Below are 95,892 nucleotides of genomic sequence, written 5' to 3' on the forward strand. Positions count from 1 at the left end.
AGGTTGACCGTGGACAGCTCCGCCAATGGCGTCTGGCTCGGGCACAAGGTGATCAGTGAGGCGCCGCTTTCACGCACCAGGTTGGCGGTGATCAGCAAGTCCTTGGAACGGCCCGACTGGGAAATACAGATCGCCACATCGGTGGGTTTCAACGTCACCGCCGACATCGCCTGCATATGCGGGTCACTGTAGGCCGCCGCCGTCAGCAGCAGACGGAAGAACTTGTGCTGGGCATCCGCCGCCACCGCACCCGACGCGCCAAAGCCATAGAACTCCACGCGCTGGGCCTGGGACATGGCAGTCACGGCTTTTTGCAGCTCGATCGGGTCGAGCTTCTCCCGCACTTCCATCAGGGTGTGCAGGGTGGTGTCGAAAATTTTCAGGCTGTAGTCGGCGACGGAGTCGTCTTCATGAATCGCGAACTGCCCGAAGCTGGCACCGGCCGCCAGGCTCTGGGCCAGTTTCAGCTTCAAGTCCTGGAACCCCGAGCAACCGATGGCGCGGCAGAAGCGCACGATGGTCGGCTCGCTGATCCCCACACTGTGGGCAAGGTCAGCCATGGAACTGTGCATCACGGCCGCAGGGTCAAGCAGCACGTGATCGGCAACCTTGAGTTCCGATTTGCGTAACAGGTGGCGCGACTGGGCGATATGTTGCAACAGGTTCAAAGGGCAGGACTCTTGTTATTGGCAGACGCCAGGGATGTAGCAAGCTTGTAGTTATACTACAAGAATTGCTGATTTGCCCGCTCGATGCATCACTAAATCGCCCTACTGCCCCCTGAATCAGCGGGCAAGTGCGATGTAGCACCCGATGGCGCCTGGCTAGCCGTCAGGAAAATCTGCATTTTTCCGTAACAAATCCGCCAGTCCTTCGGCCTCGATCGGCCGGCTGATCAAATAGCCCTGCACCTCATCGCAGTTTTCAGCGCGCAGGAAATCCAGCTGCTGCTGATCTTCCACACCTTCGGCCACCACCTTGAGCGACAACCCATGGGCCATGGCAATGATGGCCCGGGTAATCGCCAAGTCTTCACGCCCCTGGCCCAGGCCGCGGATAAAGGTCTGGTCGATCTTCACGTAATCCACCGGGATGCGCTTGAGATAACTGAGGGACGAATAGCCGGTGCCAAAGTCGTCGATGGCCAGCTTCACCCCCAGATCGCGCAGTTGCTGGAAGGTGGCGATGATGTGCTCGACACTGTCGAGCAACTGACTTTCAGTCAGCTCCAACTCCAGGTACTGCGGGGCCAACCCGGTTTCGTCCAGCACCTGGCGTACCAGGCTGACCAACTTGCCCTGGCGCAACTGGTGCACCGACAGGTTGACCGACACGCGGATCGGCGCCAGGCCCTGACGCTGCCATTCACAGGCCTGCCAGCAGGCCTGGCGCAATACAAACTCGCCCAATGGCACGATCAACCCGGTCTCTTCCGCCAGCCCGATAAAATCACCCGGCGGCACGCTGCCCCACTGCGGATGGTCCCAGCGCACCAGCGCCTCGGCGGCGTTCATCTTGCCGGTGGCCAGGCACAGCTTGGGTTGGTAGAACACCTTCAACTGGCGCTCATCAATGGCTTTGCGCAACTGGTTTTCCAGCTGCAAACGCTCAAGGGTGCTGGCCTGCAAGCTGTCGGTGTAGAACTGGAAGTTATTGCCGCCCAGGTGCTTGGCGTGTTGCATGGCCATGTTTGACTGGCTGACCAATGCGGAAATTTCCCGCGCGTTATCCGGTAACAGGCTGACACCGATTGAAGCGCTGACCACCAACTCATGCCCCTCCACCGCCACCGGCACCCGCAGTTTGGCCAAGAGTCGGGTGGCCACCCGCGCCAGGCTCGACAGGCTGCCATAGGCGTCGAACAACACCGCGAATTCGTCGCCAGACAGTCGCGCAATGGTGTCGGCTTCCGGCAAGGCATTGATCAGGCGCCGGGCCATTTTTTGCAGCAATTGGTCGGCAATTTCGTGGCCCAGGCTGTCATTGAGCAGCTTGAAGCGGTCCAGGTTGATATGCAGCAACGCCAGGCTGCGGCCGCCTTGACGCACCCGTTGATGGGCCTCACGAAGGCGCTCGCGGAACAGCGAACGGTTGGCCAGACCCGTCAGTTCGTCGTAATGGGTGAGGTAGCGCATGCGCTCCTCGGACTCGCGACGGGCGGACAAATCGGCGAAGAAGCCCACGATATGACTGACATTTCCCCGAACATCGCGCACCACGCTCAATTGCAGCCATTGCGGGTACAGCTCGCCGTTCTTGCGCGCTTCTACCAGTTCACCCTGCCAACTGCCATGGTTCAACAAGGCCTGGCGAATCACCGGGAAGTGCCGGCGAGCGTCGCGGCTGCACGGCAACTCCACGACATTGCGCCCCAGCATGTCGTCGATATCAAAGCCGGTGACACGGCTGAAGGCTTGGTTGATCGCAATCAACACGTACTCCGGGTCCAGGATCACGATGCCTTCGCTGGCCGCCTCGAACACCGTGGACGCCAGCCGTAACTGCTCTTCCACCGCCTTGCCGGCGCTGATATCGCGCCGGGTACCGAGCATGCGCGTCACGCGCCCGCTGGCCGTGCGCTCTACGGCGCGCCCACGGTCCTCGATCCACACCCAGCGCCCGTCGCCATGGCGTACGCGGTACTCCACCTGATAGTCCTCGCTGCGCCCTTTCAAGTGCTCCACCAGCGCGTACTTGAGCAGCGGCAAGTCGTCCGGGTGCAGGCGTGGCTTGAGGTCGCGCAGCATCGCCGTGACGTATTCCGGCTCCAGGCCGAACAACTCCTTGAGTTGGGTGTGGTGGACTTCATCGGTTTGCAGGTTCCAGTCCCACAAGCCCAGCTCACTGGCCTGCAACGCCATGGCCAGGCGCGCCTCGCTTTTGCTCAGGGCCAGGCTGGCGGCGTCCAATTGCTGGCTGCGCTGTTCGACGCGCTGTTGCAGGCCGACCTGGGCCTCGCGCAGTTCCTGCTCGATCTGGCGGCGCTGCTCGACCTCGCGCACCAGGTCCTGATTCAACTGCTCGCTACGCTGACGCGCCTGTTGCAAGTGCTCGATCAGGGCCTGGTTCTGGAAGCGCCTAAGCAAACCGCGCTGGATCAGGCGGTTGACCTGCCATGCCACCAGGCTCAGGGATGCCAGCAGGATCAGGCCCAGGTAACTCCAACCCTGCAGTTGCGGTTCGCCGCTGCAGAATAGATAGAGGATGGTGGGCACCAGGCAGGGCAAGGCAAACGACAAAAACGCCGGCAAACTCACGGCGTAGGCCACGCTGGCCGATAAAGTGGCCGCGCCAATCAGGCCAAAGACCCAGGCCTGCTGCACGAAGCTATCCAACGGCACCAGGGCAATGGCCGCACTCGCCAGGGTCAGGCCACTGGCCGCCGAACCGAGCATGAACATCCGCCGCCAGACCGGCTGAGCCTGTCGGCTGGGCAAGGCGCTGTCGAAGGCCGCCACCTGGATCACGCGCATCGCCACCAGGGCCAGCAACCACACCAGCCAACTGCCGACCAGCACATAACGCTGCGGGCTCCAGAGCAACCAGGCGCAGACCAGACCGTTAATCAGCATCAATAACGTGGGCAGCAACGACCCCTGGTACAACAGACGCGTGCGCTCGACCGCCATCTCCATGGCGTAGTGCTTGCGGATAACCTGCTCCGGCGCGACAGAAGGGCCGGGCAAGTCAGTGCTGAGGGTCATAGGCAGTGTTCTTATAATGGTGAGCCCGAAACGTCGACGGAGCATACACAAGCAGACGGGCAGACCAAACTGCTCTGGATCATAAAAATCCGCGAATAAACCCCCGCAAACCATGGACCCAGAGGGGCTGAACAAGACAGGGCGCGGGCTACAGACGATGACTTACCAGTCATCACCGTGGCTGGAATATTTACCGATTGAACAGCGCCGGCGGTTTTTTTGTAGCGACCACCCGGCAATGGGATTTGCCCCCCTTCCCCCGGCACCCTAGAATGCGCCGATGCGCGATGATCTCTCCCTTTTGCTGAACTCCCTCAACGATGCCCAACGCCAGGCCGTAGCAGCCCCCGTTGGCCGTCAGTTGGTCCTGGCCGGTGCTGGCTCCGGTAAAACCCGCGTGCTGGTGCACCGTATCGCCTGGTTGATCCAGGTCGAGAACGCGTCCCCGCATTCGATCCTGTCGGTGACCTTCACCAACAAGGCCGCTGCCGAGATGCGCCACCGCATCGAGCAGTTGATGGGCATTAGCCCGGCCGGGATGTGGGTCGGCACCTTCCACGGCCTGGCGCACCGCCTGTTGCGGGCCCACTGGCAGGAGGCGGGCCTGGCCCAGACCTTCCAGATTCTCGACAGCGATGACCAGCAACGCCTGGTCAAGCGGGTAATCCGCGAGTTGGGCCTGGATGAACAACGCTGGCCGGTCCGCCAGGCCCAGTGGTTTATCAACGGCCAGAAAGACGAAGGCCTGCGCCCGCAACATATCCAGGCCAGTGGCGACCTGTTCCTGGCCACCATGCGCAGCATTTATGAAGCCTATGAAGTGGCCTGCCAGCGAGCCGGCGTCATCGACTTCTCCGAACTGCTGCTGCGCGCCCTCGACCTGTGGCGTGACAACCCCGGTTTGCTCGCGCACTACCAGAAGCGCTTCCGGCACATCCTGGTGGACGAGTTCCAGGACACCAACGCCGTGCAGTACGCCTGGTTGCGCCTGCTGGCCAAGGGCGGCGACAGCCTGATGGTGGTGGGCGACGACGACCAGTCGATCTACGGCTGGCGCGGCGCGAAAATCGAGAACATCTACCAGTACTCCGACGACTTCCCCGACGCCGAGACTATTCGCCTGGAGCAGAACTATCGCTCCACCGCCGGGATCCTCAAGGCCGCCAACGCCTTGATCGCCAATAACACCGGGCGCCTGGGCAAGGAGTTGTGGACCGATGGCGGCGAAGGCGAGGCGATCAACCTCTACGCCGCCTTCAACGAGCACGACGAAGCGCGCTATGTGGTCGAAACCATTGAAAGCGCCCTGAAAACCGGGCTGGCCCGCAGCGATATCGCTATTTTGTACCGTTCCAACGCCCAATCGCGGGTGTTGGAAGAAGCCTTGCTGCGCGAGCGCATCCCGTATCGCATCTATGGCGGCCAACGCTTCTTCGAGCGTGCGGAAATCAAGAACGCCATGGCCTACCTGCGTTTGCTGGAAGGCCGCGGCAACGATGCAGCGCTAGAGCGGGTGATCAACGTACCGGCACGGGGCATCGGCGAGAAAACCGTCGAGGCGATCCGCGAGCATGCGCGTCACAGCGATGTGTCGATGTGGGAGGCCATGCGCCTGCTGATCGCCAATAAAGGCCTGACCGGCCGCGCTGCCGGGGCTTTGGGTGGGTTTGTCGAGTTGATCGACAGCCTCGCCGCCAAGTGCCTGGAAATGCCGCTGCACCTGATGACCCAGACCGTGATCGAACAGTCCGGCCTGATCGCTTATCACGAAGCGGAAAAAGGCGAGAAAGGCCAGGCCCGGGTAGAAAACCTTGAGGAACTGGTCAGCGCCGCCCGCGCGTTCGAGAACAGTGAGGAAGATGCCGACCTGTCGCCATTGGCGGCGTTCCTCGGCCATGCCTCCCTGGAAGCGGGCGATACCCAGGCCGACGAGCACGAAGACAGCGTGCAGTTGATGACCCTGCACAGTGCCAAGGGCCTGGAATTCCCCTACGTGTTCCTGGTGGGCATGGAAGAAGGCCTGTTCCCGCACAAGATGAGCCTGGAAGAGCCCGGCCGCCTTGAGGAAGAACGCCGCCTGGCCTACGTGGGTATTACCCGGGCGATGCAGAACCTGGTGATGACCTACGCCGAGACACGGCGCCTGTATGGCAGCGAAACCTACAACAAGGTCTCGCGTTTCGTACGGGAAGTGCCGAAAGGGCTGATTCAGGAAGTGCGCTTGTCCAATAGCGTCAGCCGGCCGTTTGGCGGCGGCCAGCAGCAGAACTCCAGCAGCATGTTTGCCGGTTCGGAAATTCCCGAGACCCCGTTCAGCCTTGGCCAGCAGGTCAGGCATGCGATCTTTGGCGAAGGGGTGATCCTCAACTTCGAAGGCGCCGGGGCCCAGGCCCGAGTGCAGGTGAACTTCGCCGAAGGCAGCAAGTGGTTGATGATGGGTTACGCCAAGCTCGAAGCGGTCTGACTGAGCGTTCCCACGCTCTGCGTGGGAACGACCGGACGCTCTGCCTCGGTGTAATGGGTCGCCTTGCCCTTGTTTTTCACACGTACGGGCCAATATCTGTAATTAGTCCTACAGACCATTCCGAATAGGTCTTACGCAAAAGCCCGAAACATTATGCCGCTAGCCACTGCCTCTACACCTGTGCAACATGGCGCGCGTGCAATCCACAAATGGGAATTCCCTTTATGAAACGTTTTCTTAGCATCGCCATGGCGTTGTGCATCGGCCTGACGATGAGCCTCGACGCCAACGCCAAACGCTTCGGTGGCGGTAAAAGCTCCGGCGCAGCGCCGAGCCACCAGACCAGCCAAATGGCCCCAGCCGCTGGCGGCATGGGCGGAGCGGCTGCCACCGCAGGTGCAGCCGGTGCCGCAGGCGCTGCTGCCAAGGCCGGCGGTGCTTCGCGCTGGTTGGGCCCTCTGGCCGGTATCGCTGCCGGTGGCCTGCTCGCTTCCATGTTCATGGGCGGCGGCTTCCAGGGCATGCAGATCTTCGACATCCTGATCATGGCCGTCATCGCCTTTGTGATCTTCCGCTTTATCGCCGCCCGTCGCCGCAAGCAGCAGGAGCACCTGGCTCCAGCCGGCGCGCCGATGCAGCGTGAAGTGTTCGAGCAAAAGCCTGCCATGGGTTCGATCTTCGGCGGCTCGGCGGCACCGGCTGCTGCCGCCCGTCCGGTGATCAATGCGCCAGCCTGGTTCAACGAAGAGCGTTTCGTCGAAGCGGCCCGCAACCACTTCCAGTCCCTGCAGCAACACTGGGACGCCAACGAAATGGACAAGATCGCCGAGTTCGTGACCCCGCAACTGCTGGAGTTCCTCAAGCGCGAACGTGCCGAGTTGGGCGACGCTTTCCAGTCGACCTATATCGACGACCTGCGCGTACAACTGGAAGGTGTGGATGACCGCGCCGACAAGACCATCGCCACCCTGACCTTCAGCGGTGTGTCGAAGACCTCGCGCTTCGACCAGGGCGAAGTGTTCAGCGAAAGCTGGAACATGGAACGTCCACAGGGCGAAAACCAGCCATGGCTGGTAGCCGGTATCCGCCAGAACGGCTGATCCGCAAAGGCCTACAGCCTGCTGTAACGAACACCCCGGTCTTGTGCAGTGCTTTAAGAAGCCTGCACAGCCGGGGTGTTTTTTTGCCTGTGGAAAAGTCGGCATGGGGTTTTGCTGGATTAATGAGAAAGACTCTCATTATACTCGCCCTCCCCGGTTCTGCCCGAGCATAGGAAAGTGCCGCCGTGCTGGAAAAACTGTTCACTCAACATGCACCCGCGTTGCATCGTTATCTGTTGCGCAAAAAGTGCTCCCCAAGCCTGGCCTCGGACCTGGTGCAGGACACTTTCCTGCGCATCGCCCAGTTGGAGAGCCTGGAGCGCGTGCTGTGCGCGCCCTCCTATCTGTTTCGGGTAGCGCACAACCTGATGATCGACCATCACCGCCGCTATGGTGAAAAGCGTTACGACAACGACCCCAGCGCCTTCTTCGCCACCCTGGTCGACGAAACCAGTTGCCCTGAAGAACAGGCCCTCGGCGCGTTGGAACTGGAGCACCTGGAAAGCCTGCTGGAGCGCATGCCACCGCGTACCCGCGATGTGTTCATGCTGTGCCGGGTGGAGGGCATGACGCACAAAGAGACCGCGCGCTATTTACGGATATCCACAAGCTCTGTACAAAAACACATGGCCATGGCCCTGGCCAGGATTGGCCGGGCGCTTGAGCCGGGCCAAGAGGGCTGAGCCTTGTGTACGACAAAGAGCCAAAAGGTAAATAGACCGAACCGTGAACGCCTCCCCACAGACTATCGACCCGGTAGAGCGCAAAGCTGCCGACTGGGTGATGCGCCATCGCCAAGGACAGCTTTCGGCACGTGAACTCGAGGCTTTTCAGCGCTGGCTGGCCGCCGACCCGTTGCACGCCGCCGCCGCCGAGCGCGCCAATCGTGCATGGCAGGCTACCGCCCAGCTCAAGCAACGCCCCGGTTATGTAAAACCCCAGCGCCCGCCGCGGTCTGCCTGGTTGCGCATGCCGGTGGTCGGCGGCAGCGCCGTGGCTGCACTGGTGTTGGGCTGCTGGATGCTGCTGGCCCCACCCTTCTGGCTACAAGCCCTGAACAGCGACTATCACACCGGTTTTGGCGAAGTGCGCCAGATCACCCTGGCCGATGGCAGCCAGGTGGAATTGGGTAGCCACAGTATCCTGAGCCTGGTCTACGACGATCAGACCCGGCGGGTGCGCCTGAGCCAGGGCGAGGCGGTCTTCACCCCTGCGCCAATGAATGAACAGGAGCGGCGGCCCTTCACCGTACAAGCGCCCGGGGCCGATATCACCGCGCGAGGCACGCGTTATCTGGTCGGTGTGGGCAAGGATCGCGAAGGCTGGGTGGGTGTGCTGCAACACCGGGTCGAGGTCAACCTGACCCCGCACGGGCGCGATGAGGCCACCGGCTCCGCGCTGCTGGAGCAGGGTAACAGCCTGCGCTTCAGCCCCAAAACGGGCCTGGTGCCGCTGAACACCAACCCCGAGGAACTGGCCAGTTGGCAGGAAGGCCGGCTGGTATTCCAGCGCGAGTCCCTTGCCGATGTCGCCGCCCGCATCAACCGTTACCGACCCGGGCTGGTGCTGGTCAAGGGCGAGGCGCTGCGCAACGCCCGGGTCAGCGCGGTGATGCGCCTGGATAACCTGGACGACGCGCTTGAACACCTGGTGGCGCAAGTCCACGGGCGCATGGTCGACCTGCCAGGGCTGACGCTGATCTACTGAGTAACCTCAGGCAGCGTAAGTTTCTAAATCGGATAAAAAACTACATACATAGATCATAACGATCTATCGCGTTTTTGCAGCTGGGCCGTTTCTACTACATGTGAATAAATCTTATTTACTTTAGTGAGGCCGGTTTTGCAGACGCAAGAGAACAACAAAAAACGCCAGGGAACAAAACGTACCCGGCTGAGCCTGGGGATCCAGTTGGCCGTCATTGCGCTGGTCGCCGATGCCGCGACCATCAGCGCGGTGCTGGCGGCACCAGCCGCCAGTGCAAACCACGCCCCGGCCACTGACCTATACACGTTCAACGTACCCACCCTGGCGCTGGACGAAGCCTTGGTGCTGTTGGCGCGTCAAGCCGGTGTCGAGCTCTACCTGGGCAGTAACGACCTCACCAAAAGCTACGGTAACCCAGTCAAGGGTCGCCTCTCCCTGGATGCCGCACTGCAAACGCTGCTGGCCAACCAAGGGGTCAGCTACAGCCTCACCGGCTCTGCCGAACGCCCGATCATCCAAGTGCAATCGATGCCGAACTCGGCGGGCATCCAGGCCGGCGACCTGCATCCGACGTACATCATGGGCATGGAAGGCAAGCAGTCCCGGGACGAGAAGGGCTACAACGATATCTACGACCAGGACATCTCCTCGGTGTATGCCGGCAAGGAGCAGATCGAACGCTACAAAGGCGCGGCCCCCGCCGATATGTTCAAGGGCATGCTCAACGTGTACAGCGGCGACTCGCGCAACAGCGGCGCACTGGACCCAAACATCCGCGGCATCCAGGGCCCCGGCCGCGTGCCGGTGACCATCGACGGCACCGAGCAGGCAATCACCGCTTATCGCGGCTACATGGGCGCCAACAACCGTAATTACATCGACCCCAACTTGATCGGCAGCATCAAGGTGCTCAAGGGCCCGAACCTGGAGCGTAACGTCTACAGCGGCGTCGGGGGGGCAGTGGTAGCCAGCACCCTGAACGTCGACGACATACTCAAGGAAGACCAGGCGTTCGGTGGCGAACTCAAGATCGAAGGCAGCAACAATTCGGTGTCGCCCAAGCTGCCGACGCTGCTGACCGGGCAGACGCGCAGTCCCGACTATCAGCACATTCCCCTCCACTCTTACTACGATCCTTCGCTGTACAAACATCCGCGCACGAGCAGTAACAACAAACTCCTGTCCAGCGATGATTCTGCCTATCGTTTAGCCTTGGGCACACGTCAGGAGAAATTCGAACTGTTGGCGGCCTACGCCTTCCGGGAAAAGGGCAACCACTACGCAGGCAAGAACAAGACCGACTTTTACTCCACCGGTAAACAGATCAACGGCCAATTTGACTACATCCCCAACCTGGCAAATATCTACAAGCCGGGCGATGAGGTACCCAACACTTCCAGCAAGATGGAGTCCTGGCTGGGCAAGGCCAAACTCAAGATCGATGAAGGCCAATCCCTGGAGTTCGGCTACCGCGATACGGATGCGCTATATGGCGAAATCATGCCATCGCGCATCTCGTTCTTCAGGCCCCAGGACCTCTATGACGCAGCCACTTACGGCGTACCGCAGTGGCCCTTGAGTCATGTACAAAGCAAAGCCTACAACCTGGAATACAATCTCAAGCCTGAGGGCAACCCATGGGTGGACTTCTATTCCAACCTCTGGGCAACCAATACCCGCAGCGATACTTACAGCAGCGGCGGTGTACCCAATCAGACCACCGAAGATGATCGAGTGTACCGGAACACGGCCGTAGCCAATGCCCAGCATGACCGCGTCGGTTTGACTGCAAGCAACAAACTCAAGCTGCTCGACAGCCTCGACCTGACCCTCGGCGGCAGCTACCAACATGAAAAGCTGGGCTCGAACGATAACTATCAAGACCCCATCATCGGCGACACATTGCGCATGTATCCCCGCGCCGGACGCCGGGTGGAAAAAGAGTACAACTTCAACTTCGATTGGAGACCCGTCACATTTGCCCGATTCAACGCCGGGATGCGTTATTCATCGTATTGGGCATTTGATGACTATCTCAAAGGCGACCAAGACAAGACAGGGACAATAACGCAAGACGTACCAACCGGTCGGCGAGTGTCTTACGTCACTCAAAAAACGCTGACAGACCACGAATTGAAAGTATTGATTGATGAAAAAATAGCGTACGAGAGCCAGTTTTGGGATGGCTTCGGTATGACGGATGAAGAGCGTTTAGAGGATGTAGAACGGATCAAACGAGATACGAAGCGTATTCAAGATACCAAACACCTTGTTAACTGGGCACATGATGGAAAAGGTCGTTATTCACGCGATAACAATCCGTGTATTAATGGTGTGAACGCTGGGGAAAATATTATTCAGTGCACGGCAGACGACAATTATATTACCGAGCAAAAAGATATCAGTGCCAAACATCAGAAAGACAGCGGCTGGGTGCCAAATTTATCAGTGACCTTTTACACCTCGGAAAATGGTCGAGTTTATCTTCGCTACAGTGAAGCCATCCGCTACCCAAGCATGTTTGAAAGCACCATAGGATTCTCGTCGTCTACAAACCCTTGGGGACTTGAGCCGGAGCACGCCTATAACTACGAAGTCGCTTACATTCATAACCTTGCCGGGTGGGGTGGTAGTGAGAGCGCCGACGTCAAATTGACCTATTACAACAACACCACGAAGAACGTGATTGAACGCAGCCCCCAACTGCGCTTCAGTAACCTGGAAAAACAGATGACCTCCGGCGTGGAGTTTCAAGGTCGCTACGATAGCGGGCGCTTTTTCACCGATTTCAGCCTCGCCCATGTCCTGAAAAATAAAGTCTGTGATGAAGATTCAGCCCTATCCATCAGCACCGATGGCAGTACCCCTGACTGCGTGGATGATGGCTTTGTGGGCGGTTACTTGGTGAGCATGTCTCAGCCCGAGTGGTCAGCCAACCTTGGATTGGGTGCACGTTTCCTCGACCGTAAACTAGAGATCGGTGGCCGCGCGATTTATTACCGTCAGCACGAGAGCAAGTTCAACAGCAATTACCCAAACAGCGCCATGGTCAGTTACTACATCAACACGCCCATGTCATGGGACAAAATCGTCACTTATGATGCTTATGTAAACTACAAGTTGACCGATGATGCCTCCATCGAGCTGACGGGCACTAACTTGAGCAACCTCTACTATATCGACCCGATGACGCGTTCGGCCATGCCCGCACCCGGCCGCACATTAAAACTTGCATTTACTACCACTTTTTAAATTTCAAGGCTCAGCAAACCAGAGACAGTAACGCCTGAATTAAATGTCCAACGTATACATCACCAAGGGGAGCTTCTTCGGTGCCGGCACCAATGCATCGCTGGCCGGTATCGCCAAATTTACGAATCGTGATTACGACACCGCTTTCGGCGGGGTTGTTAAATGAACATAAGTTTCTATTGAAATCATTTTATCACTACGTTCCAACTTGCGAGGTGTGACATGGGAGGCTAAAGAAGCAATCGGCAAATGCTTGACGTGTTGACTTAATTTAAATCACTCAATGGATGATGAAATGAAATCTTTCAAACACACAGTATTGGCAGTGGCACTTCTGGGTCTGGCTGGCGTTGCTCAAGCAGCCACTTCTTCTGGTCAAAGTTACGATGGCACCATCGTTGTTGACGGTTCCAGTGGCACCGGCTCTACGAACCACCCTGGCTCGGCGGGTCAGCCTGCCATTGGCGTAAAAGCGTTTTACAACGGTACAAAAGTTGCCTTCAGCGGCTTGAAAGGCATGGCTGCCAACGACGCAAATGGTGTATCCACCATTACTACCGCGATGATGCCGGCTTCCCACTCCACACTGGGCAACTTTGACTTCAAACAAGTCGCCAACCAACAGGTGTACTACGGCGAGTGGTCGCAAACCGGCGCCAACAATGACCCAACCCGTGTTGTGTACTACTCCGGCGACACCACTGGCCGCGTACTGCCAACTGCCAACGTGACCTATGCGGTACAGGGCATTAACAATTACTCCGGCGCTAACGTACTGTCCGGCGACCTGACCGCTTCCTTCGGTACAGCGGCACCAACCCTGACCGGCTCGTTGAGCAACAGCGCCCTGAAAGTCCAGTTGTCGGCCAACATCAACACTGCCGATGCCAGCTTCGCCGGTACTGCACGAGCGCGTGACGCCGTGAGTAACGCAAGCCTGTCAACCGGCACCACCCAAGGCAGCTTCTTCGGCGCAGGCTCCACCGCGTCGCTGGCCGGTATCGCCAAGTTCTCCGATCGCAACTACGACACCGCCTTCGGTGGTGTCGCCAAGTAATCGCCGGTTGAACCTGTTGTAGCACCACCTAAGCAAGTGCCTGCCCCCAGGCACTTGCTTTGGGCGTTTTGAAGCGATCCCGAGAGCCCGGTAATGCCCCAGCCCTACTGCAAGCGATCCCTCACGCTCCACGTTTTGCCCTTTTTCCTACTGCTGTCCATAACCCCTACGGTATTTGCTGCCGACCAGGACACCAGCCTGCGCCTAAACCAGACCATCGAGTACCGCGCCAATGAGCAAGAGCGCGAGTTGCTCAAGGATGAAATGCCCAGCGACGTCGCCGCGCCACTCTTGAACATCGACGGTCAGGACTACACCGTGGGCAACACCCTGGATGAGTTGGGCCGTGCAGTGTATGTGTCGATCTCGCGCCATAACTGGTCCCAAGCCAGGGACTACCTCAAGCGCTACACCGCCCTGCCCGGCCACGACCCGATGCTCACCGCCTATGCCAAGGGTGGCCTGGCCCGCGCCGATGGCGACCTGGAGCAAGCCGAAGATTATTACCACGAATTGCTGGCGATACAGTCCGACTTCCTGCCGGGCCGCCTGGAGCTGGCGCGGGTGCTGTTCGAAAACCGCAAGGATGGCGAGTCCAACGCCGTATTCCAGCAGATCAGTAGTGGCCTCAGCCCCTCCGACGCGCAGGCCATGGGCCTGGGCAAGACCGTCGACAGTTTCAAGCAGGCCCTGGATCACCGTGAAGACTGGCAAGGCTCCTTCGCCATCGGCCCGACCTGGGGCAAAAATCTCAACCAGTCCCCCGAAAGCACAGTGACGTATCGCTATGTCACTGCCGAAGAAACCATTCTGGTCCAACGCTCGCTGCCCAAGGCTGTGTCTGCCCACGGCACCGATTACGAGGCAACGCTCAACAAGCGCATCGCCCTTAGCGGCCATCACGGGGTGTTCATGCGCTCGCTGTTGTACGGCCAGGCGTATGAAAAGGAGAGCAAGTACAACGAAAGCACAATTATCAACAACGCCGGCTACAGCTATCACGATGCGAAAAACCAGTACGCCCTCGGGCCATCCTATGAATTCAACACCATCGCCGACAACGCCATGTACAGCGCCTGGGGGCTGCGCGGCGAATGGATTCACACGCTGTCAGCCACGCGGATGTTCAAGCTGGAAGGCGAATACAAGGACATGGCCTACAAACACGAAATCAATAGCAACCTCGACGGCGGCATCAGTTCTTTCTACGCCACTCTGTGGCAGGCCCTGCCCCAGCGCTGGACGTTGTTCGGCGGCGTGGACCTGAGCCAGCGCAACGCCCGGGACAGCACCCAGGCTTACCTGCAAAAAGGTGTGCGACTGGGCGTCGCCAAGGATTTCGAGGTGGGCGTCAGCGCTGTGCTGTTCGCCTCATACCGCCAGCGCCAATACGATGCCTACAGCGCCATTGTCGATGAGCGACGCAACGACGATGAACAGGGCTACACCTTTATCCTGCGCGCCCCACGCCTGGCGGTGATGGATGTGGTGCCCAGTCTGACGGTCAAGTACAACAAGGTCGTCAGCAATGTCGACTGGCTTTATTCCTACGATAAAAACAGCATCAGCCTAAAGCTGGAAAAGCAGTTTTAACCAATAACCCCGGGTTTTCTATTTCGCGGTTGCACTTATAGCGAGCTACTGTATAAAACGCCCCTATAAACCGCGCCATTTAGCATGAGGATCCCGGCCGTGGAAGAAGTTATCGAACAATTGCGTGAAGCCAACGAACCGGTACCGGTTCCTCTGGAACTGCCCGACGAAGACCAGTTGGTGGAAGTCGAAGAACAGCTGTTTATCAACATCCCGTTTGTGTTCAAGGAATTCCTACTGACCGTCAGCGATGTGGTGTATGGCAGCCTGGAACCGGTGACCATCACCGACCCCCAGTCCCACACTTACCTGCCGGAAGTCGCCGCCAATGCCTGGGATATCGGCGTGCCTCGCGAACTGATCCCGATTTGCCAGGATGGCGACGACTACTACTGCGTCGAAGAAGACGGCACGGTGGTCTTGTGGTCCGGCGAAGAAGAACTGGTAACCGAAGAGTCATGGGAATCGGTGTGGCACTGGGCGCGGGACGTGTGGCTGGAAAGCTGAGCCAAAACCAGTGACAAGGGGGCGGTGTGCAAAGCCCCCTCGCCACATACGCTCAATGCTCCGGCGTGTCCTTGTGATTATCCAGGGTTTCCAGCAAGGCCACTTGCATGCGCGTATGGATGCGGATGAACCAGCGCCAGAGCACGGCAGCCACTGCGGCCGTCACCACCGCAATCAATACCAGCAACTTGTTGGTCGGCAAAATACTGGCCGACAAGGCCGCCAATAGCAGGAAGATCACCAGCAGCGAGAGAATCGGGATCAGTTCGGCAATCACCCGCCGTACACGTTGGGTATGGCGCCCAGCCATTTCCGGCTTCACGCTCATTTCCGCCAGCAGCATCGACAGCGCCTTGAGCTTGCGATACGCGGCAATCAGAAACGGCAGCGACAGTAGCAACGCACCACCCCAGATCAATGCCTTCTGCCAGCTCGGATCACTGATCCAGCCTTCCAGATACCCTCCAATGCGCGCGGCGAAAAAGCTGCCGGTAAAGAAGATCGCCACCACCAGCGCCAGGTTTACCCCTACCTGCAAGATGATCTTGCGGATCATCGACGCCAGCATCGCGCCTTCGCCCTGGGGCGAAATGCTGCGCAGCCATTCGCCATACATGCCAAACACCCGGCTCAGACGCTGTGGCATCACAGCCGCGATCTTCAAGGACAATGGGTCGGCGCCACGAATAAGGTATGGCGTGAGCAACGTAGTGATGGCGGAAACGGCCACCGCCACCGGGTAGAGAAAGTCGCTGGTGACCTGCAAGGTCATCCCCAGCGCCGCAATAATGAAAGAAAATTCGCCGATCTGTGACAGGCCCATGCCCACCCGCAACGAGGTGCGGCCGTCATTACCGGCGATAAACGCGCCAAGGCCACAGGACAGCATCTTGCCCAGCACCACGGCCACAGTAATCACCGCAATTGGCCACGCGTATTGCAGCAGGATCTGCGGGTCGATCATCAAGCCTATGGCAACGAAGAAGATGGCACTGAACATGTCGCGAACCGGTTCGATCAGGCGTTCTATTTTCAGCAACTGCCGGGACTCGGCCATGATCGCACCGATCAGGAAGGCGCCCAGCACCATGCTGTACTCCAGCTTGACCACCAGCAGGCAGAAGCCAAAACACAGGCCCAGGACGGTGATCAGCAGCATCTCGTTGCTTTCAAACTTGGCCACGTAGGCCAGCAGGCGTGGCACCAGCAAAATGCCAATCACCAGGGCCACGATCATGAACAGTGAGAGCTTGCCGACCGTGGAAAATACCTCGCCGGAGCTGACCGTGCCGCTGACGGCGATGCTTGATAACAAGGCGATGATGCCGATGCCCAGGATGTCCTCGACGATCAGCACGCCAAAGATCAGTTGGGCAAAGCGCTGGTTTTTCATCTTCAGGTCGTTGAGCGCCTTGACGATGATGGTGGTCGAGGAAATCGCCAGGATCGCACCGAGGAACAGTGAATCCATGGTGTTCCAGTCGAACCATTGGCCAATTTCATAGCCAATCCAGATCATCAGGATGATTTCCAGGAAGGCCGCGATAAACGCCGTGGCGCCGACCTTGAACAGCTTGCGTAGGCTGAACTCCAGGCCCAGGCAGAACATCAGGAAAATCACCCCCAGCTCGGCCAGGGTCTTGATGGTGTCTTCGTCGTGGATCAGGCCGAAAGGCGGGGTGTGCGGGCCGATGATAAAGCCGGCGACGATGTACCCCAGGACGACCGGCTGCTTGAAGCGATGGAACAGGATGGTCACCACCCCTGCCACGAGCATGATCACGGCCAAGTCCTGGATAAAACTGATGGCGTGCATGGCGAGGGGCTCCTTGAGGGTACTGGCACTGTCCCGAATTCCAGGCAGCCGCCACAACGGCGCGCAATATGCGGAAGGAAAAGTCTGCCTTATTCGTAAGAAATGCCCTTGAAATGGGCTTTTCAAGGGTAACACCGCGACTTGCGGCAGAAAGCCGGTGCAATATATGGAAACAGATCGCCCTGGGCGTGACGGCAAGCCCCGTCCCGGCGTCCCGTTAGGGATGGCGCTGTAATGATTCGAGCATCCGCAGAGGTGCCCCCCCCCCAACCAATGCCTACAACCGTGAGTGTGCTATGGAACCCGGAAACGCCCAGCTGTCGATGACGGTATTGATGACCCCTGACATGGCCAATTTCTCAGGCAATGTCCACGGCGGTACCCTGCTCAAGTACCTCGACGAAGTGGCCTACGCCTGCGCCAGCCGTTATGCCGGCCGCTATGTCGTCACACTGTCGGTGGACCAGGTGATTTTTCGTGAGCCGATTCATGTGGGCGAACTGGTGACATTTTTGGCTTCGGTCAACTACACCGGCAACACGTCGATGGAAGTGGGGATCAAGGTGGTCACCGAGAACATCCGCGAGCGCTCGGTGCGCCATACCAACAGTTGCTTCTTCACCATGGTTGCCGTCGACGACGCCCGCAAACCGGCCGCCGTGCCAGCGTTGCAGCCACAGAACAGTGAAGACAAGCGCCGGTTTATCCAGGGCAAACAGCGCCGGCAGATTCGCCAGGAGCTGGAGAAGCGCTACCAGGAAATCAAAGCCGACGCGCTGTAAAACACAATCCCCCTGTAGGGGCTGGCTTGCCAGTTCCTACAGGGGGATTTTGGGTGTTACAGACTGATCGGCGTGGCTTCAAAGCGCACGCGCGGATGGGCGATGCGGTCCTGGGCCCGTACCAATTCCAACTCGTAACTGGCGCATGCCTGGGTTTCCAGCAGCACTTCATGCACAGCCGACGCCGTGAACTCGAACGCGGCCAGCAGGCTGTCGCCCAGCAGCACCCGCGCCAGGAACAGGCCCGATGTCAGGTCGCCCACCCCCACCGGCTGGCGCGCAAATGCCAGCAGCGGCCGGCGCAGGTGCCAGCTGCCTTCGGCCGTCACCAGCAGCATTTCGAAACCATCCGCCAGCTTGCCCGGGTAGTCCAGGTGCTTGACCAGCACCGCTTTGGGCCCACGCGCCAGCAGGGCGCGCGCCATGCCCAGGCAATCGAACAGCGACTGCGGTTTACGCCCGCAAAAGCTATCCAGCTCCAGTTGGTTGGGGCACAGGAAGTCGGCCATGGCCACCGCTTCGTCCAGCAAAAAATCACTGACTTCCTGGGGTACGATGCAGCCTTTTTCCGGATGGCCCATCACTGGGTCGCACAGGTACAGGGCCCTGGGGTTGATCGCCTTGATCCGCGCCACACCGCTCAGGATCGCCCGCCCCTGGGCGGCGCTGCCCAGGTAGCCGGACAGCACCGCATCGCAGTTGCCCAGTTCGCCAATCGCCGCAATCCCCTCCACCAGCGCCGGAATTTGCTGCGGCGCCAACACTTCTCCCGCCCAGTGGCCATACTGGGTATGGTTGGAGAACTGCACGGTGTTGAGCGGCCAGACATTCACCCCCACTCGCTGCATGGGAAATACGGCGGCGCTGTTGCCGGCATGGCCGAAGACCACATGGGACTGGATCGCAAGCAGATGAGGTGTGCGTTTCATGCAGGAAACTTCCGTAAAACCGTTGAATTCTGGCCGCGCAGTATGCGACTAAAAGCATCCTGTACGACAGACCGGAGACACAGTTAAGCTGGCCTTACTTTGTTGGAGCAAATCGCATGCTGACCCTGGGAAATATCTTTGTGCTGATGCTAGTGGCGGCGGCTGCCGCCTGGGTGTGGCACAACCACGGCTTGCGCGAGCGTGCGCTGGAGAGGGTCAAACAGCATTGCGCCAAGCTCGACATCGAATTGCTCGACGGCGCCGTGGCCTTGAAACGCATCGGCTTCGTCAAGGACGCCAGCGGCCGCCGGCGTTTGGCGCGGGTCTACAACTTTGAGTTCACCGTGACCGGTGAGGCCCGCCACCCTGGCACCATCACCCAGTTTGGGGCCCACAGTGCGCAGATCGAACTGGCGCCCTACCCGTTTGAAATAAAGACCCCGCCGCCCAGCGCCGAAGTGATTGAACTGAGCCAGTGGCGTCAGGAGCACGGCAAGAGCCGTCACTGACGGCAAGCGGCCAGGGCCTTTTGCAGTTCTGCCACGTCCTGCTTTTCGCTGAAGATCAGCTCGATGCGTGAGTCCCGGCGCCATTCGCTGGGCTGCCAAGTGAGCATGGTGTTATCCACAGCGTTGGCCGAAACCCAACCATCGGCGCTGTGGATAACCAATTTGGCACGGCGCCAGTCCAGGCCCTGCAACCATTGCCGCAGCAACGCGGGATCGAACTGCTGGCTCGGGTGCCAGCGCCAACCGATGCTCCAGCCGCCTGCCTGCGCCTGGTGCAGGCAAATCGGCACGCACGGATCGCTCCAGATTGCCGGGATTTGCGTCAACCCCTTGGGCATTTCAAAGTTATCCACAGGCGCTCCAGCCTGTGCGCCGAACCCTGGCAGGCGGACCAATGGCAGTTGCGCCTGTCGAGTCCAGTAAACCTCGCAGGCTGGTAATGTGTTTTCGATAACGCTGCGTTGCGCGGCATCCAGCCCTTCTTCCTTGTTCAGCACCAGCAACCCGGCACTGGCCAATGCCTCGCGTTGCGCGTCGGGCAACGGTCTGCCTGCCGCCAGTGCCTGGGCATCCAGGACCAGCACACAAGGCTGGACGGCCAGCACGGTTTGCCAGGGCGCCTGGCGCAACTGCGCCAGCAATTGCGCCGGGTGCCCCAACCCTGAGGGTTCGATAAACAGGCGGTCCGGCTTGGCCTTACGCAGCAGGCGACCTAGCCCTATCTGGAATGGCGCACCATTCACACAGCACAAACAGCCACCGGCCACTTCGCCGATGGCAATACCGTCGTCATCCAGGGTCAGCAGCGCAGCATCCAGGCCAATCTGCCCGAACTCATTGATCAACACCGCCCAACGCTCATTGGCCGGGCGCTGGGTGAACAGGTGCTTGATCAAGCTGGTCTTGCCAGCCCCCAAGGGGCCGGCAATCACATGCGTGGGAATATTCTGCAGCATCGTGGACATTATTCAGGCCGTGTAGAGACGATTGATCCTACCCGGTTATGCCAGCCAATCCAGCGTCAGAATCAGCCGTCGTTCATTGGCGGCCAGCGCCGGCGAACGATGAATCAAGCCGTAGCCTTCATTGCCACGCCACTTTTCGCCTTTGAGCAGGGCGACTTCACCGCAGTGGATCTGTTCGATGCGCTCGGTGGGCTCCGCGTCCGCCTGACTCAACTGACGTCGGTCCATCACCCCTTCGCGCAACCATTGGCTGCCGATACCGGCATAGGTGGTGATCAAGCGCACGGGCACATGATCGACGTGAAAACGCGGGCACATGGCCTTGTCCAACAGCCTTAACCGCACGCCAATACGCTTGGCGCCCAGCAGGCAGGCAAAGGCGCTGACCAGCCATGCCACATCGGCGATAAACCCGTCGTAGCCTTCAAGGTCACGACAACCTGCGGCCAAGCCCTGCAAGTTGGGCTCAGCATCTTCACTGTCCAACTCAACCACCAGCGATTCTGCCAGCGGCTCGTTCAGCGAGACCAGCAACGCACCAAACTCGGCGATATGCAGCGGCAACTGGCGCTGCCACAGCGCCAGGTTCACCCCGTTATCGAGGATATCGGCGAGCGCCAACGGGGTTTCACCACGGGTCTGGCGAATCACCGGGCGCAGTTGAATCACAGGGGCCAACATCAGGCGGCTGCCTCCTCATACCAAGGGCCAAAAGGATCGACCAGCAGGCGCCAACCTTCGACGCCCTGGGCCATTTCATCGTCGGTCAGCAGGCACGCATCCAACTCCGCGCGCAGGCGCACGAAGTCGATGTTCTGCCCGATAAACACCAGTTCCTGGCGGCAATCGCCGGTGCTCGGTTGCCAGTTCTCCATGATCGCCGCGACGCTTTGCTGGTCCTCGGGCCATTGGCTCTTGGGCACAAAGCGCCACCAGCGACCGGCAAAACCATGGCGCATCAAGCCACCGGCCTGGGACCAACTGCCGGCGTCGCGATGTTTGCTGGCCAGCCAGAAAAATCCCTTGGAGCGCAGCAGCCTGCCGTTGACCCACGGGCGGTCGATAAAGTCGAAAAAACGCTGAGGATGGAATGGCCGGCGCGCCCGATAGGCCGTGGAGGCGATGCCATATTCTTCAGTCTCCGGCACATGTTCGCCGCGCAGTTCCTGCAGCCAGCCCGGCGCCTGGGCCGCGCGCTCGAAGTCAAAACGCCCGGTATTGAGGATCTCGGCCAGCGGCACTTCGCCCATGACCATGGGAATGATGCGCGCCTGGGCATTCAGGCGTTCAAGGATGGCCACCAGTTCTTCACGTTCGTGGCTGCTGATCAGGTCGATCTTGCTGATAAGGATGACGTCGGCAAACTCGATCTGCTCGATCAACAGGTCGGTGATGGAACGTTCATCATCTTCACCCAGGGTTTCGCCCCGTGACGCCAGGCTTTCGGCGGCTTGGTAGTCGAGCAGGAAGTTCATGCCGTCGACCACGGTGACCATGGTGTCCAGACGCGCAATGTCGGCCAGGCTCTGACCGTTTTCATCGCGAAAGGTGAAGGTTTCTGCCACGGGCAGCGGTTCGGAAATGCCAGTGGATTCGATCAGCAGGTAGTCGAACCGACCCTCCCTGGCGAGCTTTCCGACCTCAACGAGCAAGTCTTCGCGCAAAGTGCAGCAGATGCAGCCGTTGCTCATTTCCACCAGTTTTTCTTCGGCGCGATTGAGGCTGACGTCGCGCTGTACCGCAGCGCCATCAATGTTGATTTCGCTCATATCGTTGACGATCACCGCCACTCGCAGGTTTTCGCGGTTGCGCAGGACGTAATTGAGCAGCGTGCTTTTACCGGCGCCGAGAAAGCCGGACAGCACGGTTACGGGTAGACGGTCGGTCATCGGGTGTTCCTCATCAGGTTGGCCGGTCAAATCGCCCGTTGATGGCGTTCGCGCAGCTCTTCACGTTCTTTGGCTTCAATACACAGGGTGGCCGTGGGCCGCAGCAACAGGCGCTTGAGGCCAATCGGCTCGCCTGTCTCACGGCACCAGCCGTACTCACCACGGGCGAGGTGCTCAAGGGCCTCGTCGATCTTGTCCAGCAGCTTCTTTTCCCGCTCCAGCAGACGCAGTTGCCATTGGCGCTGTTCTTCGGCGCTGCCGACATCGGCGGGATCGCTATGGGGCTCCTGCTCGCGCAGCACGATGAACTCGGCTTCGATGCGCGCTTGCAGGTCATAGCGCTGAGCCAACAACAGCTCGCGGAAAAAGGCCTGCTGGGCCTCGTTCATATAATCAGCAGGTGGTTGAGCGAGCAGGTCTTGTTCAGTCATCAGGTCGGTTCACGGGTCAGGCTGTATTTTGATGTTATAGTATAACAATGCAAATAAGCTAATCCCCTCTTGCCCGTCACGACGAAGGGCGCAATCCTTGAACGCCTCCAGGCCCCGAGAAACGCGATGAAATCCCTGTTATGCGGTGTGTTGCTGCTGGTAGCGACCCAGGCCGGCGCCCAAGTAGCCAGCCCCCTGGCCACGTGCACCCGCAGCGCCACCCTGCTGGCCTGTGTCGATGCCCAGGGCAATGCCTACAGTGTCACAACCGCGGGCAACACCACGTATTTGCGCGGATTCGAGGTGATCGGCAAGCGTTACTGGGCGCAGACCAATAGCCGCTACGGCCAATTGACGTTCTTTACCGGTCTGGCCTCAGACGGTGAGGCGTGGGTCGGCTACACACGGCGTGTGGGCTGGACCACGATCAACCGGTTCTCCAGTTCCGGAGGCTCCAGCGCCAAGTTCACCTGCAGCCGTATCAGCGGGTGCTAGAGCGGTCGTAGAAAAATCATCGTCGATCTAATTGTTATACTATAACATGTTGGATTATCTTCAACGATGGACCTTCTCATGAATGCGCTGACTCTGCCCGATATCGCCGCGCAGGCTTCTCGCCAAGCCTTGCCCCTCGACTGGGTGGGTATGTGCGGCATTGCTCTTCCCATCCTGATCGACGGCCAACGTTTGAGTGCCAAGGCCGATGCCGGCGTGAGCCTGGATGACGGCGAGGCGCGGGGCATTCATATGTCGCGCCTGTACCTGGCGTTGGAAATGCTCGAGCAACAAGACTTGCAACCGGCGCTGCTGCGTCAGGTGTTGCAGCGATTTCTCGATAGCCATGAAGGGTTATCGAGCAGCGCCTACCTGCGGATTCACACCGATTTGCTGCTCAAACGCCCGGCGTTGGTCAGCCCGCTATCGGGCTGGAAGACTTACCCGGTGACCATCGAAGCGCGTCTGGAAAAACAGATGTTCCACGTGGAACTAAAAATTGACGTGACCTACTCTTCCACCTGCCCATGCTCTGCGGCCCTCGCCAGGCAGTTGATTCAACAGCAATTTGTTGATCACTTCGGCAACAAGTCGTTGCAACACGAAGATGTACTGGCCTGGCTTGGCAGTGCCAATGGCATCGTCGCCACGCCCCATAGCCAACGCAGCAGTGCGCTGTTGCAGGTCCATCTGCAGCCCGACGTCCAAGCCTTGCCCCTGACGGCCTTGATCGACCAGGCCGAAGCAGCCCTCGGCACCGCCGTACAAACCGCTGTAAAGCGCGCTGATGAACAGGCGTTCGCCCTCGCCAACGGCCAGAACCTGATGTTTTGCGAAGACGCCGCGCGCCGCCTGAACCTGGCACTGAAACGCTCGGATGCGGTGCAAGCCATTCAACTCAAAGTCATCCACGCCGAAAGCCTGCACGCCCATGACGCCGTGGCCGAAAGCCATTGGACGAGAGGCGCCTCGGGCACCCCATGAAACTGACGATGCTCGACCTGGAAGCGGCAGCCGTGGGTAGCCGTTTTCCCCTGGCCCCCGTATTGGATGCCCTGCCGTGGAACAGTGACGGCCTGATCGCCGCCATCGCCCAGCAACACGGCAGCGGCGCAGTGTTGATGCTGGCCTGGATGAACCGCCAGGCCCTCGACGAGACCCTCGCCAGCGGCCAGGTCTGCTACTGGTCACGCTCGCGCCAGCAGTTGTGGCGCAAAGGCGAAAGCTCTGGCCACCAGCAGCAGTTGATCGAAGCACGCCTGGATTGCGACGGCGATGCCGTGTTGCTGATCGTCGACCAACAAGGTCCTGCCTGTCACACCGGCCGACCCACCTGTTTTTACAACGCTATCGAAAACGATCAAGTGCACATCATCACCGCGCCTCTCAAGGAACCTACAGCATGATCCGCAAGAACCCTTCCGGCGATCTGCCGGTCATTGCCGAGTCGGCCTACGTCGATAAAACCGCGATCATCTGCGGCAAGGTGATCATCGGCGAGAATGTATTTGTCGGCCCCTATGCGGTGATCCGCGCCGACGAAGTCGATGCCACCGGCGACATGGACCCGATCACCATCGGCGCCAATTCCAATATCCAGGACGGCGTGGTGATCCACTCCAAATCCGGTGCGGCGGTGACTATCGGCGAGTTCAGCTCGATCGCCCATCGCTCGATTGTCCACGGCCCCTGCACTGTCGGCGACCGGGTGTTTATCGGCTTCAACAGTGTGCTGTTCAACTGTGTGGTCGGTGATGGCTGCGTGGTGCGGCATAACTCGGTGGTCGATGGCCGCGACTTGCCCGCCGCGTTCTATGTGCCGTCCACCACGCGCATCGGCCCCAACACCGATCTGTCGCAGTTCCCGCCCGTGAGCATCAGCGCATCGGAGTTTTCCGAAGACGTGGCGCGTACCAATGTCGACCTGGTGCGCGGCTACAAAGCCCTGCAAAACGAGTTCTAAACATGAGCCGCTTGCTGATCCGCAACGCCCGCCTGGTGAATGAAGGCCAGGAATTCGATGCCGACGTGCTGGTCGCCAATGGCCGTATCGAAAAAATCGCCAGCAGCATCCAGGGGCAAACGGCCGAGATTGAGATTGATGCCCAAGGCCAATGGCTGCTGCCGGGCATGATCGACGACCAGGTGCATTTCCGCGAACCTGGCGCGCCGGACAAAGGCAGTTTTTACAGCGAGTCCCGCGCCGCAGTGGCCGGGGGCATTACCAGTTTCATGGATATGCCCAACACCCAGCCCGCGACCTTGACCCTGGAAGCTCTGGCCGACAAAAAACGCCGCGCCGCACTGCACTCGGTAGCCAATTACGGGTTTCACTTTGGTGTCAGCAACGACAACCTCGACACCGTGGCTGCCCTTGATCCGCGGCAGGTCGCCGGGATCAAAGTGTTTATGGGCGCCTCCACCGGCAATATGCTGGTGGATGATCCACGCGTCCTGGAGCGTTTATTTGCTGAGGTGCCGACCATTCTCCTCGCCCATTGCGAGCACACGCCGAGCATCCAGGCCAATGAACAACGCTTGCGAAACCGGTTTGGCGAGGCGATCCCCGCCGTCGCCCACCCGCTGATCCGCGATGCCGAAGCCTGCTATCGCTCCTCGTCCCTGGCCGTGGAGCTGGCGCGCCGCCACGGCACGCGCTTGCATGTGCTGCACCTGACCAGCGCCCGGGAACTGTCGTTATTTGAAGATAAACCGCTGGCAGAAAAACGCATCACGGCAGAAGTGTGCGTGCACCACTTACTGTTCGACGACCGCGACTACGCCCGCCTCGGCCACCAGATCAAATGCAACCCGGCGATCAAAACCCGGGCCGACCGCAATGCCCTGCGCCTGGCACTGCTGAGCAATCGCCTGGATGTGATCGGCACCGACCACGCGCCTCATACATGGGAGCAAAAACAGCGGCCGTACCGCGAGGCACCAGCGGGGTTACCCCTGGTGCAACATGCGCTACCGGCATTGATGGAGTTGGTGGCGGACGGCCTGTTGCCCCTGACCACATTGGTGGCGAAAACCAGTCATCGCGTTGCCGACCTGTTCGCCATTCCCGACCGGGGGTACCTGCGCGAGGGCTACTGGGCCGACCTGGTGCTGATCAAACCCGAGCCCGAAGGCAAACCGGTGAGCAGCCAACCGATCCTCGCCCGCTGCGGCTGGACACCCTTTGCCGAGCGCAGCTTTCGCCATAGCGTCAGCACTACTCTGGTGTCAGGCCATGTGGCCTGGCACCAGGGGCAGGTGATCGACAGTTGCCAGGGGCTGCCCCTGCATTTTCTGCGCTAAAACCCAGGAGCCGTTCAGGCCCGGGGTTTGACCGTGCCACAGTCGTTGCCCAGCCACTGCGCATGGGTGTCGAGGCTGCCGTTCTGCTGCACGCCGGTGGCATTGAAAGTACCGTTGACCGTGGTGGTGAACGCCTTCTGGCTCTGGAACGTGGCCACGCCAGTGCCCTGGGCTTTCGGGCAACTGAAGCGGAATTTCCACTGGTTGCCGGTCTTGTCTGTGACCTCTTGCTTGCAACCCGATTGCGGGTCGGTCAGCGGGATGGAATCAGAGGCCACCTGGGCCGGGGTCAGGCAGACCTGCACGCCCTTGCCAGCCATGGTGATGCCTTGTTTTTCCAGCATTGCGCGTTGTTCCGGGGTCATCTGTTGCTTCAGTTGACCGAGGATCAACGACAAGTCCGGCAGATTCTGGTTATCGACTTTCATATTGCTGGTGGTCAATTCCCACAAGCCCGGCGCCAACATCTGCGCCTGCGCTGCCACCGGCAGCGTCAAACCAACAACCATGGCCAAACCAAGCAGACGAGCATTCATCGGGTAACTCCTGGGTAATTGTCGGCGTTAGACGTCGTAAAGTGGTCGGCGTTGCATGCTCAATAAAATAGCGACAATCGCCGCCGAACATGGTCTGTTACGCATTGGATTGTCAGGAGTACCGTTGCCCATGGATTTCTTCGGCCCGCACTTGCTTGGCTACTTCATCGCAACCCTGCATTTTCTCGGCTCGCTGGCTGCCCTGCACGCGGTGCTCACCGTGCGTACCGCCCAAGGCTCAATCGCCTGGGCACTGTCGCTGATGTTCATGCCGTACCTGACGCTGATCCCCTACCTGATCTTTGGCCGCAGCAGCTTCGACGCCTATATCCAGGCGCGGCGCCAGGCCAACCAGGAAATGCACAAGGCAATCACTGAGTTGAACTGGCGCCCTTGGGTCGAAGAAGCCCTGGCTGCGCGTAACTCCCTGGCCTACGCCTCCCTGCGCGCCATGCCCAAGCTGGGACGCATGCCGTGTCTGGCGAACAACCAGGTGCGTTTGCTGGTCAATGGCGACGCCACCTTCAGCGCCATCTTCGACGCCATCCGCGCCGCCAAGACTGCCGTGTTGGTGCAGTTCTTCATCATTCATGACGATGAACTGGGGCGCCAACTGCATGCACTGCTCAGGGCCAAGGCCGCCGAAGGTGTGGCCATCTACGTGCTGTATGACCGCATCGGCAGCCACTCCCTGCCCCACCGCTATGTGCAATCGCTGCGCGATGCCGGGGTGCAGATCAAGGCGTTTGCCACCCGCAGCGGCTGGCTCAATCGCTTTCAGGTGAATTTCCGTAACCACCGCAAGATTGTCGTGGTCGATGGCCTGACCGGTTTTGTCGGCGGGCATAACGTCGGCGACGAATACATGGGCAAGAAGCCGCCGCTCGCCCCCTGGCGCGACACCCATGTGCAAGTCAGCGGCCCCGTGGTGGCGTGCCTGCAAGAATCGTTTGCCGAAGACTGGTTCTGGGCCGCGCGCGAACTGCCGCCGCTGATCCTGCCCGATACCTATGCCGATGACGGCGTGCTCTGCCAATTGCTGGCCAGCGGTCCGGCGGACCCGTATGAAACCTGTTCGCTGTTTTTCGTCGAAGCCATTCATGCGGCGACTGAGCGGGTGTGGATCACCAGCCCGTATTTCATCCCCGATGAAGCGGTATTCGCCGCGCTGCGCCTGGCGGTGTTGCGTGGCGTGGACGTGCGGTTGCTGCTGCCGTCACGCCCCGACCATCGCATTGTGTACGCCGCCTCCAGCCTGTACGCGATTGAAGCGGTGCGCGCCGGGGTCCGGGTGTTCCGCTACAAACCGGGGTTTTTGCATCAGAAAGTGGTGCTGGTAGATCGGGAAATCAGCGCCATCGGCAGTGCGAACCTGGACAACCGTTCGTTCCGCCTCAACTTCGAAGTGATGTTGCTGACAGTCGACGAAGCCTTCGCCAGCGAGGTGGAACACATGCTGCTGGATGACTTCGCCCAGGCCCACGAAACCAGCCAGGAAGAAAGCCAGCAGACCCGCCGCCTGCAGCAACTGGGCATGCGCGTGGCGCGGCTGATTTCCCCTATCTTATAAATTGCGCCGGACAGAAGGTGGGAGCTGGCTTGCCAGCTCCCACACTCAGCCATCGGTTGGCTCAGCGGTAGAGATCTTCCCGCGTCCACGGCAACTCATGGCTGCCATCGGCATGGGGCTTGACCGCCAGGATCTGGTGCAGGTTGATCCACCCACGCGCAAACGCATAGGCGCAACCCGCCAGGTACAGGCGCCAGATACGCAGTGCCTGGGCCGGGACCATTTTTGCCGCCGCCTCCAAGTTGTCTTCCAGGCGTTCGCTCCAGTGGTCGAGGGTTCGTGCGTAATGCAGGCGCAGGCTTTCCACGTCGACCACTTCCAGGCCGACTTCGCTGATTTCGGCGCTGATCATCACCAGGTGCGGCAGCTCACCATTGGGGAACACGTAACGCTCGATAAACTCGCCGGCACCGCGCCCCACCGGGCGGCCATCGGTATGTTTGGCGGTGATGCCATGGTTGAGCACCAGCCCCCCTTCACGTACGGCGCCGAACAGGGTCTGGCAGTACTGCGCCAGGTTGGCGTGGCCGACGTGCTCGAACATGCCGACGCTGACGACTTTGTCGAACCGCCCGTCCTGGGGCAGGTCGCGGTAGTCGAGCAATTTCAACTCAACCAGGTCTTCCAGGCCCTCAGCGATTACCCGCTCCTTGGCCAGTGCCAATTGTTCCTTGCTCAGGGTGATGCCGAACACCTTGACCCCGAACTCGCGGGCCGCATAACGCGCCAACCCGCCCCAGCCACAACCGACATCCAGCAGGTACTCCCCAGGCTGCAGGCGTAGCTTGCGGCACAGGTGGCGGAATTTGTCTTGCTGGGCTTGGTCGAGGGATTCGCTGCCGGTCTCGAAGTAACCGCAGGAATAGGCCATGTCGCGGTCCAGCCAGAGCTGGTAGAACTCATTCGACAGGTCATAGTGGTAGGAAATCGCGGCCGCATCCGTAGCCTTGTCGTGAATCGAACGCACCGGGCCGGCGTGCTCGTCCTCCTCGAGCAGGGCGTGGCTCAATTCGTCACACACCCGGATCACATCGCTGATCGAGCCTTCCAGCTCCAGTTTGCCTTCAACGAAAGCAGCGCCCAGAGAATCGAGCGTGGGGTGGGTCAGTTGCGTCACCATCACCGGATCCTTGACCACGATGGTAACGCTGGGCTCCGGGCCCAGGTTGAATTCATGGCCATCCCAGAGTCGCAGACGCAGCGGTAGCTGAAGATTCTGTAAGGCCGGTGGAAGTTGCGCGAGCATGAGTAGTCCCCCCTTGTTTCAGACGTCCGAAATGAGGGTAGACCATCCACAAAAAGTAGCAGGCTATCGGTTCGATAACGCCCTTTTATGGTGCCCGACGTTGCAGCAAACCGTCCTCAACCCACTGTTTCAACCACGTGACAGCTTGCAGCGGCGCGCCCTCTTGATAAGTGACTGCCAATTCCGCGCACAGTTCTGAAAAACTCCACCCGCTGTCGGCCATCCCGGCCAGGGCGTACGCCTCTGCAGGCTCCAGGCTCCGGTAACGGCACACCTGTTGGTTACGCCAGATCAGGCACACCTCGGCCAGCGGCAACGCCTGGCTACCGGGAAACCCAGCCTGCGCCTTGACCGCACGCCAGATCTGCAGGCTGTTGAAGCGACACAGCACTTGCTGCACCGCCGGCGCCCACTCAACCTGCAATAACGGCCAGGCCTCGGGCGCCAGCAGGGCCATGTCTTCAAGAGTCAGGGGTTGGCCCGCAGGCGCATCAAACGCCAGGGTAAAGGCCCATTCCAGGCGCGCCAGCTCCACCAGGGGGGCGGCTTGTTCGGCGACCAGATGCTCGTCGATAAAGTCTGCAAACCGTTGCCCCAGCCAGCGCAGGCTGAAATGCGTGGATGGATAGCACTGCACATAGGCCGCCACCAGCCCGGCAAACTCGTCGTCCCCCAGCCAATGCCACACCGCCGGGAAATCCCCCTGCATCACTTCCAGCAAACGGGCCCGATAGGCGTTGTGGTAGATCGCCAGGCCGGTGTCGACATCCAGTGTCGGGCCACCGATCAAGGTGCCGGCAAAGCCAGTGTCGTCGGCGTCTGCCAATAAATGCCGTTCAAACGCCAGTTGCCAGTCGGTCAGGCGCATAGCGACCTCCGGGCCAAGGCATCCGCCCCCAACTCACGGGCCTTGCCCAACTCGTCGAGCAGCTCGGCAAACGGCGGGAAATGGTCATCGCGCTCCAGCAACGTCGCCACTGGCCCCAGGTGTTCCAGTGTCTGTTGAAACAGCTGCCACACCGGATCACACACCGGATGGTCATGGGTATCGACCACGTAGTCGCCGTAGTCCATATGCCCGGCCAAATGCAGTTGGCGGATGCTCTGCGGCGGCAGGTTGCGGATAAAGGTCCAGGCGTCGAAGCCATGGTTGCGCGAGCTGACATACACGTTGTTGACGTCCAACAGCAGCTCGCAACCGCTGAGGTGGCTCAAGGCGCTGAGAAATTCCCACTCGGTGAATTCATCGGCCTTGGATCGCACATAGCTGGAGACATTTTCCAATACCAGCGGCCGCTCCAGCACCGCCTGTACCTGCCGCACACGGGTGGCGACGTGGTAGAGACTTTCTTCGGTGTAGGGCAGCGGCAACAAGTCATGCAGCTGATGGGCGTTGCCCCGGCTCCAGCACAGGTGATCGGAGACCCATGCCGGCTTGACTCGGTCGGCCAATTGCTTGAGTTGCTTGAGGTAGTCCCTATCGAGGGGATGGGGGCCGCCAATGGACAGGGACACCCCATGCATCACCAGCGGATAACGCTCGGCGATGGCGTCCAGGTAGTACAGGGCCTTGCCGCCCTGGACCAGATAATTCTCGGAGACGATTTCGAACCAGTCCACCTCCGGCGACTGCTCGATGATGTGTTGATAGTAATGACTACGTAGCCCCAGGCCGTAGCCCAGGCAAGGAACCGATACCGACATGACGAACTCCTGGAAAGTGTCCGCAGCGACGTGCACACCGCTGCGGGATCACGTATTCGCGGTTACTCGCCGACTTTGCCGCCAGCCGCATCGCAAGCGGCCTTGGTCATTGCCTTGAAGCCATGGCCCTTGCAGACAGCCTGGCCTTTGCAGGCGTTTTCAGCGGTCTTGCAGTCGTTCATGCCTTTGCAGGAGGTCACGCCGTAGCAATGCACGTTTGCCTCATCGGCGGCCTGCGCCTGGGTCGCGACACCGGCAAACATCGTGGCGGCAGCAATGGCCAGGGCAGCACCGGAAACAGCGTTCTTGAAGTTCATTGTGGTATTCCTCATGGGTCTGTAGGGGGTCGGCTGAACGGTTTGTCCAGTCCCGACACAGCACTAGAGTGAGGTGCCACAGGGGCGTTACAGCGCCGTGAAAATTTTCCTGGTTTCCTGAATCCTTGTAGGAGCCATCACTAGTGCGCACCGCGATTTATCGTCACACTCACAGCAGATTTTTCGTGGGATCACGGACAAGGAAGCGTCACCCTCATGATTTCGATCTATCAGCTTAAACCGCGTTTTCAAAACCTGCTGCGGCCCCTGGTACAGCGCCTGTATGACAACGGCACCACCGCCAACCAGATCACCGTGCTGGCCGGGATCGTGTCGTTGCTCGTCGGCCTGCTGATCGCGGGGTTCGCCCAGCACGCCTGGGTGTTCGTACTGATCCCGCTGTGGATGATCCTGCGCATGGCCCTCAATGCCATCGACGGCATGCTCGCCCGGGAATTCGGCCAGCAATCACGCCTGGGCGCCTACCTCAATGAACTGTGCGACGTGATCGCCGACAGCGCGCTGATCCTGCCATTTGCCCTGCTCCCCGGGGTCAGCCTGGCGCCGGTGTTGCTGGTGACGCTGCTGGCGGTGTTCAGCGAATACGCCGGCGTACTCGGGCCGATGGTCGGTGCCTCGCGCCGCTACGACGGGCCCATGGGCAAGAGTGATCGGGCGTTTGTCCTTGGCGTACTCGCCACCGGCGTGGCCCTGGGCTGGCTCGGCGCCGGCTGGGTCGACGGGGTGATGTGGCTGGTGGCGGCATTGCTCGCCTACACCCTGGTCAACCGTGTGCGCCAGGGCCTCAAAGAACAATCCGACATCTCTCCGACGGCATAAGGATCTTGCGATGCGCGAACAGCAACAGCACACCTTCAGTACCCATGACGGCGTAGAGCTTTTCTATCGGCATTGGCCCGCGACCAGTGCCACCGGGCCTGAGCCACGCCAGGCGATCCTGCTGTTCCATCGTGGCCACGAGCATTCCGGGCGCATTGCGCACCTGGTGGACGAGTTGGACCTGCCACAGTTCGATTTCTTCGCCTGGGACGCCCGTGGCCATGGCCAGTCCCCCGGCGAGCGTGGCGACAGCCCGAGCTTCGCCACCAGCGCGCGGGACGTGCAGACCTTCTGCGACCATATCGGCGCCACCTATGGCATCGCGCCAGAAAACCTCGCAGTGATCGCCCAGAGCGTAGGCGCAGTGATTGCCGCCACCTGGGTCCACGACTACGCCCCGAATATCAGGGCCCTGGTGCTCGCCTCCCCGGCGTTCAAGGTCAAGCTCTACGTGCCCTTCGCTCGCCCGGGCCTGGCGCTGATGCGGCGCTTTCGCGGCAATTTTTTCGTCAACAGCTACGTCAAGGCCAAGTTCCTCAGCCATGACCCCGAGCGCGTCGCGTCCTATGACACTGACCCACTGATCACCAAGGCGATCTCGGTAAATGTGCTGTTGGGCCTGTACGAAGCGGCCGACCGCGTGGTCGCCGATGCCCAGGCGATCCAGGTGCCGACCCAACTGCTGATCTCCGGCTCGGACTTTGTGGTGCACCGCAAACCCCAGCAACAGTTCTTCGAGCGCCTTGGCAGCCTGAAAAAGGAACTGCACATCCTGCCCGGCTTTTTCCACGACACCCTCGGCGAACGTGACCGCGCCGTGGCACTGGCCAGCGCCAGGCGTTTTATCCTGCAAAACTTCGCGCACCCGCTGGACCGTGCCAGCCTGCTGGACGCCGACAAGATCGGCGCGACCTGCGCCGAATCCGAATCCCTCGCCGCGCCGCTGCCGCACAACTCCCTGCGCGACCTGTACTGGCGCATGACCCGCGCCAGCATGGGCCTGGGCCGCAAGCTGTCCGAGGGCGTGAAGCTGGGCTTCGACACCGGCTTCGACTCGGGCAGTACCCTGGACTACGTGTACCGCAATACCCCCACCGGCAAGGGCGCGCTGGGGCGGATGATTGATACCAACTACCTGAACTCCATCGGCTGGCGCGGGATTCGCCAGCGCAAACTGCATGTTGAAGAGTTGTTGCGCCTGGCCATGGCCAAGCTGCGCGACGACGGGCGCGAAGTGCGCATCGTCGACATTGCCGCAGGGCATGGTCGGTACATTCTGGAAGCCTTGCAGGGCGTTTCGCCGCTGCCTGAATCAATCCTGTTGCGCGACTACAGCGATATCAACGTGCGCGACGGTGGCGCGCTGATCCGCGAGAAAGGCCTGGGGGAGATTGCGCAGTTCGTCAAAGGCGATGCCTTTGACCGGGCCGACCTCGCCGCACTGGCGCCCACGCCGACACTGGCAGTGGTGTCCGGGCTGTACGAACTGTTTGCCGATAACGCCATGGTCGGTGGTTCCCTGGCAGGGCTGGCCGAAGCCGTGGAGCCCGGCGGATACCTGGTGTACACCGGCCAACCGTGGCACCCACAACTGGAACTGATCGCCCGCGCCCTGACCAGCCATCGCCAGGGCCAGGCCTGGGTGATGCGCCGTCGCAGCCAGGCGGAAATGGATCAACTGGTGGAAGCAGCGGGCTTTCGCAAGATCACCCAGCGTGTGGATGAGTGGGGCATCTTCAGCGTGTCGCTGGCGCAGAAGATCTGACCATGCGCGAACCAGGTCTCTTCAAACCAGCCCTGCTCTGGCTGCTGCTGTTGGCGCCGCTGTTTTTCAGCACCTACGGCTTTGCCACCTGGGTCACCAGCCAGCGCAGCGACGTGGGCACCCTGGTATTCGGCTGGGAAACCCATATGCCGTTCTGGGCCTGGACCATCGTGCCCTACTGGTCGATCGACCTGCTCTACGGCTTCTCCCTGCTGCTGCCTAACAGCCGCCATGAGCTCAAACAGCATGCCCTGCGTCTGCTCAGTGCGCAGGTGATTGCCGTGAGCTGCTTCCTGCTATGGCCGCTGCGCTTCACCTTTGAGCGCCCGGAAATGGACGGCGTGTTCGGCTGGCTGTTTGCGGTACTGGCCGGGTTCGACAAACCGTTCAACCAGGCACCCTCGCTGCATATCGCTTTGCTGGTGATCCTGTGGGTGATGTACCAGCGGCATAGCCAAGGCCTGTGGCGCTGGCTGGTGCATGGCTGGTTCGCGCTGATTGGCATTTCGGTGCTGACCACTTACCAACACCACTTTATAGACTTACCCACAGGCGCCCTGGCCGGCTGGCTGTGTGTGTGGCTATGGCCGGTGGATCAACCCAGCCCGCTGTTGCATGCGCGGCCGGCCAAAGACCCGAAACGTTGGCGCCTGGGGTTGCGCTACGCCATGGGCGCCCTGGTGCTGACGATAGTGGCCTTTACCGGGGGCGGTGCCTGGCTATGGCTGCTGTGGCCTGCCGTCGCGGTGTTGCTGGTGGCGCTCAACTACTGGCTGCTGGGCGCCGCAGGCTTTCAGAAACGCGCAGATGGCCGCCTCAGCCCGGCAGCACGCTGGCTGTATGCGCCTTATCTCGCGGCGGCGTGGCTCAATTCGCGGCTGTGGACGCGCAAGCATCCGCAGCCTGACCGGGTTGTGGATAACGTATGGTTGGGGCGAATTCCGACGCCAGCGCAGCTGAGTTCTTTCAATGCGGTGGTCGATCTGTGTGCCGAACTGCCTGTTTATCCACAGGGCCGCGCTTACCATGCCCTGCCCGTCCTCGACCTGACCGCACCCACACCGGCACAGTGCCTGGAGGCGGCCCAAGCCATCGAGCGCTTGCGCGAGCACGGCCCGTTGCTGGTGTGCTGTGCCCTCGGTTATTCCCGCAGCGCCAGCGCCGTGGCGGCCTGGCTGTTGCACAGCGGACGGGCGGCCACGGTGGACGAGGCACTGGCTATTATTCGTACAGCACGATCGGATGTGGTCCTGCATGCCGATCACCGCCAAGCCTTGGGAGCACTGCCCTATGCCCGCTGATATGCAACTCCAGGTAGTCGCCAGCCTGCTGCGCCGCGGCCGTTCGCTGGATCAGTTATCCACAGGCCTGACCCTGCTCGGGGTACTGTTTGGCCTGGCGCAATTGTTGATGGTCAGTATCACGCCGATCTGCCTGTTGCTCAGCCTGTGGATGATTGTCCTCGGGCTGCTGCAAAAGTACTGGGCGCTACGGGTGGCCTTCGACGCCGACCTGTTTGCGCTGATGGCCAAGGACATAGAACGCACCAGCGAACTGGACCAGACTCTGCAAACCCTGGGCCTGCAACCCGCCAACCGCGCAAGCCGGCCCTGGACCGAACGCCGGCGTGGCGCCCTCAAATTGCTGCGCAAACAGGCCTACCTGCTGGGTGCGCAAGTGTTACTGACATTGGCCGTCATCCTGGCCAGCCCGTGGCTGCCCTTCGCCGGATAAGGAATCCTTATGTTCGAACCCCTGGTCGCGACCCTGATTACCTCCATGGCCCGCACAGTGACCGGCGCCCGCAGCCTGTGGCTGGGCTGCGCCCCAGAACCCGTGCAGCGCATCTACTTTGCCAACCACAGCAGCCACGGCGACTTCGTGCTGCTGTGGGCGTCGTTGCCGCAGAACCTGCGCAAGGCCACGCGCCCGGTGGCCGGCACCGACTACTGGAACAAGAGCGCACTGCGCCGCTACATCATCAACCGGGTATTCAACGGCGTGCTGATCGACCGCGAACGCAAAGACCCTGTGGATAACCCGTTGCAACCGATGCTCGAAGCCCTTGAACACGGCGATTCGCTGATCATTTTCCCCGAAGGCACGCGCAACCTGGAGGATGGCCTGCTGCCCTTCAAGAGCGGCCTGTATCACCTGGCAAAAAGTTACCCACAGGCGCAACTGATCCCCGTGTGGATCGCCAACCTCAACCGCGTGATGCCCAAGGGCCGTGTGCTGCCACTGCCGCTGTTGTGCACCACCAGCTTTGGCGCACCGCTGCAGCTTGCAGACGGTGAAGACAAGGCCCTGTTTCTTGCCCGCAGCCGCGACGCCCTGCTCGCCCTCGCCCCGGAGCATTCCTGACATGGATAGCCAAACCCTGATGTTGTTCGGCGGCATCGGCATGATCCTGGTGCTCGCCTCGCTGATCGGCCTGATCCTCAAGCTGCGCACCCGTGGCACACCCAATGCGGTGATCGACAACCTCAACGCCCGCATCAATGCCTGGTGGGTGATGGTGGTGGTGATCGGCGTCGCCTTCTGGCTCGGCACCGGCGCGGTAATCCTGCTGTTCTACGCCGTGTCGTTCTACGCCCTGCGCGAATTCCTCACCCTCACGCCCACCCGCCGCAGCGACTACCCCGCACTGGTCGCCGCGTTCTACCTGGCGCTGCCCCTGCAATACCTGCTGATCTACTTTGACTGGTACGGCCTGTTCTCGATCTTTATTCCGGTCTACGTGTTCCTCCTGCTGCCCATCCTTGCCTCGCTGGGCGGCGACAGCACGCACTTCCTGGAGCGCGCATCGAAAGTACAGTGGGGGCTGATGATCGCGGTGTTCTGCGTCTCCTTCGTACCCGCCCTGCTGACCCTCGACATCGTCGGCTACGAGGGCCGCAACCTGCTGCTGATCGCCTACCTGGTGATCGTGGTGCAGCTCTCGGACGTGTTGCAGTACGTGTGCGGCAAACTGTTCGGCAAACACAAAATCGCGCCCAACCTGTCACCGTCGAAGACCGTGGAAGGCTTTGTCGGCGGGATCCTGCTGTCCTCCCTGATCGGCGCAGCACTGTGGTGGACCACACCGTTCAACCCTTGGCAGTCATTCCTGATTGCCCTGCTGATCAACCTGCTGGGCTTTGCCGGCGGGATTGTGATGTCGGCGATCAAGCGCGACCGAGGGGTGAAGGACTGGGGGCATATGATCGAAGGACACGGCGGGATGCTGGATCGGTTGGATTCGGTGTGTTTTGCGGCGCCGATTTTCTTTCATTTGGTGCGGTATTGGTGGACCTGAGCAGTACCCCACAGTACTGAAACGACAAGACCCGATGTCCGCCACGGACATCGGGTCTTGTGGATTTAGCGCAACTTACATCAGTGCTGTCGCTGATACAGCCCCAGGTTATCGACCTTGAAACTGCTGCAGGCGCCAGCATTGTCCAGATCAATCCGGATGCCCTTCACGTGCTGCAACGTCAACCAGCGCGGTGACGCATCCAATGGCACGATCAACGTCCCGTCCTCTGCATTGAAACGAACACTGGAGGCTTCGAGCGGCCCCTGCTGCCCATCACCCCACCAGAACACCTGCATACGCGGCTCGGCGGCGCGGCCTGAGCAGCGGAACTCGAACTTGAGCAGGCCAGCGTCGTGGCCAGACAGATTCAACGCAGACAAATCGAAACTCATCGACGGATCACCGCCATCCACTCGGTAGCTGTTTTCTTGTGCCACCAACTGATTGAGGCTTGGCTTTACGTTATCCAGATTGTTGATCAGGACCATCTTGTTGCTCAGGGAGACTTGGGAACGGCCCCAGGCAACCGGAATTTTCTTCAGGTCCGGTGATGCAAAAGCGCGCTGCAGCAAGGCTGCCTGGTATTCGGCGATCGCTTCGGGGCGAGGCTCGATCAGGCGTGGGTGGCTTATCGGGTCGGCATCCGAAACCTGCAACGCCGAGCCCTCCAGCCATACGCTTTGACCCGCGACACGTATCTCGCGAATCCGGCGAATTTCGCTCTGGTTGACCTGAATATGATCACCCACCTTCAACGCCGCCAACATACCCGGATCGGACACATAGAGCGCTGCGACAGCGCGATTGATGCCGTGGCTCCAGTTCGCATCGGTGAAGTCCATCAAAGGGATCTCGATGCTGGTGACTGGCGCTGAGGCGCTGCCCTTTTTGCGCCCGAGAATGAAGCCATCCACATAGAACGGCTCGTAATGATCGACAATGAACCGGTACAGGTACGGGTTACGCAACGCCAGCCCGCCGCCGTCGTGGATGATGTTCATTCCTTCCAGCAAGGCGATGGTCGGCAGGTCTTGTTTGAGGGTCTCGATAGCACGCAATTGCTGGGCTGGCGACACCATGTTGTACGCCGCCGTGACCGGCAGCAGTGGTCGATAGCCCAGGTAGAAGTACTGGGCGTTGCGGGAGGTCAGGTCCAGATAGGTTTCGCCGGCCGGAACATTGTCTGCCAATACTCGCGACAGTCGGGTCAGCCTGTCCCAGTGAGGAGGCTGTACAAAGGACCGGCCGATATTCGGCAGGCCTGCCGCCACGCCATCACTGATTCCCAACCCTTGCGTGCTGATAACGGCCATGGTGGATTTGACCAGGTTATTGATCGACACCTGCGTGAACCCCAAGGATGCGCTCATGCTCGCGGCCAGAACAACCATCACCACTTTATTGCGCGCACTGAGCATGCCCCAACACGCGATAGGCAGCAGGATCGCCCAGCCAAAGCTTGCCGCCAGCCCCGGACGAGACATACCGCCTGGATCGACGCGCCCCATCGAGTAAGGGATCAGCAACAACGCAAACAGGAACACGACCAACAGCGGCAGCAAGGCGTCGAGACGACGCTCGGGCGTTTGGAACCAGCGATGGACCAACAGCAGGCACGCCAGCGGAATAGCAATCCAGGACATACGCAACGCTTCAAACACAAAGCCTTTGCGCGCGCCCTCCCAGCTCAACGCCCATGGCACGCCGTAAGCCACCTGATTGATAGGCCCATTTTCCAAGACATAACGGATGGCCCCCAACAGCATGATCCCCGCTGGCGTAACCACCGCCAACACCAGAAGCACCACGCTTGCGATCAAAATGCCCTTCAGTTTCCGAGGGCGTGGCGCTTTCCAGAGGTGCCAGGCGTAATAAGCAGCCATCACCCCAGATGCCGCCGCAAGCAGCAGCCCTTGTGGCGGAATTCCGAGGACTACCAGCGGTGCCGTGACCATCCAGACCAACAGCCAGCGCTCGGGACGCTGGCGCAACGACGGGCTCAGCCACAGGCAGAGAAACGGGATCAGAAACAGCCAGATAATGTTGGCCGTCAGGAAGAAGATGGCGGCGAACGCCAGCCCAATACTTCGCGAAAAATAATAGAGCGACAGGAATGCAGCAAACGATAACAGCGCGATGCTGAGGTTACCGACATGAATAATGCTGCCGGCAGAACCGTCATAAAACACAAATGACAAGAACTGGGTCAGGTCATCACCGATGACGCCGTGGGCAGGAATATAGTCAATGTAGGGAATGGCACCTTGCAGGTAGGACCACCAGCCCAACAGGCTTTCACCGAAGTGATAGTCGTCAGCGCTGATGTTGGGGAAAATGGTCGTGCCCATTTTCAAGCCCACCAACAAGCCGAAGAATGCGATAGGCGACAGCAACGTGGCAATGTCGCTAGTTGATGTATACCGACGGAAACGCCGCAGTACATCCACCACGCCCCAGACCAGCATTGCGATAACCAGTACCTTCAACCAGACCGTGGTCTCGTACTTGGAAATACTGCCATCTGGCTCCTGTATTCGAGCGGGGTACAGCGCCAGGTAAAAGGTCGACAATCCCAATTGACCGGCCATCACCAGCCACGAGGCAATTCGTGCAAAACCCTTGGGGCTCCACACGATGTACGCCATACCCAGGATCCATCCGACGATGGCTATCCCATAGGTAGGCTTGGCGTATCTGGACAGCTCAACCCCATTGGTCCAGGCAGCTGGCGCACGGCCCAGAGCCAACACTACCTCCAGCTGTACCAGCGCCAGCAACAGGATGCCGAGTGCCCCCAGGCCGAATACCCGAGGGTCGACATTAACTTTTTTGACCGCGCCAACTGTAACCGCCAAAGCAATAAACGAGACGCCAAACACCGAGCAGTAGAGGACTTTCGGCTCGAAGTCCGTCCCAAGCACCATGCATGCTATAGCGGTAATCGCCGGAAGCGACCACCACAACAGCTGGTTGGAAAAAACCAGCGCGCTGTCGCTACCGAATTGTTTCTTCTGACGCCCCATCAAGGACGTAAAAAACAGCAACGCGCAGAAAAGAACAGCGATGAATACCGGAGCAACCACCTGGTCCTGAAACTTGGTATCTGCGGTCCAACTGATGTAGCCCACGATGAAGTCGGCATACTTGGGTGCGGTCGAGATACCCAGACATAGCAACAGTGCAAACGCCGTAATAACCACGGTCGCCAGTACTGAAGAAACCCTTTCATTCATTTCCAGATGCTTGAACATTTAACTACCAGATCTTTAGTTGTACTTGCCAAAACAGGCTCGAAACAATACAGCCAGCACCGAAAGGTTGCCTTTCACGCTGCTGATCTTGGTAGGTACTTCGCCTTGGGGGTAGCGGCGCACCGTCGCCAGTTCTACGCAGCGATAGCCCAGTTTCGGCGCGCGGTACGACAGGTAGGCAAGCAGCTCATAGGTATTGAACACATCACGGAAGATTGCCATCTTCGGATCAATCAGCATCTTGCGGCTATAGGCACGAAAGCCCTGGGTGGTATCTGTCCACTTGAAGCCGGAAAACAGGCTCAGCATCGGCGCATGGATAAAACGGATCGCAAAATCGCGGGACTTGGGGGTGTTCTCCGCGACACCGCCCTCGACAAAACGCGAAGCCTGAACAAAATCCACACCCTGCTGCAGCGCTTCGATAAAGCGCGGGATGGCCTCTGGATCATCCTTGTCATTGCCATCAATGGTCACGATACCTTCGTAACCCTGGTCCAGGGCAAAAGCATAGGCGCAACGTAACTGCGCGCTCAACTTGCCAGGGGCAGTCTTGACCAGCAGGCCGCGCACACCCACCTGTTGCAGTGATTGCAACTCAAGCGAGCCATCAGAACTGCCACCATCGACGATGATGATGTCGGCCATGTCCGCAATGTTGAATGCCGCCATACGGGCGAGCAGGTTCTTGATCCGCTCGCCTTCGTTGATGACCGGAATGACCACGCACCAGGGGTGCTGGCGGCCCAACCAGAGTGGTGTGTCAAAGGACGGTACCTGCCAACCGGCACGTACATCGGGAGTAATATCAGAAGAATTCATTTTAATTTCCATCAAACGACGCGAGCTGTGATCAGCCCTACGCCAGCAATAACCAGGGCGATGCCGACTCCCGTGGTCCAGTGGAAGGACTCACGGAAAAACAGCAGGGAAAACAGGGCGACCGTCGCAATAGCCCCAGCCGTCAGGACCGGGTGTGCCACGTTCAGCGGCAAACGGGCCAATGCTGCGGCATAGAGCAGGAACGCAGCACCATACAGGACCAGCCCGACCCAGAACGGCCAGTTGCTGAGTGCCGCCATCGGGTCGCTCAAGGAAGGGAATTTGCGCGGGGGCATCATCGCCATCTTCACCAGGACGCTGGCGGAGGCGTTCGACAGGATACCCAGGATCAAGATGATCCATTTGATGCTCATGCCGTCACCTCGTCGCAGGTGCGGTAATGCTGGCGAGCAACCTGCAGCGCACGCTCGATCGATTGCGCATGGGGTTCGGTCTTGGTCGCCACCATCTCAATGGTGACCACATGCTCGGGCAAGTAGTGGGCCACGGCACGTGCCATTTTTTCATGGTCAGTACCGCCGTCACCCAGCGGGAGCAGGTCCGGTTCACTGGCGTGGATATGCCCGATCAACTCGGCACAGTCCTCAAGCACAGTAAATGGGTCTTCACCGTTGATCGCCAACGCGCCGGTATCCAGTTGCATGCGGATAGCCGGGTGATCAATGGCCCGTACCACCACTGCGGTTTCAGCACTGGTGGTCATGAAGTTCGCCCCGTAACAGGTGGGGTTGGGCTCCAGGCAGATCGTGACACCACACGCCTGGGCGATATCGCCCAGTTTCCGGAAGAACAATACAGCAGCGTCCAGCGCCTGTTGATCAGTCAAACCACTGCGATCACGGTTCTTTGGCGAGCCAAACACAATCCGTGCTGCACCCAGGCCTGCGCCAATGCGGCACACGCCCGCCAGGTGTTGCAGCAAGGCCGCCTGACTTTGCTCGGAGCCGAATACATTCAGGCCCGTGGTGCCGAACAGCAGTGCCTGCATGCCGGTCAACGCAATCCCACGCTGCGCCCACCAATCCTTGACCTGCGCAATCTCTGCGTCCGTGGCCTTGGCAGGCTCCGGGAAGTATTTGCCCGGTGCAATATCAATCGCATCCACGGCAAAACGCGCAAGCAGTTCAGCGATGACTTCGTCCTCGGTGGTCTCCCACGCGATATTGGAAATCGCCAGCCTCATGCCTGTGCTCCCGATGCGGCCTTAAGCGGCTCCGATTGCGCATAGGCCCGTACGGCCTGCACGGTTTCACGAGCACTGTACTGATAGCGCCCAGTGCCACCAAATAGCTGCGCATGCTTGGTCTGCATGTCATAGGTAGCAGCAGCATTGGCCAGGGTATTGGTGAAAGGCTTGCCAAAGCCCTTCTGCGAAATGTCGGCGACACTCACTGCCTGAGCAGTCAGGTGGACCAGCTTGAGCCCCGCATCGAGTGCGGTCTGAATGTCATACCACAGGTTGATCATCGGGTAGAACTGGAACACGCCCCGGCTATCGATCGCCTGCAGGTTGTTGTCATTGAGGAAGTCAAAAATCACGTTCTTACGCAATCCAGGCCCGACGAGCCCCGGCAGGCGAACGATCAAGTGATTCGGAAAATGACTTTCAACGAAGGTTTCCAGCAGCCGACGGTGCAGGCCGTAAGCATGTAGGCCGGACTCATCGACGGGAGTGTCTTCATCGACGCCGATGGGGCTCTTGAACACGTCCACCGTACTGATCAGCACGAAGGTCTTGCATTGGATGGTTTTCAGGTGGGCGATCAGTGCTTCGATCTTCTCGCGGTCGGCCTCAGGCTCGCGGTTGGCAATCCATTTTTGCGCCGGGGCGCCGGCGCAGACCACAAGCTCAAAGGATTTTCCTTCTATCTCACCGATGTTGGTGGACCGGTACAAGTCCTCGAATGAAGCCTGTTTAAGAAGCGTGCCCCCGACAAACCCGGAGAAACCAATAAGCGAATTCATCTTTTTCCGCTCCAAACCTGAAGTTTTATTAACCTTGATGGGAAAAACTCTCGGTATCGAGTTTTTCAAGCACATCGTAAATGTTGTCTATCTTGCCACCCAGCACGGAGAAGCAACCTGGCAACTCGGCATGCTTCTCGAAAAGAATCGGGCGTCCATCATCCCCTTCGTTCTTCACCAGGATGGTCTTGACCTCGAACAGCGAATCCTTGTGTTGGGCCTTGAGCACTTCAGGGATATACCGGCCGACGTCCCTGACCATCCGATCGACCCGTGTATCGCGCTCATATAGCCGCAGCTTCTCATAGGGATCGAGGCCTTTTTCATCGTTCCAGTGCAAATGCGGCGTATAGCGTACATGGGACAAGGTATGCAGCCCACGGGCCGGGAACGGCATCAGTGAAAAGAACGGCCCATCCATCACCGTGACCCCCAACCCTTCGAGGGATTCGGGCATCTGCATCAAGGCCATTTCCGTGATCTCTTGCTTGAGGCCGGTACTGACCCCCGCGAAATCACCTGCAAACTGATTGAGGCCACTGTACGTACAGTTGAAGACGTACCGACAAGTCGTCAGCGCTTCCTCGCCCAGGGAGGTTTGGGTGACCACTTGCAAAGGCGCCTCGGTGCCCCTGGAAATCGAAGTGACTCGTGTCCGGTAGCGGATCTGCACACCGCTTTCTGCCAGCTCGCGAGCTGCCCAGGCTGCCAGGCGAGTAGTGTCGAACGCATATTCTTCGACCAGGAATACTTCTTCGATCAAGCGTGGTTCGAACAAGTCGCGCAGCGCTGGATCGGCAGGTTTCAGGTCCGCACCGATGTCCCGGCAAAAACGCTCGAACTGCTTGGCCGTGACCTTGGAGTTGCGCCGGGCAATGGCATACAGCTTGGTAAAGTCCTGCTTGACCACCTGTGGCCAGTCCTGGACAAACTTGGGCAAGTTGACCCGGCTGCGATAGGCCGTGGTGAAGCTGCGCGGGTAGTGGTAGCCGTTATGCACACGCGCCTGGTTGTTGTAACTGGCGCGCATCATCAGTGCCGGCTCGCGCTCTATCAACAGGATCCGTTTGAAGCCCCGTTGCTTGGCCAGGTAAACCGCAATGGCTGCACCGTAAAACCCCCCACCGATGATGACGGCATCCTGCTCAGGCTGGCTGGCTTGGGCGCTCGACATCAGGAAACTCGTTCGGAGGGCTGAGCCTTGGGCACGACCGAACCCGACGCTACCTCTTCAATGTTCAGCTTCTCGCGCCGGGTCATGCGTGCACTGGTGAACTCCTGGCCTACATGGTAGAGCGGCCCTTCATTCGACAGGCTGGCCATATTGAGGATGTACTCACCCAGTACCAGCAACACCAGTGAGATCAGGAAAAACATGCCCGACTGTTGCAACGAGAAACTGATCCAGCCAGGTGCTACATCAGCCTTGAAGATACCCACCGAGATCACATAGACGCAGTACACCAGGTTGGCAACCGCACCAAACAGCGAAAGGTAGGTCACCAGACGCATGGGCGCTCGCGTGGTGGAAACCAGCAAACGCACGCCGCGATCAATACTGTCGCCCAGGCGCTTGGGGCTGGAAGCCTGGGGCACGGCGCTGTACTTGAGATAGGCCCGGGCAAAACCACCGGTGGCCGGCAGGTGGCGGTACGTCATCGAAGGCTGGGGGTGTTGCAGGATGAAGTTGATTACGCGCTTGCTCAGGATGCGGTACTGAGGTGCTTCCTTGGCGAGATGGACCCCGTTGAAGCGGTTGTACATGCTGTGGAACACCGCATTCGCCCAACGATAAGCCAGGCTCTGGGTGCTCTTTTGTTCGTTGTGGGCAAAGACGACATCGGCGCCGCTCACCGCTTGATCAAGCATCTGTGGAACGAAGTTGATGTCGTCCACCAGCGGGTCGATGACCGCAACATAGTCACCCAAGGCATTTTCCAGACCGACCCAGGATGCGGTGTCGGTGTCCACTTCCTTGGTCAATGCATAGACCTGCAAGTTGGCTAGGCCTTTCTCGCTCGTCAGGCCCTTCAAGACCATGACACTGTCATCATCGGACGCGTTATCAACAACGATCAGCTCATAGTCACTGACTGTTTTCGCAATGACTTCGGCAGCTTCGGACAGTATTTTTTCTATTTTATCGCCCTGATTACGAACGACAAAAACGACAGATAAAAAACAGGGAAAATAAGCCATCACCAACTCTCGCAAAAATTAATTAAAAGACTGGATGAGTCGTTTATCCGAGATCGCCATAGATAGCCGGAATGCCTCACACCACTGACCGAGAGTTTCAGAACCGCAGGGTCATCACTGCCGAGAAGGGGTAGCCATTGCCAAACGTTCAAATCGCTCTTCCTTGAAGCAGTTGGCTCAAAGCACGCCCGAAACAGCGGCCAAGCCAGAAAAACCGGGGGCGCGGCAAAATAGACAAACGCTATCGAACCTGGTGCCAGCCCAAAGTTGCGCAGGATCATAACACAAAAAAAGGCGCCCCAACGACGCCGAAATGGCGTTATGCCAGCCTTGAGACCGGGATAACAAACACCTTGATCCGTCTAATAAATCATCGTTTCAAAAGAGTTAATTAATTAAAAATCTTATTCATTTCTATTGTTCAAGTCGGTCAATAGTATTCTGTCAGGCTAGGCTGCAAGTAGTTAATCTCAGATCAAGTACTAGGACTTATCGGGATGACCAGCGCAAATAAAATATCCGGCTAAGGCATAGATCAATTCATCGAGACTTTTGGAGGACTTGAAGTTTATCCTATGAATTTAGAGAGTTAAAACTGTTGCACCCAGTAATGATACGACATCCACGTACATTTCCTCTGGGTCGGACCCAGGGCCAGAAGGAGCAGCGCTGTCGGCTTCATAGAGTGCTTGGCTGGGGCAGGGTTCGGCATTACCCGCGTTATGCCTTAACATGGTCGGTTGCCCAAAGAGCCGTCATGGCCAAAGCCATGACGGGCTTCCATCCTTTACAAGTAAGTGTGATGAAGATGAACAAGCCTTTCATTTCGCTGTGCCCTGAAATTACTCGGGCGCACGCGCTGACGCTGATGGATTGGTTGGAGGATGAACGCGTCACCTGCTATCTGAGCGATTCGCGTCATGTCGCCCGCTCCATCGAGCAAGCCATCGATCGGACTCAATCGCCGATCCTGACCCATCTATTCAACCAGGGCGGCCGATTCTTCATGGCCTATGACCGGCATGACGCCCCGGTGGGCTTTGTCCGTCTGATCAAGACCGGCTCAGATTGCGAGATAGTCCTGGTCATCGGAGACAGCGATAAATGGGGCCAGAACCTTGGCGCCCGCACGATCCGCGAAGGCATGAAACTGGCCTTCCTCGACATGCGGGCCAAGAAGCTCATCGCCAAGGTCCACCCGGACAACGCGCGCTCGCTGAACGCCTTTCTGCGCAGCGGCTTTCTGCTTGAAGGCGAAACGCCGACATTGAAGTCATTTTCCATGACGGCGGGGCGCTATCTCCAGTTCTTGCGCGAAGGTGCCGCTGGCGACGCCACCAGGATCTACATTACTGAAATCGACAAGGCCAGGCTCGAAAGCCTAATCGCGCTCGAGCAAGGCCCGGCCGTTGTTGAACTTGAACATGAGCTTGAACGAGCCATTGTCGTCAAGCCGCAGCAGGTGGCGTGCAATGTCGTCACGATGAACTCTAGGGCCTTGCTGCAACTGGACGAAGAAGAGATCGAAGTGGCCTTGGTCTACCCTGAAGACGCGGACAGCACCGCAGGGAAGCATTCCGTGTATTCCGACATCGGCGCCGCCATCCTGGGCTATCAGGAGGGGGACGCCATCGACTGGCGAATTTCTGATCGGACCCGCCGGATTGAAATCAGGAAAGTGCTTTACCAGCCGGAGGCGGCGGGCCACTTCCACCTGTAATTGCGCCTTTTGCTAGAGAGGGACGTCGTTTGGAGCCCCGAGGGGCCCCAAACGGGACCGTTTTTAATCCTGAAGACCGTACCCTCGGTCTGGACGTCGATCAACGACGATGGTTGGAAGCAAGCCTTCAGCCGGGCGCTCCAGGCTGCTGGATACGAAATTGATTGGAATAAGGTAATGCGCAGCTAGGCAGGCTGGGCTACAGCACGGCATCGCGCAGCAGACAGCATTGAAATGACCGGAGGGGCTCCCTCTTTATAAGCCATTTCCCTTCAAATCACTCTTACGACTCCGGTAAATCTTCTCTGCCAACTCAATGAATGCTTGAGCTGCAGCAGTAGTCTCGCTGCAATCCAGCACCGCGATTCCGACTTGGCGCCTGACTGCCGGATCGAGTGTCCTAACCACATAAAGCTTCTCGCTATCGTCGGGCAACGAAGACTCAGCCACAATCGTTACCCCATCTCCGCGAGCCACCGCGGCCAAGGTACTCATTAACTGAGAGGTCTTGTAGCGAATACGCGGCTTCAATTTGACAGCAGCAAAGAGCTGCGAGACCAGTTCGGATGAGCCAGCCTCGGTTAGTACAAACGGATCAGAACACAAGTCCCCCAATGTCACTCTTTCGTTTGAAGCGAGAGGGTGCGCAATCGGTAGCACGGCAACCATTTGGTCCTCGAGTAAAGGCCAGGTGTCAAACTGGGCTTCAGGTAAGGTGACAAACCCTACGTCCACCTCCCTGTCTAACAACCATTCCATCACTTGGCGATCAGGCCCCTCGCTCACATGAACTTCAATATTGGGGTAAAGGCGGCGGTAGTCTGTAAGAATCCGCGGCAACAAAAGCTGGGATGAGGTTGGGCCAAATGAACCAATTCGCAGGGTGCCAAGTTTCATGCTGCGGGCATCGCTGGCATCCTGTCTAATTGCATCCGCCAGACCAAGCATAGGTTGCACACGCAGAAGGATTCGCGCCCCTATGTCTGTCAGTTCAATCTGGCCTTGATGCCGAAGTAGCAGTTCGACACCCAACTCTTGCTCCAGAGCCCTTATTGCATGAGAAACCGCAGATTGGGATATTTTCAGTTGAGCGGCTGCGAGGGTGAAGCCACGCCGCTCTGCGACAGCGACAAAAATTTCCAATTGGGTCAGCGTCATTTTTCATCCATGAGTAATCGCTCATTTTCATATGACCATGATTTTGCGTAAGCATAGATGAAACAGGCATAACGAGATAGGCCAGCCCTTTTCGCCAACTTATATCCAAGGATTGTTTTATGGTCGCCCAATGGAAGACTGATGGGATTTCGGCACTGTGGCCTGAAATCAACGGCCCATTCCTGTCCCTGCGAGGTATACCCGAGCATCTGATGCCAGTCACCGAGACTCAGGAACTGTACAAAGACCTTCTATTAGGATTCGATGCAATCACGAGTTGCGAGATGAAAGAACTTTACAAGTTCAAACTGTTTCTCAATCGGATGCATCAACGATCGAACTTACCCCCGGAGTTGTTACTGATCCATAAGGCATTTATAGCTTGGGTAAACTTTGAATATGAGCGAGCACGTACACTCTTTACGCAACACCTGAAAGCGTACCCCTCCGACATCATCACAATTTTTTTTGTGCACATGCTCGACTTCTGTACTGGTAAGACGCCTAGATTAACGGCAGAATTTTCGTTTTGCGAACCACACATACCGCACACTCATGCCTTGTACTCCTACTACCTGGCAATAAAATCTTTTGTTTTGTGTGAAGACCAGTGCTTCCAAGAAGCCCTTGAACTGGGCCTTGAGGCGGTTAGGCTGATTCCCCATAACATCTACGGCATCCATGCTACTGCGCACGCATTGCATGAGATGGGCCGCTGGCAGGAACTTTCGAGTTTCCTGATCGACTGCAAGCCTGACTGGATCGAAAATAGCGGCATGCGCATGCACGTCTATTGGCACATGGCTATAGCCCACGAGCGATGCAACGAGGTCGAGCAGGCGCTCCAAGCGTTCGAGGAACTGTATGAATTAAAGGACAGCCCCTTCGCGAAGCAGGATCTGGATGCGGTGGGTTTTCTCTGGCGCCTGCGTTTGAAAGCCACAGACAGCAAGTTCAACGCAATCTGGGAACGTCTCGCTCTTTTGTGGACCGGCAGCGTCTCTGGATCAACCTCTTACTTTCACAAAATCCATGCTGCGCTTGCCTTTTCTGCGACCAGTCAGACTCTCCTCATCGAGAAGCAAATCGCCGAAAGCGACGGCTTCGGCATCGAGCCCGAAGCGCACCGAGCAGGCTTAGACGTGCTCAAAGGCATTCTACTGTTCACCTTGAAGCGTTATCACGAAAGCCTGGCGCTCTTGCGTACCAGCCGAGACCAGTGGCCGTTGTTAGGAGGGAGCCGTGCCCAACGCGAAGTCCTTGATCTGACTCTCGAATACATAGAGCTCAAGACCCGACCGATCGTTGAAGAGAGGGCACCTGCATGACCAGCCATTCTCATCCACTGGTCCTTACTCCAGACAGCCTTACCTATCTTAAGCTTTCTCTGGTAGCAATGATCTGGGGAGGTACCTTTGTCGCTGGTCGGTATCTATCCGCAGACACACCCGCGCTATTAGCCGCCAGTGTCAGGTTTATATTCGCCGGAATCACACTTGGACTGTTCCTAGGTTTCTTTTTAAAAAAGAGCTTTGTCCGGCTTGATCGGTCGCAACTAGTCAAGATCGTAGGATTGGGATTTTGCGGAATTTATACTTATAACCTCTGTTTTTTTTATGGTCTACATTACACAGCCGCCTCCCGCGCGTCATTGATCGTAGCCCTGAATCCCGCCGTTATGGCTCTTTTCTCTTATGTGTTTTTCCGAGAAAAAATGTCTGCAATGAAAACCGCAGGCATTTTTCTTTGCCTGATAGGGGCGGCTGTCGTGATTCTCAATAAGTCGTCAGGCACATTAATCGTGGATAAAAACGACTGGCGCGGAGACCTTTTGATCTTTGGTTGCGTACTCAGTTGGGTCGCCTTCAGCGTGTTCGGTAAGTCGGTAGTCAAAGAAATCGGCGCCCTACATACGGTGACCTACTCCATCTTCGCGGGGGCCGCGATGCTGACGGCGACCGCTATCGTCACGGGTCAGTTCAATCAGGAATCACTGCGAGCTCTAACGCTTGCCGACTTTTCCAGCTTGCTGTATCTGGGTGCCATAGGCTCGGCGCTGGCATACATCTGGTATTACAAGGGTATCGAGCAGATCGGCGCAACACGTGCCGGAGTGTTCATCGCGCTCAATCCGCTGACGGCGGTGTTACTGGGTGCTCTTTTGTTGGATGAGCAGCTCAGCGCTCCCACATTTATGGGGGGCGCACTGATTATAGTGGGCATCATGATCTGCAATAGGCCAGCCCGCCCTCAATATAACTGCGAGATGAAGAACGTACGTACGCCATAACAACCTGAGTAAGTTATTTACCGTTTTAATTATCGAAACAGCCAGAGGCTCATCAACTAAACGACATTTAGATCATCTACTTTTCGGACCGATCTACCTTTTCTACGCAGACTATCCAGCAAACCTGCGAAGCTCCCATGCACAGTAGCTATGACGCCTATAATATCTAGGCTGTACATAACGAAATGACGATAATCCGTGTTTGTATCTGAAATTTTCTAGACTAATCAAGTACTCAATAGATCGCGTTTAGTTTTTCTTCAGAAATCTGCTTACGACTTGCCAATCTCCGCGATTTTTTTTGTAAATCTGAATCTGGAAGGTGAGCCGCAAAGTGCAGCACTCGGCACAAAAGGAGCGGGAGAGAAGATCGTCGCTTGGAGCCCACGGAGGCTCCAAGCGAAACAGACTTTAATGTTTACGATCACCCTGGTTGCCAACAACATAGTTTGACACAGCCCTTCTCGTAAATCGGGGCCTGTAGGATGACCCGGGATCCACACAACAGCAACATAGACTGACACAGACGGGTCGCACTTCAAATACGGGGCCCGATTGGTAACAACATAGATTGACACAACAGCGAGCGTTCATTCAGGCACGAAATATTATGTGAGCGCGACCGGTCACTCACCTGTGCGGAAATAGTCTTTTTTCAACACAGGCTCAGTGCGATGTCTAAATCCGTGCGCAACCTTCGACCGGTCCCCATCAGCACATAAACTGTGTTTTTTGTTCGAAATAAGCAGCCATGGGTGAAGGAAACACCCAGCGTTGTTCGGACCCAACCACCAGGCGGGAAGCGGCCTTTACTGTCTTGGATAACGGTCAAAGCGTAAACGAGAGCAGGTATTAGCTGTCTATCCGTAATGGCTTTTCGCTGACGTGTTGTAATGTCGAGATCCAATATTGCCCAATCAGCAACAAGACAATAGGCACGGGAAGGAAAATGCAGACTGGCGAGGGCCACAGCATCTGAGGTGGTAAGTTGGCACCCGTCTATTTTCTCACCCGCAGAAAGCACTGAGACAAAATCTGCCAGGTTCATTTGTACCTCCGGCCGATCAAAAAAAACTGATTCGAACGAGAAGCATCATTCAGCTTAGCTCCCAGCGACACACGAGGTTCCTATGCCGACCACTGGGCCATTTTACAGCTGGTCCGCCTTCTCCCCTCATCCCACTGAACGGGATGATTTCTATCTAGCTGTCACCAGATAAAGTGGTTTACGCCAGTACCCGGCTATGCCATTGCCGTGCTTGAACCTTACCTCGCGGTAGGTTCCGATGTGGGTGAAACCTAGTGCTTCATGGATGCCCGTGCATGCCGTATTCGGCAAGGCGACGCGGGCATAGGCGCATGAAATCCATGTTACTCAAGGAGCGGTAGAAGCCGTTTGGCTGCGACTGAATCAAAATGACATGCCCTCAGACACTTGAATCAGCATTTCTTCGACTAGATGTGTGCCAAAGGTTGTAGTGGCCACCGCCGATGGGCTTTCTCCTAAAAAACGGGCTTTGGGTTTGGAAAGCCATTGTTTGGCCTTCCCTTTGTCACCGAAGATCACCTCGGCCATGGCGCTAATATGTGCAAACCGGAACAGGCGATCGCTCTCATGCAACGTTAAAAGCTGATTGGCTGACAGTTTTGTTTTAAGCGTTTTGGGTTGAATGATTCTGTCGCGTTCTTCGTCGCTGAGGGTTCCATCATCACAAAGCATTTTTATCAGGCTGACCGAGAAGCCAGCTACTATCATGTCGTGAATGTCCAGATCCGAAGCATTGACAGAGATATGAAGAAGCGTCTCCAGACGCATGCGGTAAGCATGATAGACATCCTGACTCAGGACGCCAGCAAACATGGGCCGCACTGATATTGTGTTGTGCACGGGCGTCAGCACTAATGTGCCATTCGCTACCGTTAGCTCCAGGTCGTCCCCAACACCTAACCCCATTTGGTCAAGCAACTCTTGAGGCAGATCAATGATGATGTCGCCAGTTCCGTCCTCAGTTTTCTGGGATTTTACTATCCAACGCTCAGTTTCATTCATGATCGTCCGGCCCTCATCCGCCATCAGAGAATGACACACATCATTATGGTTGGGCCCAAAGCTGACCAAAGGAACGCGCAATCCGCTGGTAGACAGGCACTGCCGCTGCTCGAACGCCGGGTAGCGAGTGAAACAGCAAAAATGGGGCAATGGCTATACCTGCCTTTCCACCTTCACATGGCTAAGAGCCTGAGCGTGATCAGTTAACTACACGAAAGGATATGACATGCACCCTGATGAGCTTTATGTTTCCGTCGACGTCGAGACTTCTGGGCCTATACCAGGCGAATACAGTCTGCTTTCCATTGGAGCTTGTCTTGTAGCCCAACCTGAAACGTCCATCTATCTTGAACTACAGCCTGACAGTCCGAAACACGACCCCGAAGCGCTGGCAGTATCGGGGCTGAGTCTGGAGAAGCTGGAGCGCGAGAGTCTCACTCCGCAACAGGCGATGCTGACATTTGATCAGTGGCTGAGATCGTCCTGCCAAACGGGGCAAAAGGTCATTTTCGTAGGACTCAATGCACCGTTTGACTGGTCATTCGTCAATTATTACTTCCACAAATACCTGGAAACCAACCCCTTTGGTTTTACCGCTATCGACATGAAGGCCTACTTTATGGGCGCTGTAGGTTGCAGCTGGAAGGAAACAAAATCATCCAAAATGACCGCTGCGCTGAAGCCACTCAGCGAACCGAACCATAACGCATTGGATGATGCCCGCTTTCAGGCAGAGCTCTTCGCCCTAATGCTAGCGGGTAACTATAAACGCTGACCTGCCTTCCACCGCACTGACTTGAAGTTCATCTGACCCAGGTTGCCTCAACATATCTGCCGTCCCTGAACGACCACGCCTTGATACCTTCTGGTTTTTCGGACTTGCCTACAATAATGGCTATTGGGTGCGGCAGATCCTGCGTGTAACGTGCAGCAAATTTGGAGAAACTACCGATGTCTGCCGGAGAGATCACCGGAACGGATTGGGGATGCGTATGCCAATAGCCCACCAGACGTAACCCTTGTTCGTTGGCAGCCTGGATCTCCTGACGGCACCGCGCCGCATCCAACTCTAGCCAAGACCAGCCTGACCGATCCGCGCGATGAGGCAACGTGGCCAAGGCCAGCAGCAAACCTTTCGGATCAACAGGGTTGACGAATAACTGTCCACCTCGCTCCACGCCAAAAAGGCCCTGCCGATGACTATCCAAGATGTCCGCGACAGCCTGGGACACCAATAGCTCGGAGTCCACCTCCGGCCATCGCCAGCGCCATGCGATATCCGTCATACCATTTCGTCCTTATCTTCCGGCCATCCGCGTTCGAGTAAGATTTGCTGCGTCCCCTCTGGCAGTTTGGGCCCATGGTATTGGCCTCCTAGGCTCAGCACATCTTCAGGCCTGTAAATGCTGCTGACCCAAGATGCAGTGGCGATCTTGCCGGTCAATGCGCGTAAGGCCGTGTGCGACACCATAGAGGCGATATTGGTCATTCCCAGCGAGCCGCCTGGGATAAAGCTCTCGCCACACGCGGGCAGTGGAACAACACCGCCTCCCGGCCACTCTGTAAATCTATGCAAAAAATCGCCGACGTCCGTGAACAACTGACGGCCATCAAAGGTGCCGGCTGGTGCGAATAGAGCATGGCCTACCTGGGTATACGGTTCGCTCCAGGCTTGTAAAAGCCCCCAAGGAGCGCCGCTGGATTTGGCTCGCCATACAGTGACCTCCGACTGCCAGTCTGCTGTCGTGATCACCACCAGATCTGCGTTATCGAACACTTCTGGTTTGCTACTCATCACTACTTCGGCAAAAGTCGAATAAGCGGTGCATTCTGTCGTCGGAAGATCTAACAGAATCTTGTCCCTCAACGCTGAGGCTTTCAGCCTCCCTAGGCTATCCGCTCCCAGAACGTGCCTCCCCAGATTGGCTGACACCAAAGTGTCAGGATCGATGAGGGTAAGGTGGCCGACACCGGATCGTGCCAATTGTATTGCCACCGTACTGCCTAATGAGCCAACGCCAACACAAACGACTCGAGCATTTTCAAGGTGCTGTGCAGTGCCGCTTATATCGCGGGACAGGATGGACGCTCGATCAAGCACATCCAGGGCAGTTGCTCGGACGAGCGCCGGAGGATGAGCATTTGCGATAGCTGGCCGCCGGCGAGCTGTACGCAAGCCAAACTTTGCCCCCCGCTCCTGCTGTACACCGAGCGAACGCACATTGAGACAATATGTTGGAGCATCTGCGCCTCCTGGAAGCTCCAGAACAATCCATCGACTCGCCAACGTTCCATGCAGCTCAAACCATGCCAGCAATTGCTCGGCATCGTCTGGTTGAAGGTGTGGCTTTAGCCACAGCAATAAATCTTCTGGATCCGGGGTGCGGATATCCGGATAAGTCTGAAGCTTGACGTAAAAACCGGGAGTTTCGGCCGCACGAATGACAGCAGAGCGCCCGACGACCCGTCGGTAATGCCCTTTGAGTGCAGCTACATTCGATGCTAACCAAACCGTTTCCTGACCGGATGGCACAGCTCGGCGCGGATCGCTGAGCGCAAACAACTGCGAGGCAGCCTGAGGTCGATCCAACAGTAAGAGGTTCTGGAATGACTGCCCGTGCTGAAACGACCAGTAGGTAGTGATCTCATTCTGAAATTCGATATCGCGTGTTGCCTGGTTTGATCCCATCTTGGACAACGAAACGATCTGGGCCAAGCGAGCAAGGCTGTCCTCTACCACGACCTCCGGGGAGCCCATGATGGGGCGTTCCTGAAAGCCATGAAGGCAAAGCCCCGACTTAGTGGCATGCGGCCAAACCAGCCATGGAGAGGGTTCGACGTTCAGCCGCAAGAGCCCGCGGGGAAAGTTGGAGGGGAAACCTATACGCAGTCGCCGCTCCTGCCCCGTGTAATCGATGGGCAAGGGGAAGTGAAAGCACGCCGCTTCGTCAGCCCGCATGGGTGCGGGCTGGAGCAATGCATCGGCAGCATCCTGACCTAGGGTGTTACGCAGTGCGGCGATTCCGCGCTGCAATGGTGTCTTAATAGGATCAGCCAAGGCGTCCAACTGGCTTTACGCTCGACTGAGAGGTTCCGCCACCGCTGGCCCCTCCGAAGAGCGAACCCATCGAAGCAGAGTTTCGAGTAGTGCCATCCGGTCGACCGGGCATCGTCCAATTCGCAGGGATTTCATTGTTCACTGCCGTGATGAACGCCGGCGCAATACCGAAGTTCTTTTTCACTGCCTCGGCAAAGGAGTCATTGGATTCAAAACTTTCCAAACCTAATGACACAGATGCACTGGCGTCCGCATGCCACTTGGCGAATGCCTGACGGTAGCCTTGCCCCTCGCCCGGTCGATTCCACTTCTCTGCAAAGTTTTCGCCGTTATCGGCAGGGTTGCAGACATAGCAGTCGCTACCTCTATGCGCGATGTGCTGCGGCATTCTGCGAACGATTTCCAAAATTGCATCGAGCGGTGCCAGAGGCTTCGACTGCGACTCCTTTACGACATCCAGGTATGCGTGCGTGGCTAGAGTGGTGATGACCGCAGATATTGGGCGAGTATCAGCGCTCCTTGTCTTGATGGCCCATTCATCGCGATGCCGCTTGAGCAGCTTAATGGTCGCACGCAGGGGATCTTGATCGATGTAATCCTGATAATGCGGCAAAGGATCTTGGGTCGCGGCATCAAGCATCCGCTGGCTTTTGGCAACCACTAAGCTTTCCAGAGAGATTTCCTGGGCGGAAGCGACCTGCAACCAATTCGAGTAAGGAATAGGGCTGCTCGCTTTCCATCCTGTGACTCGATCCGGAACCTCAAGCTTACCCTCGCCGTTTGCTTCGCCATTTCCGTTGATCGCCCGGGCAGGTGTGACATCGATGTGGAAACCTGGATTTTCGTCTGCATAAACGATTCGAATACCACGACGTAGTTGCTTAACTTCTTCCTGAACGCGGGAGCCTTCCCTAAAACGCTGCTCAATCGCCTCTAGAACTTCCTTCGCACCAGCGCCTTGAGCGTGAGGGAGCCAGATAATCGCGTCCGCATCAATGGTGTCCAGATCCGCAGGCGCGCCGGGAATTGGCTTAATGGTCGTTTTCAGCCGCATTGAGCCCTGAACGAAAATATGAGCCTCAGCGAGCAACGGATTGTCGGAAGCCGAGAGGATTTTTTCCAGTTGGGAGTAGCGGTCATTGATTTTTTCGTACTGCGCTTCCGACAGCGAGATCTCCCGCGCGGCGCGAAGCAGAAAATATTCCCAACTGCTGCGCTTGGTCTGTTCGTTGCTCAAAAGCATTACATAGCCTCCTGGGCCACGGGACCCAATTGCAGTGTTTGCGTAAACCGATCTTGGTTTTCTTTGTCCCGATCGAAGATCAGGTATGTATGTTGATGCTGTGTTGTGAGCAACGCGCCAAACTCGATGGCCAATGCCGCAGGAATGGCGGCGAAGACGTGGATGGGGTCAGGAGTCAGAGCCTCAAGCTGACTCAGTCGTATTTGAAGTGCGTCGCGAAAAGCATGAATCACCCGACGGTTCTGTACCATCGCGTAGCTTGGTTCTGGGATCGACAGCTCTGCAATACGTGCACCGGGTAGAGCGTCGGTCACGTCGCGTACTGGAACTTGCGCAGAAATGGAGAGCACCAACGCCAGTGGGCCATCGCCGTTGGGTGGAGGCGTAAACAGAAAACTAGGCGGCTCAGCAGACTGATCGGGCCAGCGCAAAAGATGCTCGCGATGAAAAGAGAAGATCAAGCGTTTGGAACGGTCGCCGATACTCTGGCCCAACATCATCAAGGCCGGAATGTCGGCCAAGCCGACTACTGCTAGCGCGGGCGAATCGCCATAAGTGCCGCCGCGACGCTTGAGTTGCTGCTCCAGCTCATACTGGACGCTGTCTTTGACGTTCTGCCAATAGGTAGTGTCCCTGCCACGTGGTCCGGGCGCAGCGAAGGCGATTTTGATGCCTTGATCGAAGGCGGTTAATCCCTCGGCGGACATCGCAGTCAACAGATCGCGAACGGGGATATCGTTGATCGTCTGAAAGTGCTGACTCTGGACGATGAGAGGAATGGCTCTGCCACCATCGGGGGTCGTTGCGGCGAGTCGGATGCGTTCAAGGTACGCTTGGTGCAAACCGCTCAAATCATTTTCAGGGTAGCCATCTGCGTCACGATCAATTTTGTCATGACAGCCTGGGCACAGGAGCATCAGGTTAGCAGTATCGTTAGTGTGCGCCTCAGCATCATGATCCGCGCGTCCCCGAGGCCCCTTGGGACTGGCGGGTAAGATATGCGCCACTTCGCCCCATTTCATTGGCTTGCCGGCACGATAGTCGAACGTTAGATCCGTACCGCACAGTTCACAATGACCAGCGGTCTGTGTCCATACGATCCGCTTCGTCTCATCATTCGTGTTAAAGCGCCCGCTCGCGGGCTTAGCGTCTTCTTTTTCTGCCATTTCGACCGACCCCCGAAAAACATCCATGATTGAAAACGATGATGGCAAGATAAGATCATATTAGGGTCATTCGTCCCGATTTCAAGAGAGATCTGAGGGTGACGAATGCTGAGTCGCCTTTTAGCAGGATGCTTTTTTGGCTCATCGAAAGGCGGTGGTGGCGGCGTTCGTTTTCTGGCAAGTGCTGGTGGGTAATGGCACTGACCACAGCGTATGTAGGACTGATGAAAACGAGCTGCGCAGCTCAAACGAGGCTGCAAGCGCAGCCCCTTTCGTATGCGTTTTTACGCGTCAGTGCTTGCCAGGCTCAACGGACAAGTGTCGACGACGCATGAGGTGATAGGCCGCCGGGATCACAAACAGCGATAGCAAGGGTGCCGTAACCATACCGCCAATCATCGGGGCGGCAATGCGGCTCATAACCTCGCTACCGGAACCGCCTCCCAAAAGTATAGGTAACAAACCAGCGATAACCACTGCCACGGTCATAGCCTTAGGTCGAACGCGCTGGACAGCGCCTTCACAAATCGCGGCCATCAACCCGCGTTCTGTGTTGTCACCGAGGTCTTGACGCTCGGTCCATGCATTTTTCAGGTAGAGCAGCATGATCACGCCAAATTCGGCAGAAACACCGGCCAAGGCGATAAAGCCGACCCCGGTGGCAACCGACAGGTTGAATCCCAACAGATAGAGAAACCATGCCCCGCCCGTGAGAGCGAATGGCAGCGTGGCCATAATCAGCAAAGCCTCATCAAGGCGTGCAAATGTCAGGTAGAGCAACACGAAGATGATCAACAGCGTGGCAGGCACCACCAGTTTGAGTCGTGCGTTGGCCCTTTCGAGAAACTCGAACTGACCTGAGTAGCTCAGGCTCATGCCGGGCTGCAACTTGACCTGCTCACTGACGACCCGGCGTAGATCGGCGACTACGGAGGCAATGTCCCGGCCACGCACATCGATGTACACCCAGCCTGAAGGCCGTGCGTTCTCACTCTTGAGCATTGGCGGCCCGTCGTTGACCTTGATCTTCGCCACGGTGCCAAGGGTGATCTGGCTGCCTAGCGGGGTGTAGATCGGCAACTGCTCCAAAGCGCCGAGCGAATCCCGCCACTCACGAGGGTAACGTACGTTAATTGGGAAACGAGCCAACCCTTCAATCGTCTCCCCGACGTTTTCACCGCCGATTGCGCCGGCCACGATTGATTGCACATCGGCAATATTTAACCCATAGCGTGCCGCAGCTTTGCGATCGATATCCACATCAATATAGCGGCCACCGGTCAGTCGTTCGGCTAACGCTGAACTGACACCTGAGACGTCCTTGGCAACACGCTCGATGGCTTGGGTGACGGCATCGATCTCCGTCAGGTTGGTACCGGCAACCTTCACGCCAATCGGGCTTTTTATGCCGGTGGCCAGCATGTCGATACGGTTACGAATAGGCGGTATCCAGATGTTGGTTAATCCTGGGACACGCACCACTTGTTCTAGCTCCTCAACGAGCTTTTCCTGGGTCATGCCTGGGCGCCACTGTTCGCGTGGTTTGAATTGAATGGTGGTCTCGAACATTTCCAACGGTGCCGGGTCAGTCGCGGTTTCAGCGCGGCCGGCTTTTCCGAAAACATGTTCGACCTCTGGAACTGTCTTTATCAGACGGTCAGTCTGCTGAAGCAGTTGCGCGGCCTTCTGCGCCGATAATCCAGGCAGAGCTGACGGCATATAGAGCAGGTCCCCTTCGTCCAACGGGGGAAGAAACTCACCACCCAGACGAGAGATCGGCCACAACGCGCTGACAAAGACTAGCAATGCAACCAGCAGCGTTACTTTAGGTCGACGTAATACGGCGTCCAGAGCGGGCTCGTAGATCCGGATCAACCAGCGATTTAGCGGATTCTGTTGCTCATTAGGAATTCGTCCGCGAATCCAATACCCCATCAACACCGGAACTAGAGTTACCGACAGTCCAGCCGCTGCGGCCATAGCGTAGGTTTTGGTGAACGCCAATGGACCGAATAGACGTCCTTCCTGAGCCTCCAGCGTGAACACCGGAATGAACGACAGGGTGATGATCAGCAGACAGAAGAACAATGCGGGTCCTACCTCGGCAGCCGCTTCAGTCATCACGTGCCAATGACGTTCACCTTTCAGTTCCTCCCCAGGATTAGCCACGTGCCAAGCCTCGACCTTCTTGTGGGCGTTTTCAATCATCACCACGGCAGCGTCGACCATGGCGCCGATGGCGATGGCAATCCCGCCAAGGGACATGATGTTGGCGTTGATACCCTGATAGCGCATTACGATGAAGGCGATCAGCACCCCAACCGGCAGGGAGATGATTGCCACCAGAGATGAACGCAGGTGCCAGAGAAAGATTCCGCAGACCAACGCGACGACGATGAACTCTTCGATCAGCTTGTGGCTGAGGTTTTCCACGGCACGATCAATCAACTTGCTGCGGTCGTAGGTGGTGACGATTTCTACCCCCGCCGGCAGACTGCTTTTCAGCTCGTCGAGTTTGGTCTTGACCGCCGCAATGGTTTCTCGAGCATTCTTACCGCTGCGCAGAATTACAACGCCGCCGACGGTCTCACCTTCGCCATCGAGTTCGGTGATGCCTCGACGCATCTCAGGCCCCATCTGAATCGTGGCAACATCGCCCAGAGTGACCGGCACACCACCCGTGCCCAGTTTGAGTGGGATAGCACGAAAGTCATTGAGGGTCTTCAAGTACCCGGAAGCCCGCACAATAAACTCGGTCTCCGCCATCTCCAGCACCGCCCCACCAGTTTCCTGATTGGCCTTGCCGATCGCCTCGGTCACTTCAGACTGCGTGATACCCAAGCTGGCCAGCTTCACCGGATCAAGCTGCACCTGGTACTGCTTTACCATGCCACCCACCGTGGCCACTTCCGCAACGTTCGGTAGGGTCTTAAGCTCGAATTTAAGGAACCAGTCCTGCAAGGCACGTAACTGCGCCAAGTCATGCCCGCCGCTTCGGTCTACCAGGGCGTACTGGAAAATCCAGCCAACCCCAGTGGCATCAGGTCCTAAAGCGGGCTTGGCACTGGCCGGAAGCCGGCTTTGTATCTGGCTCAGATATTCCAATACGCGCGAGCGAGCCCAGTACAAGTCAGTTCCGTCTTCGAATAGTACGTAAACGAAACTGTCGCCAAAGAAGGAATAACCGCGCACAGTCTTGGCACCAGGCACAGAGAGCATGGTGGTTGCCAATGGATAGGTGACCTGGTTCTCTACGATCTGTGGGGCTTGGCCTGGATATGGTGTACGGATAATTACCTGAACATCCGACAGGTCTGGCAGTGCGTCAATGGGCGTACTTTGAACCGCCCAGATCCCCCATGCCGTGACAAACAGCGTCGCCAGCAACACAAGAAAGCGGTTAGCCACCGACCAGCGAATAAGGGCCGCGATCATGGCTGGGTCCCAGAGCGTTCCAGACGCTCAACGCGCAGACCATCTTCCGTCTGGCTGACAGCGATCCGAACCTTGTCGCCCGTTTTAAGATCCTTCATCAGAGCTGGAGCGGCGAGAGGGAAAGTCATCGTCATGCCTGACATACCCAATGTTCTGAAGGGACCGTGGGCGAGCGTGACTTCTTTGTCGTTGATCTCAACGATCTGACCATCGGCCTCATGCAAAGCGCCTGCGGTTACAGTAGATGGCGAAACGTCCAGTGAGCTTGCGACAACGCCCTTGAGACTGGCCTCCGAGTCGAGAAGGAACTGGCCAGAAGTCACCACTTTTTGCCCCTCTTCCAAGCCTTTCAATATCAGCGTTTTGCCATCGTTATCTTGGCCTAACTGCACCTCCACCGGGCGATATCGACCAGCGTCTTCAGAGAGCATGACCAACGTACGTCGACCGGTACGAATGACGGCCTCGCTCGGCACCCACAAAACACTTTGCTCCGTCGAACGATTGAGACTTACCTGCGCGGTCAAACCTGGCCTGAGTCGGCCATCCGGATTGGGTAACTCAACTCGAACGCGAAGTGTGCGACTGTCCGAACTGGTTTCCGGAAGAATCGCACTGACGACGCCCTTGAGCACAACTCCAGGGAGCGCGGACAAACGCGCTTCGGCTGCTTGCCCTACAACGATTGACCCAGCCTCCGACTCTGGTACCGCCACGGCCAGCCAGACACTGCTCAAACCATTAACACGCGCGAGCGTCTCGCCTGCGGCCACCGTCATACCTTCACGCACACTCAGCTCTTGAAGCACACCACCAATAGGGCTGGTCAGAGTCAGGTTCGGTTGAACTTTGCCACTGCGCTCAACTTGAGCAATTAACTTAGTTGGCATTCCGGTGAGCCTCAATCGCTGGCGGGCCGCTGTCAGCAAGTCAGCATCGCCACTACGCTTGAGGGCGAGAAATTCCTCTTGAGCAGCTGCCCAATCCGGCACCAAGATATCTGCCAAGGCGGCATTCACTTTCAGCACATCACCAGGTGCATGGGCGTACACGCGCTCGACAAAACCCGCCGTACGGGCCTGAATGACTGCAACGTCCCGTTCGTTGAAGGCCAGAACACCTACCACGTTCAGTGTCGAGGCAAATACCCCTCGACTGACACTAGCCAGTCGCACACCAAGGTTCTGAGTCAGGCTTGGATCAATTCGAATGCCGCCGCTGTCCCCCTTGGTATCTGCGTATTGGGGGATCATCTGCATGTCCATGAAGGGTGACTTACCCGGTTTATCGAATTTCTGTTGTGGGTACATGGGGTCATACCAATACAGAACCTTTCGATCAGGAGAGGCTTTGGCTTCCTGATCCGGCTCGACACCAGCTACTTCGCTCATTCGCGGTTGGGCTAACCAGTAACCTCCGGCAACACCCAAGGCAATCGAGATGCCGACAACTAAAGTCCCTTTCCATACTTTGAAATTCATTGAGCGGGCTCCCCGTAAGAGAAATACAGGCGAGCGCTGGTGAGAGCACGTTGCTCTTCAACGTCAATCTGCTTGAGACGGGCTTCGATGAGTTCGCGTCGGGCGGCCACAACCGAGTTCAAATCACCTTTGCCGGAACGGTAGCTAGCCATGGTGAGTTCAACCTTTTCTTTAGCCAGCGGCAACAAGCTTTCCTGATTACGGTTGACTGCACGATTGAGTCGCTCGTAGTCGGCCAACTCATCCTCCAGTTGCTGGGTATGCTCGCGCGACAGAGCTTCCCGCTCAGCCTCAAGCTGGTTGAGTTCGGCGTGCTTTGCCGCAATTTTGGGGTTTTGCCGAGAGTCAGGAAACAGCGGGAGATCCCATGAAAACTGGACGCTAACCATGTCACCGAATTGTTTGCCTCGATGCTGATAGTCGAATTCCCAGCTCCAGTCAGATTGCTTTTCCGCCTCAGCTTCACGGATCTTGGCTTGTGCTTCACGGGTCATCGGCACATACGCCGCCAATTCAGGGTGATGTTGCAGCTTATGGGAGTATCCAGAGGTTTCAATGGGCCAATCAGGCAAGCTGCCCGCCGGTTTGTCATTGGCAGCTGGGCCAATCCAGCGCTTGAGGGCCGCCCGGGCCTGTGCACGTTGGCGAACTAAATCATCCTGCTGCTCCGCCAGTTGGGCAGCTTCCTGTTTAGGTGTCACCGCATCGGCGGGTTGGGCGCGGCCACCCGCAATCTGAGATCTGACGGTATCGGTCAGAAGACGGTTTTCTTTGTAGAAGTCCTGGAACATCGCATCTTTACGCTCAACCGAGTAGCTACTGATCCAGGCCAATGCCGTGGACTGTCGGACGTTCAGACGCGCCACTCGACGCTCAGCGGACGCTCGATCAACAGCCGCATCCGCGACCTCGATACGTGCTTTGCGCTTATCGCTGTTGGGCATCTCCTGTCTGACCCCGACCATTTGCATGGTCATGAAGTCCTGGTCGATGCTCCATCTGTCGGCACCACCAATGGGGTAGTTCTGCACGCCCAGCAGTAGCTTGGGATCGGGTAGTTCGCCAGCGGGAATGGCCGCACTGGTGGCTGCTTGAATTTTGGCGTCTTGTGCGGTCAACGACGGTGCATTGTTTTCGGCCAGCCGCAGCGCTTCATCGAGTGTCAATGCACCAGCAAGGCTCGGCAATGCCAGTACGCTTGCCGCCAGGCCGGCCACGAGGGACCAACCTGTGCAAAAGCAGTTGGAGTTCATGTTCACGATTCCTGTGATGATCCACCGCGCGCTTCATAAGACATGCGCGCAGATATGCCATCCCGCTAACGCGGAATGAGGCTCAGTGTGGTACAGGAATCAAGTACGGGGCGGTCGCCATAACCCAGAAGGGGTTTGTACGAGTGGGAAATGGCTGGAGAAGGGCGGAACGATTGGACTGGACAAGGTAATAGGAGGCTTGATGATCGAGACTTGCAGCATGCCGCCCGTTTTGCATTCCTGGCCCGACTTACAAGGTTTGCCATGCTCAGCGGTACTTTTCATGTCGTGGCAGCAGTCTTGACCCATACCATCCATCATCGCTATACCCATGGTTTTCATCGGGCATGGTTCAGTCGATGCTTGAACACCCGCCATCCCGCTAAGGGGAAGCGCCAAGCTAATTAGGAAAATCAGGCAAAACCGCACATAGCGTTTCATGGGCTAAAGTGTAGACGGTGCAAATGGCCCTTACAATTCACCCTTAAGACTCCTGTATTGGCTGTTACCAACGTCTATGCTGCGCTCATTTCCATGACAGGGCTTAAAGTACCTAACCATGCGACAAGACAGATAATGATGACCGCCATTGAAAACTCAAGTTTCATGCTACGGCGCAAGGCATTCACCGCGACAGCGTATTCGCCATTGCGAACTGATCGCTCCAATAAGGGGCTTAGATGAAAACGGTTAAGCGTGGCTAATACGATCATCCCTGCAAACAGCAGGATTTTCAAAAATAGTAACTGGCCATAAGTGCTGAGCATCACCTCATCGAGGCTCGGTCCTACGATAAATAGGTAATTCACCACGCCCGTTATACTGATGATTACTACAATCACCGCGCCGGCCGATTCAAACCCTGTCAGTACCCGAGCAAGAACTCGTACTTCCTGATCACCTTTCAGCGATTTTAAACGCAGCAGCAGTGCAAATGCTGCCAACGCACCCAACCAACCGCCTGCGGCCAAGAGATGGAAGATGTCGCTAGTAAAATGCCAGTAACGACGGCTCCCTTCGTCCATCGCACCATGCCCTGTCCATGCCAGCGTCGCAAGCGCAATGGCGCCACATACAGTGACAATCCAAAGACTGAGTGTCGGAAAGCGCTTACTCAGAGCAACGCCGAGAACAGCCGTCAGCAACGCCACTATCCGGACCATCCAGGTCAAACCGACGTCAGTCCCCATGAGAACCATTTGAAAAATATGGTGATGTAGCTCCATGAAGCCCGACACACCACTCATAGCTTTTGCAAGCAACAACATGGCTGCTAGAGACAGAGCTACACCTAAAACAGATGTACTGTAAAGAAGCGACTCAAAATTTAAAACCGCTCCCGATACTCTCTCTTTTCCCCTCAGGCTATAAAGACCAAATATTGCCAGTCCAAATAACAGCATCAGATCAAAATATAGAGCAAAGCGAACAGCTATATTTATTGAGTCGCTCATGAATCATTTCACTTTGAAAGAAAAATTGCCGGTGATTGGATGAGTGTCAGACGAGACGGCACGCCACTCAACTTTATAAGTACCTGTGGTCAATGGCGATGCAGGCGTAATAACCATTGTCTTAGGATCTCCACCGCCTGCAACGGCTGCTTTAACGCCCATTGGGGAGTTAGGCATGCCAGGCATATCGGTCATGATCAGCTTAGCACCGGAAAACTGAGTCGTTAGATTCTCAGAAAATTGCAGTTCAATTTTCGCAGGAGCAGCAACATCCGACCCTTCTGCTGGAGTAGAAGAAAGCAGCTTTGGATGTGCCTGAGCAACTGCACTCAAAAGCAAACCCGCTGTCAGTGCTACAGCTACGGTGGTGGTTTTAAGGAATGACATGCAAGACTCCTCACAGCAAAAGCTGTTGATTCTAGGTTTTTGATGAGTATCTAGTTATTACTTTTACGCTTATTAAAAACACTGGCGAGCTACCTAGCAAATTCCGTGTTCTACGGCGGCCTGGACAGGAATAATCACAAGAATTCCAACGTCACAGCGCAAGTACACGATGCCACACGAACGCAAACTATTCGATTACATTTCAGTCAGCTTGGACCTGCTTTGGGACGCTGAATTTCTTGAAAAAATGGTTAAAACTGGCTTCCGTTTTGCGACGTTCACACTGTGATAACCGTTCGCAAGACCACATAGCTGCTCGGGTGTATATGGTGTCGTTGATTAGGCATTTTCTGCACTCGCACATGGGAGCTGTATATGAAAGGCTGTTTTTCCATCTGACGACGTGCACCATATCTTGCCGCCATGCGACTCGATAATGGATCGAGTGATTGATAAGCCTAGCCCCGCATTACTTGGGTTTCCTTCTCTACGAGCGGGGTCCACTCGATAAAATCGATCAAACAGTTTTTCAAGGTGCTCAGGAGCGATAGGTTCTCCAGGGTTTTCCACGGAGACAGAGATTGACGTCCCTTCCTGCCTTATATTGACGCTGATACATTTCCCTGCGGAGGTGTACCGGAGGGCATTCGAGAGCAGATTAGAGATAGCCCTGTCGAGCATAAGAACGTCACCTCGGACGCTGCCCCTCCCTGTCACCTTAAGGTCGATGCCTTGCTCATCAGCCAACAAGCGGTAGTACTCGAGTAATTTTTCTACTAGCGCTACCAAGTCTATCGGTTTGTTTTCATGAGAAATCAGACCATTGTCAGATTTCGCTAGAAAAAGCATGTCATCGATCATCCGGCCCATACGCTTCAGGTCATCAAGATTCGAGTACAAGTTGTCTTCGTAGTCCTCAATATTCCTTTTTCTAGATAAAACCACTTCGGTGTGAGTCATCAAATTGCTGACAGGTGTTCGTAGTTCGTGAGCAATGTCCGCAGAGAAGTTTGATAAGCGAACAAATGCATCGTCAAGTCTAGATAACATTGCATTGAAAGAAAGCACCATCTGCTGAAGCTCTTTAGGAACGGCCGCTAAAGGAATCCGTTCTTTGAGCGATTTAGCAGACATTGACGCAGCGACTTGAGTAACCTGGCGAATAGGCCTTAGTCCACTGCTCGCGACCATCCAGCCCAGCGCCGCACTGACCAGCGCGCTTATAAACAACCCTATCAAAAACCAGCGTTCAAGCGTCTCAAAGAACGCCATATGTTGCGTAACGTCAAAGATCAACAGTACGGTCAGCGGTTTTTCTTGTCCCGTCACAATCGCTTGCGCCGTTATTCCCCGGAACGTTTGCTCATCATCCCGCCACTCCCAAACATTGTTGTTTGAAGTCGTACGAAAGCCTTCCGGAATATCGATTGGACCTGGATCAGCAAAAAGGGTCTTGCCCTGACCATCGAAGATCAGGGCTGTCAAATCTCGGTGAGCACCCAGCAGCGCCTCCAACTCAGGCTTAACATCACTGAACTGGTCAATGCTACTCAATCCCGTCAAAATTCTTTGGGTCGAGTGTAGCTTCTCGTTCAGCGCCTGCTGATCTAGCATTTTGAAATGATGCCGGCTAAGGCTGTTAAAACTGAGTCCAGCGACGGTGAGCACCGCCGTTACAGCTAGCATGAACATCAGGCTCATGCGGGTAGTCAGAGACATTCGATTCATTCCAGCCCCGTCCCAGAATCCGGCGCATCTAGCATGTAGCCCATGCCTCGGGAGGTGTGGATAAGCTTGACCTCAAAATCATCATCAATCTTTGCTCTGAGCCGCCTTACGGCGACCTCGATGACGTTAGTATCGCTGTCGAAGTTCATGTCCCACACCTGGGAAGCGATAAGCGACTTAGGCAGCACCTCACCTCGACGACGGAGCAGCAATTCGAGTAACGCAAACTCTTTGGCCGTGAGATCTATACGTTTGCCTCCACGGACAACCCTGCGCTTGAGCAGGTCAACCTCAAGATCAGCCAATTTCATATGAGTTTGGGAGGGGGCTGTACTCCCTCTTCGCAGCAGCGTTCTGACGCGGGCCAGCAATTCAGAAAAAGCGAAGGGTTTTATGAGGTAATCGTCTGCCCCCAGCTCAAGTCCTTTGACGCGATCCTCGACGCGGTCTCGCGCCGTGAGAAAAAGCACGGGGACATTTTTTCCGGATGCCCGCACCTTCTGAAGTACTTCCCATCCGTCCAGCCCAGGCATCATCACATCGAGAATCAGCAGGTCATAAGCCTCGCTCAACGCGTGTTGAAGCGCCTCCTTACCATTGGTAAAGCGATCAACATTGAACCCTGCCTCAGCAAGACCTTGCTGCAAATAAATGCCTATTTTGGGTTCGTCTTCCGCAACCAGAAGTCTCATGGGGGTGGCTCTCGAATGATTGTGATGATGAGTCTGCAAGGAAATGCTTCTGCCAACCAGCAACTGACAGAAAAGTAATATTGGCTTCAGGTAGATGTCAGCGAGTGCTGTCTAGGGTTCGAGCATGAGTACTCCCTAGTACTCGACCGACGCCTCCGCATGAAACCTTGGGGGAGCCGGAAAACAGATTAAAAAGGAGCTTCCTCATGAATCATCTAAAAATCCTTTTCTTTGTGGGTTCGATACTCATCTCAGCGTCTGCTTTGGCTGAAGGTGGCGCAGATCGGATTGCGGAGCGTATGGAAAGCCTACGCGACAAAGCAGAAGCGACCTTGGTGCAAGCTGAAAAAGCCCCAGAGGGAGAGCGCCATGTACACATGGCCGAGCATATGAAACTGCTGGGCGAGATCATGAACCAACTCCATCAGGATCACCCAAAAGCATCAATGTCGCCTCAGGAACATCTTTCCTGGATGGAAAAGCACGACGCTATGGTTGATGACGTTTTGAACCAAATGCAGCGCGAACACAAACTGATGCTTTCTGAGAACCATCAGTAACCGGGTACCTCCGATGGGCTGTTTGATCCGCTCGGTTGGTACGGCGTCATATGCGCGCCGCACTACTCTTGGAAACTGACAGAAATGTAGTGTTCACGTCAGTTAGCTGGCAGCTCTATCCTTTTAGCATAGCTAGTGTTTTCAATTTGCTCTTGAGGTCATCATGAAAGCTAAGCTCGTTACCCCAGTTATTGCGGCGATCACCCTATTCTTCGGTGCGACGGCCATGGCAGACGTAGGTCATGGCAAAGAGGACATCGGCCAGCCTGGCGTCGCCTCTGCGGTGACCCGTACGGTAGATGTGGAGATGGGTGATATTTTCTTCATGCCTAAAAACATCGATGTGAAGCCTGGTGAGACTATTCGTTTTGTCCTTCGTAATAAGGGCGCACTGCTGCACGAATTCAATATCGGCCAAGCCGCCGCTCATGCGGCGCACCAAAAAGAAATGGCGAGCATGTTCCAGAACGGAACGCTTACACCCACCGGGTCAGGGAAAATGACGGGCAGCATGGGTCACAGCATGGGAGGGATGAAGATGGTTGGAATGGAACACAACGACCCGAACAGCATGCTGATCGAGCCAGGAGCAACAAAGGAATTGATCTGGACCTTCAACAATACAACTGGACTTCAATTTGCCTGCAACGTGCCAGGTCATTACCAATCTGGGATGGTCGGTCAATTTGACCTGAAGTGAGCCTGAACTGACCACTAAACCCGCATCTCCTCAAGAGTTGGCTACGCTCTGAGGCAGACATCAGAGCAACTCGCTCACACACTGGGGTCTAGATCATGAATAACCATCAGCATCCGGCTGGAAGCATCACCACCCCATTTTGGACGCGCAAAACAGGCGTTGTGCTGATTATGTTCATTGTGATCGGCGCCTTCTACGTGGTGCGGGAGCATTTCAGCCACGTCTATCCATACTTGCCCTATCTCATTCTGTTGATCTGTCCATTGATGCATTTTTTGGGGCATGGACATGGCGCACATGACCATGGCAATCAGGCGCAAGCCAACAAGGAAGAGAAATAGCTATGCCCAATAAACCGAGCCACCACGATCACGGTCCTACCCACGCTGCCTCGCCCCCTGACGCTGATCTACGTGACCCGGTGTGCGGCATGACGATTACGCCTCCAAGTAAATTTGGCGAGTCTTATCAGGGACAGATTTATCAGTTTTGCAGCCAGAAATGCCAAGAAAAATTTCGGGCAGCTCCAGAGCACTACAGTGGTATTCATCCCAGCACTGAACCCAGCATCGCGGCTACAGAACCCGCGCGCCAAGTAGCCACTGAATTTACCTGTCCGATGCACCCGGAAATAAAACAGCCAGGGCCCGGCAATTGCCCAAAATGTGGCATGACATTAGAACCTGTCATTCCGGCGCTAGATGACGATGACAAAACCGAGCTCCGTGATTTCGCGCGCCGCTTTTGGTGGTCTCTGCCTTTAACCGTGATAGTGACCGTTCTAGCCATGGCGGGCCATTCATTACAACTCTTCCATGGTTCGGTTCAAAACTGGATCGAGTTTGCTCTTGCGACACCGGTTACCTTATGGGCAGGGTGGCCCTTTTTTGTAAGGGGCATAGCATCTGTTAGAAATCGCAGTCCAAATATGTGGACTCTGATAGGTTTGGGTACTTCCGCAGCTTATCTTTACAGCGTCGCAGCAACCCTCTTTCCCCAAAGTTTTCCCACCACCTTCATGCAAGATGGACGCATCGGCGTTTACTTCGAAGCCGCTGCGGTCATCATCTCGCTCACCTTGCTTGGGCAGATTCTTGAGCTAAAAGCACGGTCACAAACCTCCGCAGCAATTAAGTCCCTTCTAGGCCTATCTCCCAAAACTGCACGCAAGATCAACGCCGATGGTCAGGAGGAAGACATTCCTCTTACCCATGTTCACTTGGGCGACCATTTGCGGGTCAGACCTGGTGAAAAGGTGCCAGTTGATGGCTCTGTGCTCGAGGGAGAAAGTGCGGTGGATGAGTCCATGCTCACTGGTGAGCCTGTGCCGGTAATGAAAAGACCAGGGGATAGTTTGATCGGCGCCACGCTTAATACTCACGGGAGCTTGGTGATGGAGGCGCAAAAGGTCGGCGCCGACACCATGCTGTCGCAGATAGTGCAAATGGTCGCTCTAGCCCAACGCTCCAAAGCGTCAATGCAAAGAATGGCCGACTCGATCGCCGGCTACTTTGTGATGGGGGTTATCGCGATTGCGTTGCTGACATTCTTAGGCTGGGGACTATTCGGCCCGGAACCCAGCTGGGTCTTCGGCCTGATCAACGCTGTCGCCGTACTTATCATCGCTTGCCCCTGTGCACTTGGTCTCGCAACGCCCATGTCGATCATGGTTTCGACGGGTAAAGCCGCCAGTATGGGTGTGCTATTCAGGGACGCCAGTGCTATTGAAAACCTTTGCAAGATCGACACGCTGATTGTCGATAAAACGGGGACCCTGACAGAGGGACGGCCGGTATTTCACAGTGTGGAGGCCACACCAGATTTCAACCCACACGATGTTCTTCAACTGGCCGCTAGCCTTGATCAAGGCAGCGAACATCCTTTGGCGCGCGCCATCGTCGACCATGCCCGAACTGAAAATATCGTGCTCACCAAGCCTGAATCGTTTGAGTCCGGGTCTGGGATTGGAGTCAGTGGCCTCGTTGATGGCAAGAAGGTACAGCTGGGCAACACAGCACTGATGGACGCTGCCGGTGTAAGCACTAAGGTCTTACAGTACCGTGCAGAGTTGTTGCGCCTTGAAGGCATCAGCATCATCTATCTAGCAGTTGACGGGGTTCTGGCAGGATTACTGGCGGTCTCAGATCCGATAAAACCGACCTCCAAAGAAGCAGTCACCAAGCTTAAAGCTGATAACGTAAAAATCATCATGGCCACCGGAGACGGGCTCACCACCGCACGTGCTGTCGCCAAGGAGATGGGTATTGAAGAGGTTCATGGAGAAGTTAAACCTCAGGACAAAGAGCGCCTGGTGGCGGACCTCCAGCGATACGGTCGAAAGGTTGCCATGGCCGGCGACGGTATCAACGACGCACCGGCCTTGGCGCGTGCAGATGTGGGCATTGCCATGGGTACAGGGACTGATGTCGCGATGAATAGCGCGCAGCTCACGCTGGTAAAAGGCGACCTGATGGGGATTCTACGGGCACGGGCACTTTCGGTTGCGACAGTAAAAAACATGCGGCAAAACTTGGGTTTCGCCTTCCTTTACAACTCAATGGGTATTCCCTTGGCCGCAGGCCTACTCTATCCGCTGACGGGGCACCTTCTGTCGCCAATGATCGCTGCGTTAGCCATGAGCGTCAGTTCTGCGTCTGTAGTTTTCAATGCTTTGAGACTGAGGAATACCCATATAGCTTGAGCGAAACCGTTGCTCGCACCCCACAAAACATAACTCTTGACCTTACCGCGGTGTCAACGTTGATGCTGTCATCGCGGTGAAAAGAGACCGCTCAGCACAAGAGGAATAACCATGTTCGTCTTAAACGTATCAGGCATTGGTTGCGGTAGCTGCGTCAGCAAAATCACTAAAGCGATTCAATCGTTGGACAGCGAGGCTAAAGTTTCCGTGGATCGCGCGGCAGGTAAGGTAAGCGTTGAAAGTAGCGAAAACCCAGAGCAAGTTCGTAAAGCTGTCGAATCACTCGGTTTCCCATCGCAAATCAGCGCTTAAGGCGCTGATTTCATTGTTGGGTAAATCTTACTAATCACCTCGCAGAGCTTTAAGCAACCCCTTAAATGCTCCGTTCAATCTATTAAAAGCGCTTTCAAAATGAATTTCGTTATCAGTAAACTTTGCAACTTCAAGCTGTGCATCCACAGTATTTTGATCAAGTGAAGGTTGGTAAGGCGTGCTGTAAAACAAACCATCACCTTGACCATCACTTGCTAATTCGTTTGCGGCAATATGTTTTAGGTTTGTTGTTTTCAAAGAGAACGGAGAATCCAAGCCTCGTTTTGTCTGGCTGGCGAGCACAGCAGAAAACTCCAAATCTCTAGCCTTAAAGTTACGAGTATCAGCGTTAGCGATATTATTGCTAAGTACCTCAGCTCTTTGGCCGCGATAAACTAACGCTCTTTCTGCGGAGCCAAGCGCTTTTTCAAAATTAATGCTCACAAGCGGCCACCTTACGTCACGCTACTATTTCCCATTTTCACCTATATCAAATACTTATGTGTTGAATGTGGTGCGTCTGAGTCGGCTTATAACTCCGGTGCAAATTCAAAAAACGTCAAGCCCTGTGAAAGTGACCGAAAGCACAGAACACCGAACGGCTAAATTTTAGGAGCTTGATTTCAGCGAATTCCGACAATGGATAGACCATACGGATTAAGTACATCGCAGCTCAAGAGAAATATCGGAACCTGACACAACTGTAATATTGGCCTAAGCTGCCTGACAGGGAATCAGTCTTATAGTCCTATTGAGCCTTAAGCTCTTCCCTGAGCATCAACAACTTTGTTGTGGATTCAGGGGCTACCATCTATCAGAGGAAACCCAAATGAACCCTATCAGGGGATGTAAGCCGGAACCCCAGAAATTTCCGTCACCCTAGTTGGGTGGGCTCAACACTCGTGTCACCAGCTACCTTCTGGAGAATCGAGCTCGGCCATCCCTCCCTGGACGGGCATCGCTCGACGATGTTCAACGGCTCCCTCACGGGGCCGTCGTTTTGTGGGGGCTATTCCATCCACAAGTCGTCGAGGTTCTTGAAGTTCCAGAGCGTCGGGTCTTCGGGGCCAGTGATACTGTCCTTGCAACTCGTGGCCGCCAGGTCGATGGTCTGCATCGGGATCGGCTCTCTCGAGCGTAGCGAGAAGAACACGCGAACCTTGGGAGTCAGCAGTGATTCCATTCCCGGCTCAACGACAACGGCCAGACGCTGAGAGGACAGGCGAACCAAGGAGCCGACGGGGTAGATGCCCACGGCCTTGACGAAGGCGTGGAAGATGCGTTTGTCGAAATGGCCCTCCCACTTGGCCATCTGCCGCATCGCCGCGGACGGGTCCCACGGCTTTTTGTAGGCTCGCTCCGACGTCACGGCATCATAGACGTCGCAGATTGCGCCCATGCGGGCCAGGAGTGAAATGGCGTCACCGGCCAAGCGATCCGGGTAGCCGGTTCCGTCGATCTTCTCGTGATGGTGCAGGGCAATGTCCACCACCCCGGGCTCGGCCCCGCCTGCGCGCAGCATCTTTGCGCCCTCCACAGGGTGGCGCTTCATGATGGCGAACTCGGCATCGGTGAGCTTGCCTGGTTTGTTAAGCACTTCCAGCGGCATCGCGGCCTTGCCTAGGTCGTGCATCAGTCCGCCGATGCCAGCCAGGCGCGTTTGCTCCTCGTCTAGATCGAGATGCCGGGCCAGCGATAGCATCAGGGCGCAGACGGCAACCGAGTGCAGGTAGGTGTAATCGTCGTGCGTTTTGATGCGTGCGACGCTGATGAGGGCATGAGGTTGGCGCAGCACCGAGGCAGCGATTTCTCCGACCAGCGGCAACGTCGTGCTTGGGTCGACGGCCTTGCCAAGCCGGGCTTCCTGGAACATGTCCATGACTTGGGACTTGGCCGCAAGACAGAGTTTCCGTGCATAACACATTTCGCTCTCCATTGAGGTTGCGCCGTCACTTTTCTTGCTTAGTGGACTAGACGGCAGAGATTGCTCCTCCGACAATTCTCTGGGCTCTGGGCTCTGGGCTCTGGGCTCTGGGCTCTGGGCTCTCTGGGCTCTCTGGGCTCTCTGGGTCGACTTGGCTTTTGGCCAAGTCGACCCAGACCTCCCCGACGCCACATTCTCGAATGGCAGAGAGATCCTGAGGCTCGGTCAGCAGGAAGCTGCCGCGCCAGAATGGGTGTCGAACCCAAGAGCCGGCGAGCTTGTGGATGTACATGCCGAGACGAAGCTCGGATACGGGAATGCGTTTTACCAACTTATTTTCCTTTCTGAGTTGGGTGGTTAGGCGTGCGCCGAGGCTGGCACCCAGCGGTAGAGCGGAGGTAAGGTCACGCCAAGATTCTTGGATCAGCCGGAACCGCCGAAATTTCCGTCAGCCGATCAACATGGCTTTGTCTCGCGCTCGGTCGATGCGTTCCTGCATCGCCTGCATGACTTCTTCGTGGGTGTACGACTTGGCGTTGGGGTCGTCGGCCTCTCGGAGAGCTTCCTCGACCTCGCGGGTCATCCGCGCATATTCTTCCGGCCACAGCGCTTGCTCCATGCGCAGCGACGCCTGCCCAAGCAGGTGCAGCAGGCCGAACAGCCGCATGTCATTGGTGGCGACGACGTGCTCTCGAATCCGCTCCTGGATCACCTCGCAGGCCCGATGCGCCTCTGGCGTCGCCGTGCCCTCGTAGCCGGCTGGGAGTTCTGCTTCTTCAGCGATTCGCGCCCAAGCGATAGCCAGCGCCTCGATGGTGGACAGGTTCATTTGCTCATCCACTTGCGCAGCAGACGCTTTTTCAGGGAGGCGCGCTCTTGCGGATTGCGTCCCTTGTGGTTGGCAATGCGATCCGCCGTGGCGGCCTGGCGCTTGATGGGCCAGTAGGAGCGGCCATCCTTACCCATCGACCAGACGTTGCTGACCTGGTTTTCCAGTAGAGGCAGATGGGCGCATAGAGCTTCCGGCGACGCGCTGGCCAGCGCGGTGCGCTCGTGGGTTCGCCAGCGCTGATGCCAGAGTTTCTTGTCCTCGCGCTCGCTACGGCAGGTCGTGTGCCCAACGATGGGCGTTTTGCGGCGGCTGCGGCTCATGATGTGGTTGTCTCCAAGAACATTCAGGACAGGCTTTCTGGGTAGAGCGCCGTCAACCGGGACAGGGTTTCTTGCACTTGTTCCAGCGAGGTCATCAGATGATCAACCTGATCCTGAAGATCCACGGCGAGATCAAATAGCTAAGCCACTCGGCTGCGTGATCCCTCGTTGAACGCGGCCATTGCCAGTTGATGCAGCTTCAACAGGTCGGTGCGCAGTTGCGGAGGTGCGCCGTCTGCGCTGTCATTCAAATCGCCGCGCAGCACGTCCACGGCATCGACTGCACGCAGCAGTGCCGTGGTATCGAAATTCTCGGGAGTCAGTTCGTCCCATTCGTCGTCGGTGATGCGGGCTGCCATCAGGAGAGCTCCGATTAAGCGGTTGCGAGCGTTAGATGCCCGATCGGCTCGGCTGCTGGCCGTACCTTGATTTCGATGTCGTAGCCGAGGCGATTCAGACAATCCATCAGCTTGCGTTCGGATAGATTGGTGAAGTCGCCGCGCATCATGCCCGACACCTTCGGTTGCGGGATGCCCATGCGTTTGGCCGCCGCTTGTTGAGTCAGCCCAAGGGCGCGCATGGCCCTCCTGATCTCGACCACCAGGCCGGTCTTGATCTTGAGCTTTTCAGCGTCAGGCAGTCCAAGGTCGGCAAAGACGTTGCCCGAGCTGCGCTGAACCTCGACGCCTTCAATGATTCGTTTTTGCATTTCGTAGCTCCTGTGCCAATACCTCGGCCACCTTCAGCCGAGCGCGGATGATGTCCATGTCGGCCTTTGGCGTGGCGATTCCGCTCTTGCTCTTCTTCTGGAAGCAGTGCAGGACGAACACCGCTTCCGCAAACTTGACCGTGTATACCGCTCGATAGGTGCCGCCGGCATCGTCTTCGACGACCTCCAGCACGCCGGTACCACCGAACCCCTTGAGCACCTTTGCTGCGTCATCCTGATCGCCTATCTGCGCCAACGAGAGCGCGTAACCGAAACGGCGACGCACGTCGGACGGCAACGCCATCAAATCCTTGTGGCTGCTCGCGATCCATTCGAGCGGTTTTTCTTTGTTTGTCATGACGGAATTTTATACCTGTTCAGGTAATGATGTAAACGCGGCAACCTCAAGGAGGTGTCGTAAAACATTTGTTTTGCGACAGGCTGTCAGCCGCCGCTGTGCTACCTGTGCAACACCCCCTCAAAAATGTACGGAAAACTCTATCGCTATTCACTATTATGCGGAAACCTGTTTTTGATGGTTATCCGCCTATGTTGGTTGGCTACATGCGCGTGTCGTCGGACTCCGACCGCCAGAGCACGGACTTGCAGCGCGACGCGCTGCTCGCCGCCGGCGTCGATCCGCGTCACCTGTTTGAGGATCGTGCCTCTGGCGCGAAGGATGACCGTGCCGGCTTGGCGCGGGCGCTTGAGTTCGTTCGAGCCGGCGATGTGCTGGTGGTGTGGAAACTCGACCGGCTCGGTCGCTCGCTGTCGCACCTGCTCGCCATTGTGACTTCGCTCAAGGACAAGCGGGTGGCGTTCCGCTCGCTGACAGAGAACCTGGACACTACGACGCCCTCGGGCGAATTCCTGTTCCAGGTGTTCGGTGCGCTCGCGCAGTACGAGCGCGCCTTGATTCAGGAGCGCGTCGTCGCGGGCTTGGCCGCCGCACGCAAACGCGGCCGGATCGGCGGCCGGCCGCAGGCGATCACTGGTGAGAAGCTGGACGCCATCGTCGCCGCGCTCGATGGCGGCATGTCTAAGGCGGCGGTGTGCCGCAACTTCAATGTCAAGCGCACTACGTTGATCGAAACATTGACGCGAGCAGGTTGGCGTGGTGCGGGAAGGACGGTCGATGAGCAACAAGAATAAGCTACTCACCGTCTTTTCTGACGCAGAGCAGGAAGCCTTGTACGGCCTACCGGACTTCGACGATGCTCAGCGGCTGGAATACCTGGCGTTGGCCGAATCTGAACTGGCGTTCGCCAGCAGCCGGCCTAGCCTGCAGGCCCAAGTCTATTGCGTCTTGCAGATCGGCTACTTCAAGGCCAAGCATGCTTTCTTCCGCTTCGATTGGCATGAGGTCGAGGACGATTGCGCCTTCGTGCTGAGTCGCTATTTCCACGGCGAAGCGTTCGAACGCAAGGCGATCACCAAGCATGAGCACTACAGCCAGAGGGGTCAGATCGCCGAACTGTTCGGCTACCGGTCGTGGGCGGCTAGCTTCCTGCCGCAACTGGCACAGCAGGCTGAACAGATCGTGCGGCGCGACGTAATGCCAGGATTCGTGGCCGCCGAACTGATCGTTTGGCTCAGCGAGCACAAAATCATCCGGCCCGGCCACACCACCTTACAAGAGCTGGTCAGTGAAGCCCTGTCCACCGAACGCAGGCGCTTGGGCGGCTTGCTGGCAGAAGTGTTGGACGAATCGGCCAAAGCTGCGCTGGGCCAGCTCCTGGTGCGTGACGACACCCTGTCTCAACTGGCAGCGCTCAAGCAGGACGCTAAAGATTTCGGCTGGCGTCAGATGGCAGGGGAGCGCGAGAAGCGCGCCACGCTGAAGTCCTTGCACGGGATCGCCAAGGCGCTGCTGCCCAAGCTCGGCATCTCGCAGCAGAACCTGCTGTACTACGCGAGCCTGGCGAACTTCTATACCGTCCATGACCTGCGCCACCTGAAGGCGGAGCAGACCCGGCTCTACCTGCTGTGCTATGCCTGGGTACGTTACCGGCAGCTCACCGACAACCTGGTCGACGCGATGGCCTTCCACATGAAAAAACTTGAGGACGAGAGCCGCACGGGTGCGAAACAGTCCTTTGTCGCCGAACAGCTGCGACGCCATCAGGAAACGCCGCAGGTTGGCCGCCTGCTGTCGCTGTACGTGGACGACAGCGTGGCCGATCCGACGCCGTTCGGCGAGGTGCGCCAACGCGCCTACAAAATCATGTCCAGGGAATTGCTGCAAAACACGGCGCAGCGCATGAGCGTCAAGCCACTGAACAAACTGGCGCTGCACTGGCAGGCGGTGGACGGCCTGGCCGAACGCATTCGACGCCATCTACGGCCGCTGTACGTCGCGCTCGACTTCGCCGGCACGGCCCCCGATAACCCATGGCTCGCGGCGCTGACTTGGGCCAAGAGCGTGTTCGCCAAGCAGCAGCGCCTATCACAACGGCCACTCGACGAATGTCCGGCGGCAACGCTGCCGAAACGCTTGCGTCCGTACCTGCTGATGTTCGATGCCGAAGGCACGCCGACAGGCCTGCATGCCGATCGTTACGAATTCTGGCTTTACCGTCAGGTCAGGAAACGCTTCCAGGCGGGCGAGCTCTACATTGACGATAGCTTGCAGCACCGGCATTTGTCCGACGAGTTGGTTTCGATGGACGAGAAAGCCGCCGTGCTCGCGCAGATGGACATCCCCTTCCTGCGGCAGCCGGTCAGTGCCCAGCTCGATGCACTGGCGACCGAGTTGCGTGCGCAATGGGTGGCGTTCAATCGCGAGCTGAAACAGGGCAAGCTGACGCACCTGGAATACGACAAGGACACGCAGAGACTGACCTGGCGCAAGCCCAAGGGGGAGAACCAGAAGGCGCGCGAGCAAGCTCTCTACGAGCAACTGCCATACTGCGATGTCGCCGACGTGTTTCGCTTCGTCAACGGCCAGTGCCAGTTCCTGTCGGCGCTGACACCATTGCAGCCACGCTATGCGAAGAAGGTAGCCGACGCCGACAGTCTGATGGCGGTGATCATTGCCCAAGCCATGAACCACGGCAACCAGGTTATGGCACGTACCAGCGACATCCCGTACCACGTCCTGGAGAGTACCTACCAGCAGTACCTGCGCCAGGCGACGCTACATGTGGCCAACGATTGCATCAGCAACGCCATCGCCGCACTGCCGATCTTCCCGCATTACTCGTTCGACCTCGATTCGTTGTACGGTGCCGTTGATGGGCAGAAATTCGGCGTCGAGCGACCAACTGTGAAGGCGCGCTACTCGCGCAAATATTTCGGCCGCGGCAAGGGCGTCGTCGCCTACACGCTGCTGTGCAATCACGTGCCGTTGAACGGCTACCTGATAGGCGCACACGAGTACGAGGCTCACCACGTGTTCGACATCTGGTACCGCAACACGTCGGACATCGTGCCGAGCGCGATCACCGGCGACATGCACAGCATCAACAAGGCCAACTTCGCCATCCTGCACTGGTTCGGACTTCGTTTCGAGCCGCGCTTCACCGACCTCGACGACCAGTTGCAGGAGCTGTATTGCGCCGATGATCTGGCATTGTACGAGAAATGCCTGATCCGGCCGGCTGGCCAGATCGACCGGCAACTCATCGTCGGTGAGAAGGCGAACATCGACCGAATCGTCGCCACACTGGGCCTGAAGGAAATGACGCAGGGCACGCTGATCCGCAAGCTGTGCACCTATACGGCGCCGAACCCGACGCGGCGCGCAATCTTCGAGTTCGACAAGCTCATCCGCAGTATCTACACACTGCGCTACCTGCGCGACCCGCAACTGGAGCGTAATGTTCACCGCTCGCAGAACCGCATTGAGTCCTATCACCAGCTACGCTCGACCATCGCCCAAGTCGGTGGGAAGAAGGAATTGACCGGCCGCACCGACATCGAAATCGAGATCAGCAACCAGTGCGCCAGGCTGATCGGCAACGCGATCATCTTCTACAACTCGGCGATCCTGTCCCTGCTGCTGACGAAGTACGAGGCAGCTGGCAATGCCAAGGCGCTGGCGTTGATCACGCAGATGTCGCCAGCGGCCTGGCGGCACATCCTGCTGAACGGGCATTACACCTTCCAGACTGACGGCAAGTTCATCGACCTGGATGCGCTCGTGGCGGGACTGGAGCTGGGCTGACGGAAATTTCTGGGATTCCGGCGTACAACCCCGTAAAATAGAAGAGTGAGCACTTGATTTGCTGGTGCTTTCAAACAACGGTGTTGTTTTTTTAACAGCCGAACTGGAAAGGGAGGCTGAGCTGCTCAGTGATCACTTTATCCGTTGGCTGATTTACGCCGGCATGTTCGCTACAGGCACTGAACGACAACGCAGATGGTATGGTCTGTGCGTTCTGACTCGTCAAGGATCGGCCAATGGATCGTTTGTCTAATTTGCTCTCGCGGTTCGGCGTGCGGGCCAATCTGTTCTATGACGGCGACCTATGCGGCTCTGCATCTTACGATGGCGCCGAGCGGCGAGGTTATATCCATCTGCTTCAGGCCGGCAGCGTGACGTTGCTTGGTCCCGATCGCAAGGATTTGCAGCTCACTCGCCCTAGCTTGATTTTTATGCCACGCCCCGCCAAGCATCAATTGTTTGCGGGTGAGTCCGATGGCGCAAAGTTGTTGTGTGCTTCCATGGAGTTTGAGGGCGGAATTGATAATCCTTTGTCGGCTTCATTACCGGACTGTTTGGTGCTCGCACTCGATGATCTGCCCATGCTGGCAGACACGTTGGAGTGGATGTTTGCCGAGGCGGCAAATGTGCATTGTGGAAGGGAAGCCGCGCTTGAGCGCTTATTTGAGCTCCTAATCATTCTGTTGCTCCGTTACCTGCTCGATCATCACCAGTTGCGCACCGGAATGATGGCTGGACTGGCCGACATGCGGCTTGCCCGATCGCTTTTACAGATGCACAACTCCCCGGAACATGCCTGGTCAATAGCAGAGCTGGCCAGTGAGTCAAATATGTCACGCGCTGCGTATGCCGTGCATTTCAAGAGTGTCATCGGACAGACGCCTGCTGATTATTTGTTGAGTTGGCGAGTTAGCCTGGCTCAGAAGCTGATGCGAGAAGGGCGCTCGATTACGCTGATTGCAGCTCAAGTCGGCTACGAAAGTCCTTCGGCGCTGTCTCGCGCATTTAGACGCAAGACGGGGTTGAGCCCTCGTGACTGGTTGAAAGATCTGGCGGGGGAAAATGATGGCAAAAAGGCCTAAGGCATTACTGCCTTAAGCCATTGAAAAAATTATGCATTAATTTTACGTTTTTCCAGTTCAACCAGCGAATGGCCTGCCACAAATATCGAAACAGCAAGCAACCCTAAGTCTTTAAGCAGAAACTGACCTGGCGCAACGGAAATCGCCGGAAACCCTAAACTAGGCTCAATGACGCCCGGAGTGGAAAACATAAAGCTAAGGGTTGTGAAGAACAGGCCTGCAGACAGAGCGCCTCCTACCACGGATAGTTTGGGCGACAGCATGCGGCCTGCGATCAGAGTGCCGATCGAAATCTCTAGTATGCCGAGCAGGCTGGAGAACATGTCGACCGAAAAAATGCTATACACCCATCCCAAAAGCGGGCTGTTGCTCACCAGTGGAACCAGGCCCTCGGCCTCGTAGTGGGTAAATTTCATGCCGCCGAACCAGAAGTAAATAATAGCGAGAGCCAAGTACGCGCCATAGATACCTAGCCCCATAGTTTTGGTTCCAAGCGTTAAGTGGGCCTGTACGCTGGACTTCGAGTTTTCAATGCCTATGGTTTTCATGTCTGAGCTTCCAGTAGTGAGTGAGAGTGTGTTGGCTGCCGAACGCCGTATGCGTTGGCGATGAGATGATTATGGCTGGCATCTCTAATCAAGAGGCATCAGAAAGTATTGATTTCAGTGCAGATCGTCTTGGGCGGTGCAATTCGCGATGAAGGGATCGCCGTGGAGAGCGATGAGTGCACTATTTCGATAAAGGAGTCGTTTTACATAGGTCGATGAAGCGCGTTGCGGCATCGCCTACTGTCATTTCTCAAATCTGACTATGGGGCTTGGGGCGAAGGGCGGCACTGACTAGGCTTAGAACAGCTACCAACTAGCCGCGCGGCCGCGATGCACAAAGAATGGTAACTGAGCCGTGAGTGCGGTGGGCGCCCGCATTTATTTCCAAACCCTACAGATACATCGATCTTCGACTTCAACCGGGCAGATAGCTGTTGCAGCAAGCCTATCAATCGACTTTGACGTGTTAAAGAGGATAGGTTTTCCAGGGTTGGGGAACAGCATGCCCTGCAGAACGACACACGTCACTTTTGTTAAATTAATAAGCTAGCTACCTATTGGGCATAACCTTGCAATTTGCTTCAATTTACGCACATGCACCTGCGACCTCAAAATGCAACGTAAGCCCCGAATATCTCCATTATTGTCGCCGCCAGCCTTAGTTACAGCTGCTATGATGAATGAGATCGAAAACTGAAATCCCCCACTAGAATTGTTGACTGGAGTCAAAATGAATAAAAAGCGGCCGGTTAATCTTGATATTCGAACCATTCAGCTTCCTCTCACGGCGCTTACATCGATTCTGCACCGGATTTCAGGAATTATGCTCTTTATTTTTCTGGGACTGATACTGTATATGCTGAGCAAATCGTTGGAGTCAGAAAAGGGTTTTAATGAAGTCAAGGAGATTTTTTCTTCACCTTTCGGCAAAGTTAGTTTCTGGTTGGTATACTCTTCATTTATTTATCATCTCGTAGCCGGAATTCGACACCTAGTTATGGATGTGGGTGTTGGTCATACTTTGAAAGGCAGCAATCGCGCCTCTACTATTGTTTTAGTAGTGTCGGGTGTTTTAATGGTTGCTGGCGCCGTATGGATTTGGTAGCTGTGGAGTCGTAATGCGTATTTACAAGGACTAAAAGCGTCCTTTAAAGCTAACTTACGAAAGTATTTATAATCGACGGTTCACGCTTAAACGGTTGAATCCTTTCGGGCTTCCGAATAGCTGTTAGCTGAAAGCTATCATGAGCTAAGTTTTCTGTGCATCATCAAATGTGTTAATGGGAGCGCCATAGTACTAGGTACAAATATGGCTCTAGGACAATGTTAGATGTTTTGGGTTTTGAGGCGGATCGCTCTTATCGAAGATCGTCTAATTCGCTCTGAAGCGCAGGTTTTTTGAAACTATCACCTGGTTGGCACACTGTGCGAATCAACATCAGATATGAGAAAGCCAATCAGGTGAACACTACCCTCGAGGGCTCATCTGTCCAGTTAAAGCCTCGAGTCTTTCTGGGTGCGCAAAAGACAAGAAGGTTATATGGGAAAATTATGAGGCCTGGATACCATGCGTCATGGGCGTGCCGATGCTGTGAGTGACAGAGCGAGAAGCAAGTGAAAGTCCCTGAAGTAGGGGCGGGATGCGCCCGAGTGGCATTTTTTGTCTTAAGGTAGATCGCGTAGCTGTTCTTCAGAATAATCTTCAGAGCGTTGACGACAGCCATCGCTGTGCATTCCTCAAGAATAGAATGTGTCGGAAGGGTGGCGTCATTGGTGTTAGTCATCGCTTAGGATTTCTCAATCTGGCTTACACGGGCGCCTGTACCGATATCCCCGCGGATGGCGACGTATCGATGTTGAATTCCTCGCCAGACGAAGTGCAATGAGCTGCGGCTATAGGCTTGCGCAGCCTTAGATAGCCGGCCGTCGCAGGCGCGCCGGTTGGCCGGGATCTTCTTCTGCCCGTCAGGTGTCCGGTCGGAACTCCAGCACGAACGCTACGACCTTTTCGGCGGACATTTCGCACGGCTTCAACAATGTCCTATCTGATGTAACGCGGAAGAGGTTGAAGCTGACAATGTCAGTCCCGTCCAACTCCCTGGCGAACAGACTGTTGCGACGTCCGTCCCCAGATCGCCGGACGATCAAGCTGAAACGCCGGCCTTCATAAGTCCCTTCTCTGTATCCCTCCGCAAGCTTCGCGAAAGCGGCATCGAACTCGGAATGCTCCATGTCATCCATCCTTATTGATAGAACAGAGGCGCGGCGGGTGCGAGACCGCCAGTGCCGGGTCGCGCTAAGGTGCCGGGCAGATTCCTGCAGCCGACGAGGCCCGGGGTGGGCAGGATAATTGAGATGTCGGCGCCCGCATGGCTATCAGCGAAGTCGTCCGTCCAGTCTGCTAGGCAACGTCCACGCCTTTCCAGAAAGCGATGTAATCCCGGATACCCTCGGCATCCGGAGTGGGGGCGGGATAGGTCCAAGCGGCGTTCACGTTGAGCGCGTCACCCGCGCGAACATGAAAGAAGCGCGCGGCGCCTTTGATCGGACAGACAGATGTGTGCGGGCTCATCTCAAGCAGGCTCAGGTCGACTCCTGACGGTGGGAAGTAGTGATTTCCCTCGACGATGACTGTTTCGTCGCTTGTGGCGATAGTAGTGTCTTTCCAGATGGCTGAGACCAACGGACTCTCCTTTTGTATTCATCAACCGGCGAAGGCTCGCGGGCTGGCTGCCCCAAGCCGCACCTCCTCAGGTGGCAGGCGGGTTGCGCCCGAGAAGTTTGTCGAGCTCGCCTCTGACATCGAGCGCGAATAGCTCATCGGAGCCACCGATAAGGGTGCCATTGATGAAGATCTGCGGCACGGAGCTTCGCCCCGACGCTTCCGCCATGGCCTGCCGGTGAGCCGGATCCGCCTCAATATCGAGCTCCTTCCATCGCACGCCCTTTTCCTTGAGGAGCGCCTTCGCTCGGCGGCAGAACGGGCACCAATTCGTGGTGTACAGCAATACATCAGTTGTCATATTGCATCTCCGGCAGTTGCACGCGGATCGCTGTCATGGCGTTGATCTCCAATTCGCGGCGTTCAAAGATGGCGACTGCACCTTGGCCGACATCGGAGCAGATGCTGACGATTGGCCGCTATCCAGGCGACATGGCCCAAAGTGCTTTCACCGCCAGGCAGAGGCCGCACGCGCCTCCTGTAGCGCCGAGCCGATGCTCTAAGGTAACCGAGCCTCGATTGGGACGGAAGCGGTCCCGCTCGAATCGCCCATCATGCTGGTCGAGCATATCAGGACGACGGATAGTGCAGGAACTTTCAAATTGAGCTTGATGTCGAGCCAGGTATCGCGAGCGAAGGCGTTCTAGAGGCCGGGGGGTACGAAGACTGTGTTCGGCAAAACGGTTCACGTTGATCGCCAAAGCTTCCCAGGGCGCACGTCTACGATCGGCGCGACGTGAGATAGCTCGCGCCGCTAGCCCCCGTAGCGCTCCGTCTTGATGATGGAGGCGTCCAAGCCCGCCAGCAGCGCGCTATCGGTTGCGATGTTGACGAATCCGTTAGACCCGCAGACGAACACTTGCGTCGGCTTTCCCTGAAGCCTGGTTAGAATTTCTTGGACCATCATGCCGTCGATCCGTCGCGCAAAGTCCGATGCGCGAACCGGTTTCTCGCGCGTAATCGCGAGCGCCAGGACGAACGCCGGATCGCTGATTTCGATGCAATGAAGTTCTTCTGAGAAGAGAACGTCCTCGGCGGTTCGTGCGGACAGGAGCAACGCTGTCGGAACGGCTTGGGCCAATGCGCGGCGCTGCCGGATCATTGCCATCAACGGCACGAGGCCGGAGCCTCCCCCGATCAACAGAACCGGATCTATGGCAGGCTCAGGCCAAAGGAAATGGCCACCGAGCGGACCGCGAACTTCGATTTCGTCACCAATCGCCGCGATGTCGTGAAAAAACGGCGAAACTTCGGCATCCGGCATGCGCTCGATAGCTATCTCGACGATCGGGGTCGAAACTGCCGATGACGCGATCGAGTAGCTGCGCATTGCACTGTAGCCGTCGGGCGCGGTCAGCCGGATATCGACGTGCTGACCTGCGGTGTGCGCGAACGGCTTGCTCAACCGAAGGAAGAAGCTCTTGATACTCGGTGTTTGCTGGATGATGTCGTCGATCACGCATGATTGCCACGAACGGACTTGCGCTTCGTTTTCAGTCATGGGTGTATCGTTGTTCGCGCCACGGATCGCCGTAGATGTGATAGCCGTGCAGCTCCCAAAAGCCGGCCTCGTCACGCGTCGTGAATTGCAGCGCATTCACCCATTTGGCGGATTTCCAGAAGTAAAGGTGCGGCACTAGAAGACGCGCCGGCCCCCCATGATCGCGGGAAAGTGGCTTGCCCGCATAACTGAGGGCGACCATCGCTTTCCCGGAAAGCAGATCCGTCAGAGGGACGTTTGTCGAATAATTATCGTAGCAGTGCGCCAAGACGAAATCGGTAGGCCGATCAAGCTCTGCATCTGCAAGGATGTCTTCAATGAGTACACCCTCCCAAACGGTATCCAGTTTGGACCAAGAGGTGACGCAGTGAATATCCTTTGTCACCTGGGTCTTTGGTAGAGTGTTGAATTCGCCCCAATTCCACGTTTTGACGGGCTTCGGACCAATTTTGACTGTGAATTTCCAGTCGGAGGGCTCTACCCTCGGCGTAGGGCCGGCCGACAGAACAGGGAAATCCTCCACCAGATGCTGACCTGGCGGAATCCGATCGGACTGGTCGCCTGAACCGCGACCGGTGAAACCTCTGGTGACCATAGTGACCCCTCTTGCTCGATACGGCAGACCGAAGCCGGCCTTCATTTCAGTACTCTGCGTAAAGCATTTGCCCGCACATCCGCCGAATAAGCCAATCGACTAAAAATCAGATACAGATGCTCTATCATCGTAAAAAATCGCGTATCGAACATAGCGTCAGGCCAGCATGATTCCCAATACCCAATGGCTATAGGGTAGATAACCCCAAGGCTGCGTACGCTGATCTGCGGTATGCGGAGCGGAAGTTGCAGGTTCGCTCTCAAACGGATGGGCAGCGTGCAAAGCTCAAGGCTCACCAGCGCATGGTTGCCCAGTTCGCGCTCGCCGGCAGCTTGAGTATATTAAGGACGAAATGTCGATCTGATCTATTCTGGCTTCAGGAAATAGGGAAAATAAGGTCGGACGTTCGCGCACCGTCGCGACGCGCGATCATCCACTAAGCTTCTGTATCGGGGTTGGAGGATCAGATGAACGAGATCGAACGACAAGCGCCTGAGCTGCGGGTGCAAAAATGGATTGGCAAAGATGGGGAAAGTATCGCGCCGTTCAAACTGTCAGATATCGGGCCCGGCCCGAAAATCTTGTTTGCCTTCCAGCATTGGTGCCAAGGTTGCCATTTGCATGGGTTTCCGACGCTACAAAAGTTGCATGCAGCGTTGAGCTCAAAAGACGTGGGGTTCGCAGTGATCCAGACCGTCTTCGAAGGAACGCATGAGAATACCTTCGAGAAGTTGCGCGTGAACCAGCTCAAGTATGAGCTTCCTATCGTTTTCGGTCACGACGAGCAACCGACCGGCTCGCCGTTTCCAACCTTCATGGAAGACTACCGCACACGAGGAACTCCGTGGTTTACGGTTATCGACGCTGGCGGTAGCATTGTTTTCTCGGACTTCCATCTCGACGCGGAGCGACTAGTGAAGCAACTTGAGCAAGGTTAATCGTTGGAAGGTGGGCAATCATCCTGATTGCCACCCATCCCCTGATGCCCACTACAGGCGTTGCGCGCTGTAACTCTGTTGATCAGCGTGCGAAAACCCGGATCCGGATAGGAGGAGCGTCAACGATTGAATCAATCCGCTGGGAGAGGGCGGCTCCGCTCCGTCAGCTCGGCAATAGATAACCCATTCTCGCCGAGCAACTCTCTGATCCGATCGACGATATGAGCCCCTAGCGCCGCTGTCTTGGTCCCCCCCACAGATTCCCAAGATGCGAGTTCACACGCCGATACCTCGTGGTCAGCGCCGAAGTGCTTCTGTCGGTATGTCACCGCCGCCCTTCAATGATAAAGGCGCGGTAACGGGAACCGGCAAAGCGTTGAGCAGCGATGGTTTGGTAGGCGGGACTGTCATACCAGTCGCGAGCGGCCTGCATCGTCGGGAAACGCAAGATTACGGCCCCTTCGATGGGCGGCCCCTCCAAATGCTGGATCGCGCCATAAGCGGCGAGAAAGGTAACGTCGTGACCATCGAACGATGGTCCGACGCCTGCAGAATAGGTTGCGAGTGCATGTGGGTCGCTGGTTTCTTCCCGCGTAAAGACGACGAACGCTTCCATCATTAGGCCTCTCAAAGGTTGGATCTGTTGGCCATTACCACCGGTGATGGCCTCACAGTCGTCAGGCTGGCAACTGGAACCCGATTTTCATGAGTGCCTCGACGCACGCATCCTGATCCTGCTGATAGTTGCCTCCGGAGATGCCTATGCCGCCGATCAACTTCCCATCCTCCAGAATCGGATAACCGCCGCCGACAGCGACCATCCGAGGGCGATAGGCTAGCGGCGCCACTTTTGGATCGTTGGTCACATAGTCGTTCCAGACATGGGTCGGGAACCCAAACGAGGCGGAACTCCAGGCCTTGTCGATGGCAACATCGACGGTAAGGAACGGCGCATCGTCGGTGCGCTCGAACGCGCGCAGGTTACCGGTGGCGTCGACGACGGCGACGGCAGCCGGGATGCCGATGGCACGGGCCGCAGCGAGCGCCGCGTCGATGAGGGCGACTGCGGTTTCGCGGTTGATCGAGGCGGTGGCAATAGATTTGGTCATGGGATTCTCATCGCTGGGGCATAACCCGTTCGGCTTTTTGAGGTTGGACAAGATGTTTGGCGATCGCGGTCGTTAGAAGCCTTCGAGGACGATCTTGCCTTTAGCCGCGCCACTTTCGATCAGTGCATGCACCGTCTTCAGATTGGCGGCATTGATCGGCGACAGTCGCCGGGTCAGCGTCGTGCGGATTTTGCCGTCGTCAACCAGCGCTGCCATCGCATCCAGAATCTCGCCCTGCTCATTCATGTCGGGCGTGCCGTAGATCGACCGCGTGAACATCAGCTCGTGGTGGATCGACACCGCCTTGCGCTTGAAAACCATGATATCGAATGCCTTGGGATCGTCGATCAGTCCGAACCGTCCTTGTGGGGCGATCAGTTCGGCGATGTCGGCGACATGTTGCTCGGTATGTGTGGTCGAAAAGACGAAAGCGGGAGCACCGATGCCGAGTTCGGCGATCTGTGGCGCGAGCGGACGAGAATGGTCGATGACGTGGTGAGCTCCAAGCCCTCTTACCCACTCTTGGGTTTCCGGTCGAGAGGCTGTGGCGATGACGGTGAGGTCCGTGCGCTGTCGCGCGATCTGGACGGCGATCGACCCAACCCCGCCCGCGCCACCGATGATGAGGATCGCCTCCGCCGCACCGGGTACGGGCTTCGCCACGTCCAGGCGGTCGAACATCGCCTCCCAGGCCGTCAACGTCGTCAGCGGCAGCGCCGCCGCTTCCGCCCAGGAGAGCGACGCAGGTTTGTGACCGACAATCCGGGCGTCGACGAGATGGAACTCCGCATTGGTACCGGGCCGTGTGATCGATCCGGCATAATAGACCTCGTCGCCTAACTCGAACTGCGTGACGTCGGGGCCGACCTCGCGCACAATCCCGGCGGCATCCCATCCCAGCACCTTCCAATCGCCATCTGCCGGCGGCGTGCTGTTGCGGACCTTGTAGTCGACCGGGTTGACCGAGACGGCCTTCACCTCAACCAGGATATCGTATCCTGCAGCGACAGGCCGAGGCAGATTGATGTCGACCAGCGCGGCATCCGCGGCGATGGGTCCCGGAACCTTGTAACCAATGGCTTTCATAAATGTCTCCAGCTTGCTTGATCGGATGACGCGAATGCTCGTTAGTCAACTTCTTCTACATTGAGGTCCCGACTCTTGAACTGGGTCGCGGTAGCAGATTTCATCGAACACGTCGATCAACAGGCCCTTATGCTCGGTCGCCGGATCGGTGATCGCGTAGAGGGTGGAGGCGTTATCGCCATCATCACCGCTTCCGAGGCGAAACGCCGCGTCGACGCAGATGCCGCACGGACCGATGGTTGATCCTGGCTCGAGATCGACGAGATTGCTGTCCTTGACGCGCTATTCGCGGTCTTAGCCCTTGGCGATGAAGGACTGAACTGCTTGTAGAGCGTCGGTCAGCTGCTATGTCATGGACGCACCTTCATCTTGAGTTGGATTGGACAAGCTTCCGTATAAGGCCCGCTGTAACCGTCAGATGACGGCGAAGAAAACGATGGGCAGTATTCACAGCCACTTAGCCTTCTTGAAGCGCACAAATAGGAAAACGCACGATATCGCTATCACTCCGAGCACGACAAAGTATCCGTAGGCCGTGTCCAGCTCCGGCATGTGCTTAAAGTTCATGCCGTATATTCCAGCGATCGCCGTCGGGACTGCCAGTATTGCCGCCCAAGCCGCCAGCTGGCGGGTGATCACCCCCGTCCTTTGCGCTTCAAGAAGGCTGCTGGCCTCAAAGACCGTGGACAGGACAAGCAGGAGGCCGTCGACCATGGACTGCACGCGGTGGACATGGTCCGCGACGTCGTGGAAATATGGTGTCATTTCGGCGCTGATGCAGGGAAAGTGGCCGCGAACGAGCTTTCGCACCAGCTCGGCCATAGCCCCGAGCGTGCGCTGGAACCGCGTGAGTTCGGACCTTAGTTCGAAGATTCGCGCCACCTCTTCTGGCCCGAGGAAATCGTGCAGCGACCGTCGCTCCATCGCCAGGACGTCGTCCTCGATCATTTCGAAGATGGGCAGATACTGGTCGACCACGCGATGCAAGATCGCGTGCAGCACATAGTCGACACCCTTGCCGAACTGCGTCGGCGATGCCTCGAGTTGCTCCCGAAGTTTGCCCAGCGCTCCGGCATTGCCGTGCCGCACGGTGATAAGGTGATTGTGACCGGTGAAGATCGCCATCTTGCCGTAGCTGATCCGGTCGCCGACCAGCTCGGCGGTCTGCGCGACGACGTACAACTCATCGTTGTAGACCTCGAGCTTGGGCGGGCACAGCGGGTGCATCGCGTTGTCGATCGCCAACGGATGAAGATTATATGTCCTTTGGATCGCGAGTAGTTCCTCGGGGGTGGGTTCGCTAAGCGCGATCCAGCAGAAGCCCGAGCGACTCTCGCCCAACTTGACGTGCTCATCGAGCGCGATTTCGCGAACTCGCTTGCCTTCGTTGTAATAATAGGCGGCGATGATGCTCATGCTGGCCTCGCGGGAATGTGGAGGCCACGCTGGACGGCCGGTCGAGCCAGCCCGCGTCCAAGCCATGCGCGGACGTTCGAAAAGCTGCTGAGGCCAAGGATGTCACCCGCAGCGTAGAATTCCACCAGCGCATTCACCCAGCCGAGCGTCGCGATGTCCGCGATCGAATAGTCGTCGACGATCCAGTCGCGGCCTTCCAGCCGGCGATCCAGAATCCCCAGCAGACGCGTGGATTCGTCGATAAAGCGCTGTTGCGGCCGCTTGTCCTCATAGTCCTTGCCGCCAAATCGCAGGAAGAAGCCGAGCTGACCGAACATCGGCCCGATGGCCGACATCTGAAAGAACACCCACGCTAGGGTCTCGTAACGCTGGCCTGGTTCGGTGGAGATGAACTGACCCGTCTTGTCGGCCAGATAGAGGAGGATCGCACCGGATTCCCATAAGGCGATGGGTCTACCGTCAGGGCCAGCCGGATCGATGATCGCCGGTATGCGTCCGTTCGGGTTCAGCGACACGAACGCCGGATCCTTCGACTCGTTGTTCGAGATGTCGATCAGGTGGGGCTCGTACGCCAGGCCAGTCTCCTCAAGCATGATCGAGACCTTGACGCCATTGGGCGTAGGGGCTGCGTAGAGTTGCAGGCGATCGGGATGAGATGCCGGCCAGCGCTGCGTGATCGGAAAGGACGAGAGGTCTGGCATAAATCTGCGATCCTGGTGTTGCGATGGCGACTGACTGGAACGAGCCGTCACTCTGAAGTAGGGTTCGATGACCGCGTCGCTGAACGACGCGGTCACGAAGATTGCGGACCGGATCGGCGCAGTGGCAACGGCAGTGAAGCCTATTCCGCCGCGGTCCCGGCCGCTGGCTGTACGTCGTCAACCTTTTGGCGCTTCGGAAGCACCCAGCCGGGACGGACGAAGTGGCAGGTGTAGCCGCCCGGGCGCTTCTCCAGATAATCCTGGTGATCGGGCTCGGCCTCCCAGAACTCGCCGACCGGCTGGACCTCGGTCACCACTTTGCCATCCCACAGCCCCGAGGCATCCACATCGGCGATCGTATCCTCGGCGACGCGCTTCTGCTCCTCGTCGACATAATAGATGCCCGACCGGTAGGAGAGCCCACGATCATTGCCCTGGCGGTTCAGCGTCGTCGGATCGTGGATCTGGAAGAAGAATTCCAGGATGTTCCGGTAGCTCGTCACTGTCGGGTCGAAGACAATCTCGATCCCCTCGGCATGCGTGCCGTGATTACGATACGTGGCGTTCGGAATATCGCCGCCCGTGTAACCCACACGGGTCGAGATGATGCCGGGCCGCTTGCGGATCAGATCCTGCATGCCCCAGAAACATCCTCCTGCGAGAACAGCGCGCTGATGCATGTTAAGCCTCCTCTACTTGATCGAGATATTCACCGTATCCCTCGGACTCCATCTCGTCGCGCGGGATGAAGCGAAGGGACGCTGAGTTGATGCAGTACCGCAGACCGCCGCGGTCGGAAGGACCATCGGGGAACACATGGCCGAGATGACTGTCTGCGTGTACTGACCTGACCTCCGTCCGGACCATGCCGTGTGCGCTGTCCCGCACCTCGTTCACGTTTGCCGAAACGATCGGCTTGGTGAAGCTGGGCCAGCCAGTACCCGAATCGAACTTGTCCGTCGAAGCGAACAGTGGCTCTCCCGACACTATGTCGACGTAGATGCCAGGCTCCTTGTTGTCGTTGTACTCGCCCGTGAAGGGCCTTTCGGTGCCCGCCTCCTGGGTAATTCGGTGTTGCTCGGGAGTCAGGTGGTCGATTGCTGTCTGTGACTTTTCAAACTTCATTACAGTCTCCAATACTTATCTAGAGGGCCAGGCACGCTACCGCTAATTTTTTATGTCTCCTGATTTGCTCCTACAATGGTAGTGGGATGGCAAACGAGGTTTTACTAAGTGTTGGAAAATTAGAGATTTAAATTTCGCGTCTATTAGTTCTAGCGCAACTGAGTGGTTAAGCAAGTACGTAATCAGTAAATATTAAAAAAATAACACAAAAGCACGATTATATAATACAGTGTCAGTGTTTTATGATAATCAACAACGCCTGTCAAGGCAATCGCATGAAGCTCACCTGAGACCTAATAGTTCAGCCCGATAATCATCAGAGGTTGCAGCAATCAGCCTTCGTGCCTTGATGCCACCCTTGCGCTTGACCGGATCCAACCGGATCAAATTCAATGTAAGTTGCTTGAGAACGGCCATGTTGTGGGCAGCATGCCCGGTTCGGATCCGCATCTGATCGTCACCAAAAATGACATCCATGCACCAGTGGACGCGGTTCTCCACGCCCCAGTGCGCCCTGATGGCATGTGCGATGCGCTCTGCATCCGGAGCAAGACTGCTGATGTAGTAACGGCGCTCCAGGCTGGTCTGGTTGCCCACAGTCCGCTCGGACTCCAGCATCACGAAAGTGCGCAGTCCTGGCCAGCGTTCTGGCTGTGGCAGGCACTGGAGTTGGTCGAAAACATGGCAGCGACGAACCTCCAGCCGGCCATGGTCCTTCTCGACATGCTCGAAGTGCGCATGGGGTACCCGGGCAGGATCGCCGTCCAAAAAGGTGTCAGCGAAGTCATCGATCGCTTCGGCCAGCTTCGGCTGGTTTCCCTTGATGGCCAGCAGATAGTGCGCCCCGCGATCGAGAATGGCCTGTGCAATGTCCGGCTGGGTACCCATGGCATCGATCGTCACGGTGCAGCCCTCAAGCGCCAGTGTGGCCAGCAGCTCAGGAATGGCGGTCTTCTCGTTGGACTTCTGGGAGGTCGCCCTCTGCCCGAGAATCAGCCCTGAATCAGCCGCAAAAGCGCTGACCAGGTGCAACGGGGCCGTGTTTTTCTTGCCGGAGCGGCGACTGGTCTTGCCGTCTAGGGCAACCACTTGCGGAGAAAGGGCCGGTAGGATCGCCGCAACCCAACAGCGGAAGGCCTGCTCGAACTCCTCTGGATCGATCAGGCTGAATAGCCGTCCAAAGGTGTCGTGTGAGGGAATGCCGTGGGGTAGTTTCAGAATACGGCGGAACCAGTCCAGCCGCTGCTCAGCCCAGAGTTCGATTTCGATGAAGGTGTCAGCGCCGGCAAGCACGCCGCAGATAGCCACGACCAGTGTTTCGACCAGGTCGTGACGAATCTTGCCCTGCTGACGGGGATCATTGATGGCGACCAGAACATCGGAGATTGGTATGTGATGCGACATTGCAGGGCATCCTGAGTAGAGAGGCGCTCAGGATGCCCGCTGGGAAAGGACTCATTCAAATCGGCAGGCGTTCATGCGATTGCCCTGCAACGCCTGTTTAGATGCTGGTAGATGCGAATTTTTTGGCGTACAGTCAAAATTTTCTGATGGTTGCTTAGTGTGTTGGCGCTGATGGAAAATTGACCCACCCTGCCGATTGAAATTTGACCCAGGGCGGATTGCTGATTTTGTTACCAGCAACTGTGGATAAGTCTACCAGCGCAGCTGCTGTTGCCCCCACTCCTTCG

General features: G+C 57.2%; 95 protein-coding genes and 1 pseudogene. 38 read left to right on the plus strand and 58 right to left on the minus strand.

Annotation, left to right across the window (positions count from 1 at the left end; translation table 11 throughout):
* Together HBR94_RS23900 and HBR94_RS23905 are read right to left on the minus strand one after the other, a co-directional pair.
* Positions 1 to 668 (minus strand): SIS domain-containing protein (locus HBR94_RS23900; protein WP_154842326.1); only part of this gene is annotated, 668 nt, incomplete at its 3' end.
* Between the two features lie 156 nt (positions 669 to 824).
* Positions 825 to 3,704 (minus strand): GGDEF domain-containing phosphodiesterase, encoded by a 2,880-nt coding sequence (locus HBR94_RS23905; protein ID WP_170045660.1) that lies wholly within the window; start codon positions 3,702 to 3,704, stop codon positions 825 to 827.
* A 280-nt stretch (positions 3,705 to 3,984) separates the two neighbouring features.
* On the opposite strand from HBR94_RS23905, the gene uvrD reads away from it, so the two are divergent.
* The 9 genes from uvrD to HBR94_RS23945 all read left to right on the plus strand — a co-directional run bounded on the left by uvrD (position 3,985) and on the right by HBR94_RS23945 (position 15,384).
* Positions 3,985 to 6,168: a DNA helicase II gene (gene uvrD / locus HBR94_RS23910; protein ID WP_057961208.1), complete on the plus strand. Its 2,184-nt coding sequence runs from the start codon at positions 3,985 to 3,987 to the stop codon at positions 6,166 to 6,168.
* A 224-nt stretch (positions 6,169 to 6,392) separates the two neighbouring features.
* Positions 6,393 to 7,268: a Tim44 domain-containing protein gene (locus tag HBR94_RS23915; RefSeq protein ID WP_029290048.1), complete on the plus strand. Its 876-nt coding sequence runs from the start codon at positions 6,393 to 6,395 to the stop codon at positions 7,266 to 7,268.
* 185 nt (positions 7,269 to 7,453) lie between these two features.
* Positions 7,454 to 7,951 (plus strand): RNA polymerase sigma factor, encoded by a 498-nt coding sequence (locus HBR94_RS23920; RefSeq protein WP_057440570.1) that lies wholly within the window; start codon positions 7,454 to 7,456, stop codon positions 7,949 to 7,951.
* A gap of 43 nt (positions 7,952 to 7,994) precedes the next feature.
* Positions 7,995 to 8,975 (plus strand): FecR domain-containing protein, encoded by a 981-nt coding sequence (locus tag HBR94_RS23925; protein ID WP_273867357.1) that lies wholly within the window; start codon positions 7,995 to 7,997, stop codon positions 8,973 to 8,975.
* A 135-nt stretch (positions 8,976 to 9,110) separates the two neighbouring features.
* Positions 9,111 to 12,227, plus strand: coding sequence for a TonB-dependent receptor (locus tag HBR94_RS23930; protein WP_120734369.1), 3,117 nt, complete (start codon positions 9,111 to 9,113; stop codon positions 12,225 to 12,227).
* Positions 12,228 to 12,270: 43 nt separating this feature from the next.
* Entirely contained in the window at positions 12,271 to 12,393 is a 123-nt protein-coding gene (locus HBR94_RS28805) for a hypothetical protein (protein WP_258571537.1), read from the plus strand.
* 129 nt (positions 12,394 to 12,522) lie between these two features.
* Positions 12,523 to 13,284 carry a Slam-dependent surface lipoprotein gene (locus HBR94_RS23935; protein WP_233093208.1) on the plus strand — a complete coding sequence of 254 codons (762 nt, stop codon included), beginning with the start codon at positions 12,523 to 12,525 and terminating at the stop codon, positions 13,282 to 13,284.
* 93 nt (positions 13,285 to 13,377) lie between these two features.
* Positions 13,378 to 14,877: a surface lipoprotein assembly modifier gene (locus HBR94_RS23940; protein ID WP_057440572.1), complete on the plus strand. Its 1,500-nt coding sequence runs from the start codon at positions 13,378 to 13,380 to the stop codon at positions 14,875 to 14,877.
* A gap of 99 nt (positions 14,878 to 14,976) precedes the next feature.
* Positions 14,977 to 15,384, plus strand: a complete 408-nt coding sequence (locus tag HBR94_RS23945) for an SMI1/KNR4 family protein (RefSeq protein WP_029290059.1) — start codon at positions 14,977 to 14,979, stop codon at positions 15,382 to 15,384.
* 52 nt (positions 15,385 to 15,436) lie between these two features.
* On the opposite strand, the gene HBR94_RS23950 is transcribed toward HBR94_RS23945, so the two are convergent.
* Positions 15,437 to 17,200 (minus strand): cation:proton antiporter, encoded by a 1,764-nt coding sequence (locus HBR94_RS23950; RefSeq protein ID WP_057961209.1) that lies wholly within the window; start codon positions 17,198 to 17,200, stop codon positions 15,437 to 15,439.
* A 296-nt stretch (positions 17,201 to 17,496) separates the two neighbouring features.
* Between HBR94_RS23950 and HBR94_RS23955 the strand changes: the two genes are divergently transcribed.
* A complete protein-coding gene (locus HBR94_RS23955) occupies positions 17,497 to 17,982 on the plus strand; it encodes an acyl-CoA thioesterase (RefSeq protein ID WP_057961210.1) in 486 nt (161 codons plus the stop codon).
* A 56-nt stretch (positions 17,983 to 18,038) separates the two neighbouring features.
* Here HBR94_RS23955 and pdxY read toward each other — a convergent pair whose 3' ends face one another.
* On the minus strand, positions 18,039 to 18,911 hold the full coding sequence (gene pdxY, locus HBR94_RS23960) for a pyridoxal kinase PdxY (RefSeq protein WP_057440574.1): 873 nt from the start codon (positions 18,909 to 18,911) through the stop codon (positions 18,039 to 18,041).
* A 116-nt stretch (positions 18,912 to 19,027) separates the two neighbouring features.
* Here pdxY and HBR94_RS23965 point away from each other — a divergent pair, with 116 nt between their 5' ends.
* Positions 19,028 to 19,420 (plus strand): DUF3301 domain-containing protein, encoded by a 393-nt coding sequence (locus HBR94_RS23965; protein ID WP_057440575.1) that lies wholly within the window; start codon positions 19,028 to 19,030, stop codon positions 19,418 to 19,420.
* Here the strand turns inward: HBR94_RS23965 and HBR94_RS23970 are convergent.
* Genes HBR94_RS23970 through dksA form a run of 4 tightly spaced genes read right to left on the minus strand, consistent with a single transcriptional unit; the run spans position 19,414 to position 22,705 of the window.
* Complete coding sequence (locus tag HBR94_RS23970) at positions 19,414 to 20,376, minus strand: CobW family GTP-binding protein (protein WP_057440576.1); 963 nt, start codon at positions 20,374 to 20,376, stop codon at positions 19,414 to 19,416. The two genes, HBR94_RS23965 and HBR94_RS23970, sit on opposite strands and share 7 nt — an antisense overlap.
* Before the next feature lie 45 nt (positions 20,377 to 20,421).
* On the minus strand, positions 20,422 to 21,066 hold the full coding sequence (locus tag HBR94_RS23975) for a DUF1826 domain-containing protein (protein ID WP_057440577.1): 645 nt from the start codon (positions 21,064 to 21,066) through the stop codon (positions 20,422 to 20,424).
* Positions 21,066 to 22,274 carry a zinc metallochaperone GTPase ZigA gene (zigA, locus tag HBR94_RS23980; RefSeq protein WP_057440578.1) on the minus strand — a complete coding sequence of 403 codons (1,209 nt, stop codon included), beginning with the start codon at positions 22,272 to 22,274 and terminating at the stop codon, positions 21,066 to 21,068. Before zigA ends, HBR94_RS23975 begins: the two co-directional genes overlap by 1 nt.
* 26 nt (positions 22,275 to 22,300) lie before the next feature.
* Entirely contained in the window at positions 22,301 to 22,705 is a 405-nt protein-coding gene (gene dksA / locus HBR94_RS23985; RefSeq protein ID WP_057961215.1) for an RNA polymerase-binding protein DksA, read from the minus strand.
* A gap of 126 nt (positions 22,706 to 22,831) precedes the next feature.
* Between dksA and HBR94_RS23990 the strand changes: the two genes are divergently transcribed.
* The 5 genes from HBR94_RS23990 to HBR94_RS24010 all read left to right on the plus strand — a co-directional run bounded on the left by HBR94_RS23990 (position 22,832) and on the right by HBR94_RS24010 (position 26,503).
* On the plus strand, positions 22,832 to 23,200 hold the full coding sequence (locus tag HBR94_RS23990) for a glutamine synthetase (RefSeq protein ID WP_170045661.1): 369 nt from the start codon (positions 22,832 to 22,834) through the stop codon (positions 23,198 to 23,200).
* Between the two features lie 78 nt (positions 23,201 to 23,278).
* Positions 23,279 to 24,184 (plus strand): GTP cyclohydrolase FolE2, encoded by a 906-nt coding sequence (gene folE2 / locus HBR94_RS23995; protein WP_057440581.1) that lies wholly within the window; start codon positions 23,279 to 23,281, stop codon positions 24,182 to 24,184.
* Entirely contained in the window at positions 24,181 to 24,606 is a 426-nt protein-coding gene (gene hisI, locus HBR94_RS24000) for a phosphoribosyl-AMP cyclohydrolase (RefSeq protein WP_057961216.1), read from the plus strand. The genes folE2 and hisI overlap by 4 nt, the downstream gene beginning before the upstream one ends.
* Positions 24,603 to 25,163 carry a DapH/DapD/GlmU-related protein gene (locus HBR94_RS24005; RefSeq protein ID WP_057440583.1) on the plus strand — a complete coding sequence of 187 codons (561 nt, stop codon included), beginning with the start codon at positions 24,603 to 24,605 and terminating at the stop codon, positions 25,161 to 25,163. The genes hisI and HBR94_RS24005 overlap by 4 nt, the downstream gene beginning before the upstream one ends.
* A 2-nt stretch (positions 25,164 to 25,165) precedes the next feature.
* Complete coding sequence (locus HBR94_RS24010; RefSeq protein ID WP_170045662.1) at positions 25,166 to 26,503, plus strand: dihydroorotase; 1,338 nt, start codon at positions 25,166 to 25,168, stop codon at positions 26,501 to 26,503.
* A gap of 14 nt (positions 26,504 to 26,517) precedes the next feature.
* On the opposite strand, the gene HBR94_RS24015 is transcribed toward HBR94_RS24010, so the two are convergent.
* On the minus strand, positions 26,518 to 27,039 hold the full coding sequence (locus tag HBR94_RS24015; RefSeq protein WP_057961218.1) for a DUF3617 domain-containing protein: 522 nt from the start codon (positions 27,037 to 27,039) through the stop codon (positions 26,518 to 26,520).
* A gap of 130 nt (positions 27,040 to 27,169) precedes the next feature.
* Between HBR94_RS24015 and cls the strand changes: the two genes are divergently transcribed.
* Positions 27,170 to 28,609, plus strand: coding sequence for a cardiolipin synthase (cls, locus tag HBR94_RS24020; RefSeq protein ID WP_057444243.1), 1,440 nt, complete (start codon positions 27,170 to 27,172; stop codon positions 28,607 to 28,609).
* Positions 28,610 to 28,670: 61 nt separating this feature from the next.
* On the opposite strand, the gene cfaB is transcribed toward cls, so the two are convergent.
* The 4 genes from cfaB to HBR94_RS24040 all read right to left on the minus strand — a co-directional run bounded on the left by cfaB (position 28,671) and on the right by HBR94_RS24040 (position 31,876).
* Positions 28,671 to 29,855, minus strand: coding sequence for a C17 cyclopropane fatty acid synthase CfaB (gene cfaB / locus HBR94_RS24025; RefSeq protein WP_120734377.1), 1,185 nt, complete (start codon positions 29,853 to 29,855; stop codon positions 28,671 to 28,673).
* Between the two features lie 85 nt (positions 29,856 to 29,940).
* Positions 29,941 to 30,723 carry a DNA-binding domain-containing protein gene (locus HBR94_RS24030; protein ID WP_170045663.1) on the minus strand — a complete coding sequence of 261 codons (783 nt, stop codon included), beginning with the start codon at positions 30,721 to 30,723 and terminating at the stop codon, positions 29,941 to 29,943.
* Entirely contained in the window at positions 30,714 to 31,559 is an 846-nt protein-coding gene (locus tag HBR94_RS24035; protein ID WP_057440586.1) for a DUF692 domain-containing protein, read from the minus strand. The genes HBR94_RS24030 and HBR94_RS24035 overlap by 10 nt, the downstream gene beginning before the upstream one ends.
* 62 nt (positions 31,560 to 31,621) lie before the next feature.
* Entirely contained in the window at positions 31,622 to 31,876 is a 255-nt protein-coding gene (locus HBR94_RS24040; protein ID WP_057440587.1) for a hypothetical protein, read from the minus strand.
* A 216-nt stretch (positions 31,877 to 32,092) separates the two neighbouring features.
* Between HBR94_RS24040 and HBR94_RS24045 the strand changes: the two genes are divergently transcribed.
* From HBR94_RS24045 to HBR94_RS24070, 6 genes are read left to right on the plus strand one after another with little or no spacing between them, the layout of a single operon-like run.
* Entirely contained in the window at positions 32,093 to 32,716 is a 624-nt protein-coding gene (locus HBR94_RS24045; RefSeq protein ID WP_057961223.1) for a CDP-alcohol phosphatidyltransferase family protein, read from the plus strand.
* Positions 32,717 to 32,726: 10 nt separating this feature from the next.
* Positions 32,727 to 34,481, plus strand: coding sequence for a bifunctional alpha/beta hydrolase/class I SAM-dependent methyltransferase (locus tag HBR94_RS24050; RefSeq protein WP_057440589.1), 1,755 nt, complete (start codon positions 32,727 to 32,729; stop codon positions 34,479 to 34,481).
* Positions 34,482 to 34,483: 2 nt separating this feature from the next.
* Positions 34,484 to 35,782, plus strand: coding sequence for a phosphatase PAP2/dual specificity phosphatase family protein (locus HBR94_RS24055; protein ID WP_115129326.1), 1,299 nt, complete (start codon positions 34,484 to 34,486; stop codon positions 35,780 to 35,782).
* Positions 35,772 to 36,215 (plus strand): hypothetical protein, encoded by a 444-nt coding sequence (locus HBR94_RS24060; protein ID WP_170045664.1) that lies wholly within the window; start codon positions 35,772 to 35,774, stop codon positions 36,213 to 36,215. The genes HBR94_RS24055 and HBR94_RS24060 overlap by 11 nt, the downstream gene beginning before the upstream one ends.
* 9 nt (positions 36,216 to 36,224) lie before the next feature.
* On the plus strand, positions 36,225 to 36,845 hold the full coding sequence (locus tag HBR94_RS24065; protein WP_057440592.1) for a lysophospholipid acyltransferase family protein: 621 nt from the start codon (positions 36,225 to 36,227) through the stop codon (positions 36,843 to 36,845).
* A 1-nt stretch (position 36,846) separates the two neighbouring features.
* On the plus strand, positions 36,847 to 37,779 hold the full coding sequence (locus HBR94_RS24070; protein ID WP_115129328.1) for a phosphatidate cytidylyltransferase: 933 nt from the start codon (positions 36,847 to 36,849) through the stop codon (positions 37,777 to 37,779).
* Between the two features lie 80 nt (positions 37,780 to 37,859).
* On the opposite strand, the gene HBR94_RS24075 is transcribed toward HBR94_RS24070, so the two are convergent.
* The 7 genes from HBR94_RS24075 to HBR94_RS24105 are packed head-to-tail and all read right to left on the minus strand — an operon-like array spanning position 37,860 to position 46,040.
* A complete protein-coding gene (locus HBR94_RS24075; protein ID WP_170045665.1) occupies positions 37,860 to 41,033 on the minus strand; it encodes a hypothetical protein in 3,174 nt (1,057 codons plus the stop codon).
* Between the two features lie 15 nt (positions 41,034 to 41,048).
* Positions 41,049 to 41,855: a glycosyltransferase family 2 protein gene (locus HBR94_RS24080; RefSeq protein WP_057440593.1), complete on the minus strand. Its 807-nt coding sequence runs from the start codon at positions 41,853 to 41,855 to the stop codon at positions 41,049 to 41,051.
* 11 nt (positions 41,856 to 41,866) lie between these two features.
* Positions 41,867 to 42,223: an SMR family transporter gene (locus HBR94_RS24085; RefSeq protein ID WP_057440644.1), complete on the minus strand. Its 357-nt coding sequence runs from the start codon at positions 42,221 to 42,223 to the stop codon at positions 41,867 to 41,869.
* A gap of 2 nt (positions 42,224 to 42,225) precedes the next feature.
* Positions 42,226 to 43,059: a sugar phosphate isomerase/epimerase family protein gene (locus HBR94_RS24090; RefSeq protein ID WP_057440594.1), complete on the minus strand. Its 834-nt coding sequence runs from the start codon at positions 43,057 to 43,059 to the stop codon at positions 42,226 to 42,228.
* Positions 43,056 to 43,841, minus strand: a complete 786-nt coding sequence (locus tag HBR94_RS24095) for an NAD(P)-dependent oxidoreductase (protein ID WP_057440595.1) — start codon at positions 43,839 to 43,841, stop codon at positions 43,056 to 43,058. Before HBR94_RS24095 ends, HBR94_RS24090 begins: the two co-directional genes overlap by 4 nt.
* A 28-nt stretch (positions 43,842 to 43,869) precedes the next feature.
* The gene (locus HBR94_RS24100) at positions 43,870 to 45,015 is read right to left on the minus strand and encodes an FAD-dependent oxidoreductase (RefSeq protein ID WP_057440596.1); all 1,146 of its coding nucleotides are present in this window, start codon (positions 45,013 to 45,015) and stop codon (positions 43,870 to 43,872) included.
* Positions 45,015 to 46,040 carry a glycosyltransferase gene (locus HBR94_RS24105; protein WP_057440597.1) on the minus strand — a complete coding sequence of 342 codons (1,026 nt, stop codon included), beginning with the start codon at positions 46,038 to 46,040 and terminating at the stop codon, positions 45,015 to 45,017. The genes HBR94_RS24100 and HBR94_RS24105 overlap by 1 nt, the downstream gene beginning before the upstream one ends.
* Before the next feature lie 757 nt (positions 46,041 to 46,797).
* Between HBR94_RS24105 and HBR94_RS24110 the strand changes: the two genes are divergently transcribed.
* A complete protein-coding gene (locus HBR94_RS24110; RefSeq protein WP_170045666.1) occupies positions 46,798 to 47,760 on the plus strand; it encodes a bifunctional GNAT family N-acetyltransferase/nucleoside diphosphate kinase regulator in 963 nt (320 codons plus the stop codon).
* Between the two features lie 255 nt (positions 47,761 to 48,015).
* On the opposite strand, the gene HBR94_RS24115 is transcribed toward HBR94_RS24110, so the two are convergent.
* A complete protein-coding gene (locus tag HBR94_RS24115) occupies positions 48,016 to 48,918 on the minus strand; it encodes a LysR family transcriptional regulator (protein WP_115129332.1) in 903 nt (300 codons plus the stop codon).
* Between the two features lie 119 nt (positions 48,919 to 49,037).
* Here HBR94_RS24115 and HBR94_RS24120 point away from each other — a divergent pair, with 119 nt between their 5' ends.
* A complete protein-coding gene (locus HBR94_RS24120; protein ID WP_170045667.1) occupies positions 49,038 to 50,246 on the plus strand; it encodes a tetratricopeptide repeat protein in 1,209 nt (402 codons plus the stop codon).
* Entirely contained in the window at positions 50,243 to 51,208 is a 966-nt protein-coding gene (locus tag HBR94_RS24125; RefSeq protein ID WP_057440600.1) for an EamA family transporter, read from the plus strand. The genes HBR94_RS24120 and HBR94_RS24125 overlap by 4 nt, the downstream gene beginning before the upstream one ends.
* Before the next feature lie 655 nt (positions 51,209 to 51,863).
* On the opposite strand, the gene HBR94_RS24130 is transcribed toward HBR94_RS24125, so the two are convergent.
* The 3 genes and pseudogenes from HBR94_RS24130 to HBR94_RS24135 form a co-directional block, all read right to left on the minus strand.
* Positions 51,864 to 52,256 carry a hypothetical protein gene (locus HBR94_RS24130; RefSeq protein ID WP_074321239.1) on the minus strand — a complete coding sequence of 131 codons (393 nt, stop codon included), beginning with the start codon at positions 52,254 to 52,256 and terminating at the stop codon, positions 51,864 to 51,866.
* A gap of 150 nt (positions 52,257 to 52,406) precedes the next feature.
* Positions 52,407 to 52,600, minus strand: a pseudogene (locus tag HBR94_RS28810) (N-acetyltransferase); the annotation flags it as partial.
* 19 nt (positions 52,601 to 52,619) lie between these two features.
* Positions 52,620 to 53,258, minus strand: coding sequence for an antitoxin Xre/MbcA/ParS toxin-binding domain-containing protein (locus HBR94_RS24135; RefSeq protein WP_306533188.1), 639 nt, complete (start codon positions 53,256 to 53,258; stop codon positions 52,620 to 52,622).
* A 226-nt stretch (positions 53,259 to 53,484) separates the two neighbouring features.
* Between HBR94_RS24135 and HBR94_RS24140 the strand changes: the two genes are divergently transcribed.
* A complete protein-coding gene (locus tag HBR94_RS24140; RefSeq protein WP_170045668.1) occupies positions 53,485 to 54,033 on the plus strand; it encodes a 3'-5' exonuclease in 549 nt (182 codons plus the stop codon).
* Between the two features lie 28 nt (positions 54,034 to 54,061).
* On the opposite strand, the gene HBR94_RS24145 is transcribed toward HBR94_RS24140, so the two are convergent.
* The 12 genes from HBR94_RS24145 to HBR94_RS24195 all read right to left on the minus strand — a co-directional run bounded on the left by HBR94_RS24145 (position 54,062) and on the right by HBR94_RS24195 (position 69,155).
* Entirely contained in the window at positions 54,062 to 54,544 is a 483-nt protein-coding gene (locus tag HBR94_RS24145; RefSeq protein WP_019334922.1) for a Mov34/MPN/PAD-1 family protein, read from the minus strand.
* Entirely contained in the window at positions 54,541 to 56,325 is a 1,785-nt protein-coding gene (locus tag HBR94_RS24150; protein ID WP_019334921.1) for a ThiF family adenylyltransferase, read from the minus strand. Before HBR94_RS24150 ends, HBR94_RS24145 begins: the two co-directional genes overlap by 4 nt.
* Entirely contained in the window at positions 56,309 to 57,559 is a 1,251-nt protein-coding gene (locus tag HBR94_RS24155) for a nucleotidyltransferase (protein ID WP_019334920.1), read from the minus strand. The genes HBR94_RS24150 and HBR94_RS24155 overlap by 17 nt, the downstream gene beginning before the upstream one ends.
* Positions 57,559 to 58,725: an SAVED domain-containing protein gene (locus tag HBR94_RS24160; RefSeq protein WP_025992777.1), complete on the minus strand. Its 1,167-nt coding sequence runs from the start codon at positions 58,723 to 58,725 to the stop codon at positions 57,559 to 57,561. The genes HBR94_RS24155 and HBR94_RS24160 overlap by 1 nt, the downstream gene beginning before the upstream one ends.
* A 291-nt stretch (positions 58,726 to 59,016) precedes the next feature.
* Complete coding sequence (locus HBR94_RS24165) at positions 59,017 to 62,160, minus strand: efflux RND transporter permease subunit (protein ID WP_032856641.1); 3,144 nt, start codon at positions 62,158 to 62,160, stop codon at positions 59,017 to 59,019.
* Positions 62,157 to 63,641, minus strand: coding sequence for an efflux RND transporter periplasmic adaptor subunit (locus tag HBR94_RS24170; RefSeq protein ID WP_019334917.1), 1,485 nt, complete (start codon positions 63,639 to 63,641; stop codon positions 62,157 to 62,159). Before HBR94_RS24170 ends, HBR94_RS24165 begins: the two co-directional genes overlap by 4 nt.
* Complete coding sequence (locus tag HBR94_RS24175) at positions 63,638 to 64,894, minus strand: TolC family protein (RefSeq protein WP_019334916.1); 1,257 nt, start codon at positions 64,892 to 64,894, stop codon at positions 63,638 to 63,640. The genes HBR94_RS24170 and HBR94_RS24175 overlap by 4 nt, the downstream gene beginning before the upstream one ends.
* A 99-nt stretch (positions 64,895 to 64,993) precedes the next feature.
* Entirely contained in the window at positions 64,994 to 65,335 is a 342-nt protein-coding gene (locus HBR94_RS28815) for a hypothetical protein (RefSeq protein ID WP_074321238.1), read from the minus strand.
* 74 nt (positions 65,336 to 65,409) lie between these two features.
* Positions 65,410 to 66,348 (minus strand): copper homeostasis membrane protein CopD, encoded by a 939-nt coding sequence (gene copD, locus HBR94_RS24180; RefSeq protein ID WP_019334915.1) that lies wholly within the window; start codon positions 66,346 to 66,348, stop codon positions 65,410 to 65,412.
* A 3-nt stretch (positions 66,349 to 66,351) separates the two neighbouring features.
* A complete protein-coding gene (copC, locus tag HBR94_RS24185) occupies positions 66,352 to 66,735 on the minus strand; it encodes a copper homeostasis periplasmic binding protein CopC (RefSeq protein WP_017341635.1) in 384 nt (127 codons plus the stop codon).
* A gap of 339 nt (positions 66,736 to 67,074) precedes the next feature.
* A complete protein-coding gene (locus HBR94_RS24190) occupies positions 67,075 to 68,463 on the minus strand; it encodes a heavy metal sensor histidine kinase (RefSeq protein ID WP_032708745.1) in 1,389 nt (462 codons plus the stop codon).
* The gene (locus tag HBR94_RS24195; RefSeq protein ID WP_017341638.1) at positions 68,460 to 69,155 is read right to left on the minus strand and encodes a heavy metal response regulator transcription factor; all 696 of its coding nucleotides are present in this window, start codon (positions 69,153 to 69,155) and stop codon (positions 68,460 to 68,462) included. The genes HBR94_RS24190 and HBR94_RS24195 overlap by 4 nt, the downstream gene beginning before the upstream one ends.
* Positions 69,156 to 69,361: 206 nt before the next feature.
* Here HBR94_RS24195 and HBR94_RS24200 point away from each other — a divergent pair, with 206 nt between their 5' ends.
* The 5 genes from HBR94_RS24200 to HBR94_RS24220 all read left to right on the plus strand — a co-directional run bounded on the left by HBR94_RS24200 (position 69,362) and on the right by HBR94_RS24220 (position 73,428).
* Entirely contained in the window at positions 69,362 to 69,715 is a 354-nt protein-coding gene (locus tag HBR94_RS24200) for a co-regulatory protein PtrA N-terminal domain-containing protein (protein ID WP_019334912.1), read from the plus strand.
* Between the two features lie 163 nt (positions 69,716 to 69,878).
* A complete protein-coding gene (locus HBR94_RS24205; protein ID WP_019334911.1) occupies positions 69,879 to 70,415 on the plus strand; it encodes a plastocyanin/azurin family copper-binding protein in 537 nt (178 codons plus the stop codon).
* Positions 70,416 to 70,510: 95 nt separating this feature from the next.
* Positions 70,511 to 70,756 (plus strand): DUF2933 domain-containing protein, encoded by a 246-nt coding sequence (locus HBR94_RS24210; RefSeq protein WP_019334910.1) that lies wholly within the window; start codon positions 70,511 to 70,513, stop codon positions 70,754 to 70,756.
* A gap of 2 nt (positions 70,757 to 70,758) precedes the next feature.
* The gene (locus HBR94_RS24215) at positions 70,759 to 73,116 is read left to right on the plus strand and encodes a heavy metal translocating P-type ATPase (protein ID WP_170045669.1); all 2,358 of its coding nucleotides are present in this window, start codon (positions 70,759 to 70,761) and stop codon (positions 73,114 to 73,116) included.
* Positions 73,117 to 73,227: 111 nt separating this feature from the next.
* On the plus strand, positions 73,228 to 73,428 hold the full coding sequence (locus HBR94_RS24220; protein ID WP_074321237.1) for a heavy metal-associated domain-containing protein: 201 nt from the start codon (positions 73,228 to 73,230) through the stop codon (positions 73,426 to 73,428).
* A gap of 30 nt (positions 73,429 to 73,458) precedes the next feature.
* Here the strand turns inward: HBR94_RS24220 and flgB are convergent, their stop codons facing one another.
* The 8 genes from flgB to HBR94_RS24260 form a co-directional block, all read right to left on the minus strand.
* A complete protein-coding gene (gene flgB / locus HBR94_RS24225; protein WP_074321236.1) occupies positions 73,459 to 73,872 on the minus strand; it encodes a flagellar basal body rod protein FlgB in 414 nt (137 codons plus the stop codon).
* 565 nt (positions 73,873 to 74,437) lie between these two features.
* The gene (locus tag HBR94_RS24230; RefSeq protein WP_223198360.1) at positions 74,438 to 75,307 is read right to left on the minus strand and encodes an HD-GYP domain-containing protein; all 870 of its coding nucleotides are present in this window, start codon (positions 75,305 to 75,307) and stop codon (positions 74,438 to 74,440) included.
* Positions 75,308 to 75,398: 91 nt separating this feature from the next.
* The gene (locus tag HBR94_RS24235; RefSeq protein WP_232859924.1) at positions 75,399 to 75,644 is read right to left on the minus strand and encodes a DUF3391 domain-containing protein; all 246 of its coding nucleotides are present in this window, start codon (positions 75,642 to 75,644) and stop codon (positions 75,399 to 75,401) included.
* 156 nt (positions 75,645 to 75,800) lie between these two features.
* Positions 75,801 to 76,181 (minus strand): hypothetical protein, encoded by a 381-nt coding sequence (locus HBR94_RS24240; RefSeq protein WP_001054412.1) that lies wholly within the window; start codon positions 76,179 to 76,181, stop codon positions 75,801 to 75,803.
* Positions 76,178 to 76,504: a hypothetical protein gene (locus HBR94_RS24245; RefSeq protein ID WP_000091614.1), complete on the minus strand. Its 327-nt coding sequence runs from the start codon at positions 76,502 to 76,504 to the stop codon at positions 76,178 to 76,180. Before HBR94_RS24245 ends, HBR94_RS24240 begins: the two co-directional genes overlap by 4 nt.
* A gap of 140 nt (positions 76,505 to 76,644) precedes the next feature.
* Positions 76,645 to 76,863 carry a hypothetical protein gene (locus HBR94_RS24250; protein ID WP_232877936.1) on the minus strand — a complete coding sequence of 73 codons (219 nt, stop codon included), beginning with the start codon at positions 76,861 to 76,863 and terminating at the stop codon, positions 76,645 to 76,647.
* 14 nt (positions 76,864 to 76,877) lie between these two features.
* Positions 76,878 to 77,213: a helix-turn-helix transcriptional regulator gene (locus HBR94_RS24255; RefSeq protein ID WP_001172026.1), complete on the minus strand. Its 336-nt coding sequence runs from the start codon at positions 77,211 to 77,213 to the stop codon at positions 76,878 to 76,880.
* Positions 77,194 to 77,571 (minus strand): type II toxin-antitoxin system RelE/ParE family toxin, encoded by a 378-nt coding sequence (locus tag HBR94_RS24260; protein WP_042933781.1) that lies wholly within the window; start codon positions 77,569 to 77,571, stop codon positions 77,194 to 77,196. The genes HBR94_RS24255 and HBR94_RS24260 overlap by 20 nt, the downstream gene beginning before the upstream one ends.
* Positions 77,572 to 77,762: 191 nt before the next feature.
* Here HBR94_RS24260 and HBR94_RS24265 point away from each other — a divergent pair, with 191 nt between their 5' ends.
* The 3 genes from HBR94_RS24265 (at position 77,763) to HBR94_RS24275 (ending at position 82,460) form a co-directional block, all read left to right on the plus strand.
* Positions 77,763 to 78,365, plus strand: coding sequence for a recombinase family protein (locus HBR94_RS24265; RefSeq protein ID WP_010465829.1), 603 nt, complete (start codon positions 77,763 to 77,765; stop codon positions 78,363 to 78,365).
* Complete coding sequence (locus HBR94_RS24270; protein WP_024015041.1) at positions 78,349 to 81,378, plus strand: Tn3 family transposase; 3,030 nt, start codon at positions 78,349 to 78,351, stop codon at positions 81,376 to 81,378. Before HBR94_RS24265 ends, HBR94_RS24270 begins: the two co-directional genes overlap by 17 nt.
* Before the next feature lie 236 nt (positions 81,379 to 81,614).
* Positions 81,615 to 82,460 (plus strand): AraC family transcriptional regulator, encoded by an 846-nt coding sequence (locus tag HBR94_RS24275; RefSeq protein ID WP_003464995.1) that lies wholly within the window; start codon positions 81,615 to 81,617, stop codon positions 82,458 to 82,460.
* Positions 82,461 to 82,489: 29 nt separating this feature from the next.
* Here the strand turns inward: HBR94_RS24275 and HBR94_RS24280 are convergent, their stop codons facing one another.
* A complete protein-coding gene (locus tag HBR94_RS24280) occupies positions 82,490 to 83,008 on the minus strand; it encodes a DUF417 family protein (RefSeq protein WP_003464991.1) in 519 nt (172 codons plus the stop codon).
* 730 nt (positions 83,009 to 83,738) lie between these two features.
* Here HBR94_RS24280 and sdhC point away from each other — a divergent pair.
* Positions 83,739 to 84,113 carry a succinate dehydrogenase, cytochrome b556 subunit gene (gene sdhC, locus HBR94_RS24285; protein ID WP_005005993.1) on the plus strand — a complete coding sequence of 125 codons (375 nt, stop codon included), beginning with the start codon at positions 83,739 to 83,741 and terminating at the stop codon, positions 84,111 to 84,113.
* An 860-nt stretch (positions 84,114 to 84,973) separates the two neighbouring features.
* On the opposite strand, the gene HBR94_RS24290 is transcribed toward sdhC, so the two are convergent.
* The 5 genes from HBR94_RS24290 to HBR94_RS24310 all read right to left on the minus strand — a co-directional run bounded on the left by HBR94_RS24290 (position 84,974) and on the right by HBR94_RS24310 (position 87,826).
* A complete protein-coding gene (locus HBR94_RS24290; RefSeq protein ID WP_003464988.1) occupies positions 84,974 to 85,240 on the minus strand; it encodes a hypothetical protein in 267 nt (88 codons plus the stop codon).
* Between the two features lie 169 nt (positions 85,241 to 85,409).
* Positions 85,410 to 85,691 carry a DUF427 domain-containing protein gene (locus tag HBR94_RS24295; RefSeq protein ID WP_003464986.1) on the minus strand — a complete coding sequence of 94 codons (282 nt, stop codon included), beginning with the start codon at positions 85,689 to 85,691 and terminating at the stop codon, positions 85,410 to 85,412.
* A 67-nt stretch (positions 85,692 to 85,758) separates the two neighbouring features.
* On the minus strand, positions 85,759 to 86,031 hold the full coding sequence (gene grxC, locus HBR94_RS24300) for a glutaredoxin 3 (RefSeq protein ID WP_005005995.1): 273 nt from the start codon (positions 86,029 to 86,031) through the stop codon (positions 85,759 to 85,761).
* A gap of 453 nt (positions 86,032 to 86,484) precedes the next feature.
* Positions 86,485 to 87,231: a ferredoxin reductase gene (locus tag HBR94_RS24305; RefSeq protein WP_002118292.1), complete on the minus strand. Its 747-nt coding sequence runs from the start codon at positions 87,229 to 87,231 to the stop codon at positions 86,485 to 86,487.
* Positions 87,224 to 87,826: a sulfite oxidase-like oxidoreductase gene (locus HBR94_RS24310; RefSeq protein WP_003464980.1), complete on the minus strand. Its 603-nt coding sequence runs from the start codon at positions 87,824 to 87,826 to the stop codon at positions 87,224 to 87,226. Before HBR94_RS24310 ends, HBR94_RS24305 begins: the two co-directional genes overlap by 8 nt.
* A gap of 467 nt (positions 87,827 to 88,293) precedes the next feature.
* Here HBR94_RS24310 and HBR94_RS24315 point away from each other — a divergent pair, with 467 nt between their 5' ends.
* Complete coding sequence (locus HBR94_RS24315) at positions 88,294 to 88,764, plus strand: hypothetical protein (protein WP_003464979.1); 471 nt, start codon at positions 88,294 to 88,296, stop codon at positions 88,762 to 88,764.
* Between the two features lie 325 nt (positions 88,765 to 89,089).
* Here HBR94_RS24315 and HBR94_RS24320 read toward each other — a convergent pair whose 3' ends face one another.
* From HBR94_RS24320 to HBR94_RS24330, 3 genes are all read right to left on the minus strand, one after another.
* The gene (locus tag HBR94_RS24320; protein ID WP_010591688.1) at positions 89,090 to 89,383 is read right to left on the minus strand and encodes a DUF1330 domain-containing protein; all 294 of its coding nucleotides are present in this window, start codon (positions 89,381 to 89,383) and stop codon (positions 89,090 to 89,092) included.
* 58 nt (positions 89,384 to 89,441) lie between these two features.
* The gene (locus HBR94_RS24325) at positions 89,442 to 89,873 is read right to left on the minus strand and encodes a heme-binding protein (protein WP_005006001.1); all 432 of its coding nucleotides are present in this window, start codon (positions 89,871 to 89,873) and stop codon (positions 89,442 to 89,444) included.
* Between the two features lie 72 nt (positions 89,874 to 89,945).
* A complete protein-coding gene (locus tag HBR94_RS24330) occupies positions 89,946 to 90,959 on the minus strand; it encodes a zinc-binding alcohol dehydrogenase family protein (RefSeq protein ID WP_002118279.1) in 1,014 nt (337 codons plus the stop codon).
* A gap of 75 nt (positions 90,960 to 91,034) precedes the next feature.
* Here HBR94_RS24330 and HBR94_RS24335 point away from each other — a divergent pair, with 75 nt between their 5' ends.
* Complete coding sequence (locus tag HBR94_RS24335; RefSeq protein ID WP_016487060.1) at positions 91,035 to 91,202, plus strand: hypothetical protein; 168 nt, start codon at positions 91,035 to 91,037, stop codon at positions 91,200 to 91,202.
* Positions 91,203 to 91,406: 204 nt separating this feature from the next.
* Here the strand turns inward: HBR94_RS24335 and HBR94_RS24340 are convergent, their stop codons facing one another.
* The 5 genes from HBR94_RS24340 to HBR94_RS24360 form a co-directional block, all read right to left on the minus strand.
* On the minus strand, positions 91,407 to 92,375 hold the full coding sequence (locus tag HBR94_RS24340) for a magnesium and cobalt transport protein CorA (protein WP_003464971.1): 969 nt from the start codon (positions 92,373 to 92,375) through the stop codon (positions 91,407 to 91,409).
* Entirely contained in the window at positions 92,372 to 93,076 is a 705-nt protein-coding gene (locus HBR94_RS24345; protein WP_003464969.1) for a glutathione S-transferase N-terminal domain-containing protein, read from the minus strand. Before HBR94_RS24345 ends, HBR94_RS24340 begins: the two co-directional genes overlap by 4 nt.
* 140 nt (positions 93,077 to 93,216) lie before the next feature.
* A complete protein-coding gene (gene msrA / locus HBR94_RS24350) occupies positions 93,217 to 93,756 on the minus strand; it encodes a peptide-methionine (S)-S-oxide reductase MsrA (protein ID WP_003464967.1) in 540 nt (179 codons plus the stop codon).
* Between the two features lies 1 nt (position 93,757).
* A complete protein-coding gene (msrB, locus tag HBR94_RS24355; RefSeq protein ID WP_003464965.1) occupies positions 93,758 to 94,201 on the minus strand; it encodes a peptide-methionine (R)-S-oxide reductase MsrB in 444 nt (147 codons plus the stop codon).
* A gap of 282 nt (positions 94,202 to 94,483) precedes the next feature.
* Entirely contained in the window at positions 94,484 to 95,605 is a 1,122-nt protein-coding gene (locus HBR94_RS24360; RefSeq protein WP_010455375.1) for an ISAs1-like element ISPa60 family transposase, read from the minus strand.
* Positions 95,606 to 95,892: the final 287 nt, after the last annotated feature.

This window comes from Pseudomonas sp. WS 5412 (assembly GCF_012985615.1).
Classification (GTDB): Bacteria; Pseudomonadota; Gammaproteobacteria; order Pseudomonadales; family Pseudomonadaceae; genus Aquipseudomonas; species Aquipseudomonas shahriarae.

Bases quoted from the DNA above. Each gene is read 5' to 3' on its own strand.
- HBR94_RS24040 (WP_057440587.1), bottom strand. From the start codon at position 31,876: ATGAACTTCAAGAACGCTGTTTCCGGTGCTGCCCTGGCCATTGCTGCC.
- HBR94_RS24245 (WP_000091614.1), bottom strand. From the start codon at position 76,504: ATGAGCCGCAGCCGCCGCAAAACGCCCATCGTTGGGCACACGACCTGC.
- HBR94_RS24130 (WP_074321239.1), bottom strand. From the start codon at position 52,256: ATGAACCTGGCAGATTTTGTCTCAGTGCTTTCTGCGGGTGAGAAAATA.
- zigA (WP_057440578.1), bottom strand. From the start codon at position 22,274: ATGACCGACCGTCTACCCGTAACCGTGCTGTCCGGCTTTCTCGGCGCC.
- HBR94_RS24290 (WP_003464988.1), bottom strand. From the start codon at position 85,240: ATGGAGCATTCCGAGTTCGATGCCGCTTTCGCGAAGCTTGCGGAGGGA.
- HBR94_RS24100 (WP_057440596.1), bottom strand. From the start codon at position 45,015: ATGTCGAGCGCCCAAGCCAGCCAGCCTGAGCAGGATGCCGTCATCATC.
- HBR94_RS24205 (WP_019334911.1), top strand. From the start codon at position 69,879: ATGAAAGCTAAGCTCGTTACCCCAGTTATTGCGGCGATCACCCTATTC.
- HBR94_RS24140 (WP_170045668.1), top strand. From the start codon at position 53,485: ATGCACCCTGATGAGCTTTATGTTTCCGTCGACGTCGAGACTTCTGGG.
- HBR94_RS24280 (WP_003464991.1), bottom strand. From the start codon at position 83,008: ATGAAAACCATAGGCATTGAAAACTCGAAGTCCAGCGTACAGGCCCAC.
- HBR94_RS24145 (WP_019334922.1), bottom strand. From the start codon at position 54,544: ATGACGGATATCGCATGGCGCTGGCGATGGCCGGAGGTGGACTCCGAG.
- HBR94_RS24010 (WP_170045662.1), top strand. From the start codon at position 25,166: ATGAGCCGCTTGCTGATCCGCAACGCCCGCCTGGTGAATGAAGGCCAG.
- HBR94_RS23950 (WP_057961209.1), bottom strand. From the start codon at position 17,200: ATGCACGCCATCAGTTTTATCCAGGACTTGGCCGTGATCATGCTCGTG.
- HBR94_RS24120 (WP_170045667.1), top strand. From the start codon at position 49,038: ATGGTCGCCCAATGGAAGACTGATGGGATTTCGGCACTGTGGCCTGAA.
- HBR94_RS24240 (WP_001054412.1), bottom strand. From the start codon at position 76,181: ATGAACCTGTCCACCATCGAGGCGCTGGCTATCGCTTGGGCGCGAATC.
- HBR94_RS23970 (WP_057440576.1), bottom strand. From the start codon at position 20,376: ATGCTGCAGAATATTCCCACGCATGTGATTGCCGGCCCCTTGGGGGCT.
- HBR94_RS24270 (WP_024015041.1), top strand. From the start codon at position 78,349: ATGAGCAACAAGAATAAGCTACTCACCGTCTTTTCTGACGCAGAGCAG.
- pdxY (WP_057440574.1), bottom strand. From the start codon at position 18,911: ATGAAACGCACACCTCATCTGCTTGCGATCCAGTCCCATGTGGTCTTC.
- HBR94_RS24340 (WP_003464971.1), bottom strand. From the start codon at position 92,375: ATGAGCATCATCGCCGCCTATTATTACAACGAAGGCAAGCGAGTTCGC.
- HBR94_RS24125 (WP_057440600.1), top strand. From the start codon at position 50,243: ATGACCAGCCATTCTCATCCACTGGTCCTTACTCCAGACAGCCTTACC.
- copD (WP_019334915.1), bottom strand. From the start codon at position 66,348: ATGAGCGACTCAATAAATATAGCTGTTCGCTTTGCTCTATATTTTGAT.
- msrB (WP_003464965.1), bottom strand. From the start codon at position 94,201: ATGAAGTTTGAAAAGTCACAGACAGCAATCGACCACCTGACTCCCGAG.
- HBR94_RS24155 (WP_019334920.1), bottom strand. From the start codon at position 57,559: ATGCTTTTGAGCAACGAACAGACCAAGCGCAGCAGTTGGGAATATTTT.
- HBR94_RS24235 (WP_232859924.1), bottom strand. From the start codon at position 75,644: ATGTACATCCACAAGCTCGCCGGCTCTTGGGTTCGACACCCATTCTGG.
- HBR94_RS24305 (WP_002118292.1), bottom strand. From the start codon at position 87,231: ATGACTGAAAACGAAGCGCAAGTCCGTTCGTGGCAATCATGCGTGATC.
- HBR94_RS24055 (WP_115129326.1), top strand. From the start codon at position 34,484: ATGCGCGAACCAGGTCTCTTCAAACCAGCCCTGCTCTGGCTGCTGCTG.
- HBR94_RS24220 (WP_074321237.1), top strand. From the start codon at position 73,228: ATGTTCGTCTTAAACGTATCAGGCATTGGTTGCGGTAGCTGCGTCAGC.
- HBR94_RS24095 (WP_057440595.1), bottom strand. From the start codon at position 43,841: ATGAATTCGCTTATTGGTTTCTCCGGGTTTGTCGGGGGCACGCTTCTT.
- HBR94_RS24345 (WP_003464969.1), bottom strand. From the start codon at position 93,076: ATGCCAGACCTCTCGTCCTTTCCGATCACGCAGCGCTGGCCGGCATCT.
- HBR94_RS24175 (WP_019334916.1), bottom strand. From the start codon at position 64,894: ATGAACTCCAACTGCTTTTGCACAGGTTGGTCCCTCGTGGCCGGCCTG.
- HBR94_RS23965 (WP_057440575.1), top strand. From the start codon at position 19,028: ATGCTGACCCTGGGAAATATCTTTGTGCTGATGCTAGTGGCGGCGGCT.
- HBR94_RS24315 (WP_003464979.1), top strand. From the start codon at position 88,294: ATGAACGAGATCGAACGACAAGCGCCTGAGCTGCGGGTGCAAAAATGG.
- HBR94_RS23990 (WP_170045661.1), top strand. From the start codon at position 22,832: ATGAAATCCCTGTTATGCGGTGTGTTGCTGCTGGTAGCGACCCAGGCC.
- HBR94_RS24080 (WP_057440593.1), bottom strand. From the start codon at position 41,855: ATGAATTCTTCTGATATTACTCCCGATGTACGTGCCGGTTGGCAGGTA.
- HBR94_RS24015 (WP_057961218.1), bottom strand. From the start codon at position 27,039: ATGAATGCTCGTCTGCTTGGTTTGGCCATGGTTGTTGGTTTGACGCTG.
- cfaB (WP_120734377.1), bottom strand. From the start codon at position 29,855: ATGCTCGCGCAACTTCCACCGGCCTTACAGAATCTTCAGCTACCGCTG.
- HBR94_RS24320 (WP_010591688.1), bottom strand. From the start codon at position 89,383: ATGATGGAAGCGTTCGTCGTCTTTACGCGGGAAGAAACCAGCGACCCA.
- HBR94_RS23975 (WP_057440577.1), bottom strand. From the start codon at position 21,066: ATGTTGGCCCCTGTGATTCAACTGCGCCCGGTGATTCGCCAGACCCGT.
- HBR94_RS24275 (WP_003464995.1), top strand. From the start codon at position 81,615: ATGGATCGTTTGTCTAATTTGCTCTCGCGGTTCGGCGTGCGGGCCAAT.
- cls (WP_057444243.1), top strand. From the start codon at position 27,170: ATGGATTTCTTCGGCCCGCACTTGCTTGGCTACTTCATCGCAACCCTG.
- HBR94_RS24260 (WP_042933781.1), bottom strand. From the start codon at position 77,571: ATGACAAACAAAGAAAAACCGCTCGAATGGATCGCGAGCAGCCACAAG.
- uvrD (WP_057961208.1), top strand. From the start codon at position 3,985: ATGCGCGATGATCTCTCCCTTTTGCTGAACTCCCTCAACGATGCCCAA.
- HBR94_RS28815 (WP_074321238.1), bottom strand. From the start codon at position 65,335: ATGAAACGCTATGTGCGGTTTTGCCTGATTTTCCTAATTAGCTTGGCG.
- HBR94_RS24005 (WP_057440583.1), top strand. From the start codon at position 24,603: ATGATCCGCAAGAACCCTTCCGGCGATCTGCCGGTCATTGCCGAGTCG.
- HBR94_RS24065 (WP_057440592.1), top strand. From the start codon at position 36,225: ATGTTCGAACCCCTGGTCGCGACCCTGATTACCTCCATGGCCCGCACA.
- dksA (WP_057961215.1), bottom strand. From the start codon at position 22,705: ATGACTGAACAAGACCTGCTCGCTCAACCACCTGCTGATTATATGAAC.
- HBR94_RS24135 (WP_306533188.1), bottom strand. From the start codon at position 53,258: ATGAATGAAACTGAGCGTTGGATAGTAAAATCCCAGAAAACTGAGGAC.
- HBR94_RS23905 (WP_170045660.1), bottom strand. From the start codon at position 3,704: ATGACCCTCAGCACTGACTTGCCCGGCCCTTCTGTCGCGCCGGAGCAG.
- HBR94_RS24215 (WP_170045669.1), top strand. From the start codon at position 70,759: ATGCCCAATAAACCGAGCCACCACGATCACGGTCCTACCCACGCTGCC.
- folE2 (WP_057440581.1), top strand. From the start codon at position 23,279: ATGAATGCGCTGACTCTGCCCGATATCGCCGCGCAGGCTTCTCGCCAA.
- HBR94_RS24190 (WP_032708745.1), bottom strand. From the start codon at position 68,463: ATGAATCGAATGTCTCTGACTACCCGCATGAGCCTGATGTTCATGCTA.
- HBR94_RS28805 (WP_258571537.1), top strand. From the start codon at position 12,271: ATGTCCAACGTATACATCACCAAGGGGAGCTTCTTCGGTGCCGGCACC.
- grxC (WP_005005995.1), bottom strand. From the start codon at position 86,031: ATGACAACTGATGTATTGCTGTACACCACGAATTGGTGCCCGTTCTGC.
- HBR94_RS24045 (WP_057961223.1), top strand. From the start codon at position 32,093: ATGATTTCGATCTATCAGCTTAAACCGCGTTTTCAAAACCTGCTGCGG.
- HBR94_RS24060 (WP_170045664.1), top strand. From the start codon at position 35,772: ATGCCCGCTGATATGCAACTCCAGGTAGTCGCCAGCCTGCTGCGCCGC.
- msrA (WP_003464967.1), bottom strand. From the start codon at position 93,756: ATGCATCAGCGCGCTGTTCTCGCAGGAGGATGTTTCTGGGGCATGCAG.
- HBR94_RS24070 (WP_115129328.1), top strand. From the start codon at position 36,847: ATGGATAGCCAAACCCTGATGTTGTTCGGCGGCATCGGCATGATCCTG.
- HBR94_RS24265 (WP_010465829.1), top strand. From the start codon at position 77,763: ATGTTGGTTGGCTACATGCGCGTGTCGTCGGACTCCGACCGCCAGAGC.
- HBR94_RS24360 (WP_010455375.1), bottom strand. From the start codon at position 95,605: ATGTCGCATCACATACCAATCTCCGATGTTCTGGTCGCCATCAATGAT.
- HBR94_RS23940 (WP_057440572.1), top strand. From the start codon at position 13,378: ATGCCCCAGCCCTACTGCAAGCGATCCCTCACGCTCCACGTTTTGCCC.
- HBR94_RS24230 (WP_223198360.1), bottom strand. From the start codon at position 75,307: ATGGACATGTTCCAGGAAGCCCGGCTTGGCAAGGCCGTCGACCCAAGC.
- HBR94_RS24050 (WP_057440589.1), top strand. From the start codon at position 32,727: ATGCGCGAACAGCAACAGCACACCTTCAGTACCCATGACGGCGTAGAG.
- HBR94_RS23955 (WP_057961210.1), top strand. From the start codon at position 17,497: ATGGAACCCGGAAACGCCCAGCTGTCGATGACGGTATTGATGACCCCT.
- HBR94_RS24105 (WP_057440597.1), bottom strand. From the start codon at position 46,040: ATGGCTTATTTTCCCTGTTTTTTATCTGTCGTTTTTGTCGTTCGTAAT.
- sdhC (WP_005005993.1), top strand. From the start codon at position 83,739: ATGAATAAAAAGCGGCCGGTTAATCTTGATATTCGAACCATTCAGCTT.
- HBR94_RS24170 (WP_019334917.1), bottom strand. From the start codon at position 63,641: ATGAATTTCAAAGTATGGAAAGGGACTTTAGTTGTCGGCATCTCGATT.
- HBR94_RS24200 (WP_019334912.1), top strand. From the start codon at position 69,362: ATGAATCATCTAAAAATCCTTTTCTTTGTGGGTTCGATACTCATCTCA.
- HBR94_RS24255 (WP_001172026.1), bottom strand. From the start codon at position 77,213: ATGCAAAAACGAATCATTGAAGGCGTCGAGGTTCAGCGCAGCTCGGGC.
- HBR94_RS24110 (WP_170045666.1), top strand. From the start codon at position 46,798: ATGGCCAAAGCCATGACGGGCTTCCATCCTTTACAAGTAAGTGTGATG.
- HBR94_RS24325 (WP_005006001.1), bottom strand. From the start codon at position 89,873: ATGACCAAATCTATTGCCACCGCCTCGATCAACCGCGAAACCGCAGTC.
- hisI (WP_057961216.1), top strand. From the start codon at position 24,181: ATGAAACTGACGATGCTCGACCTGGAAGCGGCAGCCGTGGGTAGCCGT.
- HBR94_RS24310 (WP_003464980.1), bottom strand. From the start codon at position 87,826: ATGGTCACCAGAGGTTTCACCGGTCGCGGTTCAGGCGACCAGTCCGAT.
- HBR94_RS24330 (WP_002118279.1), bottom strand. From the start codon at position 90,959: ATGAAAGCCATTGGTTACAAGGTTCCGGGACCCATCGCCGCGGATGCC.
- HBR94_RS24075 (WP_170045665.1), bottom strand. From the start codon at position 41,033: ATGTTCAAGCATCTGGAAATGAATGAAAGGGTTTCTTCAGTACTGGCG.
- HBR94_RS24115 (WP_115129332.1), bottom strand. From the start codon at position 48,918: ATGACGCTGACCCAATTGGAAATTTTTGTCGCTGTCGCAGAGCGGCGT.
- copC (WP_017341635.1), bottom strand. From the start codon at position 66,735: ATGTCATTCCTTAAAACCACCACCGTAGCTGTAGCACTGACAGCGGGT.
- HBR94_RS24195 (WP_017341638.1), bottom strand. From the start codon at position 69,155: ATGAGACTTCTGGTTGCGGAAGACGAACCCAAAATAGGCATTTATTTG.
- HBR94_RS24160 (WP_025992777.1), bottom strand. From the start codon at position 58,725: ATGGCAGAAAAAGAAGACGCTAAGCCCGCGAGCGGGCGCTTTAACACG.
- HBR94_RS23915 (WP_029290048.1), top strand. From the start codon at position 6,393: ATGAAACGTTTTCTTAGCATCGCCATGGCGTTGTGCATCGGCCTGACG.
- HBR94_RS24030 (WP_170045663.1), bottom strand. From the start codon at position 30,723: ATGCGCCTGACCGACTGGCAACTGGCGTTTGAACGGCATTTATTGGCA.
- HBR94_RS23935 (WP_233093208.1), top strand. From the start codon at position 12,523: ATGAAATCTTTCAAACACACAGTATTGGCAGTGGCACTTCTGGGTCTG.
- HBR94_RS24035 (WP_057440586.1), bottom strand. From the start codon at position 31,559: ATGTCGGTATCGGTTCCTTGCCTGGGCTACGGCCTGGGGCTACGTAGT.
- HBR94_RS24165 (WP_032856641.1), bottom strand. From the start codon at position 62,160: ATGATCGCGGCCCTTATTCGCTGGTCGGTGGCTAACCGCTTTCTTGTG.
- HBR94_RS24250 (WP_232877936.1), bottom strand. From the start codon at position 76,863: ATGGCAGCCCGCATCACCGACGACGAATGGGACGAACTGACTCCCGAG.
- HBR94_RS24090 (WP_057440594.1), bottom strand. From the start codon at position 43,059: ATGAGGCTGGCGATTTCCAATATCGCGTGGGAGACCACCGAGGACGAA.
- HBR94_RS24210 (WP_019334910.1), top strand. From the start codon at position 70,511: ATGAATAACCATCAGCATCCGGCTGGAAGCATCACCACCCCATTTTGG.